The sequence below is a fragment of the Cellulomonas marina genome, from assembly GCF_900111925.1.
Lineage (GTDB): Bacteria > Actinomycetota > Actinomycetes > Actinomycetales > Cellulomonadaceae > Cellulomonas > Cellulomonas marina.
Map to the genome: position 1 here is coordinate 1 of NZ_FOKA01000002.1, position 112,939 is coordinate 112,939.

Here is a 112,939-nt window from a genome sequence, read left to right on the forward strand (position 1 = left end):
GTCGGTGGTCACGGGGTGTGGCCTCTCGGTGGTGCGGTCGGGAGGGGTTCGGGAGGTCTGCTGCGCGAGCGGTGCCGCGGGCAGGCCGTCGATCGGGGGCGCGGTCGGGGGGACGGCGCGGGTGGTCCGGCGGCGTGGGTGGACGGGCGGTGCGGGTGGACGGGCGGTGCGGGTGGACGGGCGGTGCGGGTGGACGGGCGGTGCGGTCAGCCGGCGGCGCGGTGCGCCGGCGCGCCGTGGCGCGGGGCGGCGCGGGGGCCGTCGGCGTCGGGCAGCGCCGGCCCGGGGGCCGTGCGCGGCGCGGGCCCGGTGGACCCGCGCACGATGAGCTCGGGCTGGAAGAGCAGCTCCGTGCGCGCGGCGCTGCTGCGGTTGATCTCGGCGACGAGCGCGCTCACCGCCGCGTGGCCCATGGCCTGCACGGGCTGGCGGACGGTCGTGAGGGGCGGGTCGGTGTAGGCGACGAGGGGTGAGTCGTCGAACCCGACGACCGACACGTCGCCCGGCACCTGCAGGCCCATCGACCGTGCCGCCCGCACGGCGCCCAGCGCCATGAGGTCCGAGCTGCACACGACCGCCGTGTGCCCGCTCGCGAAGAGCTGCTGGGCCGCCGCCTGGCCGCCCTCGACCGTGTACAGCGTCGAGACGACGTGCGGCTCCCCGTCCTCGACGCCCAGGTGCTCCGCGAGGTTGCGCAGGAACGCGGCGCGCTTGCGCTGGGCCGGCAGGAACCGCCCCGGACCGATGGCGAGCCCGATGGACCGGTGGCCCATCTGGACGAGGTGGCGCACGGCCAGGTCGATCGCGGCCGCGTCGTCCGTGGACACCGTCGGCGCGGCGATGCCGTGCGCCGCGCCGTTGACGAACACCACGGGCATGTTGCGGTGCAGCAGGCGTTCGTAGCGCTCCGTCGAGGCGGTGGTGTCCGCGTGCAGCCCGGACACGAAGACGATGCCCGCGACCCCGTGCTCGAGGAGCACGTCGACGTACTGGTCCTCCGTCGTGCTGCCGGGGGACTGGGTGCACAGCAGGGGCGTGTACCCGCGCTCGGTCAGCATCGTCTCGATGACCTGCGCGAACGCCGGGAACACCGGGTTGCTCAGCTCCGGCACGATGAGCCCGACCAGGCCGACGGAGCGCGACCGCAGCTTCTCGGGGCGCTCGTAGCCGAGCACGTCGAGCGCGGCGAGCACCGCCTGGCGGGCCTGGGTCGACACGCCGTGCTTGCCGTTGAGCACGCGGGACACGGTGGCCGTGCTCACGCCGGCGAGCTCGGCGAGGTCGGCCATGCGCGTGCGCTCGGGCAGGGAGGGGGGTTCCACCAGACCTCCTCGTCGTGATGGTGGTGACGTCACGTGCTGCGGTGGTCGCAAGCGGTTTGCACGCTTTGCGTCCGCGTTTCGGCACACGGTATCGGCGGGTGCGCAGGCGCTGCAACGATCCGCGCCCGCGCGCCGCCCGGCGCCGCCCCGGTCGTGGGGCTCGGACGGTGCGCCCCGCGCGCCCGCGAGACGCGGATGTCGGCCAGGTCACAGTTCTGCAACGGAGTGAGAACGGCTTGCTGTCCGTGAAAAAGGATTGCTACGGTGCGGGGGTCGCAGCGACGCGCGCCTCCGAGGACGGACCGGCACTCGTCGCCAGCCCATTAAACGACGGAGGAACACCAACATGCGCAGGATCACTTCGACCGTGGCGATGATGGCGGGCGTCACGCTGCTCGCCGCCGCCTGCAGCGGCGGGGGCGGCAGCACGTCGGCGGAGGAGTCCCCCTCCTCCTCGGCCGCCGCCGAGCCCTCCGCCTCCGAGAGCGCCCCGCCGGTCCGCGGCGACGAGGAGCTCGTCATCTGGACCGACGCGCTCAAGCTCGACGCGGTGCGCGCGGTCGCGGACCAGTTCGCCGAGGACAACGGCATCACCGTCGGCGTGCAGGCCATCGTCAACACCCGCACGGACTTCATCACCGCCAACGCGGCGGGCAACGGCCCCGACGTCGTCGTCGGCGCGCACGACTGGATCGGCCAGCTCGTGCAGAACGGCGCGATCGACCCGCTGCAGCTCTCGGCGGCGGACCTCGGCGGCTACGCCGAGAACGCGATCCAGGCGGTCACCTACGACGGCCAGATCTACGGCCTGCCCTACGGCGTCGAGGCGCTGGGCCTGTACTGCAACAAGGCGTACGCGCCCGACACCTATGCGAGCCTCGACGACGTCATCGCCGCCGGCCAGGCCGCCGTGGACGCCGGCCAGGTCGAGACCTCGCTCAACGTCGCCCAGGGCGACGTCGGCGACGCGTACCACATGCAGCCGATCCTCACCTCGATGGGCGGGTACCTGTTCGGCCAGAACCCGGACGGCACCTACAACCCCGAGGACCTCGGCCTCGCGAGCCCCGGCGGCCTCGCCGCGGCGCAGAAGATCTTCGACCTCGGCGAGCAGGGCTCGAACGTCCTGCGCCGGTCGATCAGCGGTGACAACAGCATCGCGCTGTTCGCCGAGGGCCGCGCCGCCTGCCTCATCTCGGGCCCGTGGGCCCTGGCCGACGTCCGCGAGGGCCTCGGCGAGGACGGCTACACGCTGCAGCCCATCCCCGGCTTCGCCGGCCAGCAGCCCGCGCAGCCGTTCCTCGGCGCCCAGGCGTTCTACGTCGCGGCCAACGGCCAGAACAAGACCTTCGCGCAGGAGTTCGTCACGAACGGCGTCAACAACGCCGAGGGCATGACGACGATGTACGAGCTGGCCAACCTGCCCCCGGCGCTGACCGAGGTGCGCCAGTCCATCGCGGCGGACAACCCCGACTTCGAGGTGTTCGCGCAGGCGGCCGACAACGGCAACCCGATGCCCGCCGTGCCGGCCATGGCCGAGGTGTGGGCCCCGCTCGGCCAGGCCTACTCGGCCATCATCGGCGGCGCCGACCCGGCGTCGACGATGCAGCAGGCCCAGGACACCATCGCCGCGGCGATCGCCGCGTCCTGAACCGACGGGGCCCCGGGGACCGGCACGACCGGTCCCCGGGGCGCCCGTCGTCCCCGGGTGGCGCGTCGTCGCCCCCGTCGTCGTCCCCCGTCGTCGTCCTCGTCGTCGTCCTCGCCGTCCCCGCCTGTCAGCGCCGATTCCCGGAGCCCGCCGTGACCATCGCCCCCGACAAGACCGTCTCCCCGCCGCCGGACCGGTCCCGGCCCCGACCCACGTGGACGGCCACCGCTACGTCCGGCGTGCTGCCGCTCGTCGTCAAGATCGTCCTGCTCGGCCTCGCCGCCGCGCTCGCGGTGTCCGTGACGCCCGCGCTCGTGCGGTCCGGCTCCTGGGTGTTCCTCGGCGGCGTGTGGGCCATCGTCGTCGTCCTCCTCGCCGTGTACGCCACGAAGCGCGCCGTCCCGCTGAAGTACCTGGTCCCCGGCACGCTGTTCCTCGTCGTCTTCGTCGTCTACCCCATCCTCATGACGGCGCAGCTCTCGGCGACGAACTACGGCGACGGCACCCGCAACACCAAGGAGGCCACGGTCGCCCGCATCATCGGCGCGTCCGCGGTGCAGGTGCCCGACGCGCCCAGCTACACGCTCGCGGTGGGCACCACGGGGTCCGTGGACACGGGCCCGTTCACGTTCTTCCTCGTCGACGAGGCCACGGGCGACGCCTACGCCGGCGACGACGAGGGCCTGACCCCGCTGGACGCCGACGAGGTGACGATCACCGACGGCACGGTCACCGAGGCGCCGGGGTACACGCTGCTCACGCGCAGCGAGATCAACGACGCGGGCCAGGCCGGCGGCGAGCTCGAGGGCTTCACGGTGCCCGCGGGTGACAACAGCGTGATCCGGCAGCAGGGCTTCTCCGCGATCGAGCTGACGTCACCCCTCGTCTACGACGAGGCGACGGACACGATCACGAACACCGAGACGGGCGTGGAGTACACCCCGCAGCGCAACCAGAACGGCGACCGGTCCTACTTCACCGCCGAGGACGGCACGCGTCTGTCGGACCAGTCGTGGGGCGAGAACGTCGGGTTCGCCAACTACGTGCGGGCCTTCACCGACCCGGCGATCTCCCGCGACTTCGTCGGCATCCTCGTCTGGACGCTGGTCTTCGCGGTGGGGTCCGTCGGGTCCACCTTCGCGCTCGGCCTGTTCCTGGCCACCGTCCTCAACGACCCGCGCATGCGGTTCCAGCGGCTGTACCGCTCGCTCCTGCTGCTGCCCTACGCGATCCCCGGCTTCATCTCGCTGCTCATCTGGTCCGGGTTCTGGAACCGCGACTTCGGCCTCGTCAACGACCTGCTGGGGCTCGACGTCAACTGGTTCGGCGACACGACCCTGGCCCGGATCGCGATCCTGCTGACGAACCTCTGGATGGGCTTCCCGTACATGTTCCTCGTGTGCACGGGCGCGCTGCAGTCGATCCCGTCGGACCTCAAGGAGGCCGCGTCCCTCGACGGCGCCAACGGGTTCACCCAGTTCCGCAAGGTGATCCTGCCGCTGCTGCTCGTGGCCGTGGCCCCGCTGCTCGTCGCGTCGTTCGCGTTCAACTTCAACAACTTCAACGCGATCCAGCTGCTCACGGAGGGCGGGCCCTTCAGCCCCGAGAACCCGACCGCGGGCGGCACCGACATCCTCATCAGCTACACCTACCGGCTCGCCTTCGGCACGGCCGCGCAGCAGATCGGCTTCGCCTCGGCGATCTCCGTGCTGCTCTTCATCCTGACCGGTCTGCTGGCCGCGGCCCAGTTCCGCGCCACCCGCTCCCTCGAGGACGTGAACTGATGAGCACCGTCGCCCCCGCCACCGGCACGGCCGGTGCCGCCACGTCCACCCGTCGCCCCGGCCGGGGCGGGGACGGCGTCGACCCGTCCCGCGCGGCGGTGCGCCGCCGGCGCTGGTGGAAGGAGGTCGGCTGGCGCCACGTCGTCGGCATCATCGCCGTCGTGTACGCGCTGGTCCCGGTCGTGTACCTGCTCTCGGCGTCGGTGAACCCCATCGGCTCGGTCGTGTCCACGGACCTGTTCCCGACCCGCGTCAGCCTCGGCAACTACGCCGACCTGTTCAACAACCCCAGCCGCCCCTTCGCCCGGTGGTTCCTCAACACCCTCGTCATCGCGGTCGTGGTGGTGGTGGCCCAGCTCTTCGCGAGCTCCCTGGCGGCCTACGCGTTCTCGCGCTTCCGGTTCACCGGGCGGCGCGGCGGGCTGCTCACGCTGCTGCTCATCCAGCTCTTCCCGCAGTTCCTCGCGGCGGTCGCGCTGTACCAGATGTTCACGGGCATCGGGGAGGTGGCGCCCGCGATCGGCCTGGACACCCTGCCGGGCTACATCCTCGTGATGATGGGCGGCGCGCTGGGGCAGGTGTGGCTCATCAAGGGCTTCTTCGACTCCATCCCCGTCGAGCTCGACGAGGCCGCGAAGATCGACGGGGCCGGGCACGCCCAGGTGTTCTTCCAGGTGATCCTGCCGCTCGTGCGCCCGATCCTCGCCACCACGGGCCTGCTCGTCTTCGTCGGGGTGTTCGGGGAGTTCATCCTCGCGTCCATCTTCCTGCGGGAGACCGAGATCAAGACCGTCGCCGTGGGCCTGTACGGCGTGCTCGACGCCGACCGGTCCAACAACCTCGGGTGGTTCGCCGCCGCGTCGGTGATCGTGTCCATCCCCGTGGTGCTGCTGTTCCAGTACCTGCAGAAGTACATCGTCGGGGGCATCACGGCGGGCGCCGTCAAGGGATGAGCGGGATGAGCGAGTCCCACCCCCTCGGTCACCGCGCCCGCCCGCTGCTCCAGCCGCACCACGACGGGTCCCCGCTCTACGCGGGGACGGACGCACCGGGCCCGGGGGACACCGTCTCCGTGCGGGTCCGCGTGCCGTCCGTCCCCGGCGCCGACGCGCGCGACGCCCGCGTCGTGCTGCGCTGGGTCCGGGACGGCGAGCCCGTGCTGCGCGAGGCGGTCCGGGACGGCGACGACGACGCCGGCGCCTGGTTCACCGCGGACCTCGAGGTGAGCAACCCCGTCACCTCCTACCGGTTCGTCCTCGTCGAGGGCGGCCGGTACCGGGTGCTCAACGCGGAGGGCCTGCACGCGCGCGACGTCTCCGACGCGGGCGACTTCCTCGCCTCCTCGCACGCCGGCCCGCCCGGCTGGGTCGCCGACCAGGTCGCCTACCAGGTGTTCCCCGACCGGTTCGCACGCTCGGGCGTGCAGCGGCCGCTGCCGGACTGGGCGCTGCCCGCCGGCTGGGACGACCCGGTGGTGCACCGCGGGCCGGACACGCCCCGCCAGGTGTACGGCGGCGACCTCGACGGGGTCGCCGCCCACCTGGACCACGTGGCCGACCTCGGGGCGACGCTGCTGTACCTCACGCCCGTCTTCGAGGGCCGCTCCAACCACCGCTACGACGCGCGGACCTTCGACCGCGTGGACCCGCTGCTGGGGGGCGACGAGGCGCTGGTGCGCCTCGTGCAAGCCGCGCACGCGCGGGGCATCCGGGTCGTCGGCGACCTCACCCTCAACCACACGGGCGACGACCACGACTGGTTCCGCGCCGCGCAGGCCGACGCGGGCGCACCCGAGGCCGGGTACTACACGTTCCACGAGCACCCGCACCGGTATGCCTCGTGGCTCGGCGTGCCGAGCCTGCCCAAGCTCGACCACCGGGCGCCGGCCCTGCGGCGGGCGCTGTACGAGGGGCCGGGCTCCGTCGTCGACCGGTGGCTGCGCGCGGGCCTCGACGGCTGGCGGATCGACGTGGCGAACATGACGGGGCGCCTCGGCGCGACGGACCTGGCGCACGACGTCGCGCGGGCCGTGCGCGGCACCATGGCGCCCGACCGGTGGCTGCTGGCCGAGCACGGGCACGACGCCGCGCCCGACCTCGCCGGGGACGGCTGGCACGGGACCATGGACTACGCCGCCTTCACGCGGCCGGTCTGGACGTGGCTCAACGGCGGGGGGCCGCAGGGCCCCGGGCTGCCGCACGGCCTGGAGTACCTCGGGATCCCCGTGCCGGTGCCGGTGCTGCCGGCGACCGCGGCGGTGGCGACCCTGCGGGAGGTGCGCGCCCGCGCGCCCTGGCGTGCCTGGACGTCCTCGACCCTGCACCTCGACTCGCACGACACGCCGCGGTTCCGCACGGTGGCCGGCGGCGGCACCCACGGGGGCGTCGACCGCGAGGGGCACGGGCGGGCCCGGCACCTCGTCGGGCTCGCGCTGCAGATGACGCTGCCCGGCGTGCCGAGCATCTTCGCCGGCGACGAGCTCGGGCTCACCGGCACGGACGGCGAGCACTCCCGCACCCCGTTCCCGTGGGACCGGCGCGGCACGTGGGACGACGAGAGCCTCGACGCCTACCGCACCTGGGTCGACACCCGTCGGGCGCACGTGGCGCTGCGCCGCGGGGGCCTGCGGTTCGTCGACGTGGGGGAGGACCACCTCACGTTCCTGCGCGAGCACGCGGACGGCACGGTGCTCGTGCACGCCGCGCGGGCGCCGCACGGGCCTGTGGTGCTGCCGGCGGCGGCGCTCGGCGTCGCCGGCGCGGCCGCGCTCGAGCCCCTGACCCCGGGGACCGGGGCGGCGGCCGACGTCGGCGCCGGCCTCGTCGTGCTGCCCGCGGACGGTCCCGCCGCCCACGCCTGGCGCCTGCCCTGACGGCCGGGCGGTCCCCGCTCGTTACCCTGGCCCCGTGACCGCCCTCGACGACGCCCGTGCGCCGCGGACGCCCGGGGCCCTGGTGGCCGGTGACGGGTACGACGACGCCGACCGCGAGCGGTGGGTGCCCGAGGGGTCCAAGAACGCCGAGCGCAGCGCCTTCGAGCGCGACCGCGCCCGGCTCGTGCACTCCAGCGCGCTGCGCCGGCTCGGGGCCAAGACGCAGGTGCTGGGCCCGTCCTCCGACGACTTCGTGCGCACCCGGCTGACGCACACCCTCGAGGTCGCGCAGGTGGGGCGCGAGATCGGCAAGGCCCTCGGCTGCGACCCGGACGTCGTCGACACCGCCTGCCTCGCGCACGACCTCGGCCACCCGCCGTTCGGGCACAACGGCGAGCGCGCGCTCGCGGCGCTGGCCCGCGGTATCGGGGGCTTCGAGGGCAACGCGCAGACCCTGCGGCTGCTCACGCGCCTCGAGCCGAAGGTCGCCCGGCCCGACGGCACCTCGGTCGGCCTGAACCTCACGCGCGCGAGCCTCGACGCGTCGGTGAAGTACCCGTGGCGGTTCGGGCAGGGGCCGCTGAGCCCGGCCAGCGGCCGCCCCACGCACAAGTTCGGCGTCTACGAGGACGACCTCCCCGTCTTCGACTGGCTCCGGGCCGGTGCGCCCGCGGGCCGCAAGTGCCTCGAGGCCCAGGTCATGGACCTCGCCGACGACGTGTCCTACTCCGTGCACGACGTGGAGGACGCCGTCGTCGGGGGACGCGTGGACCTCGTCGTGCTCGAGCAGCGCGAGGAGCGCGACCGCGTCGTCGAGGCCGTGCACACCTGGTACGGCGACGCGGTCGACGCCGCCGGGCTGCACGCCGCGATGGACCGGCTCGTCGCCGCGCGGCTCTGGCGCCCCGGCTTCGACGGGTCCCGCGGGGCGCTCGCGGTCCTCAAGGACGCGACGAGCCAGCTCATCGGCCGGTTCGCCAAGGCCGCGCAGGCCGCCACCCGCCAGCGGCACGGGCCGGGCCCGCTCACGCGCTACGCGGCCGACCTCGTCGTCCCGGTGGAGACCGTCGCCGAGATCCTCGTGCTCAAGGGCCTGGCGGTCGCCTACGTCATGGCCCCGCGCGAGCTCGAGCCGCTCTACCAGCGCCAGCGCGACCTGCTCGCCGACCTCGTGCTCGTGCTCTCGGACCGGGCGCCCGACGCCCTGGAGCCGCCCTTCGCGGCGGACTGGCGCGAGGCGGCCGACGACACCGCGCGGCTGCGCGTCGTCGTCGACCAGGTCGCGTCGCTGACGGACGTCTCGGCGGTGGCGCTGCACCGCCGGCTCGTACGGCCGACGGGCGCTGCACAGGTGGTGTGACCGCCGCCGTCGAGGGGTCCGGCCGCGCCTAGACTGCGCCCGTGGCGGGGCGCATCGTGCGGGAGGACGTGGACGCGGTCCGCGAGCGCGCCCGCATCGAGGAGGTCGTCGGCGCCCACGTCGGGCTGCGGCCCGCCGGCGTCGGGTCCCTCAAGGGCCTGTGCCCCTTCCACGACGAGCGCACGCCGTCCTTCCACGTCCGCCCGCAGGTGGGCCGCTACCACTGCTTCGGCTGCGGCGAAGGCGGAGACGTCATCGACTTCGTGCAGAAGGTCGACGGGCTCGGCTTCACGGAGGCGGTCGAGCACCTCGCGGGGCGCGCGGGCGTGCAGCTGCGGTACGAGGAGGGCGGCGCCGCCCGTCCCGGGGAGGAGCCCGGCCGCCGCCGCCGCCTCCTGGACGCGCACCAGGTGGCCGAGCAGTACTACCGCGAGCAGCTCGCGGCGCCCGGGGCGACGGCCGCGCGGCAGTTCCTGGCGGAGCGCGGGTTCGACCGCGCGGCGGCCGAGACCTTCGGCGTCGGCTACGCACCAGCGGGGTGGGACCACCTGCTGCGGCACCTGCGGGGACGCGGCTTCACCGAGCCGGAGCTCGAGGCCTCCGGGCTGGTGAGCCAGGGGCAGCGCGGCGTCTACGACCGGTTCCGCGGGCGCCTGGTGTGGCCGATCCGCGAGGTCACGGGCGACACCGTCGGGTTCGGCGCCCGGCGCCTGCTCGACGAGGACACGGGCCCCAAGTACCTCAACACCCCCGAGACGCCGATCTACCGCAAGTCGCACGTGCTGTACGGCCTCGACCTGGCCAAGCGCGCGATCGCGCAGGACAAGCGCGTGGTCGTCGTCGAGGGCTACACCGACGTCATGGCCATGCACCTGTCCGGGGTGCCGGGCGCCGTGGCCACCTGCGGGACGGCGTTCGGGTCGGACCACGCCCGGATCCTGCGGCGCCTGCTGGGCGACGTGGGCTCCACCGCGGGCCTGCAGCTCACCGGCGGGCGGTCGCTCGGCGGGGAGGTCGTCTTCACCTTCGACGGCGACGCCGCCGGCCAGAAGGCCGCGCTGCGCGCCTTCGCGGAGGACCAGACGTTCTCCATGCAGACCTTCGTGTCCGTCGAGCCGCACGGGTACGACCCGTGCGACCTGCGCCAGCGGCAGGGGCCCGACGCCGTGCGGGCCCTCGTCGAGCAGCGGCAGCCGCTCTTCGAGTTCGTCGTGCGCTCGACGCTGCGGGCGTTCGACCTGCGGACGCCGGAGGGCCGCGTCAACGCCCTGCGCGCGGCGGCGCCGGCCGTCGCGAGCATCCGGGACGGCGCCCTGCGCCCGGAGTACGTGCGGCTGCTCACGGGCTGGCTCGGCATGGAGGACGAGGAGACCGTGCGACGCGCGGTGCAGGCCGTGGCGCGGCAGGGCGCGGGCGTGGCGGGGCGCGGTCAGGCGGGGCGCGGCGAGGCCGGCGGCCGGGCGGGCGGGCGCGGGCGGGGCGACGAGGGCGCCGGCCCGGGGGCGGACGCCGAGCGCCGGCCCGTCGCCGTCGCGCGCATGCCCGCACCCGACCGCCGCGACCCCGTCACGCAGGTGGAGCGGACGGCCCTGGAGGTCGTGCTGCAGCTCCCGGAGCTGGTGCCGGTCGAGTTCGACGACCTGGGGGAGTCCGCCTTCGAGGCCCCCGCCCACCGTGCCGTGCACGCGGCGGTGCGTGCCGCGGGCGGCGTCGCGGCGGGCCGCGCGCTGGCCGAGGCCGCGCAGGGGACCGCCGCGGGCTGGGTCCAGCGCGTGCTGGAGGAGGCGGCCCTGCCGGTGCAGCCGCTGGTGACCGAGCTCGCCGTGGCCCCGATCCCCGAGGACCGGCCCGACATGCTGGGCGCGTACGCGCGCGGTCTCGTGCTCAGCCTCGTCGACCTCGGCTACACGCGGCACATCGCCGACCTCAAGGGCCGGCTGCAGCGCATGGACCCCGCCCGCGAGCCCGACCTCTACCGCGACACGTTCGCCGAGCTCGTCGCCACCGAGACGCAGCGCATCACCCTGCGCCAGAGCGCCTGAGGGCCCCCTCCCAGGGCGAGGGTCACCGCCGGGTCAGCCGGGTCGGCGCCGGGTCGGCGCCGGGTCGGCGCCGGGTCAGCGCAGGGCGACGAGAGCGGCCGGGTCGTCGGCGGGCAGCCCGTCGAGCGCCACCGCGGAGACCGTCATCGACCGCAGGCGCACGTCGCCGCCGTAGGTCGACAGGAACGCCGTGTCGGTGGCGTCCCGGCCGGTGGCGATCCGGACCAGGGACGGCCGGGGTGCCAGGCGCGTGGCGTCCAGGACGTGCCAGGCGCCGTCGACGTACGCCTCGGCCACCGCGTGGAAGTCCATGGGCTTGAGGCCGGGCGCGTAGACCGAGGCGACCCGGGCCGGCACGTCCCGCGCCCGCAGCATCGCCACGACGAGGTGCGCGAAGTCGCGGCAGACGCCCCGGCGGGCCAGGAGCGTGTCGGTGGCGCCGTCGGTCGGGCCGCTGGAGCCCGACAGGTAGGTCACGTGCCGGGCGACCCAGGCGACGGCCGCGTCGAGCAGCTCCCGCCCGCGCAGGCCCGCGAACTGGTCGTCGGCGAAGGCCAGCAGCCGGTCGGAGTCCGCGTAGCGGCTGGGCCGCCGGTACTCCTCGAGGTCGAGGTCCTCGACGGCCGGCTCGTCGGCCTGCCCCGTGACGAGGGCGGTGTAATCGACGACCACCCGGCCGACGGGGGCGTCCACCCGGTGCAGGCGGCCGCCGTGCGGGGCCTTGATCTCGCGCGCGTCGAGCGGGCCCTCGTCGGTGCCGACCGTCAGCAGCTCCTGGCGGTCCCAGGCGCCGTCGGCCACGGCGACCGCCAGGACGAGCTCCGCCGGCGACCGCACGTCGAGCACGAGGTGCGAGGAGACGGAGCGTCGCACGGTCGGTTCCTTCCCCGGCCGCGGCGGCCGGACCAGACAGGGGAGGCGGGCGGGGGTGCCCACCAGCGGGGACGGACGGCGGCGTCCAGCCGTGCCCATCGGCGGGCGGCGGCGGAAATGTACACCGCGCGGGACGGCGCTGCGTGCGACGATGCGGCGCATGCCAGCGGACCCGGGTCTCGTCGTCGGGCCGTCGCTCGTCGTGCCGCGGGCGGAGCTGTCCTGGCGGTTCTCGCGGTCGTCCGGGCCGGGCGGCCAGGGCGTCAACACGGCGGACTCGCGGGCGGCGCTGTCGTGGGACCTCGTCGGGTCCGCGGTGCTGTCGCCCGGGCAGCGGGAACGCCTCGTCGCCCACCTGGGGACCCGGCTCGTCGAGGGCGTGCTCACGGTGACGGCGTCGGAGCACCGCGAGCAGCTGCGCAACCGGGCGGCGGCGGAGGTGCGGCTCGTGGCCCTCGTCGCCGCGGGCCTGGCGCCGCCGGCCCGGCCGCGCCGTCCCACGCGCCCGACACGCGGTTCCGTCGAGCGGCGCCTCACCGCCAAGCGGCGGCGGTCCGAGACGAAGCGGTCGCGGTCGGGCCGCGACGGCGGCTGACCGCCGAGGTCGTGCGGTCGCCCTGCCGGTCGCCCTGCCGCCGCCGGAGCCGTCGCGGCGTCGCCGTCCTGGACGCCGAGAGCCCCCGTCCGCCGGAGCGGAGGGGGCTCTCGGGTGCTGCTCCCTCGACTGGACTCGAACCAGTAACCGTCCGATTAACAGTCGGATGCTCTGCCAATTGAGCTACGAGGGAACGTGGCGCGCGCAGAACTGTAGCAGCCCTGCGGGGGCAGCCTCGCACCACGTCCGGTCGGCAGACCCGTGGGCGGACCCGCCGACCAGCGCCGGGACCTGCACGCCGGGCGTCAGCGGGGCAGGCCGGCGGCGTCGAGGACGGCCTCACGGGCCGCGTGCACCGCGGCGGCGACGCGCTCGTCGGACAGGTCCGGCGGGACGTCGGAGAGGAGCTGGGTCGTCAGGGACTCGTCGGCCGCGCGGCGCAGCGCCACGCGCGTGCCGGCCGGTGCGGGGGTACCGACGGGCAGCCAGTGCACGAGGGACCGCTGCACGCGCTCCCGCACCGTCTGCGCGAACGTCCAGGAGGCGCGGGAGTCGACGAGGGGCAGCGTCGTGGCGGTCCCGTCGACCCAGCGCACGGTGAGCGCACCCGTCCCGTCCGACGAGGCCGTGACGACGTCCGTCCAGGGCCGGTCGACCCGGACCTCGGGGACGTCGGCCGGGCCGCCCCCGTCCTCGGTGCCGTCCCGTGCGCCGTCGTCCAGCACGACGAGGCGCGCGTGGGTCGTCACGGCCCAGCCGTGGCCGTCGGCCAGGCGGACGGACGCGAGCACGCGGTCCGGCAGCCCCCCGGTCGCGGGCGTGACGGCCGTCAGGTGGCGTCGCCAGGCGCGCGGCAGGGTCTCGTTCCGGGCGTCGGTCCGGGCGTCGGTCCGGGCGCCGGTCGCGCGGCGCGGGCGCAGGGGGGAGGGCACGCCCGTCACCCTACGCACGCCGACGGCGCCGGCCCCGGGACCCGTGGGTCCGGTGCCGGCGCCGCCGGGGGCCGCACAGGAGCCGTCCTCAGAAGCGGAACTCCTCCGTGCGGGCGTGCAGCTCCGCCGACATGCGCGACAGGCCCTGGACGGACCCGCCGACCTGCTCGGCGACCTGCGAGCTCGTGCCCGCCGCGCCCGCGACCACGGAGATCGTCGAGGCGATCTCGCTCGACCGCTGCGCGGCCTCCGCCACGCCCCGCGACATCTCCGAGGTGGTCGCGGTCTGCTCCTCGACCGCCGAGGCGATCGTCATCTGGTAGTCGTTGATGGACGCAATGATCTGCGCGATCTGGCCGATGGCGCTCACCGCGCCCTGCGTGTCGGACTGGATCGCGTCCACACGGCGGGCGATGTCCTCCGTGGCCTTCGCCGTCTGGCCGGCCAGCTCCTTGACCTCGCCGGCCACGACCGCGAAGCCCTTGCCGGCCTCGCCGGCGCGCGCCGCCTCGATGGTGGCGTTGAGGGCCAGGAGGTTGGTCTGCTCGGCGATCTGCGTGATGGTCCGGACGACCTCGCCGATCTCCTGGCTGGAGACCCCGAGGCGCGCGACCTGGTCGTTCGTCGTGGCGGCGACCTCCGTCGCCTGGGTGGCGACCTTCGCGGCGGCCGCGGCGTTCTGCGCGATCTCGCGGATGGAGCTGCCCATCTGCTCGGCACCCGCGGCGACGACCGCGACGTTGCGCGACACCTCCTCCGCGGCGGCCGAGAGCTCCTCGGTGCGCACGCTGGTGTCCGCCGAGCTCGTCGCCACGCGCCGGGCGGCCTCGTCGAGCCCGCCGGTCGCGTCGGCGACCGACCCGGCGGCCACGGACACGCCCTGGAGCGTGTCGCGCAGGCGGGCCCGCACGTCGTTGAGCGTGGCGGCCATGCGGCCGAGCTCGTCGGCCGCGTGCACCTCGGCGGCCACGGTGAGGTCGCCCTCGGCGATGGCGTGCAGGGCGGTCTCCACGCCGCTCACGGACCGGCGGACCGAGCGTGCCACGGCGAGCCCGAGCGCCAGCGTCAGCGCGATGGTGCCCGTGATGCCGACGACGATCAGCGTCTGCACGCTGCGCGCGGTGGTCTGGGCGTCGGCCGCGGTCCCCGCCGCCCAGGCGTCGCCGCCCGCAGCCAGCGCGTCCAGCTCGTCCACGTAGGCGCTCTTGAGGGGTTCCGTGACGTCCGCCAGCACCTGCTCGTACGTCGCGGCATCACCCGACAGCGCCGCCGGGACGAGCTCCGCGTCACGGGCCTCCCGCCAGAGGGCGAAGGCCTCGAGGAACTCCTCCCAGTGCGGCAGCGGCGCCGTCGTGTCGACGAAGGTCTGCACGTCGGCGATCGCCGCGTCGAGCTCGGCGTCGTTCTCGACGAGCTCGGCCTGCCAGTGCTCGACCTCGTCCGGGCTGGCCACCGCGGCGAGCTGCGCGACGATCATGCGGGACTTGAGCTGGTTCTGGTGGATGGTCTGCGTCGGCCTCAGGACGTCGGTCTGCACCTGCGCCAGGTCCTGCGTCTGCCCGGAGACCGTGCCCAGCGCGGCGTAGGCGGCCGTGCCGAGACCGAGCCCGGCGGCGCAGAACACGCCGACGAGGCCGAGCAGCTTGGAGCGGACGGACAGGTCCGCGAACGGGCGGCGGCGGGGCGTCCCGGAGGTGACGGTGGTGGTGCGGCTCATGGTGCTCCTGTGCGCGAGGGCGGCAGACCGGGGGCGGCTGATGCGCACGGGTGCTCGTGCGACTCGTCCTGTCGTTCGGCAGCGGGTGCCGCGCGGTGAGCGGTCGCCCCCGGCTGGTAGCGTCCGTGACCCGAACGGGGCAGTAGCTCAGCCGGTCAGAGCAGCGGACTCATAATCCGTGGGTCGTGGGTTCAAGCCCCACCTGCCCCACCGATCGCCCGGCGGTGGCGGGGGAGTCGGCCCCGCGCCGTGCAGGGCGGCGGCGACGCCCCTCAGGAGACGTCGGGCAGCGGCAGGCCCAGGCCGAGGCGGACTGCGTTCTCCGGCATGCCCGTGGCCCGCGCCACCTGGAGGACGAGGGTCTCGATGAGGTCCCAGTGCGCCGGTCGGGCGGGCGTGGTGCCCTCCGCGGCGGCGCCCACCCACCGGTGCGCGACGCGCGCGTGCCGACGCTCGACGGCCGCGTGCCCGTGCGGCCGTCGCCGACCGTGCTCGTCCGTGGAGCCGGTGAGCTGCTCGTCGGGCCCCGGAGACGCGGTGTTGATGTGCTCGGCCAGGGCCCGGGCGTGGTGCTCGCTGCCCAGGCCCCAGCACTCGCCCGTGCGCACCGCGCCCGTGCGGAGGTCGACCTCCTCGTGGACGACGCCCCAGTCGAGCGTCATGCCGCCCGCGTCCAGCACGGGCTCGTGGTCCTCGCGGCCGGGTGCGCCCGCGCAGGGCCGGTGCTCGACCTCGGCGGGGTGCGGCGTGCTCCGCCGGTACCCGTCCTCGTGCAGGGTCGTCGTCATGGTGACCGTCCCCCTCTCTCACGCCGCATCCGTGCGGCATGTCACCTCATCGGTCGCGGGCCTGCCGTCCTTGACACTTGCGGCGGGACCACGTGCCCGGTGGACCCCGCTCTCGTCCGGTCGGCCCCGCTCGAGGGGGAGGAGACACCACCGCAGCGGGTGATACCACGGGTGGTCGACACGACCGGCGCCTGCCACGTCCGCGCCGGTGAGAGGCGTGCGACCCTCGACCGGTCACCCGGACGGCCCAGCCGCGGGGGGTTGCGTCCGCTTCCGTCCGGGGCGGGGGATCTTGCCGCGATGTCCGCCTTTCCGGCATAGTTCGTGCCGTCAGCGACAAGGGCAAACCCACCGCGAGGTGGGGACGCAGAGCCACGGGGCCCCACGGGTCAGCCGAGCCGCCGAACGACAGGAGAGCTCCCATGAGCACCGCCACCACGTCCCTCGCCGAGCTCCAGGCCGCCCAGGGCGCGCTCCTCACGCCGGGCGAGGTCGCCAGCCTCTTCCGCGTGGACCCCAAGACGGTCACGCGCTGGGCCCAGGCCGGCAAGATCTCCGCGGTCCGCACCCTCGGCGGCCACCGCCGGTTCCACGAGGCGGAGATCCGCCAGCTCCTCCAGGGCGTCCCGCAGCAGGCCGCCTCCGCCGACTGAGCCCCGGGAACCCGAGCTCGCCGCGCACCCGCCCGCCGGCCACGACGCCGGCGTGCGGGTCCGCGCGTGGGAGGATCGGGGCATGGCCATGCGTGACATCCGTGTCGTCCCCGACCCCGTGCTCCGCACCCCCTGCGAGCCGATCCGCGAGGTCGACGAGCGGGTCCGAGCCCTGGTCGAGGACCTGCTCGAGACCGTCGACACCGAGGGACGCGCGGGGCTGGCGGCCAACCAGATCGGCGTCTCGCTGCGCGCGTTCTCCTGGAACATCGACGACGAGGTCGGGTACGTCCTCAACCCGACGATCGTCGAGCTGAGCGAGGACGAGTACCAGGACGGCGAGGAGGGCTGCCTCTCGGTGCCCGGCCTGTGGTACCCGACCCACCGGGCCTGGTACGCCCGGGTCGAGGGCACGGACCTCGACGGTCGGCCGGTCGTCGTCGAGGGCACCGAGCTGATGGCCCGGTGCCTGCAGCACGAGGTGGACCACCTCGACGGGAAGCTCTACCTCGACCGGCTCGAGCGGTCCGTCCGCAAGAAGGCCATGCGCGCGCTGCGCGACCAGCTGTAGGGGTGGCGCGCGGGGGCCGGGGTCGTGCATCCTGTCCCCGGCGCACCGCGCGCCACCGCCGGGCACGCCGTCCCGGCCCGTCGTACCGAGGTCGTTGGGGAAGACGCATCTCGGACCGACAGGAGGACGGCATGGCAGGCTCGATCACGCGCGGTGTTCTTTTCGTGCACTCCGCGCCCCGCGCGCTGTGCCCCCACGTCGAGTGGGCGGCCGGCAACGTGCTGGGCGTGCGCGTCGCGCTGGACTGGACCCCGCAGCCGGCGGGCCCCGGTCTGCACCGCAGCGAGCTCTCGTGGCAGGGCCCGCAAGGCACCGGGGCGCGCCTGACGTCCGCGCTGCGCGGCTGGGCGCACCTGCGCTACGAGGTGACCGAGGAGCCCAGCCCCGGCGCCGACGGGTCGCGCTGGAGCCACACGCCGGAGCTCGGCATCTTCCACGCCGCCACGGACGTGCACGGCAACGTCGTCGTGCCCGAGGACCGGGTGCGTGCGGCGCTCGAGCACGCGGCCGACCCGCAGCGGCTGCGCGCCGAGCTCGACCTGGCGCTCGGCCAGGCGTGGGACGACGAGCTCGAGCCCTTCCGTTACGCCGGCGCCGGCGCCCCCGTCCGCTGGCTGCACCGCGTGGGCTGAGCGGGCGCGCCGAGCCGCCGCGCTGAGCGGGGGCTCCGAGCCGCTCGGTCGCTCAGCGGCGTCGCGGGCGGCCCCGGGCGGCCAGCGCCGCGAGGGCGACGACCACGGCGACGGCCGCGGAGCCCGCGGCGACGTACTTGTCGCCGTACCAGAGCGGCTCGTACATCGCGGGCAGCGGGCCGATGGCGGGCACCCGCACGTAGACGCTCGCGACGAGGGCGACGACCGACGCGGCCGCCACGACGAGGAACGCCGTCCACGCGGCCCGGCTGCCGCGGCCCAGGACGGCCAGCACGACGACCGCGCAGACCGCCGCCTGGGCCGCGAACAGCCCGCTGAGCGTGAGCGCGCCGTCGGCCGTCGGCGGTGGCCGGTCGAGCGCGATGCGGAGGTGCACCCAGCCCGAGACCCCGAGGGCCAGGGCGCCGAGGACGCGTAGGACCACCCCCGTCCGCGCGCCCGGCGGCCGCCCGCCGGCACGGCCGGGCGCGCCCCCGCGGCCCCTCTCGCGCACCGCGACCCCGCCCTCAGGAGACCGTGAACGTCTTGGTCATCGGCGGGTGCGGGTCGCACGTGTACGTGTACTCGCCCGGCTCGAAGGTCACCTGCCAGGTCGTGTCCTCGGTGCCCTCGACGGACGTCGTCTCGTCGACGCCGGCGCCCGTCAGGTGGAAGTTGTGGATCGTCGTGGCGTCCTCGACCCGGACGGTGTACTCGCCGGCCGGGAGCGTGGTCACCTCGGTGCCCGCCTCGTCGGTGAGCAGGATCTCGAAGGCGTCCGGGTCCTCTGCGGTCCCGAGGGTGGCGACGAGCACCGTGCCCTCCACCGCGGGCCCCGGGGTGCCCGCGGCCTCCTCCTCGGCACCACCGCAGGCGGCAGTGACGAGCAGCACCACGGCGGCACCGGCCAGCAGGGACCTCCTCCTCATGGGAGCACCCTCCGATCTGTTGAGGGAACAACCATTGCTGACACGAGGCCTCGCCCGCAAGCACCGGGCGGGCACGGGCGCGCCCTCGGCTCTCAGGCCGCGGCCACGTCCGCGCCGTTCGCGGACGGGAGGACGGGCGTCAGACGGTCGTGACGACGAGGGCGACGTTGTGGCCGCCGAAGCCGAAGGAGTTGTTCACCGCCGCCAGGTCGCCGTCGCCGAGCGGCCGCGGCGTGTCCCGCACGAGGTCGAGGACGAGCTCGGGGTCCGGGTCCTCGACGTTGATCGTCGGGGGCGCCAGGCGGTGGTGCAGCGCCAGCACGGTGAAGATCGTCTCGAGGGCGCCGGCGCCACCCAGCAGGTGCCCGGTCATGGACTTCGTCGCGGACAGGGCGACGTGGTCGGCGTCGTCGCCCAGCACGCCGCGGATCGAGCGGGCCTCGATGAGGTCGCCGACCACCGTGGACGTCGCGTGGGCGTTGACGTGCCGCACGTCCGCGGCGGCGACGCCCGACTCGGCCAGCGCCGCGCGCATCGCGCGGACCTGCCCGTCCCCGGACGGCTCGGGGGAGGTGATGTGGTACCCGTCGGCCGACAGGCCGACCCCGGCGATGCGGGCGTACACCCGCGCGCCCCGGGCGGCGGCGTGCTCGGCGGACTCCAGCACGACGACGCCCGACCCCTCGCCGACGACGAACCCGTCCCGGGCCGTGTCGTAGGGCCGCGAGGCGTGCGCGGGGTCGTCGTTGCGCAGCGACAGGGTCCGCGAGGCGGCGAAGGCCGCGATCGGCATGGGGTGGATGGTCGCCTCGGTGCCGCCCGCGACGACGACGTCCGCGCGGCCCGAGCGGATCATGTCGACGCCGTAGCCGATGGCCTCGGCACCGGAGGCGCAGGCGGAGACCAGGGCGTGCGCCCCGGCGCGCGCCCCGAGCTCGAGCGACACGAACGCCGACGGAGAGTTGGGCATGAGCATGGGGACGGTCATCGGCAGGACGCGACGCGCACCCTTGCTCTGCAGGGTGTCCCAGGCGTCCAGCGTCGTCCAGATGCCGCCGATACCGGAGGAGACGACCGCCCCGAGCCGGAGCGGGTCCACGTCGGGGCTGCCGGCATCGGCCCACGCCTCGCGCGCCGCGATGACCGCGTACTGCGCCGAGGGGTCCATGCGCTTGGTCTCGGGCCGCGACAGCGCCTCCGTCGGCGGGACCTTGATCGTCGCCGCGAAGCGGACGGGGATCTCGTACCGGTCGGCCCAGTCGTTCTCCAGCGTCCGGGCGCCGGACTCACCCGCGAGGGCGGCGGCCCACGTGCTCGCCACGTCCCCGCCGAGCGGGGTGGTCGCGCCGAGTCCGGTGACGACGACGTCGCGGGCGGGGCTCATGGGGTCCTCCTGGCAGCGGTGGGCGGTGGGGCGGGGTCCTGCCGGCGCCCCGGCCGGCCGGTGGGGGCCGGACCGGGGCCCGCGGGTGTCAGGACTGGGCGCCGGAGATGTAGGTGACGGCGTCGCCGACGGTCGTGAGGTTCTTGACCTCGTCGTCCGGGATGGTGACGTCGAACTTCTCCTCGGCGAGGGTGACGATGGTCATCATCGACAGCGAGTCGATGTCCAGGTCGTCGGTGAAGGACTTCTCGGGCAGGACGGAGTCCGCGGGAAGGCCGGTCTCCTCGGCGACGATCTCGGCCAGTCCGGCCAGGATCTCCTGCTCGCTGTACGCCATCGGTCTCTCCTCGTGTCGGTGGTGCGGTCGGTGCTGCGGGGTGGTGCTGCAGGTGGTGCGGCAGTGGTCCGGCTCGCTCGTGCTGGCTCCCTGCCGCCCGGGCTGCCGCGGTGCTGCTGCGGCCGTGCGGGCCCGGGTCTACCACACGGGGGTGGTCCGGCCCGGGACGCGACCGGTGGTGGTCAGGGCAGGACGACGACCTGGGCGGCGTAGACGAGGCCCGCGCCGAAGCCGATCTGCAGGGCCAGGGCGCCCGGCGCCACCTGCCCCTCGCGGCGCAGCCGCTCGGCGGCCAGGGGGATCGAGGCGGCCGACGTGTTGCCGGTGTCGGCGATGTCGCGGCCGACGACGACGTGCTCGGGCAGCTTGAGCTGCTTGACGAGCTGGTCGATGATCCGCATGTTCGCCTGGTGCGGGATGAACGCGTCGAGGTCCTCGGCGGTCACCCCGGCGGCGTCGAGCGCCTTCTGCGCGACGGGCGCCATCTGCCAGACGGCCCACTTGAAGACCGACGGGCCCTCCTGCCGCAGCGTGGGCCAGCCGGCGTCCGCGTCGCGCACGTCGAGCCAGGAGTGCGTCTGGCGGATGGCCCTGGCCTGCCCGCCGTCCGAGCCCCACACCGTCGGGCCGATGCCCGGCGTGTCCGAGGGCCCGACGACGACCGCGCCGGCGCCGTCGCCGAGGAGGAACGAGATCGACCGGTCCGTCGGGTCGACGAAGTCGCTCATCTTCTCCGCGCCGACGACGAGCACGTGCCGGGCGGCGCCGGACCGGACGAGCGCGTCCGCCTGGCCGATGCCGTAGCAGTACCCGGCGCACGCGGCCGAGATGTCGAAGGCGGCGGCGGGGGTGGCGCCGATGCGGTCGGCGAGCACCGCGGCGCCGGCCGGGGTCTGGTGGAACCACGTCACCGTGGACAGGATGACGGCGTCGACGTCCGAGGCCTCGAGGCCGGCGTCGGCCAGCGCGGCACGGGCGGCACCCTCGGCGAGGTCGATGACGTCGGTCCCCGCGCCGGCGCGACGGCGGGTGACGATGCCCGTGCGCTGGCGGATCCACTCGTCCGAGGAGTCGATCGGCCCCGCGATGTCGTCGTTGGTGACCGTGCTCTCCCCGCGCACGCCGCCGAGCCCGAGGATCCGGGAGGCGGCGGGTGTGGAGGCCTGGGCCAGGGTGGGACGGGTCACTGCTCGAGCCTCTCGGTGGGGTCCGTGGCGGCGCCCCCGGCGTGCGCCGCGACGAGGGCGCGTGCGGCGTCGAGCCCGTCGGGCGACTTCAGCGCCAGGGTCTCGACCCCGGGCAGCGTACGCCGGGCCAGACCCGTGAGCACCCCGCCCGGCGCGAGCTCCAGCACGGCGGTGACGCCCAGCGCGAGCAGCCCCTCCTGGCACAGGTCCCACCGCACCGGCCGCGCGACCTGCCCGACGATCCGGGCGAGGGCGTCGGTGCCGGTGCCCACCGCGGTGCCGTCCGCGTTCGACAGCAGGGTCACCACCGGCATGCCGGGCACGAGGCGGCCGGCGGCCGCCGCCAGCTCCGCCACCGCGGGCTCCATGTGGGACGTGTGGAAGGCCCCGGCGACCTGCAGGGCGACGACGCGCGCCTTCGCGGGTGGGTCGGAGGCGAGCGCGGCCAGCGCGTCGAGGGTGCCCGCGGCGACGACCTGCCCGCCGCCGTTGACGTTGGCGGCCACGAGGCCGTGCCGGGCCAGCGCGGCCAGGACCTCCTGGGGGTCCCCGCCGAGCACGGCGGACATGCCGGTGGGCGCCGCGGCGGCGGCGCGCGCCATCGCGTCCCCGCGCACGGCGACGAGGCGCAGCGCCTCGGCCTCGGTGAGCACCCCGGTGATCGCGGCGGCCGCCAGCTCGCCGACGGAGTGCCCGGCGACGAGGTCCGCCGCGGCGGGCACCGCCGGGGCGAGGGGCTCGTCGGGCGCCAGGTCGAGGACGGCCCGCAGGCTGGCCAGCGCGGAGGCGACGAGCAGCGGCTGCGCCACGGCGGTGTCGCGGATGGTCGCGGCGTCCGACGTCGTGCCGTGCGCGCGCAGGTCGAGGCCGGTGACCTCGGAGGCGGCGTCCACGGCCGCCGCGACCGCCGGCAGCTCGAGCCACGGGGCGAGCATGCCGGGGGACTGGGCACCCTGACCGGGGCAGAGGAGGGCGAGCACCTCCTCAGCCTGCCGTCAGCGCCGGGGGCCGCCGGGTCACGGCGGGCACCAACTCTTCCGGGTGACGTTGTCCTACCTCTACAACGGCCGCGGGAGCGCCCGACCGGTAGGGGCGGTGCCGTCGCCCTGCCGGACGGGTGCGCGGGTCAGGCCGACGGGACCCGGGCCGTCGCGTCGCCGAGGCGGCCGACGGCGAGCGCGGTCTGCAGGACGTAGGACTCGCGCGCGTCGAGCGGGTCCCAGCCCGTCGTCTCGGCGACCCGCCGCAGCCGGTACCGCACGGTGTTGGGGTGCACGTACAGGGTGCGGGCCGCCGCCTCGAGCGACCGCCCGGCGCCGAGGTACGCGGCCAGGGTCTCCAGGAGCGCCCCGGTGTGGGCGGCCAGCGGTGCGTAGGCCTGCCGGACGAGCGCGGCGCGGGCCTCGAGGTCCCCGACGAGCACACGTTCGGGGAGCAGCTCGTCGGCCGCGACGGGCCGGGGCGCGCCGTCCCACGCGGCGACCGCGGCCAGCCCCGCCATCGCCGCGCGCGCCGACCGCGGGTAGTCGGCCAGCTCGGTGACGGCGGGCCCGACGACGACCGGCCCCGGCCCGAACCGCGGCAGCAGCGACCGCGCGCCGGCCTGCAGGTCGCCCGTGCCGCCGAGGAACACGACGAGCCGGTCGCCGTGGATCCCGACGAGCGCGTCGTCGGCGGCCCGGCGCGTGGCCCGCCGGAGCTCGGCGGCGCGGACCCCGTCCAGCGGCCAGGCGGTCGTGCCCACGACGACGAGCGCGGCGCCGCGGGCGCGCCAGCCCAGGGCCCCGAGCCGGGAGCGCAGGGAGTCGTCGACGTCCCCGCGCACGAGGGAGTCCACGACGAGCGCCTCCAGCCGCGCGTCCCACGCCCCGCGGACCTCCGCGGCCCGGGCGTAGACCTCGGCGGCGGAGAAGGCGACCTCGCGGGAGTAGCGCAGCACGGCCTCGCGCAGCGCGCGCTCCTCGCCCGGGGCGGCGAGCTGGTCGGAGTGCGTCTCGACGACGTCGACGACGACGCGCACGAGCTGCAGGGTGTGCTGCAGGGAGATGGACCGCGTCAGCTCGGGCGGGGCGGTCGCGAAGATCTCGCCGACGCCCTGCGGCGGGCGGGAGGGGTCGGCGAACCACGTGACGAACGCCGTGATGCCGGCCTGCGCGACGAGGCCGACCCACGAGCGGTCGTCCGCCGGGAGCTGGCGGTACCAGTCGAGGTCGGCGTCCAGGCGGCGCAGCGCGGCGGCCGCCAGCAGCCCGGCGCCGTCCCGCACGCGCCGCTGAGTCTCGGTGCCCGGGGTGGTGGGCCCGTCGTCGACCGCGGCCGCGACCCGGCCGGCTGCGGAGGTCATGGCGCGAGCATAGGGGGAGGGTTGTGGGGAGTCGACAAACCTGCGGCCGGGTGGACGGCCCTGCGGCCGGGTCCCGCCGAGCGGAGGGAGGGCGCCGTCGCACCCGTTCTTGGCCTGCAGATGGGGTGGCGCGGGCGATTCCCCGTTAGTGTCGCCGCATGGCTCTGCTGCCCCGACTCCGTCAGCTGATGCGGCGGCCGGTGTCCGCGTCGCGGGTCGGCGCCCGCCGGCCGACCGGCGCCGCACGCCGCGGCGACACCCTGCACGAGGACGCGCTGCGCTCGATGCTCGGCGACGACCCGAACGACGAGAAGGCCTTCGTCGCCCTCGCCGAGATCGTCCGTCGCCGTGCGGCCGAGGCCGTCGCCCACGAGGACCCGCTGTCCGGCCACGCCGAGGAGGCCGTGACGGCCGACCGCGACGCCGAGCGGCAGAAGGCGGCCGACCTGGCCGTCTGGTCGCTGGGCGAGGAGCTGGCGGGCAACCCCCGGGCGTGGTACCCGCTCGTCGAGGTCGCGCGGCTGTCCGTCCGCGACGACCCCGAGGGCGCCGCGCGGCGCCTGTCGACCGCGGTCGAGCGCGACCACTCGGGCCGTGCCCTGGTCGCCGCCGTCGGGCTCCTGCGCCAGGCCGGCCGACCCGTCGAGGCGCTCAACCTCGGCGTGGGCCACTGGCGCCCGAAGGAGCACGACCCCGAGGTCGCGCGCGAGCTGGTGCTGGCCGCGCTCGAGGCCGACCGTCCGGGCGAGGCCAAGCAGCACATCGCCGCGCTCGACCTGCACCCGCGCCAGCGCGCCGTGGCGGACCTGCGCACCGAGCTGCAGGCGCTCGTCGCCCGCGCGGAGGGCTCGCCGGCCGGCGGCTCGCCGGCCGGCGCCTGACGGCCGCACCACCGGCACCACCGCCACCTGCACCACACGTCGTCGCACGCAGACCGCCGGCGGCGAAGACGAGGGGCCCGCCCCGACCGTCCGGTCGGAGCGGGCCCCTCGTCGTGCGTCGGGCGCTCGGCGCCGCGGTCAGGACTCCCCGCCCGCGTTGCCCGAGGTGCCGGCGGCCACGTCGTGCAGCCGGTACTTCTCGATGGCCCGCGCCGGGACGTCGGCGTCGACCGCGCCCTGCCGCGCGAGCTGCTGCAGCACGCGCACGGCGGTCGACGGGCCGTCGATCTTGAACCAGCGCCGGGCGGCGGCGCGCGTGTCGGAGAAGCCGAAGCCGTCCGCGCCGAGCGTCGCGTAGTCGCCGGGCACCCACGCGCGGACCTGGTCGGCCACGAGGTGGTCGTAGTCCGTCGTGGCGACGAAGGGACCCTCCGCACCGGCGAGCCGCTGCGTCAGGTAGGCCTGGCGCGGCTCCTCGCCGGGGTGCAGGAACGTGTGCTCGTCGGCGGCCAGGCCGTCGCGGCGCAGCTCGTTCCAGCTCGTCACGGACCACACCGCGGCGCGCACGCCCCAGTCGTCGGCGAGGAGCTGCCGGGCCTCGAGCGCCCACGGCACGGCCACGCCGGAGGCCAGGATCTGGGCGCGCGGCCCGTCGCCCTCGGCCTCGGCCACGCGGTGGACGCCGCGCAGGATGCCCTCGACGTCCACGCCCTCCGGCTCGGCCGGCTGGACGATCGGCTCGTTGTAGACCGTGAGGTAGTAGATGACGTCGGGGTCGCGGCCGTCGTCGCCGTACATGCGCTGCAGGCCGTCGCGCACGATGTGCCGCAGCTCGTAGCCGTAGGCGGCGTCGTAGTGGACGACGTGCGACATCGTGCCGGCCAGCAGCGGGGAGTGGCCGTCGGCGTGCTGCAGGCCCTCGCCCGTCAGCGTCGTGCGGCCGGCCGTGGCCCCGACGAGGAACCCGCGCGTGAGCTGGTCGCCCGCGGCCCAGAACTGGTCCCCGGTGCGCTGGAACCCGAACATCGAGTAGTAGAAGTAGAACGGCACGAGGGGCTCGCCGTGCGTGGCGTAGGAGGTGCCGACGGCCTGGAACGCCGCGGCCGACCCCGCCTCGTTGATGCCCGTGTGCATGATCTGCCCGGACTCGGACTCCTTGTAGCTCAGCATGAGCTCGCGGTCCACGGCGAGGTAGTTCTGCCCGTTGGTGTTGAAGATCTTCGCGGTGGGGAAGATCGAGTCCAGGCCGAACGTGCGCGCCTCGTCGGGGATGATCGGGACGAGCCGCTTGCCGAGCTCCTTGTCCTTCAGCAGGTCCTTGAACAGGCGCACCAGCGCCATGGTCGTGGCGACCTCCTGGTGCCCCGAGCCCTTGGCCAGCCCCTCGTACGCCTTCGGCTCGGGCAGCGCGAGCGGCTTGTGCACGGAGCGGCGCTCCGGCACGAACCCGCCGAGCGCCTTGCGGCGGTCGAGCATGTAGCGGATCGCCTCGTCCTCCGGCCCCGGGTTGTAGTACGGGGGCAGGTACGGGTCGGCGTCGATCTGCCCGTCGCTCACCGGGATGTGCAGGCTGTCGCGCAGCGTCTTGAGCTCGTCGGCCTTGAGCTTCTTCATCTGGTGCGTGGCGTTGCGCCCGGCGAACCCGGAGCCCAGGCCGTAGCCCTTGATGGTGTGCGCGAGGATGACCGTCGGGGCGCCCGTGTGCTCGCGCGCGGCCTTGTAGGCGGCGTAGAGCTTGCGGTAGTCGTGCCCGCCGCGCTTGAGGGCCCAGATCTCGTCGTCCGTCATCTTCTCGACGAGCGCCTTCGTGCGCGGGTCGCGGCCGAAGAAGTTCTCGCGGATGAAGGCGCCGTTCTCGGCGCGGAACGTCTGGAAGTCGCCGTCCGGCGTGACGTTCATGAGGTTGACGAGCGCGCGGTCCTTGTCCGCGTTGAGCAGGGTGTCCCACTCGCGGCCCCAGATGACCTTGATGACGTTCCAGCCGGCGCCGCGGAACTGCGCCTCGAGCTCCTGGATGATCTTGCCGTTGCCGCGGACGGGGCCGTCGAGGCGCTGCAGGTTGCAGTTCACGACGAACGTCAGGTTGTCCAGGCCCTGCTGGGCGGCGTGCTGGAGCATGCCGCGCGACTCGGGCTCGTCCATCTCGCCGTCGCCGAGGAAGGCCCACACGTCCTGCTGCGAGGTGTCCTTGATGCCGCGGTGGTGCAGGTACTTGTTCGTCCACGCCTGGTAGATCGCGCTCGCCGGGCCGAGGCCCATGGAGACGGTGGGGAACTCCCACAGGTCGGGCAGGAGGCGCGGGTGCGGGTAGGACGGCAGGCCGCCGGCGGGGTGCGACCGCTCCTGGCGGAAGCCGTCGAGCTGGTCGGCGGACAGCCGGCCCTCGAGGAAGGCGCGGGCGTAGACGCCGGGGGAGGCGTGCCCCTGGAAGTAGACCTGGTCGCCGCCGCCGGGGTGGTCCTTGCCGCGGAAGAAGTGGTTGAGCCCGACCTCGGTCAGCGTCGCCACGGAGGCGTAGGACGAGATGTGCCCGCCGACCCCGATGCCCGGGCGCTGGGCGCGCGTCACCATGACGGCGGCGTTCCAACGGATCCAGGACCGGTAGCGCCGCTCGATGGCTTCGTCGCCGGGGAAGTACGGCTCGTTGTGCACCGCGATCGTGTTGACGTACGGCGTGTTGAGCGACGTCGGGATCGCCACGTTCTTCTGCCGTGCGTGCCGCAGCAGGCTCAGCAGCACGTAGCGCGCGCGGGGGCCGCCCTTGTCGCCGATGAGGCCGTCCAGGGAGTCGAGCCACTCCTGGGTCTCCTCGGGGTCGATGTCGGGGACCTGGCTGAGCAGGCCGCCGATGAGCGGGCCCGTCTCGTCGATCGAAGCCACGGAGTGCTCCTTGCTCGTCGGTGCTTCCTTCGTCTGCAGCCGGCGGGGCTGCTGCCTGCCGGGTGAGCGGCACGCACCGCCGGCGACGGCGCCCACCACGGACCGCGCCGCCGGGGGTGCCGGGCACCCCCTGCGGCGCCGGCGCGACCCGGCACGGTCGCTGTCATGACCATCATCCGGCCCTGCGCGGGTGAAAGTCACACCGGGCACCCCCGCGCGGGCGTGACGTGGGCGACAGGACCTCCCATGACCTCGTCGGACCGCCCCGGTCCGTCCCTGCGGTCGGCCCTCCGGCGGGCCTCGCGGGACCCGGCGCGGGTGACGGGGTCGGGCAGGGCTTGCCAGGTCAGCGCGGGTGCGGTGGGCTACGGTGAGCGGTCAACGCAGCCGGGCCGCACGGCCCGCTGCCAGCGGGTGCCGGAGGTCCGGCGCCGAGGGAAGGGATCGATCAGGACGTGGCATCCACCGCGGACGACGCCGGGACCGGCGCGGCAGGCCGCCTCGGCTTCACGAGGGGGCAGACCGTCCAGGAGCTCGGTTTCGACGACGACGTCGACGAGACGTTCCGGTCCGACCTCGAGGCCATCACGGGCTCCGAGCTCGTCGACGAGCAGTACGACGACGTCACGGACGGCGCGATCATCTGGTTCCGCGACGACGACGGGGACCTGACGGACTACCTCGTCGACGCGCTGACGGTCCTCGACGACAACGGGCCCATCTGGGTGCTCACCCCGAAGGCCGGGCGGCCGGGGCACGTCCCCCACAGCGACATCCAGGAGGCCGCCACCACCTCGGGCCTGCACGCGATGACGACCTTCGCGGTCGCCCCCGACTGGTCCGCCACGCGGCTGGGCACGCGCGGCCGCGGGAAGTGACGCCGGGGGCCGACGCGCCCGCTGCCGTCGGTGCGCCAGGTGCCGCCGGTGCGCCCGGTGCGCCCGCCGTCGGCGAGGACTTGGGGCCGCGGCTCGACGGCCTCGTGCTGCCAAACACGCACGGCACGCCGGTGCCCCTCGCGGGGCTGCGCGGGGCGCCGGCCCTGCTCGTCCTCCTCCCGTACGCCTTCTCCCGGACGTGCACCTCCGAGCTCGGCGAGCTGCGCGACGGCCTCGGCTCGCTCGAGGCGACCGGGGTGCGCGTGCTGGCCGTGTCGTGCGACCCGGTGCCCGCCCTGCGGGCCTGGGCGGAGCAGGAGCGCGTCGGCCTCGACCTGCTGTCCGACTTCTGGCCCCACGGCGCGGCCGCGCGGGCCCTCGGCGCCTTCGACGAGGTCAACGGCGTGGCGCGCCGCGGCAGCTTCCTCCTCGACGCTGGCGGCGTCCTGCGCTGGTCGGTGCTGGGCCCGTCGGGTCGGGCCCGACCCTTCGACGCCTACCGTGCGGCCGTCGCCGACCTCGTAGGCTGACGCCCGCACACGGGCCTGTAGCTCAGTTGGTCAGAGCGCCGCGTTTACACCGCGGAGGTCGTCGGTTCGAGACCGGCCGGGCCCACCGCACCCTCTCCACCCCGCCGACCGGTGCGCGCTGCCGCGTGAGACCTCGGCCACACCGTCGGGTGACGTCCCGCAGCCGGCCGGGTGGCGTCACCCGGCCGCGGTTACCGTTCTCCGCGTGTTCACCCTCGCGTCACTCTCAGCGTCACCGTCGCCGTCGCCCGCGCTCCACCACCTGCCCCGCCGGGTGCTCGCGCGGGTGGTGCCCGTCGGCGTCGCGGTCGTGGTCGCGGGCTCCGTCGGCGCCTGGTACCGGGACGTGCATGGCATCGTCGAGCAGGACGCGGGCCGGATCGCCCTGACGGTCATCCGGCTCCTCGACCCCGACCGCGAGGGCAACCTGTGGTCCTGGTACTCCGTGACGCTGCTGCTCGCGCTCGCCGTGGCGCTGGGCGTCGGGGCGCTGCAGCGGACGGGCCGGCGGCGGCGGGCGTACCTCGTGCTCACCGGTGTCGCGGTGTTCCTCAGCGCCGACGAGGGGGCCCAGCTCCACGAGACGCTGTCGCTCGTCGGCAACTTCGTCCTCGGCTCGGGCGGTCCGACCTTCGCCTGGGTGCTGCCCGGTGCGCTCCTCGCGGCGGCGGTCGCGGTCGGCCTGGTGGTCGTCGCGCGCGACGTGGAGCCGCGGCTGCGGCTGCGGCTGGTGCTGGCGGGCCTCGTGTTCCTCACGGGCGCGCTGGGGGTGGAGTCCGTCGGCGGCTCGTTCGCCGAGGGGCTCGTGATGGGGCAGGACGTCCCGCCGTCGCCCTACTACGTGCTGGTGGCCCTCGAGGAGACGCTCGAGCTGCTGGGCGCGTCGCTCGCGTTGTGGGCGGCACTGCACGCGGTGGTCGACCCCCGTCCCGTCGCCCCGGCCGTCGCGCCCGGGTCCACGTCCGGACCCGCGTCCGCGCCGACCGACCCGGCCCGGCCCGCCGACGCCGGCACGGCGGTCGCCGGCCGCTGACGGCGCGCGCCCGGGCCGGCGACCGTACGCTCGCGACGTGCGCGCCACCCTGATCCACGGACCCGCCGACATCCGCCTCGAGGACGTCCCGGACCCGCACGTGCGTCGGCCGACGGACGCCGTCGTGCGCGTCGTCGCCTCCTGCGTGTGCGGCTCCGACCTGTGGCCCTACCGCGGTGTCCGGCCGACGCCGGATCCGCGCCGCATCGGGCACGAGTTCGTCGGCGTGGTGGAGGAGGTCGGTGCCGACGTCCGCCGGGTGCGGGAGGGGCAGTTCGTCGTCGCGCCCTTCACCATCTCCGACGGCACGTGCCGGCACTGCCGGCGCGGGGTGCACACCTCCTGCGAGCACGTGGGCTGGTGGGGCGCGCCGGACCACGAGGGCATCCCCTCGGACGGGGGGCAGGGGGAGCGCGTGCGCGTCCCCCTCGCGGACGGCACGCTCGTCGCCACGCCGGAGCACCCGTCGCCGGAGCTCCTGCCCCACGTCCTCGCGCTGAGCGACGTCATGGGCACCGGGCACCACGCGGCCCGGGCGGCCGGCGTGGTGCCGGGGTCGACGGTGGTCGTCGTCGGCGACGGCGCCGTCGGCCTGTGCGGCACCATCGCGGCCCGCCGGCTCGGCGCGGAGCGCGTCGTCGTCATGTCCCGGCACGCCACCCGGCAGGACCTGGCGCGCTCCTTCGGCGCGACGGACGTCGTCGCCGAGCGCGGTGCGGAGGGTGTCGCCGCCGTGCGCGACCTGCTCGACGGGACCGGCGCGGACGCGGTCCTCGAGTGCGTGGGCAGCAAGGAGTCCATGCAGCAGGCGCTGGACACGGCCCGTCCCGGCGGGACGGTCGGATTCGTCGGGGTCCCGGCGGGCGGCCCCGAGCTGCCCGTGCAGCAGATGTTCTCGACGAACGTCGGCGTGCGCGGCGGCATCGCGCCCGTGCGGGCGTACCTGCCCGAGCTCCTCGAGGACGTGTGGGCGGGCAGCATCGAGCCCGGCTGGGTGTTCGACCTGACCCTGCCGCTCGCCGAGGTGGCCGAGGCCTACCGTGCGATGGACGAGCGCCGCGCGGTCAAGGTCATGCTGCGTCCGTGAGGCCGCCGGCGCGGCGGTAGCGTGCCGCCCGTGAGCACCCCGACGCCCGGCGCGACCCCCTCGACGTCCACGGGCCCGTCGGGTGGCACGTCCCCGGGCGGCGCGTCGTCGGGGGGCGCGTCCCGCACGCCGACGCTCGCGGAGGTCGTCGCGGTGCTCGAGCGGCGCTACCCGGGCCGGACCGCGGTGGCGTGGGACCGCGTGGGCCTCGTCGCCGGGGACCCGGCCGAGCCGGTGCGGCGGGTGCACCTCGCGGTGGACGTGACGGCCGACGTCGTCGACGAGGCGCTCGCGGCCGGTGCCGACCTCCTCGTCGTGCACCACCCCCTGCTGCTGCGCGGCGTGCACGGCGTCGCGGCCGACACCTGGAAGGGCGCCCTGGTGCACCGGCTCGTCCGGGGCGGCGTCGCGCTGCTGACGGCGCACACGAACGCGGACGCCGCCGCCGAGGGCGTGAACGAGGCGCTCGCCCGCGCGATCGGGCTGCGCGACCTGCGCCCGCTCGCCCCCGCACCCGCCGACCCGCTCGACACGCTCGTCGCGTTCGTGCCCGTCGAGGACGCGGACCGGCTCGTCGACGCGCTCGCCGCGGCGGGCGCCGGCGCGCTGGGGGACTACACGCGCTGCGCCTGGACGACGACGGGGACGGGCACCTTCGAGCCGAGCCCGGGTGCCCGACCGGCCCGGGGGGAGGTGGGCCGGCGTGCCGAGGTGGCGGAGGCCCGGGTGGAGATGGTGCTGCCGCGGCACCGGCGGGCGGCCGTCGTGGCGGCCCTGCGCGCCGTCCACCCCTACGAGGAGCCCGCGTTCGACGTCCTGGAGCTCGCCGACCTGCCGGGGTCGACCGGCCTGGGTCGCGTCGGGACGCTGCCCGCGCCGCTGACGCTGGACGCCCTGGCGCGGCGGGTCGCGGAGGCGCTGCCCGGCACGGCCGGCGGCGTGCGGTACGCGGGCGAGCCCGACGGCGAGGTGCGGACGGTCGCCGTGTGCGGCGGGTCGGGCGACAGCCTGCTCGACGAGGTGCGCGCGTCGGGGGCGGACGCCTTCGTCACCGCGGACCTGCGCCACCACCCGGCGTCGGAGGCGCGCGAGCGCGCGCTGTTCGAGGCGCGCACGGGGCGCCGCCCGGCGGCCACTCCGTACCTCGTCGACGCGGCGCACGCCGCGTCGGAGTGGCCGTGGCTGCCGCTCGCCGCGGCGGCGCTGACGGCCGACCTGGCCGGTGCGGGCGCTACGGTGGAGGTCCACGTCAGCACGCTGCGCACCGATCCCTGGACCGCCCGGGTGGACGCGGCACCGGGAGGGACCCTGTGACCACCGCCCCCGTCGCGGACCAGCGACGCCTGCTCGACCTGCAGGCGCTCGACACGCGGCTGGACCAGCTCGCGCACCGCCGGCGCACCCTGCCGGCCCTCGCCCGGCTGGCCGAGCTGGGCACCCAGGTGCAGGACCTGCACGGCGCGCTCGTCACCTCGCGCACCGCGGTGGGGGACCTCCGGCGCGAGGTCGCCAAGGCCGAGGCGGACGTCGCCCAGGTGCGCACCCGTGCCGCGCGCGACCAGGCGCGCCTCGAGTCGGGCGGCGTGGGCGCCAAGGACGCGCAGGCGCTCACGAGCGAGCTGGAGGCGCTCGCCCGCCGCCAGGCGGACCTCGAGGAGGTCGAGCTGGAGGCCATGGAGCGCCTCGAGGCGCACGAGGGCGCGCTGGCGGACCTCACGGCCGCGCACGACGCGCTGACCGAGCAGGTCCGGGTGGTCGAGGCCGAGCGCGACGCGGAGGCCGCGACCATCGACGCCGAGGCCGCCGGCCTGCGGGAGCAGCGCGCCGCGCAGGCCGCGGGGCTGGACGTCGCGCTCGTCGCCCTCTACGAGCGGCTGCGCGCCCAGCTCGGCGGGTCGGGTGCCGCCGCCCTGCGCGGCCGGCGCTGCGAGGGCTGCCGCCTCGAGCTCAACCCCCTCGACCTGGCCGGCATCGCGAAGAGGCCCGCCGACGAGGTCGTGCGGTGCGAGGAGTGCGGGCGCATCCTGGTGCGGCTCGCCCCCGACGAGCCCGCGGCGCCCGGCGTCTCCGGCCGGGCGTGAGCACCCGGCCGCACCCGCGCGGCCGGACGGACGAGGGGGAGCGATGACCGAGGGACCCGCACGCGGCGGCGAGCCGGGACGGCCGTCGGGCGCCAGCCCGCGCTTCGACGAGTCGCAGCCGTGCACGGTCGTGCTCGTCCGGCACGGGCGCACGGCCATGACCGTCAGCCGCGGCTACTCGGGATCGAGCGAGCCCGGTCCGCCGCTCGACGACCACGGGCGGGCGCAGGCGGCGGCCGTCGCCGAGCTCGTCGACCGGGTCGGCCGCGACCTGTGGGGCGACATGCCCTACCCGTCCGAGCTCGTGGCGTCGCCGATGGTGCGGACGCAGGAGACGGCGGGCGTCGTCGCGGCGCGCCTCGGGCTGGAGCCGCGCACCGACGCGACGTTCCAGGAGGCCGACTTCGGCGAGTGGCAGGGGCTGACGGCCGAGGAGATCGAGGCCCGGTGGCCCGGCCGGCTCGAGGCGTGGCACGTGCAGGGCGACCACCGGCCGCCCGGCGGGGAGTCCATCGCCGACGTGGGCCGGCGGCTGCAGGCCGGGCTGGACGCGCTCCTGGCGGCCGGGACGGACCGCACGGTCGTCGTCGTGAGCCACGCCGTCGCCATCCGCGCCGCGCTGGGCACCGCCATGGGCGCGCAGCCCTCGTCGTGGAGCCAGCTCCGCGTGGCCCCCGCCTCGGTGAGCATCATCCGGCTGTACGAGGACCGCCGGCACGAGATCGCGGTCGTCGGGGTGCCGAGCGAGGGCTGGTCGGCGCCGGGGGCCCCGGCCGCCTGAGCCGGGGCGCTCGTCGGGCCGGTCGTCGGGTCGCTCGTCGGGCCGCTCGTCGGGCCGGTCAGCCCGTCAGGGCGAGGGCCAGCACGGCGGTGGCGACGACGGGCGGTGCCAGCAGCAGGCCCTGCCCGACGACGGTCCGCAGCGGCACCGCGAGCAGGACCTGGCGGCAGCGCTGCCACCACAGGATCGTGGCCAGGGAGCCCCACGGCGTCAGCAGCGGCCCGGCCCCCGTGCCGATGAGGACCGCGGCGAGCCGCAGGGGGTCCCCGCCGGCGGCGGGCTCCAGCGCGAGGTAGGCGGGCAGGTTGTTGACGGCGTTGGCCGCCAGCGCGGCGGCCGCGGCCAGGCGCAGGAGGGCGCCGAGGTCGTGCCCGTCGCCGGCGAGGGCCGTCAGCGGCGCGGTCGCCCCCGCGAGGTGCGCAGCCTCCACGGCCGCGAACAGCCCGGCCAGCAGCACCAGCGTCCGCCACGGCACGAGCTGGCCCGGGGTGCCGGGCAACGGCCGCCGGCGCAGGCGCGTCGCGACGAGGAGTGCCACGGCGGCGACGACCGCGGCGGGCGCGGTCGGCAGCCCCAGGACGAACGCGACGGCCAGCAGCCCCGTCACGGCCGCGCTCACGAGCAGGAGCGGGCGGTCGGGTGCCGCCCGCCCCGGTCGGACCTCGTACCGGCCGGCGACCCCGCGGCGGTCCCGCAGCGCCAGCAGGGCGACGGTGACGACGACCGCCACGAGCGCGGGGGCGGCCATGAGCCGCACGTAGGACGTGCCGGTGCTGCCCAGCGCGTGGGCGGCCAGGAGGTTCGTGAGGTTGGCGACGGGCAGCGTGAGGGACGCGGTGTTGGCCAGCGCGAGCACCAGCAGCGCGAACGCCAGGGGGTCGCTGCCGGTGCGTCGTGCGAGCGCGACCACGACCGGCGTGAGCAGCACGGCCGTCGTGTCGAGCGACAGCACGGCGGTCGCCAGGACGGCGAGCACGACGACCAGGCCCCACAGGACCGGCCGCCGGCCGCGTCCCAGCCGTGCCGCCAGGTCCGCGGCCGCGTCGAACAGCCCCGCCGCGGCGCAGAGCTCGGCGAGCAGCGACAGGGCCGCGACGAGCACGAGCACGGGCACGGTCCGGTCGGCGAGCCCGCGCGCGGCGTCGGGGGGCAGCCACCCCGTCAGCAGCAGGACGGGCAGGACGACGAGGGTCGCCGCCCACCACGGCACGGGCCGCCGGGTGCGGCCGCCCGTCATGCCGCGCCGACCACGAGGGTCAGCGTCCGGGGCCCGCGCGCGACGGCCGGGCCCAGCTCGACCCCGAGCACGCCGGGCGTCCCCGCGTCGGCCGGTCCCGGGAGGCGGCCGGCGGCGTCGGCCAGCTCGTCGGCGTCCCGGGGCGCGCGGCCGCGCCGGACGAGCAGGTGCCGTACGAGCAGGCCGCGGGCGTGCTTGGCGTGGTGCGAGACGACGGACCGCACGCCCCCGAGGTCCTGCTCCACGCGCACGGTCAGCCAGGAGGCGCCGCGCGGCGGGCGCCACGCCGCCGCGTAGGCGGCGGAGCGGACGTCGACGACGAGGCCGGCGCCGGCGTCGTCGTCGAGCGCGGCCGCGTCGAGGACGGGGGCCAGGTGGGGACGCCAGAAGGACGCCAGCGGACCCGGCCCGGGCAGCGTGGTGCCCATCGACAGCCGGTAGGCGGGGACGGGGTCCTCGGGCGTGAGGACGCCGAACAGGGCCGAGACCGTCCGCACGGACGCCGCCGCACGGGCGCGGGCGCCGCCGGTGAGGCGGTCGAGGCCGGCCGCCGCGTAGAGCACGCCGCTGTACACGCCGCGGGCGGGGGCGGCCGGGGCGGTGGCGAGCGCCGTGTTGGCGCGCACCTCGTCGGCCAGCGCGCGACCGGTGCCGAGCACCGCCGCGGCGTCGGGGCGCCCGCTGGCCGTGACCAAGGCCGCCAGGACCTCGGCGCGCGCGCCGGTCAGGGCCGGGGCGTGCAGCGCGTCGAGGGCGAGGGGAGGGGCGGACGCGGCGGGGCGCCGCTTGCCCTCCGACGGGGGCAGCACGAGGAGCACGACGGGAGCGTAGGTGCTCCGTCGGCGGGGCACGGCCGCGCGGCCGCGAGCGGGTGCGGAGGTGGTCCGCGCACGGGCTAGGCTGGCCGCGCGGATGAGTCGGTCAGGCGGCCGCGTCGGACGGGTGCTCGCACCGGTCCGCCGAGGAACGTCCGGGCTCCGCAGGGCAGGGTGGTGGGTAACGCCCACCCGGGGTGACCCGCGGGACAGTGCCACAGAGAACAGACCGCCTCCCGGTCCCCGGTCCGCCGGGGGCAGGGCGGTAAGGGTGAAACGGTGGTGCAAGAGACCACCAGCGCACCGGGTGACCGGTGCGGCTCGGCAAACCCCACCCGGAGCAAGGCCAGACAGGGAGCGCTCGAGGGCTGCCCGCCCGAGCTCCCGGGTAGGCCGCTGGAGGCGTGCGGCGACGCACGTCGTAGATGGATGGTCGCCACCCGCACCGGGGCAACCGGGTGCGGGGACAGAACCCGGCGTACCGACCGACTCATCCGCCCCGCACGGGCGCCCGGACCCGGCGCCGGTGTGGCCGAGCGCACGGGGCACCTCCGCCGGCACCTCCCCGGCACCGGGGCGCCCGCGTCTAGGCTCGTCCGATGCGGGTGTCGGAGCGGGAGCGGGAGCAGGGGCGGACGCGGGTGCGGGAGCGCCTGCTCGTCGGCGTGCTGCTGCTCGTCGTGTCCGGGTTCGCGCTGCTGCTGCTCGCCGGGCACGGTCCGTGGGCCGGGCCGGTGCTCGTGACGATCACGCAGTCGCACGGGATCAACGAGGGCGACGTCGTCGTGGTCGTGGGGTGGCTGGCGGCGGCCGTGTGCGCGGCGCTGCTGGTCCGGCGGCGCTGACCGCCCGCGCGGCCCTCGTCGTGCGGGGCCGGGGGGCCACGCCTAGCGTCGGAGGGGCCGCGACCAGGCGGCGCGAGACGGAGGCGATCGTGACCGAGTCCGACATCCCCCTGCCCGACGCGAGCGTGACCGGCGAGGACGTGGAGCGCGCGCCCGGGCCCGACAGCGCCCCCGACGCGCTCGGCGACCCCGGCATCGACGAGGTGCGCGCCGAGCGCGAGGACGACGACGCCGTCGCCCGGTCGTTCGGCGAGGAGGGGACCGACACCGACCCCGCCAGCTTCCTGTCGCCCTGAGCCGGCCTCTGCCACGATCGGTGGCATGGCTGGGGGCAGGGGTACGGGCACGAGCGGGAGCGCGCCGCGGGACGGGTTGCTCGCGCGCGTCGACGCGCTGACCGCGCACCACGAGGACCGCGAGACCAAGCGCATGTTCGGCGGGACCGCCGTCATGCTCGACGGGGTCATGGCGGTCGCCGTCATGCGCGACGGGCTGCTCGTGCGCGTGGACCCCTCGCAGGGGCCCGGGCTCCTGCGCGAGCCCGGGGTCGAGCCCTTCGTCATGGGCGGCCAGGAGGGCTCGCCGGGATGGGTGCGCGTCCTGGCGGAGGTGCTGGAAGACGACGACGAGCTCGAGGAGTGGGTCGACCGCGGCGTCGCCCGCGCGCGCGTGCTCGGCGCGCTGCCCGACGCGGGGACGCGCGCGCGCCGACGGCGGGCCGCCCGGTCCTAGGCCGCGGCGCCCGCCGCCCGCGTCGCGGCGGGACGCCCGTCAGCGGCGCTCCTCCTGGTGCACCTGCGCGGCCAGTGCCGCCGCGCCGATGATGCCGGCGTCGTTGCGCAAGGCCGCGGGGACGATCCGCGTCCGCAGGTCCAGCAGGGGCAGGAAGCTCTCGTGCTTCTTGCTCACCCCGCCGCCGACGACGATGAGGTCCGGCCAGAACAGGTTCTCGACCACCGAGAAGTAGCGCTGCAGGCGCTGCGCCCACTGCTCCCAGTCCAGGCCCTCGCGGTCGCGGGCGGAGTCGGCTGCGCGGCTCTCGGCGTCGTGCCCGTCGATCTCGAGGTGGCCGAGCTCCGTGTTGGGCACGAGGCGGCCGTCGACGAACAGCGCGCTGCCGATGCCCGTGCCGAGCGTCGCGACGAGCACGACCCCGCGCACGTCCTTCGCCGCACCGTGCTGCACCTCGGCGAAGCCGGCGGCGTCGGCGTCGTTGACGGCCAGCACGTGGCGCCCGGTCGCCTCCGCGACGACGCCTTCCACGTCCGTACCGATCCAGGACTTGTCGACGTTGGCCGCGGACTGCGCCACGCCGTGCAGGATCACCGCGGGGAACGTCACCCCGAGCGGCACGTCGGGCGCGAGGTCGAAGCTCGCGACCACCTCCGCCACGGTCCGCGCGACCGCCTCGGGCGTCGACGGCTGCGGCGTCGGGATGCGGACGCGGTCTCGCTCGAAGGCGCCGGAGGCCACGTCGACCGGCGCGCCCTTGATGCCGCTGCCGCCGATGTCGACGCCGAAGGCCAGCGCGGCCGGGACCGTCGCGGTGTCGAGCGAGCGGCGGTCGTGCTTGTCGGCGCCCTCGTCGTCGTGCCCGTGCCCGTGCCCGTGCCCGTCGTGCTCGTGCTCGTCGTGCCCGTGCTTCTCGTGCTTGTGCTTGTGCTTCTTGTCCTTGCTCATGGCAGCGTCAGGATCTCCGCTCCGTCATCGGTGACCAGAAGGGTGTGCTCGAACTGGGCGCTGCGACGCCCGTCCGCGGTGACCACGGTCCAGCCGTCGTCCCAGGTGCGCCAGTCGGGGGTGCCGAGGTTGAGCATGGGCTCGATGGTGAAGACCATGCCCGGCTCGATGACGCGGTCGTACGCGGGGGCGGCGTCGTAGTGCGGGACGACCAGCCCCGTGTGGAACGCGGGCCCCACCCCGTGGCCGGTGTAGTCCCGCACCACGCCGTAGCCGAACCGCGCGGCGTACCGCTCGATGACGCGGCCGATGACGTTGACCTCGCGGCCGGGGCGGACCGCGCCGATGGCCCGGCGCAGCGCCTCGGCGGTCCGCTCGACGAGGAGCGCCGTCTCCTCGTCGACCTCGCCCACCGCGTACGTGGCGTTCGTGTCGCCGTGGACGCCGCCGACGAAGGCGGTGACGTCGACGTTGACGACGTCGCCCTCCTGCAGGACCGTCGAGTCGGGGATGCCGTGGCAGATCACCTCGTTGACGGACGTGCACAGCGACTTGGGGAAGCCGCGGTAGCCCAGCGTCGAGGGGTACGCGCCGTGGTCGAGGAGGAACTCGTGCCCCACCCGGTCCAGCTCGTCGGTCGTGACGCCGGGCGCGACGTGCCGACCGACCTCGGCCAGCGCCTGCGCCGCGAGCCGCGACGCCACCCGCACGCGTTCGACGGTGCCGGCGTCGAGGACGTCGCTGCCGGTCCACGGCTGCGGGGCGGGGCGGCCGACGTACTCGGGGCGGGCGATCTGCGGCGGCACCGGCCGACGGGGCGAGACGACCCCGGGCGTGAGGGCCGCGCGCGGCGCGTGGACGGGCATGGTGGCAGTCTAGGGACGCCGACCAGCGCAGGGACGACGAGAGGAGCCGCGACGTGGCGGACGGGTACTGGTACAACACGCGGACGCACGAGGTCGAGGAGGGCCGCCAGAGCGACTGGTCGCACCTCATGGGTCCCTACGCCACGCGCGGGGAGGCCGCGAAGGCGCTCGAGACGGCGAAGGCGCGCACGCAGGCCTGGGACGACGAGGACGCGCAGCGCTCCTGACCCCCCAGCGCCCCGCGGCGCCTCAGCGGTCCGTGAGCGCGAGCTCGCCGGTCCCGAGGGCCCGGGCGCGCGCCTCGCGGTCGGCCCTGCGGCGCAGCCGGGCGACGTCGTCGCCCGCGCCGGTCAGCAGCGCCGACACCGCGCCGGCCAGCCGCACGTCGCCGGCGGCGTGCTCCTCCGCGAGCACGTCCAGCCCCGCCGCCGCCGCCTCGAGCCTGCCCAGCACGAGGACGAGTCCCGGGTCCGTCGCCAGGCGGCGGTCGTCCAGCGCGTCGGCCAGCGCGCGCAGGCGGGGGGCGAGCAGCGGCGTCGCGGCCGCCGCCCGTCGCCGCAGCCCGCGCGCGAGGGCGGCACGGCGGGCGCGCTCGCGGGCGGCACGACCCAGCCGGGCAGCACCGGCCCCCGGGACGGCGGCGAGGACGTGCGCCACCACGCCCGGCCACCACGACCGGCGCAGGGGCCAGGCGCCGGCGGCGGCACCGAGGACCTCGAGCGCGGCGAGCAGCGCGGCGGCCGCCGCCTGCTCCGGGACCCGGTCGAGGGCCGGGACGGTGGCGACGAGTGCAGCCGCGCCGAGGAGCGCCGCGGAGGCCAGGCACCGCCCGTCGTCGCCCGCGGCGGCCGCGCTGCCGTGCGGGCCCGGTCCGGACCCCAGCGAGGCCAGCAGCGGGACGAGGCCGGCGGCGAGGAGCAGCACGGCGGGCACCAGCGACACGTCCATGGTCGCCTCCACGGCGGCGGGCCCGCGGTGCGGCGCGGGTCGTCGACGAGGTCCGCGGTCCTGGCCCGATCCTGGCAGGGGTGCGCCGCCCCGTCACCCTGATGCCGGGCCGACGTCGACCCGCGGCCTCAGGTGCGTGCGCGCAGGCGCGCGAGCACGGGTCGGTGGTCGGACCCGCCGGTAGCCGGCAGCACCCGCACCGACAGCACCCGCCAGGCCCGCGGGTCGACGAGCACGTGGTCGATCGGTGCCGACCACCACGAGGCGGCCCATGCGGGCCACGTCCCGGCGGTCGCGCGGCCGACGGCCCGCGCCGCGTCCACCGCCGGCTCCCACCGCCGCATCCACGGGTGGTCGAGCGTGGCGTTGAGGTCGCCGGCGAGCACGAGACCGGGCTCGTCGCGCCACCGCTCGACGAGCGCCCGCCCCTCGGACCGCCAGGCGGCCAGCAGGCGCAGGGCCCCCGGCGCCTCCGGGTGCGCGGCGACGACGAGCGGCACCGGCGAGCCGGGGTCCTGCGCACGGGCGGCGAGCCCGCCCATCGCCCCGGGGATGGTCTCGACCGCGCGCGGCCCGAGCCGCTCGGCCAGCAGCAGGGCCGTCGGGCCGGACCGGCGCCCGTCCGCGACGAGGCACCGCACGGGCCACCCGCGGTCGGCGAGCACCGCGGCCGCCGCACCCGCGGTGGCGCGGGTCGTCTCGGGCAGCACGGCCACGTCCGCCCCGTGCGCGACGACGAGGTCGGCCAGCACCGCGGCCGGCACGACCTCGAGCGTGTTGAACGCCAGCACCGTCAGGTCGGCGACGGCGTCGTCGCCCGGTTCCGGCCCGTGCCCGGGCAGCGGCCGGCGGCGCGCGACGAGCGCCGGCACGTGTGCCAGGCCGCCGACGACGAGCCCGGCCCCCACGCCCCGCAGGACCTCCCGCCCGCCGGCGGGGCCCCATCTGGCGCGCGTCCGCGACCGGCGACGAGCAGCGCCGCCCCGACGACGACCTGCCCCAGTGCGAGCGGGACGCGGAAGGCCAGCGCGTGCGCGAGCCCGGCCCGACCCGCGCCGACGCCGGCGGCGAGCGCCACCGGACCGGCCGCCACCGCCGCCGCCACGAGGGCGGCCCGCCGCGCCACGACGGCGGCTACCGCTCGAACGTGTGCTCGGGACCGGGGAAGCCGCCGTCCCGCACAGCCGCCGCGTAGGCCTCCGCCGCGGCGGTCAGCGCGGCGCCCACCTCGCCGAAGCGCCGGGCGAAGCGCGGGCTCCACCCCGTCATCCCGGCCATGTCGGTCCAGACGAGCACCTGCCCGTCGCACGCCGCGCCGGCGCCGATGCCGATGGTCGGGACCTCGAGCACCTCGGTGACGCGGGCCGCGACGGGCGCGGGGACCATCTCGAGGACGACCGCGACCGCGCCCGCCTCCTGCAGCGCCAGGGCGTCGGCGGTGAGGCGGTCCGCGGCCTCCTGCCCGCGGCCCTGCACGCGCGGGCCGCCCAGCAGGTGCTCGGACTGCGGCGTGAAGCCCAGGTGCCCGACGACCGGCACGCCGGCCCCCGTGAGCGCCTCGACCTGCGGCACGATCCGCGTGCCGCCCTCGATCTTCACCGCGGCGACGCCGGCCTCCTTGAGCATCCGCACGCCCGAGGCCAGGGCCTGCGCCGGCCCGGCCTCGTAGGAGCCGAAGGGCAGGTCCGCCACGACGAGGGCGCGTCGTGTCGCCCCGGCGACGGACCGGGCCGCGACGACGAGCTCGTCGAGCGTCACCGGCAGGGTCGTCGCGTGCCCGTGCATCGTGTTGCCGATGGAGTCGCCCACGAGCAGCAGGTCCAGCCCGGCCTCGTCGAAGAGACGGGCCGTCACCGCGTCGTAGGCCGTCAGCATCGTCAGCCGTCGGCCCTCGGCCTTGGCCTGGCGCAGGTGGTGCACGCGCACCCGGCGCGGCGGTGCGGTGGCGCCCGCCCCGCCCGCCCCGCTCGTCGTGCCCTCGCTCATCGGCCCATCTCCTCGCGCCAGCGCGTCGTCACCGGCAGCCGCCGGTCGCGCCCGAACGCCAGGGCCGTCACCTTCGGCCCCAGCGGGTACTGCCGCCGCTTCCACTCGGCGCGGTCGACCAGCGTGACGACCCGGTCCACCATGTCCGCCTCGAACCCGCGGGCCAGCAGCTCGTCGCGCCCCTCGGCGTGCTCGACGTACGCGTCGAGCAGCCGGTCGAGCACGTCGTACGGCGGCAGCGAGTCCTGGTCGACCTGGCCCGGCCGCAGCTCGGCCGACGGCGGCTTCGTGATGGACGACTCCGGGATCGGCGCCAGCTCGTCCGGCCGGAAGCGCGCGTCGAGAGCGGCGTGGTTGCGCCAGCGCGCCAGCGACCACACGCGCGACTTGTCGACGTCCTTGAGCGGCGCGTACCCGCCCACCGCGTCGCCGTAGATCGTCGAGTACCCGACGGCCAGCTCCGTCTTGTTGCCCGTGGCGAGCACGAGGTGCCCCTCGGCGTTGGACAGCGCCATGAGGATCACGCCGCGGACGCGGGCCTGCAGGTTCTCCTCCGCGAGCCCCTCGAGGTGCATCTGCCCCTGGAACGCCTCGACCATCGGCGCGATGGGCTGGACCCGGTAGTCCGCGCCGATCCGGGCGGCGAGGTCGGCGGCGTCGTCCTTCGAGTGCTCCGAGGAGTACACGGACGGCATCGACACCCCGACCACGTGCTCCCCGCCGATCGCGTCGGCGGCGATCGCGGCGACGAGCGCCGAGTCGATGCCGCCCGACAGGCCGAGCGCCACGGACCGGAACCCGTTCTTGCGCACGTACCCCGCCAGGCCGGTGACCAGCGCGCGGTACACCGCCTCGTCGGGCGTCAGGTCGGGCACCTGCGGGCCGTCCGCGAGGGGCTCGCCCGCCTCGGGCAGGTCCCACACCAGCAGGTGCTCGACGAACTGCGGCGCGCTGGCCAGGATCCGCCCGTCCGGCCCGACGACGAACGACCCGCCGTCGAAGACGAGGTCGTCCTGCCCGCCGACGAGGTTCGTGTAGACCAGCGGCGCCCCGAGCTGCTGCGCCCGCCGCGCGGCCAGCGCCGTGCGCACGTCGGTCTTGCCCTCCTCGAAGGGGGACGCGTTCGGCACGACGAGGACGTCGACGCCGACCTCGGCCAGCCGGGCCACGGGGCCGCCCTCCTGCCAGATGTCCTCGCAGATGACCAGGCCCACGCGCCGGCCGTCCACCTCGAGCACGCAGTCCTCGTCGCCCGGGGTGAAGACGCGGAACTCGTCGAAGACCCCGTAGTTCGGCAGGTGGTGCTTGTCGTACGTCCGCAGCACCTCGCCGCGGTGCAGCACCGCCGCGCGGTTCGTCGGGCGCTCCGGTGCGCCCTCGTGCTCCCGGGCGGTCTTCTCCCCGATGGTGCCGACGACGACGACGAGCTCGCCCAGGCCCTCGTCGGCGAGCGCGGCCGCCACGCGGTCCACGGCGGCCGCCGTCGCGGCGCGGAAGGAGTGCCGCAGGGCCAGGTCCTCCACCGGGTAGCCGGTCATCGCCATCTCCGGGAGCACGACGAGGCGCGCGCCGGCCGCGTGCGCCGCCCGGCACGCGTCGAGCACCGTCGTCGCGTTGCGGGCCAGGTCGCCCAGCCACGTGTCGACCTGGGCCAGGGCGATGCGCAGTCCTGCCATGCCCGCGAGCCTAGCCACGACCACCGCCGTCACGACGACCGACGTCACGACCACCGACGTCACGACGACCGACGTCACGACCACCGACGCCACGACCACCGACGCCACGACCACCGACGCCGCGCCGCGGCGCCCGGCAGCGCGTCGCATCGGGCAGGATGACCCCCATGGACAGGCAGCAGGAGTTCGTGCTCCGCGCGGTCGAGGAGCGCGACATCCGCTTCATCCGCCTCTGGTTCACCGACGTGCTCGGTGTGCTGAAGTCGGTGGCGGTCGCCCCGGCCGAGCTCGAGTCGGCGTTCGCGGAGGGCATCGGCTTCGACGGCTCGGCCATCGAGGGCCTCACCCGGGTCTACGAGGCCGACATGATCGCTCGCCCGGACCCCACGACGTTCCAGGTGCTGCCCTGGCGGGGGGAGCGGCACGGCACCGCCAGCATGTTCTGCGACCTGCTCAACCCCGACGGCGAGCCCTCGTCGGCGGACTCCCGGCAGGTGCTCAAGCGCGCGCTGGCGAAGGCGAGCGACGCGGGGTTCACCTTCTACACGCACCCCGAGGTGGAGTTCTACCTCTTCGAGGCGCCGGCGGACCCGTCGCGGCCGCTCGTGCCGGTGGACCAGGGCGGGTACTTCGACCACGTGCCGCGCGGCACGGCGCACGACTTCCGGCGCGCCGTCATCACCATGCTGGAGTCCATGGGCATCTCGGTGGAGTTCTCCCACCACGAGGCGGGCCCGGGCCAGAACGAGATCGACCTGCGCTACGCCGACGCGCTGAGCACGGCCGACAACATCATGACGTTCCGGACGGTGGTCAAGGAGATCGCCCTCGAGCAGGGCGTCTTCGCCTCCTTCATGCCCAAGCCGCTGGCCGACCAGCCGGGGTCCGGCATGCACACGCACCTGTCCCTCTTCGAGGGCGACCGCAACGCCTTCCACGAGCCGGGCAACGAGCTCGAGCTGTCGAAGACAGGTCGGGCCTTCATCGCCGGCATCCTGCGCCACGCCGCGGAGATCGCGGCGGTGACGAACCAGTTCACGAACTCCTACAAGCGCCTGTGGGGCGGCAGCGAGGCGCCGTCCTACGTCTGCTGGGGCCACAACAACCGCTCGGCGCTGGTCCGCGTCCCGCTGTACAAGCCGGGCAAGGGCAACTCCAGCCGCATCGAGTACCGCGGCCTGGACTCGGCGACGAACCCGTACCTCGCCTTCGCCGTGCTGCTGGCCGCCGGGCTCAAGGGCGTCGAGGAGGGCTACGCGCTGCCCGACGGGGCCGAGGACGACGTGTGGGAGCTGACCGACGCGGAGCGCCGGGCCATGGGGATCGAGCCGCTGCCGTCCTCGCTCGAGGCGTCGCTGGGCGTCATGGAGCGGTCCGAGCTCGTGGCCGAGACGCTGGGCGAGCACGTCTTCGACTACTTCCTGCGCAACAAGCGCCAGGAGTGGAAGGAGTACAGCGCCCAGGTGACGCCGTACGAGCTGCAGCGCTTCCTGCCCCGCCTGTGACGTGACCGCGACCCCACCCCGGCGCCCGTCGTGAGCACCACCCCCGCCGCACCGGCGGCCCCGGCCGGCCGCGAGCGGACGCTGCCGGCCCGCCTGACGCGGGCGGGCGTGGCGGACACGCCCCGGGCGCTGCGGCTGCTGGCCGACGCCGCGCTCGTCGAGGTCCTGCCCGACCCGGAGCCGTGGCTGCCCGGTGCGCTCACCGAGGTCGCGGACCCCGACGGGGCGCTGCTCGCGCTGGCCAAGATCGCCGGCGCGGCCGGCCGGACACCCGCGCACCGCCGGCTGCTGGCCGAGGTGCTCGGGGCGGAGGGACCGGCACGGCGGCGCCTGCTGGCCGTGGTGGGGGCGTCGGCCGCGCTGGGGGACTGGCTGGCCGCGCACCCGGAGGACCTCGCGGTGGTGGCCGACCCGACCCCGGGGACGGCGGTTCCCGTGGCGGCCGTCCGGGCGGAGCTGCTCACCGCCGTGGGCGCCGACCCCGCGGCGGACGTCCCGGTGGCCGCGCGCGGCGGCGCCGAGGGGACCGACGCGATGCGCCGGGCCTACCGGAGCCGGCTGCTGCGCATCGCCGCGACGGACGTGTCCGGCGCCGACCTGCTCACGCCGATGCCCGCGGTCGCGGCGGCCCTGGCGGACCTCGCCGCGGCGGCGCTCGAGGCGGCGCTGGCCGTGGCCCGCGCCGACCTGCCCGACCACGGCGCCGGCGTGCGGCTGTCGGTCATCGGCATGGGCAAGACGGGTGGGCGGGAGCTCAACTACGTGTCCGACGTGGACGTCGTCTACGTCGCCGAGCCGGTCCAGGGCGTCCCGGAGGACGAGGCGCTGGCCGTGGGGGCGCGCCTGGCCGCCGGGCTCGCGCGGGTCTGCTCCGTCCCCGCGGGGGAGCCGGCGCTGTGGCCGGTCGACGCCGCCCTGCGGCCCGAGGGCAAGAACGGCCCGCTCGTGCGCACGCTCGCCTCGCACCGGGCCTACTACGAGCGCTGGGCGCAGTCGTGGGAGTTCCAGGCCCTGCTCAAGGCGCGTCCGCTGGCCGGGGACCGCGAGCTCGGGGCCGCCTACCTCGCGACGGTCGCCCCCTTCGTGTGGTCGGCCTCGCAGCGCGACCGGTTCGTCGAGGACTCCCAGGCCATGCGGCGCCGCGTGGAGGAGCACGTGCCCCGGGCCGAGGCCGACCGGCAGATCAAGCTCGCTGCCGGCGGCCTGCGCGACGTGGAGTTCACCGTCCAGCTGCTGCAGCTCGTGCACGGGCGGACGGACCCGACGCTGCGCTCGGGGAGCACGCTGACCGCGCTCGCGGACCTCGCCGCCGGGGGCTACGTCGGGCGCGAGCACGCGGCCCGCCTGGCCGTGCACTACCGGTTCCTGCGCGTCATGGAGCACCGCCTCCAGCTGCACCGGCTGCGCCGCACGCACCTGCTGCCCACGGCCGAGGCCGACCTGCGGCGGCTGGCCCGGTCCGTCGGGCTGCGGACCGAGGGCGTGGAGGGGTTGCTGGAGCGGTGGCGGTCCGTGCGCCGCGACGTGCGGCACCTGCACGAGGAGCTGTTCTACCGGCCGCTGCTGCCCGCGACGGCCCGGCTGTCGACCGCCGACGCGGCGCTCGCCCCCGAGGCGGCCCGCGAGCGGCTGGCGGCGGTCGGCTACCGGGACCCCGTCGGCGCCCAGCGCCACCTCGCGGCCCTCACGGACGGCGTCTCCCGTCGCGCCTCGATCCAGCGTCAGCTCCTGCCGGTGATGATCGGGTGGTTCGCCGACGGGCCGGACCCCGACGGCGGCCTGCTCGCGTTCCGCCGGCTGTCGGAGTCCCTGGGTGGCACGCACTGGTACCTGAAGATGCTGCGCGACTCGGGGACCGCGGCGCGGCGCCTCGCGCGGGTGCTGTCGACGTCGCGGTACGTCGCGGACGGCCTGGCGCGGTCGCCGGAGTCCGTGGCGTGGCTCGGCCACGACGGGGACCTCGAGCCGCGCACCGACCGGCTGGCCGCCGAGGCCGACGCGGTGCTCACGCGTGCCGTCGAGGTCGAGCCGGCCATGACGGCCCTGCGGGCGCTGCGGCGCCGGGAGCTCGTCCGCACGGCCGCGGCGGACGTCCTCGGTACGGTCGACGGGACGGCGGTGGCCGGCACGGGCGCGGCGCGGAGCATCACCGCGACGGCCGACGTGCTGCTGGCCGGCGCCCTGCGCGTCGCGCTCGCGCGGGTCCGGTCCGAGCGGGGGCGTGCCGTGGACGGCTCGGACGACCCCGCGCGTCTGCTCGTCGTCGCCATGGGGCGGCTCGGCGGGCGTGAGATGGGCTACGCCTCGGACGCGGACGTGCTGTTCGTCCACGAGCCGACGGGCGACGACGAGGGGTCGGCGCAGGAGTTCGCGCTGGGCGTGGCGACCGCCCTGCGGCAGATGGTCGGCTCGTTGGGGCCGGAGCCCGCGCTCGCGGTGGACGCGGACCTGCGCCCCGAGGGCCGCAACGGCCCGCTCGTGCGCTCCCTGCGCTCCTACGCCGAGTACTACGGCCGCTGGTCCTCGCCCTGGGAGGCGCAGGCGCTGCTGCGCGCGCGGCCCGTCGCGGGCGACGAGGGGCTCGGCGAGCGGTTCGTCGCCCTCGTCGACCCCGTGCGGTACCCCGCGGACGGGCTGGACCCCGCCCACCTGCGCGAGATCCGCCGCATCAAGGCGCGGGTGGAGTCCGAGCGGCTGCCGCGCGGCCAGGACCCGACCCGGCACCTGAAGCTCGGTCGCGGCGGCATCGCCGACGTCGAGTGGACGGCCCAGCTCCTCCAGCTGCAGCACGCGCACGCCCGACCGGCCCTGCGGACCACCGGCACGCTCGAGGCGCTCGACGCCGCGCGGGCGGCCGGGCTGCTCGCCGAGGAGGACGAGACCCTGCTGCGCGAGGCGTGGCTCCTGGCCTCCCGGCTGCGGGACGCCGCCGTGCTGTGGTCGGGGCGGACCGACGCCGCGGTGGCGGACGTCCTGCCGCACGACCACACCGCGCTCGCCGGGCTCGCGCGTGTGTGCGGCTACCCGCCGGGGTCGGGCGCGCGCCTCGAGGAGGACTACCTGCGCACGGCACGGCGGGCGCGGGCGGTCGTCGAGCGGCTCTTCTACGGCTGAGCGCCGGGGGCCGGCGCGTCCTCCGCGGCCGCTCGGGCCGCCTCCCGGCGGGCGGCCTGCTCGGCGCGCTCGCGCTGGGTGCCGGCGTCCTCCTCCAGCAGGGTCGGGTCGACGAGCTCGTGCCGGCGCACGTACGTCGACGACACCGCCTGGATCGTCGCCGCGGCGGGCAGCGACAGGAACGCACCCAGCGCGCCGAAGACGGCGCCGAACGCGAGGACGGACAGGAACGCCACCGCGGGGTTGATGTCGAGCGACCGCTGCGACAGCCGGGGGGACAGGACGACGTTCTCGAGCTGCTGGTAGGCGACGAGGAACCCGACGACGAGCAGCGCCGTCAGGGGCGAGACCGTCAGCGCCACGAGGACCGGCAGCGCACCGCCGATGTACGTGCCGATCGTCGGGACGAACTGCGAGACCAGGCCGGTGAAGACGGACATCGGCAGCGCGTAGGGCACCCGCAGGGCCGTCAGCACGGCGAAGGTCGCGACCGAGGAGATCGCGGCCAGCGCCACCCGGGAGACGAGGAAGCCCGCGACCTTCTCCTGCGAAACCTCCCACAGCCGCAGCAGCTCGCGCTGGCGCGCCGGGACGAAGAACCGCAGGACGGCCGCCCGGAACCGGGGCCCGGACGCGGTCATGTAGTAGGTGACGAGCAGCACCGCGGAGGCGTTGAACAGGAACCCAGCCAGCGACGAGCCGACCCCCAGCAGCCCCGGGGCCAGCGTCTGCCAGCGGGACGCGACCGTCGCCAGGAGCGCGTCCACCGCGGGCAGCTGCAGGTCGAAGCGGCGGTCGGCGAGCGCGACGAGGTCGGCGTACAGGGCGGGCAGCGACTGCACGAGCGCGACGAGCTGCTCGACGAAGAGGTTGCCGAACAGCGCCAGCACCGCGGCGACCGCCAGCGCCGTGCCGAGCATGACGGCGCCCGTGGCCAGGCCCCGCCGCCAGCGGTGCCGCACGAGCCACGCCACGGCGGGCTCGAGCGCGAGGGACAGGAACCACGAGACGACGACGATCGTCAGGACGTTGCCGAGCTGGCCGAGCGCGCGCCAGACGAGGAGCCCGGCGAAGACCGCGACGACGGCCATGACGAGGGCGCGCGGCAGCCACGCCGGCGGACGGCGGGCCTCGAGCACGCGGCGCGCGAGCGCGGGGGAGGAGACCGCTGTGGAGCCGGTACGTCCCGTGCCGGCCCCGGGACCGGTGCCTGGACGGGCCGGGGTGCTCATGACCGTGACCGTAGCGCCCGACGTGCCGGGACGGCGGCGGTGCGCCGCGTCAGCGCCCCACCGCGTACGCCTGCATCGACCGGCTGGTGGCCGCGGCGCGCAGCATGCCGTCGGGCCGGGTGCCGGCCGCGCTCAGCCGCCCGAGGGACCACGCCGGGGCGACGGTGACGCGGTGCCCACGGCGGCGCAGGTCGTCGAGGACGTCCGGGCCCAGCCGCTCCTCGGCGTGCAGGCCGAGCGGCTCGACGACGCGCGGGTCGAAGGACGAGACCAGGTGGGTGGTGTGCCACGACGGTGCGTCGATGGCCGCCTGCAGGTCCATGCCGTAGACGAGGTGGTTGAGCAGGAACGGCACCTGCCACTGGTCCTGCTGGTCGCCGCCCGGGGTGCCGCACGCGAGGACGGCCCGCCCGTCGCGCAGCACCAGCGTCGGGGACAGCGTCGTGCGCGGCCGTCGTCGCGGGCCCCACGACGAGGTCAGGCCCTGCTCGAGCCACAGCATCTGCGCGCGCGTGGAGACCTGCAGCCCGAGCCCGGGCACGACGGGCGAGCTCTGCAGCCACCCCCCGCTGGGCGTGACGGCCACGACGTTGCCCCAGCGGTCGACGACGTCGAGGTGGCAGGTGTCCCCGCGCGGGGTCCCGTCCGCTGCGGGCAGGTCGTCGGGCAGGTCGTCGGGCACGTCCTCGGGCGGTGCGACGGGTGCGAAGGTGGGTTCCCCCGTCCCGGCGCCGCCGCTGCCGCGCGGGGCGTCGGCGGCGTCCACGACGAGGGCCGGCAGGCGCGGCGCCCGTCCGTCCGGCGCGCCGGGGCGCAGCCCGTCCGCCGCCCGCGGACCGACGAGGGCGCGCCGCTCGTCGGCGTACGCGGGGGAGAGGAGCGCCGCGAGCGGGACGTCGGCGTGGTCCGGGTCGCCGTACCAGGCGTCCCGGTCGGCGAGGGCGAGCTTGGCGACCTCGGTCACCGCGTGCACGAGCTCCGCGCTGCCCGGGGCGGTGTCGGCCAGGTCGAGGCCCTCGAGCAGGCGCAGCTGCTGCAGGAGGACCGGTCCCTGCCCCCACGGCCCGGTCTTCGCGACGGTGGTCCCCGCGAAGTCGACGGTCGCGGGCGCCTCCTCCCGCACGCGCCACGCCGCCAGGTCGTCGGCGGTCAGCAGGCCGGCGTGGTCCCGGCCGGAGGAGTCGCGCACCGGCCGCTCCAGCCACCGGCCGACGGCCTCGGCGACGAAGCCCTCGTAGAAGGCGGCCCGGGCGGCCTCGACGCCGGCCTCGCGGTCCGCGTGCGCGTCGGCGGCGGCCGCCAGGGCCTCGAGCGTCGCCGCGAGGTCGGGGTTGCGGAACCGGCTGCCCGGCGCCGGGACGTCGCCGTCGGGCAGCCAGAGCGCGGCGGAGGTCGGCCAGTGGTCGCGGAAGAGGTCGGCGACCCGGGCGATCGTCGCCGAGGCCTGCCGCAGCAGCGGGAAGCCGTCGCGCGCGTAGCCGATCGCCGGCTCCAGCACGTCACGCACCCGCCAGGTGCCGTAGCGGGCCAGCAGGTCCATCCACGTCCCGAACGCGCCCGGCACGACGGCGGCGAGGTGCCCCGTGCCCGGCACCACGTCGAGCCCGAGGTCGGCCATCGCGGCGGGTGTCGCCGCGGCCGGCGTCGTGCCCTGCCCGCACAGGACGAACGGCTCGCCGGAGCCGGCGCGGCACCCGATGACGGGGACGTCCCCGCCGAGCCCGTTGAGGTGCGGCTCCACCACGTGCAGGACGAGCCCGGCGCAGACGGCGGCGTCGAACGCGTTGCCGCCCCGCTCGAGGACCCCCATCCCGCTGGCCGAGGCGAGCCAGTGGCTGGAGGCGACCATGCCGAGGGTGCCGACGAGCTCCGGGCGGGTGGTGTGCGCGGGGGTGACCGGGGGCATCCGACCACACTGCCCGCGCTCGTGCCGGCCCGCACGGTGAGGGGTGGCCGTGTCAGTGGCCGCGGTCGAGCCACTCCTGCAGGTGCGGCGCCTCGTCGCCGATCGTCGTCGAGCCGCCGTGGCCGGTGAGCACGCGCGTGCCGGGGGGCAGCGTGAGCAGCCGGTCCCGGATCGACGCGACAATGGTCGGGAAGTCCGAGAACGACCGGCCGGTGGCGCCGGGCCCGCCCTGGAACAGCGTGTCGCCGGTGAAGACCGTCTCGAGCTCCGGGGCGTGCAGGCACACCGCCCCGGGGGTGTGCCCCGGGGTGTGCAGGACGTGCAGGGTGGTGCCGCCCACGTCCAGCACCTCGCCGTCGTGCAGGTCCACGGTCGGCACGCCGGGGTGCGTCAGCTCCCACACCGGCCGGTCCGCCGGGTGCAGCAGCACCGGGGCGTCGAGGCGCTCCGCGAGCTCGGGCGCGCGGCGGACGTGGTCGTCGTGCGCGTGCGTGCAGACGATCGCGAGCACGTCGCGCTCGCCCACTGCGGCGACGATCGCCTCGACGTCGTGCGGGGCGTCCAGGACGACGCACTCGTCGTCGTCCCCGACGACCCACACGTTGTTCTCGACGTCGAAGGTCTGCCCGTCGAGGCTGAACGTCCCGGTCGTCGTCAGATGGTCCACGCGGGCCGTCACCGGTCCGCCCCCGCCCCGAGCACGACGACCGACCGCAGGACCTCGCCGCGGCCCATCGTCGCGAACGCCGCCTCGACGTCGTCCAGCCCGATGCGCTCGGAGACGAACGCGTCGAGCGGCAGGCGGCCGTGGCTGTGCAGCTCGAGCAGCGCGGGGATGTCGCGCTCCGGCAGGCAGTCGCCGTACCAGGAGGACTTCAGCGCGCCCCCGCGGCCGAACACGTCGAGCAGGGGGACCTGCAGCTGCATCTCGGGCGTGGGGACGCCGACGAGGACGACCGTGCCGGCCAGGTCCCGCGCGTAGAAGGCCTGCCGCCACGTCTCGGGCCGGCCGACGGCGTCGATGACGACGTCCGCGCCGACGCCGTCCGTGAGCTCCTGCACGGCGGCCACGACGCCGTCCTCGTCGAGCCCGGAGGAGTCGACGACGTGCGTGGCACCGAGCTCCCGTGCCCAACGCAGTTTGCGTTCGTCGATGTCGACCGCGACGACCCGGCGGGCCCCGGCCAGCACCGCACCGGCGATCGCGGCACAGCCGACGCCGCCGCACCCGATGACCGCGACCGTCTGGCCGCGCCGCACCGGGGCGGTGTTCACCGCGGCACCGATCCCGGCCATGACGCCGCAGCCCAGCAGGCCCGCGACGGCCGGGTCGACGTCGTCGTCGACCTTCGTGCACTGCAGCGCGTGCACGAGGGTCTTCTCCGCGAAGGCGCCGATGCCGAGGGCGGGGGACAGCGGCGTCCCGTCGACGAGCGTCATGGGCTGCGCCGCGTTGTGCGTGGCGAAGCAGTACTGCGGCTCGCCGCGGCGGCACGCCCGGCACTCGCCGCACACGGCGCGCCAGTTGAGCACCACGCGGTCGCCGACCGCGACGTGCGTGACGCCCTCGCCGACCGCCGCCACGGTGCCGGCCGCCTCGTGGCCGAGCAGGAACGGGTAGTCGTCCGAGATGCCACCCTCGCGGTAGTGCAGGTCGGTGTGGCAGACGCCGCAGGCGAGGACGTCGACGACGGCCTCGCCCGGGCCCGGGTCGGGCACGACCACGTCGACGGTCTCGACGGGCTGCCCCTGGGCACGGGCCACGACGCCCTTGACGGTGTACGGCACGGGTCCTCCTGGGGCTGCGCGATGGGGTCCAGCGCACCGTAGCCCTCGCCGCCGAGGGCCGCAGCGGCCGGTACCCCAGGGCCGTGCCCGCCCACCGGCCCTGCGCCACACTGGGACGGTGGACCCGACGACACCGGCGGGGGAGCCGCAGGTGGTGTCCTTCGACGCGCTCGTCGAGCCGCTGCACTGGGGACGCCACCGGTACACGATCGTGCGCCTGCCGCCGGAGCTCGTCGAGGCCGCCCGCCGGGCGGGCACCCGGCGCGTCGCCGGGACGATCGACGACGCGCCCGTCGACCTCGCCATCACCCGCGCGCCGGTGGTCGACGGGCCGTTCGTGTGGACCGGCGCCGCGCTGCTGCGGCGGATCGGCGGCGCGGCCGGGCGCCCGTCACCTGCCGCCTGGCGCCCTCCGACCCGGACGACGTGCCCGTGCCGCCGGACCTCGCGGCCGCGCTCGCCGAGGCCGGTCTCGAGGACCGGTGGACGGCTCGGCGACCGGCCGTCCGGCGCCGGCTCCTGGTGCCGCTGGCGGCGGCGGCGACGGCGACGACCCGTGCGCGCCGCATCCCCGAGCTGCTCGCCACGCTGTGAGGGACGACGGGCGGGACGAGGGGCGGGACGACGGGCGCCACGGGGCGCACGGACGACGAGGCGGGCCCCCGGGGAGGGGACCCGCCTCGTCGTCACGGCTGACGTGCCCGTCCGGTGCGGCGGGGCCGCCCGGGAGGGGATCAGACGTCGTAGTACAGCTCGAACTCGTGGGGGTGCGGGCGCAGGCGGATCGGGTCCACCTCGTGCGAGCGCTTGTAGTCGATCCACGTCGCGATGAGGTCCGGCGTGAAGACGTTGCCGGCCGTGAGGAAGTCGTGGTCGGCCTCGAGGTTGTCGAGGACCTCCGCGAGCGACCCGGGGACCTGCTGGATGAGGGCGTGCTCCTCGGGGGGCAGCTCGTACAGGTCCTTGTCGACCGGCTCCGGCGGCTCGATGCGGTTCTGGATGCCGTCGAGGCCCGCCATGAGCATGGCCGCGAAGGCCAGGTACGGGTTGGACGACGGGTCCGGCACGCGGAACTCGATGCGCTTGGCCTTCGGGTTCGAGCCCGTCACCGGGATGCGGATGCACGCGGAGCGGTTGCGCGCCGAGTAGACGAGGTTGACGGGCGCCTCGAAGCCCGGCACCAGGCGGTGGTAGGAGTTCACCGTCGGGTTCGTGAACGCCAGCAGCGACGGCGCGTGCTTGAGCAGGCCGCCGATGTACCAGCGGGCCAGGTCGGACAGGCCGCCGTAGCCCTTCTCGTCGAAGAACAGCGGCTGGCCGTCCTTCCACAGGGACTGGTGCACGTGCATGCCGGACCCGTTGTCGCCGAAGAGCGGCTTGGGCATGAAGGTCGCGGTCTTCCCGGCGGCGTGCGCGACGTTCTTCACGACGTACTTGAAGAGCTGCACCTTGTCCGCGGACCTGGCCAGCTCGTCGAAGCGGTAGTTGATCTCCGCCTGGCCGGCCGTGCCGACCTCGTGGTGCGCGCGCTCGACGCCGAGGCCCAGCGCGTCGAGCTGCAGCGAGATCTGGTCGCGCAGGTCGGCGAACATGTCGACCGGCGGGACGGGGAAGTAGCCGCCCTTGTAGGGCGTCTTGTGGCCGAGGTTGCCACCCTCCTCGACGCGGCCCGTGTTCCAGGCGGCCTCGATGGAGTCGATGTAGTAGTAGGACGCCTGCTGCTTCGTCTCAAAGCGCACGTCGTCGAAGATGTAGAACTCGGCCTCGGGGGCGAAGAACGCCGTGTCGGCGATGCCCGTCGAGCGCAGGTACGCCTCCGCCTTGGCGGCCACCTGGCGCGGGTCGCGCGAGTAGGGCTCGTCGGTGTACGGGTCGACGATGTGGAAGTTGATGTTGAGCGTCTTCTCGACCCGGAACGGGTCGACGTAGGCCGTCGAGACGTCGGGGATGAGCTTCATGTCCGACTCGTGGATGGCCTGGAAGCCGCGGATCGAGGACCCGTCGAACATCTGGCCGTCGGTGAAGAAGTCGGCGTCCAGCGACTGGGCGGGCACGTTGAAGTGCTGCATCACGCCCGGCAGGTCACAGAAACGCACGTCGACGAACTTGACGTCCTCGTTCTTGATGAACGCCAGGACCTCGTCCGGCTCCTTGAACATCCGCATGCTCCTCGGTCGGTGGTGGACGCGCTCGTCCAGGCCAGGGCAGACGCTACGAGCGCCGCGTTACCCGCCCGTGCAGCGGGTGTTTCGGCCGCGTTACAGACGACGCCCTCGTGTTACGGGCGACGACACCGCGGCCGTCCCCGGCGCGCCGCCGGGGACGGTGCCCGTGGTCGCCGCGCCCGTGGCCCGCACTATGCCACCGCGAGGCGTGCCGGCGGCGCCACCGGCGTGCGCGAGGCGTCGCCCGGTCGGGTGTCAGGTCCGCCACCTACGCTGACGCCGTGGCATCGCGTGAGGACGTCGGCTCGTGGCTCGAGGGCGGACCGGGGGGCGGCGGCGGCCGGCCGGGGGAGGGCCTGGGCCTGCCGGCGTCCGGGCCCGGGTCGCCGGCCCGGCTCGGACGGCGCCTGGCCGCGCTCGCCGTGGACTGGCTGGCCTGCCTGCTGGTCTCGGCGGCGTTCTTCCCGTCCGCCGCCGCGACGGGGCTCGCGCTCCAGCGGGGGGAGCCGCTCGCCACGCTCGCGGTGTTCGCCGTGGAGAACGTGCTGCTCGTCGGCACGCTCGGGACGACGCTGGGCCACCGGCTCCTGGGGCTGCGGGTCGTGCCCGCGCCGGAGCGGGCGTCCGCGGCCTCCGGCCCCGTCGCGGGGGTCGGCCTGCTGCGCGCGCTGGTCCGCACGGTGCTGCTGTGCCTCGTCGTGCCCGCCGTGGTGCGGGACGGCGACGGGCGCGGGCTGCACGACACGGCCGCCGGCACCGTCATCGTCCGCCGCTGAACGACCTGTCGAGCGGCCTGCACAGCGGCTCCGGCGGCGGACCAGCGGCCCCTGCCGGCAACCCCCGTCAGCGGCCGCGCGCGCCCTTGCGGTCCGGCCGCGTGCGGTAGGGGTCGACACCCTTGGGGATCGGCGGCCGGGCCGCGCCGAGCGCCGTGAGCCGCTTCGTCACCTCGCCGACCTCCTGCTTCGTCAGCGTCGGACGCATCTTCTGCACGGTGCGCGGCAGCTTGCGCAGCGGCACCTGCCCCTCGCCGTCACCCATCTGCACGAGGTGGATGGGCACGCCGTTGACGACGCGCGCGGTGCGCTTGCGCTCGGCCTCGAGCAGCCGCGCGGCGCGGCCCGCCGGGCCCTCGCTCACGAGGACGATCCCGGCCCGCCCGACGCCGCGGAAGACGAGGTCCTGGGAGCGCGGGTCGACGGCGACGGGCTCCTGGGTGAAGGACCAGCCGCGGCGGATGGTGCCCAGCGCGGCCATGGCGGCCCCGGGCTGCCCCTCGATCTGCGTGTACGCGGCGGTCTCCGCACGACGCGCGAGCACGACCATCGGCGCGAGCACCGCGAACGGCAGCAGCGCGACGAACCAGAGCCAGGAGCCCGTCAGGAGGCTGATGACCACCGCCAGCAGCAGCACCACGGCGATGGTCCCGAGCAGGATCGGCGTGATCGCCGGGTCCTGCCGGCGGGTCATCTGGAAGACCTGCCACAGCTGGTGGTACCACCGCCGCTTCTTGACCTTCGGCGCCTTCGCCGTCGGTTCCGGTGCCGCCCCGCTCTGCCTCGCCATGGGGCCGGAGTCTACCGACCCCGGGCGAGCAGGCTGGCCGCCTCCTGGCGGCTGGTCGTCGGCCGCCCCAGGTGCGCGAGCTCCTCCGGGATCGGCAGACCGCGGCGGACCATCGCCTGCCCCCACAGCCGGCCGGCGCGGTAGGACGAGCGGACCAGCGGACCCGACATGACACCCGCGAACCCGAGCTCCTCGGCGACCTGCGCGAGCGCGACGAACTCCTCCGGGCGCACCCAGCGCGCCACCGGGTGGTGCCGCACGCTGGGCCGCAGGTACTGCGTGATCGTCACGAGGTCCGTGCCGGCCGCGTGCAGGTCCGCCAGGGCGGCCTCGGCCTCCTCCGTCGTCTCGCCCATGCCGAGGATGAGGTTCGACTTGGTCACCAGCCCCGCCTCGCGGGCCTGCGTGATGACCGACAGCGAGCGCTCGTACCGGAACCCGGGCCGGATCTGCTTGAAGATGCGCGGGACGGTCTCGACGTTGTGCGCGAGCACCTGCGGGCGGCTGGAGAAGACCTCGGCGAGCTGGTCGGGCACGGCGTTGAAGTCGGGGATGAGCAGCTCGACGCCCGTGCCGGGGTTCACCGCGTGGATCTGCCGGACGGTCTCCGCGTAGAGCCAGGCGCCGCCGTCGGCCAGGTCGTCGCGCGCGACGCCGGTGACGGTCGCGTACCGCAGGCCCATCGCCTGGACGGAAGCGGCCACGCGGCGCGGCTCGTCGGTGTCCAGCGCGGCGGGCTTGCCCGTGTCGATCTGGCAGAAGTCGCAGCGGCGGGTGCACTGGTCGCCCCCGATGAGGAAGGTCGCCTCGCGGTCCTCCCAGCACTCGAAGATGTTGGGGCAGCCGGCCTCCTCGCACACCGTGTGCAGGCCCTCGCGCTTCACGAGGCCCTTGAGCTCGCTGTACTCCGGGCCCATCGTCGCGCGCGTGCGGATCCACTCGGGCTTCTTCTCGATGGGCGTCTCCGCGTTGCGTGCCTCGACGCGGAGCATGCGGCGGCCCTCGGGTGCGATCGTCACCGGATCACCCTAACCGCCGGCCGGGGACGTGCCCCGCGCGGCGGGGAGCGGTCTCAGCCGCCCGGGGACAGGACGGTCGGGCCGCCGCCGGGAGGCACGGGACCTCCGTCCCTGGCAGGTCTTCCGCAGCGCAGGGATCGTCGAGGGACGCGCGGGTCGTCCCGGCAGCGCGGCCGGGCCCGCGTCCGACGACGGAGGTGGTCCCGGTGCGGGTGCTGGTGAGCGTGGCGTCGCGGCACGGCGCGACGGCGGAGATGGGCGCGCTCGTCGCGCAGGTGCTGCGGGAGCACGGCCACACGGTGGACGAGCTGCCGCCCGACGACGTCGAGGACGTCGGGCCGTGGGAGGCGGTGGTGCTCGGCTCGGCGGTGTACGTGGGCCGGCTCGCCGTGGCGCTGCGGCACCTCGTCGAGCGGCAGGGGCCCCAGCTGCGTGCGCGGCGGGTGCACCTGTTCTGGTCGGGGCCGCTGCAGGACCCCGCCCGGGGCGGCGTCGACGAGCCCGACGACGTGGGCGTGGTCGCCCGCCGGGTCGGCGCCGAGGACGTGCGGTGCTTCGCGGGGCGGCTCGACCACGAGAGGCTGAGCCTGTCCGAGCGGGCGCTCGTCGCCCTGGTGCGCTCGCCCGACGGGGACTTCCGCGACCTGGCCGCGGTCCGGGCGTGGGCCCAGGACGTGGCGGGCGACCTGGCGGGCCGCCCGGCGCGGGTCTGACCGTCGCGGTCAGCGGGCGGCGACGGGCCCGGCGGTCGTTGCGGCGGTCACGGCGGCGGTCACGGCGGCGGTCGCGGCGGCGGTCACGGCGGCGGTCACGGGTGACGTCCCGACCGCCGTCAGGGGCGCCAGCACGCGCTCGAGGTGCCCGACGACGAGCGGCACCACCTCGCGGACCGGCACCTCCCGGCCGGCCTCCGCCGACAGGGACGTCACACCGGCGTCCTCGATGCCGCAGGGGATGATGCGGCCGAAGGCGGCGAGGTCGCTCGTGCAGGTCAGCGCGAAGCCGTGCATCGTCGTCGCACGGGCCACCCGCACGCCGATCGCCGCGACCTTGCGCTCGGGGCGTCCCGTGGCGGCGTCGGCCGGGAACCACACGCCGCTGCGACCCTCGACGCGTCCGGCGGCCAGGCCGAGGTCGGCGCACGTCGCGATGAGGGCCTCCTCGAGCGCGCGGACGTACCGCACCACGTCGACGGGCTCGGCCAGCCGCACCAGCGGGTACCCGACGAGCTGCCCGGGCCCGTGCCAGGTGATGCGCCCGCCACGGTCGACGTCGACGACGGGGGTGCCGTCGTCGGGACGCTCGCGGCGCGACGTCCGCCGCCCGGCCGTGTACACGCTCTCGTGCTCGCACAGGACGAGCGTGCCGGGCCGGCTGCCGTCGGCCACCTCGGCGTGCAGCCGCCGCTGGAGCTCCCACGTCGGCTCGTAGGGCGCGAGCCGGTCGCCGAGGTCGAGCTCCAGGACGTCCACCGGCTCACGCTAACCCCCGCGCCGCGGCTGCGTGTCGGTGCCCCGGTCTAGCGTCGGGAGGGAGGCGGTGGGCGACGGGTCGAGGAGGCGGTGGCGGTGCGGATCGGGATCGTGGCGTCGGGCGGCGGTGCGCGCGACGTGGTGGACCTGGCGGTGGCGGCGGAGGAGCACGGCTGGGACGGGTTCTTCGGCTGGGACGGGGTGGACATCGGCCCGCGCGACACGTTCGACCCGTGGGGTCTGCTGTCCGCGGCGGCCGTCCGCACGGAACGGGTCGTACTGGGGGCGATGGTGTTCGTGCCGGCCCGTCGCCGGCCGTGGGTCCTGGCGCGGCAGGCGCTGACGGTCGACCACCTCTCGCAGGGGCGGCTGGTCCTCCCCGTCGGCCTCGGCGTGGGCGACGACCGCGGCTTCGCGGCGGTCCGGGGCGAGGCGGGCACGCCCCGGGAGCGCGCCGAGCTGCTCGACGAGGCGCTGGCCGTCCTCGACCTCGCGTTCGGCGGCGACCGGTTCGAGCACCACGGCACGCACCACGACGTCGACGGGATGCAGCTGCGGCCTCTCCCCGTCCAGCGGCCCCGTCCGCCGGTGTGGGTCGTGGGCGCGTGGCCGAGCCGCCGCTCGCTGGCACGCGCGGCACGGTGGGACGGCGTCGTCACCCAGGGCCTGCGGACGGAGGACGAGCTGGACGTGGGCGCGCTGACCGAGCTCGTCGCGACGGTGCGGGCGCTGCGCGCCGAGGCGGGGCTGCCCCTCGACGGCTACGAGGTCGTGCTGCAGGGGGTCCTCCCCGCCGACCCGGCGGCCGCCGCCCACCACCTCGCGGCCCTCGCGGACGCCGGGGCCACCTGGTGGGTGGAGTCGGCGTGGGACGAGGAGCGGTCGACGGTGGACGCCCTGCGCGCCCGCATCCGCCGTGGTCCGGCTCACGCGGGCTGAGAGCGTGGCGGCCGACCAGGTCCTCCGGCCGCCGGCACCGGTCGGCACCGGTCGGCGCGGGCCGGCGCCGGGGAGCAGGCCGAGGTCGACCTAGGGTGACGCCATGACGAGTGGCATGACGGACGGGACCGATCCGGTCGCGGGGGCCGACGCACCGCTGCGCATCGGCGTCGTGGGGTACGGCGGGGCGGGCCGCGGGATCCACGCCCGGCTGGCCCGCGCCGCCGGTCAGCACGTGACGCACGTCGTGACGCGCCACCGGTCCGACCAGGTGCACGAGGACTGGCCGGACGCCACGGTCGTGCCCGACCTCGACGCCCTGCTGGGATCGGCCGGTCGTCTCGACCTCGTGGTGGTCGCGAGCCCGACGGGCGACCACGCCGCGCACGTCGCGGCCGCCCTGCAGGCCGGCGTGCACGTCATGACCGACAAGCCGCTGGCGACCACCACCGCGGAGGCCACGGCGCTCGCGTCCGCCGGTGCGGAGGCGGGCGGCCGCCTCACGGTCTTCCAGAACCGGCGCTGGGACGGCGAGCAGCTCACCCTGCGGCGGCTGCTCGACGAGGGCGCGCTCGGACGCGTGCACCGCTTCGAGCGCCGCTGGGAGCGGTACCGCCCCGTGCCGCAGGACCGCTGGAAGGAGAACGACCCGCGCTCGGGCGGGCTGCTGCTGGACCTCGGGGCGCACCTGGTGGACGCGGCGGTGCAGCTCTTCGGGCCGGTCGAGCAGGTGGTCGCGGAGCTGCGCGCACTCACCACTCCGGCGGTCGACGACGTGTTCCTCGCACTGCGGCACCGGGCACCGGAGGGCGGGGGTCCCGCGGTGGTCAGCCACCTGCAAGCGGGCTCGCTCGTGGGGGCACCCGGGCCGCGCACCCGCGTGCTCGGCGAGCGCGGCGCCTACCTCGTCACCCGGTTCGAGGGCGAGCCGACGCCCTTCGAGGCGCTCGACGAGGCGCTCGGCGCGGGCACGGGAACGGGCACGGGCACGGGCACGGGCGACGGTTCCGGTGCGGGGGATCTCGGCCTCGAGCACGAGGGCTGGCTCGTCCGCGGTGCGGAGCGGACGCCCGTGCCTCGCGCGCCCGGTGGCCACGTCGACCTCTACCACGCCGTGGAGCGGTGGGTCCGGGGGACGGGGCCGGTGCCGGTCGACCCGTGGGACGCGGTGGCCACGGCGCGGGTCCTCGACGCGGCCGTCGTGTCGGCCGGGGAGGACCGGCCCGTCCGGCTGTCGCCCGAGGCCCGCTGACCGTCGGCTCCGCCCGGGGCGCGCCCACCGACGGCTCCCCACGGGGTTGTGGACAGCGCGCGGCACGGGTTGGGGCAGGTGCGGTTGGCTGCGCCCGTGGACGACGAGCGCGCGGTACCGGGGGAGCCGGCTGGCCCGACGGACGTGGCGGCCCTGGCGGCGCACTGGGGGGTCGAGCTCCTCGGGCCGCACGCCGCGCAGGAGCCCCCGGCCGTGCGCGGCCGGCCGACCCGCACCGCCGGCGGCTCGTGGGCGGCGCGGTCGACGACGGGCGAGCGGCTCGTGCTCCATCTCGTGCCGGTGCCACCACCGGCGCACGGGGAGGAGGACAGGGCGCTGGGAGCGGCCCAGGCGCTCGTCGGCGTCGTCCACGAGGACGTCGTCGACGTGCGGGCGGCGGCCCGGCTGGGGCCGACGCACGTCGCGCTGCTCACCGCACAGGTCGCCGGGCCGGACCTGACGTCCCTGCTCGACGCCCGCGCACCCCTGGACCCGGGGGAGGCGGCCACGGTCGCGCTCCGCCTGGCCCTGGCGCTGGCGGTGCTCCACGGGCGCGGCCTCACCGTGGGCGACCTGACGGGCGCGGCGGTCGTCGTCCGGCCCGACGGCCTTCCGGTGCTGGCGGACCTCCGCGGGTGCCTGAGCAGCGCCGCGAGCGCGGCCGACGACGTGCGGGCCCTCGTCCGGACGGTGCTGACGCACGCCGCGCCCGCGACGGGGGAGGACGCCGCCCTGGCGTCGGCGCTGCGGCAGGTCGGGGCCGCCGCGGCACCGAGCACCGGGGCGGTGGCCGCCGCCTGCGGTCGCCTCGGTGCCGGCACCGCCGTGCGGCTCCCGGACCCGGCGCTGCTCGCGCGCGAGGCGCTGCGGTCGGCGGCGGGACCCAGCGGGCCGGGTCCGGCGGCGCCCGGTCGGGCGGCGGTCGGACGCCGGCGTCGTGCGGTGCGGCCACGGTGGTCGGCGGGCCCTGGTGCCACGCCGCCGACGACCCCGCTGCGCGACCTGCCGCGCGACCTGCCGCACGACCTGCCGCACGGCCTGCCGTACGACCTGCCGCACGACCTGCAACGCGATAGGCCGCACGGCCTGCCGCGGGACCCGCGGCGCGGTCTGCCGGGCGCGCTCCCCGCGAGGGGCAGCCGACGTCCCGGGCCGGGCGGGACCGGATCCACCCCTCGCGGGGACGTCCGACGGAGCCGGCGGCGTGGTCGTCTCCTCGGGCTCCGGGTGCCGACGATCGGCGTGGCGCTGGTGACGGGCCTGGCGGTCGTGCTGGCCGCCTCCACGGGCTCCGTCCTCGCCGCCCGGGATGCAGTCCCCGCGCGCGCGGCGGCAGGGGCCCACGCCGCGACCCCCGACGGGACCCGGACGGCGCCGGGCGGCGCGGACGGGGCCGTCACGCCCGTCGACGAGGGTGCCGTCGAGGCAGCCGACGTCGGTGCCGTGGCGGCCGCACGTGACCTCACCCTGCGTCGTGCCGCCGTCCTGGCCGGGTCGGCCGGGAGCGGTACGGCGGTGCTGGACGCCCTCGCCGAGGTGGAGGTGCGTGACGGCCCGGCGTGGTCGTCGGACGCCGACCTGCTGCGCCGGCTCGAGGGCGTGGTGCTGCGGGGGTACGGCGTCGACGTGCTGGAGGCCACGGCCGTGCCGCCGGGGACGACCGTGGTGGGGCCCGTCGACGCGTCCGTCCTCGTCCGGGCACGCACCGACGCCTACGAGCGGGTCGTGGGGGGCGTGGTCGAGGCGGTGGCGGCGCCGCCCGACAGCGCCGTCGTGCTCGACCTGGTGCGGACGGACGACGGGTGGCGCGTGTGGTCGGTGCGCGAGGACACCGCGGGCTGAGGCGCGGTCAGCGGTTGCGCACGAGCCAGGCGGCGGCCGCGGCGGGATCGGCGTGCGCGGGCACGAAGCCGCTCGCCCGCAGCGCGGCGGGGTCGGCGCGGATGGACCCGAGGACCTCCGGCGCGAAGTCGCCCAGGGCCAGCCGCAGCGCCACCGCGGGGGCCCGGACGACGGCCGGCCGGTGCAGCGCCCTCGCCAGCGCACGGGTGAGGTCCTCGTTGCGCGTCGCCTGCGTGACGAGGTTGACGGGTCCCGAGACGTCCGCCTCCAGCAGGTGGGCGATCGCGCGCACCTCGTCGACGAGCGTGATCCAGCTCCACCACTGCCGGCCGGACCCGAGCGGTCCGCCCACGCCGAGCCGCAGGAGGGGGAGCAGCCTGCCCAGCGCGCCGCCGCGCGGGCTGAGGACGATCCCCGTCCGCAGGAACGCCACCCGGACGCCCGCCGCGACGGCCGGTGCGGAGGCCGCCTCCCACTGCCGCACGACGTCGGCGAAGAACGTGGAGCCGAGCGGCTCGTGCTCGTCGAGCAGGTCGTCGCCCCGCTCGCCGTACGCCCCGATGCCGGACGCCTGCAGCAGCACGCGCGGGCCGTCGTCCATCCCGGCGAGCGTGCGCGCGACGAGCCCTGCGGTGTCGACCCGCGAGGACACCACGACGCGCTTGCGGGCGGGCGTGAGGTAGCGGTCGGCCACCCCGGCCCCGGACAGGCAGACGACGGCGTCGGCCCCGACGAGGTCCCGCGCGTCGAGCCGACCGGCGGTGGGGTCCCAGGAGACCTCGTCCGGCCCCGACGCGGGCCGGCGGACGAGCACCTGCACCCGGTGCCCCTCCCGCCGCAGCAGGGCGACGAGGTCGCCGCCGATGAGTCCGTGCGATCCCGCCACCACCACGCGCATGGCGCCACCCTAGGAGCGCGGCACCGCCCGTGCGCGGACGGCGGCCCACCGCCTCTCAGGGGACGCGGTCGACGCGGGCGAGAGGTCGCCGGCGCCGTCGCCGGCAGTGGACGAGCCCCGCACGCGCGGGGCGTGCGGGGCTCGTCGGGCAGGCGGGTGGTGCAGGGGTGTCAGAGACCGACCTCGGCCTCGAACGCGCCCTCCTCGATCCGCTTCTTCACGGCGGTGAGGTACCGCGACGCGTCGGCGCCGTCGACGAGGCGGTGGTCGTAGGAGAGGCTCAGGTAGCACATCGACCGGATGGCGATGACCTCCTGGCCGTCCGCCGTGATGACCACCGGACGCTTGACGATCGCGCCGGTGCCCAGGATCGCCGACGTCCCGCCCGGCACGATGGGCGTGTCGATGAGGGCACCGCCGGACCCCGTGTTCGTCACGGTGAACGTCGCACCGCTCAGCTCGTCGGGCCCGACCTTGTTGCTGCGCGTGCGGCCCGCGAGGTCCGCGATCTTGCGCGCGATGCCGGCGAGGTTGAGGTCGCCGGCGTCGCGGATCACGGGGGTCAGCAGCCCGCGCTCGGTGTCGACGGCGATCGCCACGTTCTCCTGGCCGTGGTACGTGATCTGGTTCCCCTCGAGCACGCCGTTGACCTTCGGGTGGGCCTTGAGCGCCTCGACCGCGGCGAGCACGAAGAACGGCAGGAACGTGAGGTTGACGCCCTCGCGGGCCTTGAACCCGTCCTTGGCGCGACCGCGCAGCTGCGCCACCTTGGTGACGTCGACCTCGACCACCGTGGTGAGCTGCGCCTGCGAGTGCAGGGCCTCGACCATGCGCTCGGCGATGATCTGCCGCAGCCGGCTGGCCTTCTCCGTCGTGCCGCGCAGCGGCGAGACGGCGGGGATCGCGGCCGGTGCCGCCGCGGCGGCGGGCGCGGACGCCGCGGGTGCGGCGGCCACGGCGGGGGCGGCCTGCGCGGCCTTCGCCTCCTCGGCCTTGCGGGCGGCCTCGAGGACGTCCTCCTTGCGGATGCGGCCGCCGACCCCGGTGCCGGTCAGGCTCGCGACGTCCACGCCCTTCTCGGCCGCGAGCTTGCGGACGAGCGGGGTGAGGTAGCTGCCGCCACCGGCGGGGGCCGCCGGGGCCGAGGGAGCGGGGGCCGGGGTCGAGGGGGCGGGCGCCGGGGTCGAGGGGACGGGCGCCGACGCCGCAGCGGCCGGTGCGGGAGCCGCGGCCGGCGCGGGGGCGGGCTGCGCGGGGGCGGCCGGGGCCTCCGTCGAGGCGGCGGGCTCGGGGACGGCCGCCGGCGCCGGGTCCGGGGCCGGAGCGGCGTCGCCGGAGCCGACGATCGCCAGGACCGCGCCGACCTGGGCGGTCTCGTCCTCGCCGACGAGGATCTGCTGGAGGGTGCCCGCCACGGGCGAGGGCACCTCGGTGTCGACCTTGTCGGTCGAGATCTCCAGGAGCGGCTCGTCGACCTCGACGGTGTCGCCCACGGCCTTCAGCCAGCGCGTGACGGTGCCCTCGGTGACGGACTCGCCCAGCGCGGGCAGCGTGACCTCCTGGCCACCGGCGGCGCCGCCGCCGGAGCCGGACCCGCCCGTACCGGACGACGCGTCGGGCGACGACGAGGGCGCCGGCTCCTCGTGCTGCTCGACCGGCTGCTGCGCGACGGCGGCGTCGGCGGCCGGCTGCTCGGCCGGCGCGGGCTGCTCGTCCTGGCCGGACGCCTGGTCACCGGCCTGCTCACCGGCCTGGTCACCGGCGCCGTCGGAGCCGCCGGCACCGCTGCCGTCCCCGATGACGGCGAGGGTGGCGCCGACCTCGACGGTCTCGTCCTCCTCGACGAGGATCTTCTCGAGGACGCCCGCGAACGGCGAGGGGACCTCCGTGTCGACCTTGTCGGTCGAGATCTCGAGCAGCGGCTCGTCGACCTCGACGGTGTCGCCGACGCTCTTGAGCCAACGGGTGACGGTGCCCTCGGTGACGGACTCGCCGAGGGCGGGGAGCTGCACGTTCTGCGACATGACCGGTGGTGTCTCCTTGCAGGTCGGTGCGCCGCCCGCCGGTGCCCGAGGGCGGGCCGGCGGACGGCGGCGGGGTCAGTTGTGGGCGTGCAGCGGCTTGCCGGCCAGCGCGAGGAACGCCTCGCCGATGGCCTCGTTCTGGGTCGGGTGCGCGTGCACCAGCTGCGCGACGTCCTCCGGGTAGGCCTCCCAGTTGACGATGAGCTGGCCCTCGCCGATCAGCTCGCCCACGCGGGCGCCGATCATGTGCACCCCGACGACGGGCCCGTCCTTCTGGCGCACGAGCTTGACGAAGCCCTGGGTGGCGAGGATCTGGCTCTTGCCGTTGCCGCCCAGGTTGTACTCGAGCACCTGCACGGCGTCGGCGCCGTACGTCTCCTTGGCCTTGGCCTCGGTGAGCCCCACGGAGGCGACCTCCGGGTCGGAGTACGTCACGCGCGGGATCCCGGACTCGACGATCACCGGCGGGTTGAGGCCCGCGATCTCCTCCGCGACGAAGATGCCCTGCTGGAACCCGCGGTGCGCGAGCTGCAGGCCGGGGACGATGTCGCCGACCGCGTAGATGTTCCCCACGCCGGTGTGCAGGCGCTCGTTCGTGAGGACGAACCCGCGGTCCATCGGGACGCCCTGCTCCTCGTAGCCGAGGTCCTTCGTGCTCGGGCCGCGCCCGACGGCGACGAGCAGGAGCTCGGCGTCGAAGGTCTTGCCGTCCTCGAGCGTGACGTGCACGCCCGACTCGTCCTGGGTCACGCCGGCGAAGCGGACACCGAGGTTGAACTTGATCCCGCGCTTGCGGTACGCCCGCTCGAACGCCTTGGACAGCGCCTCGTCCTCGTTGGGGACGAGGTGGGGGAGCGCCTCGATGATCGTGACGTCGACCCCGAAGCCCTTCCAGGCGGAGGCGAACTCCGACCCGATGACGCCGCCGCCGAGGATGATGGCCGAGGACGGCACGTGGTCCAGGTCGAGTGCCTGGTCGGAGGTGATGACCCGGCCGCCGATCTCCAGCCCGGGCAGGGACCGGGCGTAGGAGCCGGTGCCGAGCACGATGTTCTTGCCGGTCAGCCGACGGCCGTCGACCTCGACGGTGTCCGGCGCGACGAGGCGGCCCCAGCCGTTGACGACCTCGATCTTGCGCGACTTGATCAGACCCTGCAGGCCCTTGTAGAGCCGCCCGATGACGCCGTCCTTGTACGCGTTGACGCCGGCCATGTCGATCTTCTCGAGCGTCATGTGGACGCCGAACTGCTCGCTCTCGCGCGCCCCCTGGGCCAGCTCCGAGGAGTGCAGGATGGCCTTGGTCGGGATGCACCCGCGGTGCAGGCAGGTCCCGCCCACCTTGTCGGCCTCGACCAGGGCGACGGTCATGCCCAGCTCGGCGGCGCGGAGCGCGGCCGCGTAGCCGCCGCTCCCCCCGCCCAGGACGACGACGTCGAAAGCGGTGCCGGTGGTGTCGGCCACGTGCGGACTCCTCGCAGGGTGCGGTGGTGGGACTCGCCGACCATCTTGTCACCCCCTCCGACGTGCGACGAACCCGTCCCCGCCGTGCATCGGTGTCACAGACGACACACACATCCCATGACTTCCCGCCGGGACGCACGGCCGTCGTCGTCCGGGCGGCGCACCCGGCGCTCCCAGCCCGCACCCAGCCGCCGTCGCTAGCCTGCCCCGCATGGGTCTGTTCGATCGGCTGCGGGGGCGTCGTCGGGTGCCGGCACCGGCGGCCGGCGGCGGTGACGGCCGCGCCGCGCGCGCGGAGACGACCGCCCACCTGGCCGAGTTCGCGCGGTCCCGGGTGGGCGTCGAGGGCTACGTCGAGCCGGCCACGGCGCAGAACCCGGTGACGCTCATGCTCGTGGCGACCGACGGGGAGTGGACGCGCCGCCGCGTGCCCGACGAGCGCGCCGGCCACGCCCTCGCCCGCGAGCTCGGCATCCCCGTGTACGACGTGCAGCGCGTGGGCTACCCGCAGCGCGTCCGGGACTGGAACAGCCGGCAGCGCATCCTGGCCCGGCGCACCGCGGCCGAGCGCGCCGCCCGCCGGGCCGCCGAGCGCTCCTGAACGCTCCCGTCGACGTCGGTCCGGCGTGCACGGGTGCGGCCGGACGGGCGGCCGACCCGACGACGGTGCCCGCTACCGGGCCGCGGTCGCCGCGGCGGCGCGGGCCTCGACGAGCGCCAGCAGCGTCCGCACGGCGACACCCGTCCCGCCGGCGGGCGTGTAGCCCCAGGGCGCCTTCTCGTTGAAGGCCGGCCCCGCGACGTCGAGGTGCGCCCAGGCGGCGTCGCCGACGAACCGCTGGAGGAACAGCCCCGCCGTGAGCATGCCGCCCGCGCGGTCGGCGACGTTGGCGAGGTCGGCCACCTTGCTCTTGAGGCCCTCGGCGAGCTCGGCCGGGAGCGGCATGGGCCAGAACTCCTCGCCGGCGGCCTGCGCGGCGGCGACCACCTCGGCGCGGACGTCGTCGCGACCCATGACCGCGGACACCCGCGGACCGAGCGCGACGACCTGCGCGCCGGTGAGGGTCGCGACGTCCACGACGACGTCGGGGTGGTGCTCGAGCGCCGTGACGAGCCCGTCGGCCAGCACCAGGCGGCCCTCGGCGTCCGTGTTGAGGACCTCGACCGTCGTGCCGCCCTTGATGGTGATGACGTCGGAGGGCCGCTGCGCGGAGCCCGACGGCATGTTCTCGGCGAGGCAGAGGTACCCGGTGACGGTCACGGGCAGGCCCAGCCGCGCCGCGGCGACGACCGTGTGCAGCACGGCTGCGGCGCCGGCCATGTCGGACTTCATCGCGTCCATGCCGGCGGGCGGCTTGAGGGAGATGCCGCCCGAGTCGAACGTGATGCCCTTCCCGACGAGGGCCACCGACGCGCGCGCCTTCGGCGGCGCCCAGGTCACGGTGACGAGGCGTGGGGGCCGCACGGAGCCCTGCCCGACGGCGACGAGCCCCCCGTAGCCGCCCGCGGCCAGCGCCTTCTCGTCGAGCACGGACACCTTCAGGCCCCGGGTGCCGGTCTCCTTGACGAGCGCCTTGGCCGCGTCCGCGACCGCCTCGGGGTACAGGTCGTTGGGCGCGGCGTTGACGAGGTCGCGGACGCCGTGCACGGCCTGAGCCAGCACGGTCGCGCGCTCCGCGGCCGCCACGGCCGCCGCGTCCTGCGCCAGCGGCGTGACGACCTGCACGGCGGCGACGGGGGCCGGGGCCGCCGGGCGGTAGGTGCGGAAGGCGTAGGCGCCGAGGAGCGCGCCCTCGGCCACCGCCGCGACGGCCTCGACGGTCGTCGCCGGCAGGGCGAGCGCGACGCTGCCCGTGCCGGCGAGCTCGCGCGTCGCGGCCCCTGCCGCCCGTCGCAGCCGCTCGAGGCCCGGCTCGCCGGCGCCGACGCCGACGAGGACGAGCACCGCTGCGGCCAGCCCCGTCGCGGGGACGCGGCGCACCTCGTCGGCGGCGCCCGTGACGCCGAGGGCCACGGCGTCGCGCACGAGCGCCTCGGCCAGCGGGGCGGGCAGCCAGGGCGCGTCGAGCACGGCGGGCGCCGTGCCGTCGGCGCCGGCGGCGACCGCCACGACGAGGGCGTCCACGTCGAGCAGGGCGGGGTCGGTGGCGGTCAGCGCGCAGGTCGTGGTCACCCGGCGATGCTAACCAACGCGCACGTGCCGCCCGGCCCGGGCTGTGAGGGCCGGTCATCCCCCTGACGGCTCGTCGCGGCTCGTCGGCGCCCGCCCGGTCGGTGCCGGCCGGCATCGCCTACCGTGTGCCGGTGCTCGTGCCCGCCGTCGTCCTCGTGGTCCTCGCGGCGCTCGCCCTGGCGGGGTGGGCGGCGGTGTTCGTCGCGCGTGACCGCGCGGTGGTGCTGCGGCAGCTCTGGGGCGGCGCCGTCGTCGAGGGGCTGCTCGTCGTGCAGGCCGTGCTGGCGGGCGTGCTGTCGGCGACGCGTGGCGCGCCGCCGGAGCCGTGGGAGTTCTGGGGCTACGTCCTCACCCAGCTGCTCGTCCTGCCGCTGGCGGCGGCGTGGGCGTTCGCGGAGCGCACCCGCTGGAGCTCCGTGGTCCTGCTCGTGGCCGCCGTGACGGTGGCGTTCCTCGAGTACCGTCTGCTCGTGCTCTGGGGCCCGGCGTGACGCGCGCGGGGGGTGCCGGCGGCGCCACGTCGACCGCGACGGGTCCGGGCCGGGTGCTCGTGCTCGTGTACGGCATCTTCGCGCTGGCGGCGACGGCGCGTGCCGGGTACCAGATCGCGACGCAGCTCGACGAGGCCCCGCTCGCGTACGCCCTGTCCGCGCTGGCGGGGCTCGTGTACGTGCTGGCGACGGTCGCGCTGGCCACCGACCGGCGGCGGCTGGCCCTCGGGGCGGTGCTCGTCGAGCTCGTCGGGGTCGTCGCCGTGGGCGTCGTCTCCCTCGTCGCACCGCAGGACTTCCCCGACGAGACCGTCTGGAGCGGGTTCGGGCAGGGCTACGGCTACGTCCCGCTGGTGCTGCCGGTGCTCGGCCTGCTGTGGCTGCGCCGCTCGTCGCGCGCCGCGTCCGGGCGGTAGCGGCCGGCGGTCAGACGACGGCGCGCCAGGGCGGGGCCTCCACCGCGCCCGCCGGCTCGCCGAGGGCGGACCAGGCCGCGGCGACGCGGCGCAGACCGTCGTCGAGCACGGCCGCCGGCTCGCTGAAGGTGAGGCGCAGGCGGTCGTCGAACGAGCCGTCGGTGCCGAAGGCCGTGCCGGGCACGAGCCGCACGCCGTGCCGCGGGGCGATCGCCGCCAGGGCCGTCGAGCGCGCGGCGCCCAGGTCCACCCAGACCGACAGCCCGCCGGCGGGCACGTCGTACCGCCAGGACGGCAGCCGCTCGCCCAGGAGGCGCACGAGCAGGTCGCGACGCTCCCGCAGGGCCGCACGACGCCGCTCGAGGAGCTCCGTGCGGGCGGCGAGCAGGCGCGCGACCACGAGCTGCTCGAGCACCGGGGTCGCGATGTCGACCCGGCCGCGCAGGACGGCCAGGCGGGCGACGAGCTCGGGGTGCGCGCGCACCCAGCCGACCCGCAGGCCGCCCCAGAACGACTTCGAGGCGGAGCCGACGCCGACGAGCTCCCGTCCCGGCACGCGTGTGCCGAGGAACGGCACGGGAGCCGGCCCCTCGACCGTCAGGTCGCTGAGCACCTCGTCGGCCACGACGACCGTGCCGGTGCGGCGCGCCAGCTCGCGGACCCGGGCGCGCGCGTCGTCACCCACGCTCGTCCCCGTCGGGTTGTGGTGGTCGGGGACGAGGTACACGAGCCGCGGCGCCGCCTGCCGGAGCGTCGAGGCGAGGAGGTCCACGTCCAGGCCGTCGCGACCGACCGGCACCGGGACGGGGCGGGCCCCGGCACCCCGCACGGCGTCGATGGCGTGCAGGTAGGTCGGGTGCTCGACGACGACCCGGTCGCCCGGTCCCGCGTGCGCCGCGACGAGCAGGTGCAGCGCGTGCTGGGCCCCCGTCGTGACGAGCACGTGGTCGGGGCTCGTCGGCACCCCGCGCTCCTCGTACCACCCGGCCACGGCGGCGCGCAGCACCGGCAGGCCGAGCGGCTCGTACCCGCGTCCGCCGGTGTGGTGCGCCAGGTCCTCGACCGCACCGGCGACGTGCGCGGCGAGGTCGCCCGAGGCGGAGGGGGCCGCCATCGACAGGTCGACGAGGCCCTCGGCGGCGGGGCCGCCGAACGCCGGGGAGCGGTCGGCGCGCGACCCGTCGGCCGGCAGCGCCGTCACGGTCCCCGAGCCGCGCCGGCTGACGAGGTAGCCCTCCGCGCGCAGGACGTCGTAGACCGCGGTCGCGGTGGTGCGCGAGACGCCCAGGTGCTCGGCGAGCTCGCGCTCGCTCGGCACGCGCGTGCGCAGCGGCAGCGCCCCGCTGAGGACGGCCGCCCGCAGGGCGTCGGCGAGGGCGGTGTAGGCGGCGCCGGGGCGCTGCCACGTACCGAGGAGCAGGCGCAGGCGGGCGCCGGACACCCGACGCTCGGCGAGCGGCGGTGCGGGCTGCGGTCGCGTCGGCACAGGGCCACTGTCCCCGAAGTGGCCCTGGGCGACAAGGCCACCAGTGCAACACCCTGGACACATGACGTCACGCACGAGCCCCGCGAGCCCGCCGGCCGAGGTCGGCGCGGCGCGCTCAGACGCCCGTCCCGACGCCCGGGTCGCCAGCTGGCGCACCGACGCGCGCGGCTCGGCGCAGCTCGTCGTCGGGCTCCTGCTCTACGCCCTGTCGATGGCCGTCATGGTGCGCGCGGGCCTCGGCGCCCTGCCGTGGGACGTGCTCACGCAGGGCCTCACCCACCGGCTGCCCCTGTCGTTCGGCGCGATCACCGCCCTGACGAGCCTCGTCGTGCTGCTGTGCTGGTGGCCCCTGCGCCAGCGCCCGGGGCTGGGCACGGTGGCCAACGTCGTCGTCATCGCCCTCGCGGTCGACCCCGCGCTGGCCCTCGTCGGGCTGCTGCCGCCGCTGGGGCTCCCGGCGCGCGTGGCGCTCGTCGTCGTCGGGATCGTGCTCAACGCCGTGGCGACGGCCCTCTACATCGGCGTGGGCCTCGGGCCGGGTCCGCGCGACGGTCTCATGACGGGGCTCGTCGGGCGCACGGGCTGGCCGCTGGCCCCCGTCCGCATCGGCATCGAGGTCGCCGTGGTCGGCGTCGGCGCGCTGCTCGGCGGCACGCTCGGCCTCGCGACGCTCGCCTACGCGCTCGGCGTCGGGCCGCTCGTGCACGTCCTGCTGCCGCGCCTCACCCGCCCCGGGGTGCGCGCCCGGCACTGAGGGGCGCGAGGGCGCCGGGAGGCCCCGATGGGCTCGGACCCGTCCTCGGCCCTCCGCGGCGTGGCGGTAGGTTGACGGCCGTGTACCGCCTGCTGTTCGACCTGGTCCTGCGCCGCACGGGGCCGGAGCGCGCGCACGCGCTCGCCTCCGGCGCGATCCGTGCCGTGGCGGCCGTGCCGGTGCTGTCCGACGCCGTCGCCCGGGTCCTCGCGCCGCCGCCGGAGGGCGCCGTCGAGGTGTGGGGGCGCCGCTTCCCGTCCCGGTTCGGCCTGGCGGCCGGGTTCGACAAGGACGCGCACGGCGTCCGCGGCCTCGCGATGCTCGGGTTCGGCTTCGTCGAGGTCGGCACGATCACCGCGCAGGGCCAGCCCGGCAACGAGCGGCCGCGGCTGTGGCGCGAGCTCGACGAGCGCGCGCTGCGCAACCGCATGGGCTTCAACAACGAGGGGTCCGCCGCCGTGGCCGCGCGGCTGCGGCGGCTGCGCGCCACGCCGGCCGGGCGGCGGCTCGTGGTCGGCGTGAACATCGGCAAGACGAAGAGCACGGCGCCGCAGGACGCGGCAGCCGACTACGCCACCTCCGCCGGCCGCCTGGCGCCCTGGGCCGACTACCTCGTCGTCAACGTGTCGTCGCCCAACACGCCCGGGCTGCGGGACCTGCAGGCCGTCGAGGTGCTGCGGCCGGTCCTCGAGGCGACGCGCGTCGCCGCCGACGAGGCGACGGCCGCCGCCGGGCGGCCCCCCGTCCCGCTCCTGGTGAAGATCGCCCCCGACCTGTCCGACGAGGACGTCGACGCGGTGGCCGACCTCGTCGCCGAGCTGGGCCTCGACGGCGTCGTCGCGGTCAACACGACGGTCGGGCACGACCGCGGGCCTGGGGGGCTGTCGGGACCGCCGCTGCGCGAGCGCGGCCTCGACGTCGTCGCCCGCCTGCGCGACCGCCTGGGCGACGAGGTCGTCCTCGTCGGCGTCGGCGGGATCACCACCGGGGCGGACGCCCGCGAGTACGTCGCGAACGGGGCCACGCTCGTGCAGGGCTACACCGGTTTCGTCTACGAGGGCCCGTTCTGGGCCCGTCGCATCACCCGCGCGCTGGCGCGGGACGCCCGAGGGGGGGAGCGGTGATGGTCGCCCGGCCGCAGTGGGAGTGGCACCTGCACGACGCCGAGGGGCGGCTGCTGGAGCGACCCGTCAGCCCCATCTTCACGACGCAGTACGACGCCGAGGTCTGGCTGGGCGAGCACTGGCGCGCCCTGTCAGAGCAGGGCGTGGTGGACGCGCGGCTGGTGCATGAGGGACGCCAGGCGAGCCCGACCGTGCAGCTCCCGTCCCTGGCCTGACGGCCGTCGGCGCGGCCTCGCTGCGTCAGCGCGGCTGCTGGCCGCGCTGGACCTGCGGCTTGGGCATCCGCAGCCGGCGCAGCTGGAAGATGCGGGTGACGGCGTACATCGTCAGGCCCCGGGGGAGCGCCTCGGCGCCGAAGCGCGCGACGAGCTTCTTCTTCAGCCCGCGCCACAGGATGATCGCGTCGACGACCGTGCCGAGGATGAACAGGTAGAGCACGAGCGTGAGGACCAGCACGACCTCGGGCGCCGTCGCCGCCAGCAGCGTCTGCGCGATGAGCAGCACGAACGCCACGGGCAGGAAGTACTCGCCGAGGCTGCGCCGCGCGTCGATGCTGTCGCGCACGAAGCGCCGGACCGGGCCGCGGTCGCGCACAGGCAGGAAGCGCTCGTCGCCGGACTGCATGGCGCGGTACTCCTGGTCGCGCTGGACGCGGCGGCGGGCGCGCTCCTCGCGCGCCGCGGCCTTGCGGTCCAGCGGGACGAGCGGGCGCCGGTTGGCGGCCTGCGCCACCTTGCGCTTGGGCGTCGGACGCCCCTTGCCCGTGCCGGTCGACGTGCCGGTCGACGTGCCGGTCGCAGGCTCGCCCGTCGCGGGCGGCGCGGTCACCGGCGCGGCGGCCGCGGGCGTCGTCGCCCGCACGGCGGTGGCGCCACCGGGGGTGCGACGGCGGAGGGGTCGCACCTGCGACGGGGGTGTGCTGCTGCTGCGTCCGAACACCCCGCCAGGGTAGTCGAGTAGCGTGGCGGGCCGTGACGCCGACCGAGCCCGCCGTGCCCGACCCCACCGAGCCCGACCCCACCCCCGCGACCGCTCACCCGACCCCGACGGCCCTCCCCGGCACCCTGCCCGGCACCGCGGAGCTGCGCCGGCGCACCGCAGGGGTCTTCCCGGGCGTCCGGGCGGACCTCGAGGCGCTCGTGCGGATCCCGTCGGTGTCCAACGCGGACTTCGACGCGGCGCACGTGGAGGCCAGCGCGGCGGCCGTGGCGGACCTCCTGCGCGGCGTGGGGATGGACGACGTGCAGGTGCTGCGCGCGCGGCGCCCCGACGGCCGCGAGGGCGCGCCGGCGGTCGTCGCCCGTCGGCCGGGCCCGGCCGGTGCCCCCACCGTCCTGCTCTACGCGCACCACGACGTCCAGCCCCCCGGCGACGACGCGGCCTGGTCGACGCCGCCGTTCGAGCCGACCCTCGTCGGCGAGCGCCTGCACGGCCGCGGCGCCGCCGACGACAAGGCGGGCGTCGTCGCCCACGTCGGGGCGCTGCGCGTCCTCGCCGACGACCTCGGCGTCGGCGTGACGGTCTTCGTCGAGGGCGAGGAGGAGGTCGGGTCGCCGACCTTCGTGCCGTTCCTGCAGGCCCACCGGGAGCTGCTGGCGGCCGACGTCATCGTCGTGGCCGACTCCTCCAACTGGCGGATCGGCGTGCCGGGGCTGACCACGTCGCTGCGGGGCCTCGTGGACTGCACGGTCGAGGTCGCGGTCCTCGACCACGCCGTCCACTCCGGCATGTACGGCGGGCCCGTGCTCGACGCCCCGACCCTGCTCGCGCGCCTCCTGGCCACGCTGCACGACGAGGCGGGGGACGTCGCCGTCGCGGGCCTGGTGCACGCGCCGGACCCGGCGGTCGACCTCGACGAGGACCAGCTGCGCGCCGACGCCGGCGTGCTGCCCGGCGTGCGGCTGGCCGGCACCGGCCCGCTGACCGCGGGCATGTGGACGCGGCCGGCGATCTCCGTCATCGGCCTGGACGCCCCCCGGGTGGCGACGGCGTCCAACACGCTGACCCCCCGCGCCACGGCCAAGCTGTCGGTGCGGATCGCCCCCGGCCAGGACCCCGCGGCGGCCATGGCGGCGCTGCGCGCGCACCTCGAGGGGCACGCGCCCTTCGGCGCGCACGTGCACGTCGTCGAGGGCGAGCAGGGCAAGCCCTTCCGCGCGCCGGAGGACTCGACGGCCATGCGGGCGGCCCGGTGGGCCTTCGCCGAGGCGTGGGGCACCGAGCCGGTCGACATCGGGATCGGCGGGTCCATCCCCTTCATCGCCGACCTGCTCGAGGCCTACCCGTCGGCGGCGATCCTCGTCACCGGGGTCGAGGACCCGGACAGCCGCGCGCACGGCGCGGACGAGAGCGTCCACCTCGGCGAGCTCGAGAAGGTCGTCCTGGCGGAGGCCCTGCTCCTCGCGCGGCTCGCGGCCGAGCGCTGACGGCCCGGGGCGACCACGCCGGGCCGGACGCCCTCAGACGGGCGGGGCGGGGTCGTACTGGATCGCGCGCCGCACCTCGGCCGCCGCGTCCGGCCCGTCCAGCCGGGCGACGAGGTGCAGCGCCATGTCGATCCCCGCGGACACGCCGGCCGACGTGACGACGTCGCCGTCGTCGACGAACCGGGCCTCCGTGTCCACGAGGACGCTCGGGTCGAGCGCGACGAGCTCGTCGACCGCGGCGTGGTGCGTGGCCGCCGGCCGCCCGGCCAGCAGGCCGGCGGCGGCGAGGACCAGCGCGCCGGTGCAGACGCTCGTCACGAGCGGCACGGTCGCGCGCAGCGAGCGGACCCACCGCAGGTGCGCCGGGTCCGCGGCCAGCGCCCGCGTGCCCCGGCCGCCCGGGTAGACGAGCACGTGCAGGGGCAGCGCCTCGTCGGCGTCGCAGTCGGGCAGCAGGCGCAGCCCCTTGGCGCAGCGGACGCCGCGGCCGTCGGCGGAGAAGGTGCAGACCTGGGGGCGGAGAGGGCTGTGCTGCGCCCAGGCGGCGAGCACGTCGTACGGCCCGACGACGTCGAGCTCCTCGGCCCCGTCGAAGACGAAGACCCCCACCCGCAGCGCGCTGCCCGTGCCCATCCGGTCCGCCCCTCTCCCGGCGGGCCCCCGCCCGTCGTCCGGTCCGCCGGCGCCCTCGCCCGGCGGCGTCGCGGCGCCGCCCGTCAGGTGCCGGGCAGCGCGAGCATGCGGTCGAGGGCCACGCGCGCCCAGTGGGCGACCTCCGGGTCCACGACGATGCGGTTGACCGTCCGCCCGGCGACGAGGGACTCCAGGGTCCACACGAGGTGCGGCAGGTCGATGCGGTTCATGGTGGAGCAGAAGCACACCGTGTCGTCGAGGTAGCGCACGGTGAGGTCGGGGTGCGCCGCGGCGAGCCGGCGGACGAGGTTGAGCTCCGTCCCCACGGCCCACGAGGAGCCGGGCGCGGCCGCGTCCAGCGCGCGGATGATGTACTCCGTCGAGCCGACCATGTCGGCCGCCGTGACGACCTCGTGGCGGCACTCGGGGTGGACGAGGACCGTCACGGCCGGGTCGGCCGCGCGGTGGTCGGCCACGTTCTTCGCGGTGAAGCGCCCGTGCACCGAGCAGTGCCCCCGCCACAGGATCATGCGGGCGGCCCGCAGGGCCTCGGGCGTGACGCCGCCGCCGGGCCGGTGCGGGTCGAGGACGACGCAGGCCTCCAGCGGCAGCCCCAGGGCGCGCACCGCGGTGTTCCGGCCCAGGTGCTGGTCCGGCATGAAGAGCACCTTGCCCGTGCCCTGGAGCCCGCCCACCTGGTCGAACGCCCAGCGCAGCGCCGTCTCGGCGTTGGAGGACGTGCAGACCGTGCCGCCGTGCCGACCCGTGAAGGCCTTGATGGCGGCGGAGGAGTTCATGTACGTGACCGGCACCGTCGAGGCCGCCACGCCGGCGTCGGCCAGCACGTCCCACGCCTCCTCCACCTGGTCGAGCGTCGCCATGTCCGCCATGGAGCACCCGGCGGCGAGGTCCGGCAGGACCACGGCCTGGGCGTCGGAGGTGAGGATGTCGGCTGACTCGGCCATGAAGTGCACGCCGCAGAACACGACGAACTCGGCGTCCGGACGCGCCGCGGCCTCCCGCGCGAGCTTGAAGGAGTCGCCCGTGACGTCGGCGAAGGCGATGACCTCGTCGCGCTGGTAGTGGTGGCCGAGGACGAACGCGCGGTCGCCCAGGGCGGCCCGCGCGGCCCGGGCGCGCTCGACGAGGCCCGGGTCGCCGGGGGCGGGCAGCGCCCCCGTGCACTCCACGCCGCGCTCGGAGGCGAGGTCGCTCCGCCGGCCGAGGAGGAGCAGCGCCGAGCCCGCGGGCTCGGCGAATCCCGTCACGGTGGCCGTCGGGGTCACGGTGGCGGTGACGGTGCCGGTGACGGTGGCGGTCATGCGCGCGATCATCCCACAGCCCGCGCACGTGCCAGGATCGCCCGGTGCACGTCCTCGTCGTCCCTGACCGCGTGCCCCGTGCCGCCGCCGACGCCGTCGTCACCGGCTGGCGGGACGCGGCTCCGCACGACGACGCGACCGTGCTCGTGGTGCCGGACGGCGGCCCCGGGTGGGCCGACGCGGTGACGGGGACGGGGACGGTGACGGGGACGGTGACGGTGACGGGGCCCGGCGTCCACGTCGAGCTGCCCGCCGCGGACCCGGCGGAGCCGTCCGGCGGCGCCGCCGACGCCGCCGTCGTGCTCGACGGGCTGTCGCGCGCGAGGGCCGGCGACGACGGTCGGGCGCGGTCGACGGAGGGCCGCGCGCGGTCCCTGACCGTGGCGCTCGGCACCCCGGGGACCCCCGACGCCGGGGCCGGGCTGCTGACGGGCCTGGCCGACGCCCTCCTGCCCGGGGGCGGGTCGGCCCGGCCGTCGGCAGGGTCCCCGACGGGGGCGCCGACGTGGCTGCCCGCGCTGGCCCGGGCGTTGGCCGACGTCGACCTCGTGGCGGTCGCCCCGGCGCCGACGCCGCTGCTCGGGCTCCGGGGGACCGCCGCCGGCCTGGCGGCGGACGGCGTCCTCGACCCGGGGGCGGCCCAGGCGCTGGAGCAGCGGCTCTCGGTGCAGGCGCACGCCTGGGTCGCCGCGCTGGGCGACGCCGCGCGGCCCGACCTCCTCGTCGGTCCGGGGGCACGCACCGCGAGCCGGTTCACCCGGGCGCCGGGCGCCGGGTCGCACGGTGGCGCCGGCTTCGCGCTCGCCCTCGTCGGGGCGCGGCTCCTGCCGGGACCCGCGCACGGGGCGCACCTCGTCGGGCTCGCGGGTGCGGCCGCGGCGGCGGACCTCGTCGTCGTCGTCCGGGAGGGGCTGGAGCACGTGGACCTCGACGGGACCGTGCTGGCGCAGGCCCTGGCGGCGGCGGGCGCGCAGGGGGTGCCGCTCGTCGTGCTCGCGCCACGGGTGCCGCCGCTCGCGGGCGGGCTGCGCGGCACCGGCGTCGCCGCGGCCTACGCCCCGCTCGGGGGCGGCACGCCACCGGACGGGGGCGTGGCGGGCGCGGGCACGTGGGCGGCGCTGGCGGCGAGGGTCGCCCGCACGTGGTCGCCCGCGTCCTGGGCGGGTGCGTACGCTGGAGGACGGCAGCACCCGCGCACCCGGGAACATCCGTGACGCGGGGCTGGTTGCACGTCGCGGCGCGCCGTGCGTGCCGCCCCGGCGGCACCCGGACCGCGTGCCCGCACGGCTCACGAGGGAGACACGGATGACCGAGACCACCCAGGCCCCGCAGACGACCACCACGAAGCCGGACACCCACGGGGTCCTGCTCACGGACGTGGCGGCCGGCAAGGTGCGCAGCCTGCTCGAGCAGGAGGGTCGGGACGACCTGCGCCTGCGCGTGGCGGTGCAGCCCGGCGGCTGCTCCGGCCTGATCTACCAGCTCTACTTCGACGAGCGCCTGCTCGACGGCGACGTCACGAAGGACTACGACGGTGTCGAGGTCGTCGTGGACCGCATGAGCGTGCCCTACCTCGAGGGGGCGACGATCGACTTCGCCGACACCATCGAGAAGCAGGGGTTCACCATCGACAACCCCAACGCCGGCTCCTCCTGCGCCTGCGGCGGCTCCTTCAGCTGACCCGGTCGCCGCGGCACGCGGCGCACCACGCACGACGCCCGACGACGGCCCGAGGAACGGGCACGGCCGTCGGGCGTCGTCGTGCCCGGGGCGGTGCCGTCACGAGGGGGCGTCCGGGTCGGTCGTCCGCACGGTGAGCCGTGCGCTGCCGTCGGGCTCGTCGGTCCGGGCGACGAGGGCGTGCCCGCGCATCCGCGCCCACGCGGGCACGTCGGACAGCGCGGCGGGGTCGGTGGTCAGCACCTGCAGGAGCGACCCGGGCGGCGCCGCCGCCGCGGCCCGCGCGAGGTGCACGACGGGCAGCGGGCAGAGCAGGCCGCGCGCGTCGACGACCTCGACGACGCCGTCTGGAGCCCCGCTCACGGGTCCGGCCACGGGTCCGGCCCCCGGTCGGCCCGCAGGTCCGGCCACGGGTCCGGTCGTGGGTCCGGTCACAGGTGCGACGCCCCGAGGGACCCCCGCACCTCGCGGACCAGCCCGGGGAGCACGTCGGCGAAGCGCTCCACGTCCGCCGTGGCGGTGCCCGGCGGGAGCGCGAGCCGCACGTTGCCGTGCGTGAGGACGCCCATGGCGGTCAGCACGTGGCTCGGCTCGAGCGTGCTCGACGAGCAGGCGGAGCCCGAGCCCACGGCGAACCCGGCGGCGTCGAGCCGCCCGACGAGGGCCTCCCCGTCGACGTAGAGGCAGGAGAAGGTCAGCACGTGGGGGAGGCGGTCCTGCGGGTCGCCGACGACCTCGACGTCCGGCACCTCGGCGGCCACGCGCGCCCTCAGGCGCGCGACGAGGGCGCGGCGGGCGGCGTCGTCGGCGTCCCGGGCGGCCAGCCGCTCCTCCAGCGCGACGGCGGCGGCCAGCGCGACCGGCACGACGACCCCGCCGGGGAACCCGCCGGTCAGCGGCGCGTCCTCGTCGGACGGCCCGACGGGCGCACGCCGCACGCCCGCGCGCACGGCGAGGACGCCGAGGGGAGCCGGGGCGCCCCAGTCGCCGGCGTCCGCCGTGAGCAGGTCCCACCCGTCCGGCAGGGCCACGTGCCCCGCCGCCGCGCCGGCGTCCACGAGGAGCGGCACGCCCGCCGCCCGTGCCGCGGACGCGGCCGCGTCGACCGGCTGGCGCGTCCCCACCTCGCCGTTCGCGACCTGCAGGGCCGCCAGGGCGACGCCCGGCGCCCCCGCCGCGGCGGCGAACGCGTCGGCGTCGACCCGCCCGAGCCGGTCCACGGGGACGGTGCGGCGGGTGCCGGCCGCGTCCGCCGCGTGCAGCACGGCGGCACGCTCGACGGCCGGCACGACGACGTCCGCGCCGACCCGCCGCCGGCCGCGCGCGACCGTCAGCACGGCGGCGTGCAGGGCCTGCGTGTGCGACGGGGCCAGCGCGATTTCCTCCGTCCGCGCGCCGAGCCCGGCCGCGAGGGACTCACGGGCACCGTCGAGCAGCGCGCGGGCGCGCCGGCCCTCGGCGTGCAGCCGGCGGGGGTCGCCCCACCCCTCGTCGAGGGCCGCCAGCAGGGCGTCCCGCACGCGGGGGGAGGGCGGGGCGTGCCCCGCCGCGTCGAGGACCACGCGGGGGGTCGCGACGGGCGCGGACGGCGGCACGGGGCCACGCTAACGACCCGTGACGACCTGTGGTGGACCTGACGCGCCGTCGTCAACCGGTGCGAGGCAGCACGTGGACGGCCCCTCGGCGCGCTAGGCTGCGCGGGTCGAGGACGTAGGTCCCAGGTGTCACCACGACCCCGCACAGGCGCAGCACGCAGCCGACGGGTCGTCGACGGCCGGGGCCACCAGAACGAGAGGTCCCCCGTGCACCTGCAGAACCCCCGCCGGCGGCGCCGTGCGGCCGGCCTCCGGGCGTCCGCCCTGGGCCTCGCCGTGCTGGTGCTGGCCGGCTGCTCGTCGGACCAGCTGGCACGCGGCTACCTCCCGGGCGACTCCGCGAACGAGGTCACGAACCAGACCGGTCGCATCATGAGCCTCTGGGTGGGCTCCTGGATCGCGGCGCTCATCGTCGGCGTCATCACCTGGGGCCTCATGCTCTGGTGCGTCGCGGTGTACCGGAAGCGCAAGAACGACGACGTCCTGCCGGTGCAGCTGCGCTACCACGTGCCGCTCGAGATCATGTACGTGATCCTGCCGATCCTCATGGTCGGCGTGCTCTTCTACTACACGGCGCGCGACCAGCACGAGATCCAGACGGTCAGCGGCGACCCGGACCTGCGGGTGCAGGTCATCGGCAAGCAGTGGAGCTGGGACTTCAACTACCTCGACGACGACGTGTACGACTCCGGCGTGCAGGCGGAGGGCGTCGGCCAGGAGGGCACGCTGGCCGAGCAGATCACGCTGTACCTGCCCGTCGACGAGACGGTCGAGTTCACGCTGAACTCCCGCGACGTCATCCACTCGTTCTGGGTCCCGGCGTTCCTCTACAAGATGGACGTCATCCCCGGGCAGACGACGAACACCTTCGAGGTCACGCCGACCAAGGAGGGCACGTACGTGGGCAAGTGCGCCGAGCTGTGCGGCGAGTACCACGCGTCGATGCTGTTCAACGTCAAGGTCGTCTCCCGCGAGGAGTACGACGAGCACATCGAGGCGCTCCGCGACGCGGGGCAGACCGGGCAGCTGGGCATCGACGCCAGCAAGCTGCAGGACCTGGACAGCGTGCGCCGGCAGGGTGAGCCCGCCGGGGCGTCGCAGGGGAGCGAGGACTGATGGCCGCGACGATCGAGCGCGTGCCGGGGCTGGCGCCCAGCCGCCAGACCCTCGGCCGGACGGTGGTCAAGTGGGTGACCTCCACCGACCACAAGGTGATCGGGTACCTGTACCTCATCACCTCGTTCGTCTGGTTCTGCATCGGCGGCGTGATCGCGCTGCTCATCCGTGCGGAGCTGTTCACGCCGGCGCTGGACGTGTTCCAGACGGCCGAGCAGTACAACCAGGCCTTCACGATGCACGGCACCGTCATGCTGCTGCTGTTCGCGACGCCGCTGTTCGCCGGCTTCGCGAACGTGCTGATGCCGCTGCAGATCGGCGCACCGGACGTGGCGTTCCCGCGGCTGAACATGTTCGCGTACTGGCTCTACCTGTTCGGCGGCCTCATCGCCGCCGCCGGGTTCCTGCTGCCGCAGGGCGCGGCGTCCTTCGGGTGGACGGCCTACGCGCCGCTGTCGGACACGGTCTACAGCCCGGGTCTCGGCGGTGACCTGTGGGTCTTCGGCCTCGCGCTGACCGGTTTCGGCACGATCCTCGGCTCGGTCAACTTCATCACCACGATCGTGACGATGCGCGCGCCCGGCATGACCATGTTCCGGATGCCGATCTTCACCTGGAACATCCTCATCACCAGCGTGCTCGTCATCATGGCGTTCCCGCCGCTGGCGGCCGCGCTGTTCGCCCTCGGGGCGGACCGGCGGCTGGACGCTCAGGTGTTCAACCCGGAGAACGGCGGGGCGCTGCTGTGGCAGCACCTGTTCTGGTTCTTCGGCCACCCCGAGGTCTACATCATCGCGCTGCCGTTCTTCGGCATCATCACGGAGATCCTGCCCGTCTTCAGCCGCAAGCCGATCTTCGGCTACAAGGGCCTGGTCTACGCGACGATCGCGATCGCGGCGCTCTCCGTGACGGTGTGGGCGCACCACATGTACGTCACCGGCCAGGTGCTGCTGCCGTTCTTCGCACTGATGACGATGCTCATCGCGGTGCCGACCGGCGTGAAGTTCTTCAACTGGATCGGCACGATGTGGCGGGGGAAGATCACCTTCGAGACGCCCATGCTGTGGGCGATCGGCTTCCTCGTGACGTTCCTCTTCGGCGGCCTGACGGGGGTCATCCTGTCCAGCCCGGCCCTCGACTTCCACCTCTCGGACTCGTACTTCGTGGTGGCGCACTTCCACTACGTGGTGTTCGGGACCGTCGTCTTCGCGATGTTCGCCGGGTTCTACTTCTGGTGGCCGAAGATGACGGGCAAGATGCTCGACGAGCGTCTGGGCAAGATCCACTTCTGGCTCCTGTTCCTCAGCTTCCACACGACGTTCCTCGTGCAGCACTGGCTGGGCGTCGAGGGCATGCCGCGGCGCTACGCGGAGTACTCGCCCGACGACGGCTTCACGTTCCTCAACGAGGTCTCGACCGTCGGCGCCATGGTGCTCGGCATCTCGATCCTCCCGTTCCTGTGGAACGTCTACGTCACCTGGCGCAAGGCGCCGCGCGTCGCCGTGGACGACCCCTGGGGCTACGGCAACTCCCTCGAGTGGGCGACGAGCTGCCCGCCGCCGCGGCACAACTTCACCTCGCTGCCGCGCATCCGCTCGGAGCGCCCGGCGTTCGACCTGCACCACCCCGAGGTCGCCGCGATGGACCACGTGGAGCCCGACTCCGGTGGCGTCTTCGACTGGGAGGCCGAGCGCGTGGGCCAGCCCGAGGTGGGCAAGGACCGCGTGCGCAAGGGCACGGGCCGGTCCGAGCAGAGCAGCACGACGGTCGTCGACGACCCGGACGTCGACGGCGACCACCCGACGCGGGACGGTGAGCAGCGATGAAGTTCGAGGCCAAGCTCTTCCTCTACGGGGTGCTGTTCTTCATCCCCGTGGGGATCGTCTACGCCGTCTGGAGCGGCGGCGAGCCCGTCGGGACCTACGGGATCCCGCTCGTCGGCGGCATGGCGGGCATGATCGGCGGGTACCTGTACCTCGTCGGCAAGCGGATCGACGCCCGTCCCGAGGACGACCCGCTGGGCGAGATCGAGCAGGGCGCCGGCGACCAGGGCGTGTTCAGCCCGTGGAGCTGGTGGCCCCTCGTGCTCGGGCTCGCCGGTACCGTGGTGTTCCTGGCGCTGGCCGTCGGCTGGTGGCTGCTCCTCCCGGGGCTGCTCATCGGTGCCGTGGGTCTCGTGGGTTGGGTCTTCGAGTTCTCGCGCGGTCAGCACGCCCACTGAGGCACCTGCACCAGATCGGCCACAGCGGCCCTCCCCGGGCTTCCGGGGAGGGCCGCTGTCGTCGTCGCGGTGAACACGGCGCGCAGACCCAGCGGTCCCCCCGGGGAGTCGTCCCCGAGGTCGTGGAACGGCCGGCACGGCGCAGGAGGACCAGGAGAGCGTCCAGGGGAGCTCCCGAGGAGCTCCAGGAGCTCCTGAGCACCTCCAGCGCCTTCGAAGGCCGCCCTGAGGACCTCCAGGACGTCCGGGACGCAGGAGGGCCCCTGGGACCGCCCGACGGCCTCTCGGGCGAGGACGCACGGAGGCCCGGCGACGCGGTGGCGTCGCCGGGCCTCCGTGCTACCCGGAGCGGGCCGTCAGGCGGGGACGATGAGCCCGGCCGTCTGCGTCCGCGCACGCGTGAAACGCTGCGCGGCGTCGGCCCAGTTCACGATGTTCCACCACGCCTTGACGTAGTCGGCCTTGACGTTGACGTAGTCGAGGTAGAAGGCGTGCTCCCACATGTCGAGCACGACGACCGGCACGAGGCCGAGGGCGATGTTCGACTGCTGGTCGTAGAGCTGCACGATGACGAGCTTCTGGCCGATGGAGTCCCACGCGAGGATCGACCAGCCGGAGCCCTGGATGCCGACGGCGTTGGCCGCGAAGTGCTTCTGGAAGGCCTCGAACGAGCCGAAGAACTCGTCGATCGCCGCCGCCAGCTCACCCTCGGGCTTGTCGCCGCCGGCGGGGGAGAGGTTGGCCCAGAACACCGAGTGGTTGACGTGCCCGCCGAGGTTGAACGCGAGGTTCTTCTCGTGCAGGTTCACCGCGGCCAGGTCGTCGGCCTCGCGCGCCGCGGCCAGCTTCTCGAGGGCCGTGTTCGCGCCGGCCACGTAGGTCGCGTGGTGCTTGTCGTGGTGCAGCTCCATGATGCGCCCCGAGATGTGCGGCTCGAGCGCCGCGTAGTCGTAGGGCAGGTCGGGGAGCGTGTAGTCAGCCATGCGTGCATGCCTCTCAGGGTCGAGACCGCGACGTGGGTGCCGCGGTCGTCCGTCCGGTGGCCTCCGTCGTGACGCGCGGGCGCGGGTCACGGCAGGCCCACGGGGTCCACTCTGGCCCATACGACGACGACGCGCGCGCCGTTCCCCCTGCGTGTTGCGGGGGAACGGCGCGCGCGTCGTCAGGTGCTGCGGCCCGTCCGGGCGGGATCAGCCGCGGCGGTCGGTGCCGTCCGGGTCCGTCGGCTCGACGAGGTTGCGGCCACCACCGGTGGGGCGGCGCTCGCCGTCCTGGACGTCGGGCTCGACGAGGTGGCGTCCGCCACCGGTGAGCTGCGGCGCCTGCGTGGCGGCGGGCGCCTCGAGGGCGTCGTGCTCACCGTGCGACTGGGCGGCGAGCCACTCGGCCGGCGTGACGGGCTCGACGCGGTCCTCGTAGAAGACCCGCGACACACGGGCCCGCAGAGCGTCGAGACGGTGGCCCTTGCGGCGGACACCACGGGCGTCCTCGGCCGGGCCGATCTCCAGCGGACGCAGCGGGTCGTGCTGGACGCGCAGCCACCGCTCGTGCTCGTCGAGGGGCTTGTGCACCTCGATGTACTCGCCGGACGCGAAGCGGACGATGCGGGCCGACTCGTGACCGTGCAGCACGAGCTCGCGGTCCTTGCGCTGCAGGCTCAGGCAGAACCGCTTCGTGAACCAGAAGGCCAGCGCCGGCCCGACGAAGATCAGGACCCGGAACACGTAGGTGATGTCGTTGATCGACAGCAGGAAGTGCGTCGCGATGATGTCGTTCGACCCGGCGAGCACGAGGATGAAGAACGCGACCAGGATCGCGACGCCGAACGCGGTCCGGAAGGGCCGGTTCCGCGGGCGGTCCAGGACGTGGTGCTCACGGCGGTCGTCGGTGACGGCCGCCTCGATGAACGGGTAGAGCGCCAGGGCCGAGAAGAGGATGCCCGGGACGACGACCGCCGGGATGAGGACGTTCAGCGTCAGGGTGTACTGACCGATCACGAACTCCGTGGGACCGCCCGGCATGAGGCGCAGCGCACCCTCCAGGAACAGCATGTACCAGTCGGGCTGCGCGCCCGCCCCGACGGGGGACGGGTCGTACGGGCCGTAGTTCCAGACCGGGTTGATGGTCATCGTCGCCGCCATGAGGGCGATGACGCCGAACACCACGAAGAAGAACCCGCCGGCCTTCGCGACGTACACCGGGAAGAGCGGGTAGCCGACGACGTTCTTGTCCGTGCGGCCCGAGCCCGGGTACTGGGTGTGCTTGTGCAGCACGACGAAGAGCAGGTGCAGGCCGATGAGCGCGAGGATCAGCGCCGGCACGAGCAGCACGTGGACCGTGTACAGGCGCGGGATGAGGTCGGTGCCGGGGAACTCGCCGCCGAAGATGAAGTACGACAGGTAGCTGCCGATGACCGGGATCGACCGGACGACGCCGTCGGTGATGCGCAGGCCGTTGCCGGACAGCACGTCGTCGGGCAGCGAGTAGCCGGAGAACCCGGCCAGCAGGCTCAGGACCAGCAGCACGAAGCCGACGACCCAGTTGAGCTCGCGCGGCTTGCGGAACGCGCCCGTGAAGAACACGCGCATCATGTGCACGACGATCGACGCGACGAAGATGAGCGCCGCCCAGTGGTGGATCTGCCGCATGAGCAGCCCGCCGCGGACCTCGAACGACAGGCGCAGCGTCGAGGCGTACGCCTCGGTCATGTGCAGGCCCTGCTGCGTCACCCACGGTCCCGTGTACTCGACCTCGTTCATCGAGGGCACGTAGAACATCGTGAGGAAGACGCCCGAGATCAGGATCGTCACGAAGCTGTAGAGCGCGATCTCGCCGAGCAGGAACGACCAGTGGTCGGGGAAGACCTTGCGGGCGAACTCCTTGACGGCACCGCCGACGGAGGTCCGCTGGTCGAGGTAGTCGGCCGTCGCGCCCGCGGCGCGCCCGGTCCGGGTGGGTGTGGCGGTGGTGGCGGTGCTCATGTGAGTCGCTCCCAGAAGCTCGGGCCGACGGGTTCGTGGAAGTCGCTCTGAGCGACCAGGTAGCCTTCGCTGTCGACCTCGATCGGCAGCTGCGGCAGCGGGCGGCTCGCGGGTCCGAAGACGATCCGGGCCCCGTCGGAGATGTCGAACGTCGACTGGTGGCAGGGGCACAGCAGGTGGTGCGTCTGCTGCTCGTACAGCGCGACCGGGCAGCCGACGTGGGTGCAGACCTTGGAGTAGGCGACGATCCCGTCGTACGACCAGCTCTTGCGCTCCTCGGTCTCCTTGAGGTCGCGCGGGTCCATGCGGACGACGAGCACGACGGCCTTGGCCTTCTCGTCGAGCGGGTGCTCCGCCTCCTCGAGGTTCTCGGGGATGACGTGGAACACGGAGCCGATCGTCACGTCGGACGCCTTGATGGGACGCCCGTCGGGGTCCTTGACGAGGCGGACGCCCCGAGCCCAGATCGTGCGCTTGAACTTGCCGACGTTCCAGTCCTCGCCGACCTCGCCCACGAGCGGGACGACGATGGCCAGCGGGAACAGGGCGAGGGCGGAGACCATCGCGCCCTTGAGGACCCCGCGGCGGCCGATCTTCGAGTCCTCGGCGCCGTCCTTGAGGGCCTGCACGGCCGCCTCGCGCACCTCCGGGGAGGACTGCACGGGATGCCGCTCGTCGACGACCTCGTGGTCGTTCATGAGCGCCTTGGCCCAGTGGACCGCGGCCGTGCCGATGCCCAGGAGGGCGAACGCGAGCCCGAGCCCGAGCGTGAGATTCGAGACCTTGATGTCCGCCGGCGTGCCGACGGGCAGCGTGAAGTACGCGACGAGGAAGACGAGCGTGCCGATGACCGACACCGCGAAGAGGGCGACGACCTGGCGCTCGACCTTCTTGGCGTGCTTCTCGTCGAGGTCCGACTTGCGGGAGCGGTGCGGCTCCATGCCCGGGTCCGGGAAGCGCTCGGGGAGCGTCCCGTCGGGACGGACGACGAGGTCCTGGTGGCCGCCGTGCGGCTGGTCAGGGGTGGTGCTCACGAGGACTTCGCTCCGATCCAGACAGAGAACGCGATCAGCAGGCCGATGCCGACGACCCAGGCCCACAGGCCCTCGGCCACGGGGCCCACGCTGCCGAGGGCGAACCCGCCGGGCTGGGGCTGCTGCTGCTCGGCGACGTAGGCGATGATGTCGCGCTTCTCCTCGGGGGTGAGGTTGGCGTCGTTGAACACCGGCATGGACTGCGGACCGGTGAGCATCGCCTCGTAGATGTGCTCGGGCGCGGTCTCCAGCAGCGAGGGCGCGAACTTGCCCTCCGAGAGGGCGCCGCCCGCGCCGACGGCGTTGTGGCACATGGAGCAGTTCGTGCGGAACAGCGCGAGGCCGTTGGCCGCGTCGCCCAGCGTGGCGTCGACCTGCTCCGCGGTGGGGATGGCCGGCCCTGCGCCGAGGCTGGCGACGTACGCCGCGAGCTGGGCGATCTGCTCGTCCGTGAACTGCACGTCCTTCGCGATGACCTGCGGGCCGGTGTTCTGCATCGGCATGCGGCCCGTGCCGACCTGGAAGTCCACGGAGGCGGCGCCGACGCCGACGAGCGACGGGGCGCGGTCGCTGCCCTCGGCCGAGGTCCCGTGGCAGGTCGAGCAGTTGGCCATGAACAGCGCCCGCCCGGCCTCCACGTCGTCCGTGGTGGCCGTCAGGCGGCTCGCGTCCGCCCTCGCGGGCGTGGCCACCGCGTACACGGCGCCGGTGAGCAGCAGGGCCAGCAGGAGCAGCACGAGCGGGGCTCGGCGGTCCTGCCTGCGGGCTGCGAGTGCCTTCACTGGACGTTCCTCGTCTCGCTGTCGCACACCTGGGTCCAGGTGCTGGTGCGGGGGGACGGCGCAGGCGCCGGCCCCGATTGCGTGCCGGACCCCGTGGTCCTGGCCATCGTCCCCGTCGGTCCCTGGGGGGTCGCTGAGAGCCTCATCGGGTCGTCACCTCACCGCAGCAGGTAGACGACCGAGAACAGGGCGATCCACACGACGTCGACGAAGTGCCAGTAGTACGACACGACGATCGCCGTGGTGGCCTCGTGGTGCCCGAACCGCTTCGCCGCGAAGGAGCGCCCGAGGAGGAAGAGGAAGGCCAGCAGGCCGCCCACGACGTGCAGGCCGTGGAAGCCCGTCGCCAGGTAGAAGACGGAGCCGTAGGGGCTCGAGGAGATCGTCAGGCCCTCCTGGACGAGCTCCGCGTACTCGTACACCTGGCCGGCGACGAAGATCGCGCCCATGACGAAGGTCAGGGTCATCCACTCGTGCATGCCCCAGCGGTTGACCTGCAGCAGCGAGCCGCTGCGCGAGGGCTGGAACCGCTCGGCCGCCCACACCCCGTACTGGCACGTCACGGACGAGAGCACGAGGATCGTGGTGTTCGTGATGGACAAGGGGATGTTGAGCTTCTCCGTCTGGATCGCCCACTGGTCCGGCACCGCGACGCGCACCGTGAAGTACATGGCGAACAGGGCGGCGAAGAACATGAGCTCGCTCGCCAGCCAGACGATCGTGCCGACCGACACGGGGTTCGGGCGGTTGACGCTCGCGTGAGGGGTGGTGCGCGGGGCAGCCGTTGCAGCAGACACGTCGTCAGTATGGCGGAACAGTGGAGGTCATGGGTCCTTCGACCCACCGGTGGGACCCCTGATCTGTCACACCGTCACCTCCCGGGGCTCAGTGCGACCTCAGCCCGGGGCCCGCGGGAGGGCCGCGAGCCGCGTCGCCCGCGCCTGCCCCGCGCCGTGCCACCATGTCGCCATGAGCAGCGCCGACGCCGGGCTCGCACGGGGCCCGCAGATCCTCCTCTACAGCGACGACGTCGACGTGCGGGCCCAGGTCCGCCTGGCGGTGGGACGGCGCGTGGGGCGCGGGACGCCGGAGATCGGCTGGGTGGAGGTGGCCACGGCGGCCGCGGTGCTGGCGAGCGTGGAGCGCGGCGGCCTGGACCTGCTCGTCCTCGACGGGGAGGCCGACAAGGTGGGCGGCCTGGGCCTGTGCCGGCAGCTCAAGGACGAGGTGTTCGACTGCCCGCCGGTGCTGGTGCTCACCGGACGGCCGCAGGACGCCTGGCTCGCCGCGTGGTCCGAGGCCGACGAGGTGGTGTCCCGCCCGCTGGACCCGCAGCGGCTGCACGAGGCGGTGGCGGGGCTGCTGCGCGGCCCGGAACCGGCGACGACCCCCGTCGCGGCGCCGTGAGCGCGCCAGGCACGGGTACCCCTTCGCCCACGTGGCCGGACCTCCTCGCGGCGCTCGTGCGCGGCGAGGACCTGTCCGCCGAGCGCACCGCCTGGGCCATGGACGAGATCATGGCGGGGGAGGTCCCACCGGCACGCGTCGCGGGCTTCCTCGTGGCGCTGCGGGCCAAGGGCGAGACGGTCGCCGAGCTGACCGGCCTGGCCGACGCCATGCTGGCGCACGCGCGTCGCATCACGGTCCCCGGCCCGACCGTCGACGTCGTCGGCAGCGGCGGCGACCGGGCGCACACGGTGAACATCTCCACCATGGCCTCGCTCGTCGTCGCCGGCGCCGGCGTGCGGGTGGTCAAGCACGGCAACCGCGCCTCCTCCTCGTCGTCGGGTTCGGCGGACGTGCTCGAGGCGCTGGGCATCCGGCTGGACCAGGAGGTCGACCGCGTGCAGGCGCTGGCGACGGAGGTGGGCATCACCTTCTGCTTCGCGCTGACCTTCCACCCGGCCATGCGTCACGCCGGCGTCGCCCGGCGCGACCTCGGGATCGCGACGGCGTTCAACTTCCTCGGGCCGCTGACGAACCCGGCCTCGCCGCGCGCCGCGGCCATCGGGGTGGCCGACGCCCGGATGGCCCCGCTGATGGCCGGCGTGCTGGCCGCCCGCGGGACCAGGGCGCTCGTGTTCCGGGGCGAGGACGGGCTCGACGAGATCGCGCCGACGGCTCCCACGCGGTTCTGGGAGGTGGTCGACGGGCAGGTCCGCGAGGAGCTCGTCGACACGGTCGCCGACCTCGGCACGCCGGCGACGACGCTCGCCGACCTGCGGGGCGCCGACGCGGCGCACAACGCCGAGGTCGCCCGGCGCTTCCTCGCGGGCGAGCGCGGTCCCGTCCGCGACACGGTGCTGCTCAACGCCGCGGCCGCCCTCGTGGCCGACGGCTCCTCGCCCGGAACGGGCACGGGCACGCTCGTGGAGCGCCTGGCGGCCGGTCGTGAGGTCGCGGCGCGGACGGTCGACTCCGGTGCCGCAGCGGACCTGCTCGACCGCTGGCGCGCGGCGGTCGGCACCACGGCCTGACCCGACGGCCAGATCCCCGGCGGCCTGGACCGGCAGGCTCGGCCCCGCGGACCGGCCCGGCGGGCCCTCCCCGTCGACCGTCAGTCGTCGAGGCCCAGGGCGAAGGCCTGGTCCAGGTCGTGCCGGGAGTACGTGCGGAAGGCGATGAACGTCTGCGTGCGCACGACGCCGCGCACCTTCGAGATGCGGTCGGCGATGACGTCGGCCAGCTCCTCGTGCTCGCGCACGCGCACCATCGCGACGAGGTCGACGCCGCCGGTGACGGAGTAGACCTCGCTCACGCCGGGCAGGTCGGCGACGACGGCCGCCACCTCGGGGATGCGGGCGGCCTCGGTGTCGATGTGCACGATGGCGGTGATCATGGGCCCATCATGCCGACCGGCCGCGCAGCACGGGACCCGCGACGGTGACGGGGCGCGCCACGTCCCCTGCCGGGACGTCGTCGTCGTCGGTGCGGGTCGCGAGGAGCACGGCGGTCGTGACCGCGGCCGCCACGTCGGACACCGACTGCGCGCCGCGCACGGGGGAGGCCCAGCCGTCCGGCGCGTGCACCAGACGGACCCCGGGACGGTCGAGCCAGGCGAGCACGAGGTCGGTCTCCTCCGGGTGGCACGCCGGGGCCGGCGCACCGGGCGCGGCCACGTGCTCGGCCGAGGCCCGCAGCGCCTCGACCACCGGACGCGGATCGGTGCGGCGGTCGACACGCGCGGTGGCGGCCAGCCGGCCGTGCCGCACGACGACGAGCTCCCACCCGCCCCCCTCGACGGGGGCGGCCGCGACGAGCTCGGGGGTGCGGGCGAGCGGGCCGATCCGCTGCGTCCGGGCCGCACCGCGCAGGTACGCCTGCAGGCGGTCCCGCACGGTCGTCGCCTCCTCGTAGCGGTGCTGCGCCGCCAGCGCCGTGATCCTGCGGGCGTGCGCGGACACGACGGGCCACGGGTCCCCCGTCATCGCGGCGCGCATCCCATCGACGACCGTCGCGTAGGACGCCAGGTCCTGGCCGCCGGTGCACGGTGCGCCGCAGCGGCCGACCTCGGCCAGCACGCACGCCGACGCCCCGGCGGGCGCGACGGCGGGCAGGCGCCGGGTGCACTGCCGGACGGGGAAGGCGGCGTGCAGGGCCTCGACCGCCAGGGTGGCGGCGCCCGTGGACGGGAACGGCCCGATCCACGCGGCGCCCGGCTCGTCGCGCACCTGGCGGACGACCGACAGCCGGGGGAAGGGTTCGACGGTCAGCCGCACCCACGGCATCCGCTCGGGGAAGCGGGAGCGCCGGTTGTACCGCGGGGAGTGCTCCGTGATGAGCCGCAGCTCGCGCACGCGGGCCTCCAGCGGCGTCGCACACACGACCGCGTCGACCCGCGTGGCGAGCCGCACCATCTCGGTCATCCGGCCGCGCTTCTCCCCCGCGGTGAAGTAGGTGCGCACGCGCGTGCGCAACGACGTGGTGGAGGTGCCGACGTAGAGCACCTCGTCGCGCGGGCCGCGGAAGAGGTAGACGCCGGGCGCGTGCGGCAGGCCGTCGGCCAGGGTGCGCTTGCGGCGCACGTCGGCCGGCACGGGGTCGGCCGCCGTGGCCAGGTCCTCGAGGTGCGTGACGCCCAGCGGGGCCAGCCGTGCGAGGAGCGCGTGCAGGACGTCGACGGTCGCCTGCGCGTCCCCCAGGGCCCGGTGCTCGGGGACCACGGAGGCGTGGAACAGCGCCGCGAGCGTGGCCAGCCGGTGGTTCGGCGCCTCGTCGCGCGTCACGACGCGCCGGGCGAGCCGGACCGTGTCGACCACGGGGAAGCCCGGCCAGGGGTGGCCCGTGCGGCGAGCGGCGGCGGTGAGGAAGCCGACGTCGAACGGTGCGTTGTGCGCGACGAGGACGCAGCCGCGCGCGAACTCGAGGAACGCGGGCAGCACCTCCTCGATGCGCGGCGCCCCGACGAGCATCGCCGTCGTGATGCCCGTGAGCACCTGGATCTGCGGCGGGACCGGCTCGCCCGGGTCGACGAGGGTGGCGAACTCGCCCAGCACCTGGCCGCCCCGGACCTTGACCGCGCCGATCTCGGTGATCCCGCACTCGGCGGCGGACCCGCCCGTCGTCTCGAGGTCGACGACGACGAAGGTCACCTCGTGCAGGGGGGTGCCGAGGTCGTCGAACCCGACCTGCAGGCCCGGCGCCAGGTGCGTGCCCACGCCCGCGACCACCGCCTGCGCCGACGCCGCGGCGGCGCGGGCGCCCCGGTCGGTCGGCACGCGCGGGGGGAGGGGGTCGGGCATGGCGGGGACGGTAGCCCGGGCCACCGACACGGCGGCCCGGACACGCCTGCCCGGGCGCGCCGGGGCGGGACCGGCATCAGGGCGCGGAGGTCCCCGGGGTGCCGTCGTACAGCGCGTCCACGTCCGCGGCGAAGTCCTTGAGGACCTCCGCCCGGCGGATGCTGAGCTTGGGCGTCAGGTGCCCGCCGGCGATGGTGAGGTCGGTGGCGAGGACCCGGTAGCGGCGGATGGACTCCGCGCGCGAGACCTCCTCGTTGGCGGCGGCGACGGCGGCGTCGAGCGCGGCGACCACCTCGGGGTCGGTGGCCGCCTCGGCGGGCGTCATCGCCGGGCGCCCGTGCGTGGCCAGCCACCCGGGCAGCCCCTCCGCGTCGAGGGTGACGAGCGCGCCGATGTACGGCCGCTGGTCCCCGACGACGACCACCTGGCTGATGAGCGGGTGCGCGCGCAGCCGGTCCTCGAGGACCGTCGGGGCGACGTTCTTGCCGCCGGCCGTCACGATGATCTCCTTCTTGCGGCCGGTGATGCGCAGGTAGCCGTCCTCGTCGAGCGCGCCGAGGTCGCCCGTGCGGAACCACCCGTCGTCGAACGCCTCCGCGGTGGCCGCCTCGTTGCGGTGGTAGCGGGGGAACACGCCGACGCCGCGCACCTGGATCTCGCCGTCGGCCGCGATGCGCAGGGAGGTGCCGGGCATCGCGGGCCCGACGGTGCCGATCTTGGCGCGCTCCGGCCGGTTGACCGTGGCCGGTGCCGTCGTCTCCGTCAGGCCGTAGCCCTCGAGGACCGTCAGGCCGCACCCGCGGTAGAAGTGGCCCAGGCGCTCGCCCAGCGGGGCGCCGCCCGAGATGGCCCACTGCGCCCGCCCGCCGAGCGCCCGCCGGATCTTCGACAGCACGAGCGCGTCGAGCACCCGGTGCTGCAGGCGCAGGACGAGCCCCGGGCCCCCCGGCGTGTCCAGGGCACGGGACCACGCGACGGCGGTGTCCGCGGCGCGGTGGAAGATCGCGGCGCGGCCGGCGGCGGCGGCCTTCTGCTCCGAGCTGTTGTAGACCTTCTCGAACACGCGCGGGACCGCCAGGACGAACGTCGGGTGGAACGCCCCGAGGTCGCGCAGGAGGTCCGTTGTGTCGGCGGTGTGCCCCAGCACCGCCCCCGACGCCACGCACAGCACCTCGATGAACCGGGCGAAGACGTGCGCGAGCGGCATGAACAGCAGCGTCCGCGCGCCGGGCGCGCTGATGACGACGCCGAGCTGCTCGACGGCGTTGGCCGAGAGCTCGGCGAAGTTGCCGTGCGTGAGCGGCACGCCCTTCGGCCGGCCGGTGGTGCCGGAGGTGTAGATGATCGTGGCGGTGTCGTCCAGGGTCGCCAGGGACGCCCGGCGCGCCATCTCCTCGTCGGGCACGTCGGCCCCGGCGGCGACGAGGGTCGCGACGGCGCCCTCGTCGAGCACGAGCACCGTGCGCAGCGAGGGCGTCCGGTCGCGCACCCGCTCCACCGTGGCGGCGTGCTGCGGGGTCTCGACGACCATGAGCCCCACCTCCGCGTCGCCGACGATCCACGCGACCTGCTCCGCCGCCGACGTCTCGTAGAGCGGCACGGGCACGGCGCCGGCGGCCCACGCGGCGAAGTCGAGGAGGGTCCACTCGTAGCGGGTGCGCGACATGAGGCCGACCCGGTCGCCCGGCCCGACGCCGAGGGCGACGAGGCCCCGCGCGACGGCGAGCACCTCGTCCGCGAAGGCGCGCGCGGTGACGGGCTGCCAGTCGGGGTGGCCGCGCTCGGCGAGGACGCTGCCCGGCGTCCCCGCGACGCGGCGCGCGAGCAGGTCGTTCAGGTTGCTCGCGCGGTCGAGCTCCACGAGCAGGGGGGCGTGCGACTCGTCCATGCTGACTCCCTCGGCAGGCGTGACGGGTCCCACGACTTTACGGGACGGACGTCGCGCACGGCGGCCCAGGACGGCCGGTAGCGTGTCGGCGCGCCCGGTGCCCGGACGCCAGGGGACGAAGGACCGACGGACAGGGAGCCAACGGACGCATGCACGCCATCGGGGTCGACATCGGCGGGACCAAGATCGCGGCGGGCGTCGTGTCCGCGGACGGCGAGCTGCTGGCCTCGACGCGCCGCCCGACCGACCCCACGGACGCGGCGAGCGTCGACGCCGGCGTCGTGGACGCGTGCCGTGAGCTCATGGGCTCCTACGAGGTCGGGGCGATCGGCCTGGCGGCGCCGGGCTTCATCGGCACCGACCGCGCGACGGTGCGGTTCACGCCGAACCTGCCGTGGCGTGACCACCCGCTGCGGGACAACGTCGCCCGCGAGCTGGGGGAGGGGCTGCGCATCGTCGTCGAGAACGACGCCAACGCGGCGGGCTGGGCCGAGTTCCGGTTCGGCGCCGCGCGCGACGCGGACGACATGCTGCTGCTGACCATCGGCACGGGTCTGGGCGGCGCGGTCGTCGTCGACGGCCACCTCGTGCGCGGCGCCTGGGGCGTCGCGGCCGAGGTCGGGCACATGCGCGTCGTCCCCGGCGGGCACTACTGCGGCTGCGGCCACGAGGGCTGCTGGGAGCAGTACGCGTCGGGCTCCGCGCTGGTGCGCGAGGCGCAGGCGCACATGGTGACCTTCCCCGAGCGGTCCGAGCGGCTGCTCGAGCTCGCGGGCGGCCGGCCCAAGAAGCTCAAGGGCCAGCACGTCACCCAGGCGGCGCAGGAGGGCGACCCCCTGGCGGTGGAGCTGCTGGCGACGCTCGGCCGGTGGATCGGCGAGGGGAGCGCGTCCGTGGCGGCGCTGCTCGACCCGGCGCTCATCGTCGTGGGCGGTGGCGTGGCGGAGGCCGGGGACCTGCTGCTGGGCCCGGTGCGCCAGGGGTTCACCGAGCAGCTGTCGGCGCGCGGGCACCGGCCCGAGGCCCGCATCGTCGCGGCGGAGATGGGCAACGACGCCGGCATGGTCGGCGCCGCGGAGCTGGCGCGGCACTGACGTCGCACCCGTCCGACAGCAGGCCGGGCACCGGCGACGGCCGTCGTCGTGACGGCCGTCGTCGTGACGGCCGTCGTCGCGCCGCCCGCCGTCAGACGACCGCGCCGTCGTCGGGGTCGTCGGGGTCCCGCCGGTGCGGCATCCGCCACACGAGCACGGCGATGCCCAGCAGGAAGACGACCCCGGCCGCCTGCAGCACCGAGGCGGGCGCCCCGGGCCACGCGACGAGCGCGACGACCACGAGCAGCGGCGCACCGACCACGGCCAGCCACGCGGCGGTGCGCAGCGGCTCGCCACCGAGGACCGGTCCGGGGTCCGGCGGGACGAAGCGCTCGGCCTCGTCGACGCGGCGCTCCGCCGCGTCCATCCGGTCGGTGGCGTCCCAGGACCGGCCGTCCGCCCCGGGCAGCGGGGCGGGGACGGGCGCGTCGGCGGTGCCGCGACCGCCCGCACCCGCCGCGTCGTCCCCCGGGGCGCGCCGCGCGGGACGCACCGTGCGGGGCTGCAGCCCCGCGGGACCGACGGCGGGCGGCGTGCCGGCCGCGTCGTCGCCGCGCGCGCCGTCCGACGCCTCGTCGGGGGACGTCGCGGCCGGACCGCCGGACGACGCCCCCGCGGGGGCCGTGCCGGCACCCCCACCCGTCGCGCCCGGTGCCCCGTCCATGCCGCCCATGCCACGCAGGCGCGCGACGAGGTCCTCCCAGACGTCGTCCGCCGCGTGGCCGGAGGCGTCGGCGGCGGGGTCATCGGGGCGCTGCGGCATGGATGCACTCTAGAGTCGTCCCCTGACGCCGGGCACGGCGGCGGTTCCCGGCGCGGTCCCCGGCGCGGCCCGCCCGACGCGCCGGCGCCGGACGGGTGCTGCCGGAGGACCGGCGGGACGGGCGGGACGAGAGGCGGGGCGTTGTTCTACTGGCTGATGAAGCGGGTCTTCGTGGGTCCGCTCCTGCGCCTCGTGTACCGCCCGTGGGTGCGCGGCGCCGGGAACGTGCCGACGGACGGCCCGGCCATCTTCGCCAGCAACCACCTCGCCGTCATCGACTCCTTCTTCCTCCCGCTCGTCATCGACCGCGAGCTCGTGTTCATCGGCAAGCAGGAGTACTTCACGGGCAGCGGCCTCAAGGGCCGGCTCACCGCGGGCTTCATGAAGGGCGTGGGCACCATCCCGGTCGACCGCGGCGGCGGCAAGGCCAGCGAGGCGGCGCTGCACACGGGCCTGCGGCGCCTGGGCGAGGGCAAGCTGTTCGGCATCTACCCCGAGGGCACGCGCAGCCCCGACGGCCGCCTCTACCGGGGGAAGACGGGCATCGCGCGCCTGGCGCTGGAGTCCGGGGCGCCGGTCGTGCCGGTCGCGATGGTCGGCACGGACGTGGCGCAGCCCGTCGGCCGCCGCATCCCCAAGGTCATGCGCATCGGCATCGTCATCGGCGAGCCGCTCGACTTCAGCCGCTACCAGGGCATGGAGAACGACCGCTTCATCCTGCGCTCGGTCACCGACGAGATCATGTACGCGATCATGAGCCTGTCGGGGCAGGAGTACGTCGACGTGTACGCCGCCACCCAGAAGGCGCGCATCGCCTCGGGGCACCCCGCGGCCGCGGGCGACACCGCCGCCGGTCCCGCGGTGGCCCCCGGCGGTCGACCGGCGCCCGACGTCCAGGTACCGGTCCCCCCGCAGGACGAGGGCGGCTCCTCAGTAGGATGACCGCGGCCCCCGCGGCGGGACCGGCCGGCGTGCGCCCGCGCGCGTCCCCGGCCGGGACCAGCAGCCCGGGTGGCCACGTCCCCGGACCGCACCCCGGCACCGGGGGCCGTCCGTCGCAGAGCCCGTGCCGCGGGCTCGCCTACGAGAGGTGTGTCCCATGTCGGTCCGTCGCGTCGCCCTCCTCACCGCGGGTGGCTTCGCTCCGTGCCTGTCCTCGGCCGTCGGGGGGCTGATCGAGCGCTACACCGAGATCGCGCCCGAGGTCGAGATCATCGCGTACCAGCACGGCTACCACGGCCTGCTGCTCGGGGACAAGGTCGTCGTGTCCGACGAGGTGCGGGCGAACGCCGGCATCCTGCACCGGTTCGGCGGCTCGCCCATCGGCAACTCGCGGGTCAAGCTCACCAACGTCGCCGACTGCGTGAAGCGCGGCCTCGTGCAGGAGGGGCAGGACCCGCTGCAGGTGGCGGCCGACCAGCTCAAGGCGGACGGCGTCGACGTGCTGCACACCATCGGCGGCGACGACACGAACACCACGGCCGCGGACCTCGCCGCCTACCTCGCCGACAACGGCTACGGCCTGACGGTCGTGGGGCTGCCCAAGACCATCGACAACGACGTCGTGCCGATCAAGCAGTCCCTCGGTGCCTGGACGGCGGCCGAGGAGGCCGCCGGCTTCGCCGCGAACATCATCGGCGAGCACCGCTCCGGGCCCCGCATGCTCATCGTCCACGAGGTCATGGGCCGGCACTGCGGCTGGCTGACGGCGGCCTCCGCCGTGGCGTACCGCAAGTGGCTCGACCAGCAGGAGTGGGTGCCGGGCATCGGCCTGGCGCGCGAGCGCTGGGACGTCCACGCCGTGTTCCTCCCCGAGCTGGCGCTCGACATCGACGCGGAGGCCGCGCGGCTCAAGGGCATCATGGACGCCCAGGGCAACGTGAACGTCTTCCTGTCCGAGGGCGCCGGCATGCACGAGATCGTCGAGCAGCTCGAGGCCTCCGGCCAGGAGGTCGGGCGCGACGCGTTCGGCCACGTCAAGCTCGACACCATCAACCCGGGCCAGTGGTTCGCCAAGCAGTTCGCGGAGAAGCTCGGCGCCGAGAAGGTCATGGTGCAGAAGTCCGGGTACTTCTCGCGTGCCGCGGCGGCCAACGCCGAGGACCTGCGCCTCATCAAGTCCATGACCGACCTGGCGGTGGAGTGCGCGCTGCGCGGCGAGGCCGGGGTCATCGGGCACGACGAGGAGGACGGCGACCGGCTCAAGGCCATCGCGTTCCCGCGCATCGCCGGCGGCAAGCCGTTCGACGTGCAGCAGCCGTGGTTCGGCGCGCTCCTGGCGGACATCGGGCAGGACCTCGTCCCGGCGGACCACGCGTGAGCGTCGAGGCCGACCCGCGGGTCCTCGAGGGCCTCGACGCCTGGCGCGCCCTGCCGGCCGTGCAGCAGCCGGCCTGGCCGGACGCGGGACGGCTCGCGCAGGTGACCGGGCGCCTCGCGTCGCTGCCGCCGCTCGTCTTCGCCGGGGAGGCCGACGACCTGCGCGCACGCCTGGCGGCGGCGGGCCGGGGCGAGGCCTTCCTGCTGCAGGGCGGGGACTGCGCGGAGACCTTCGCGGAGGCGACGGGGGACCGCATCCGGCACAAGATCATGACGATCCTGCAGATGGCGGTCGTGCTCACGTACGGCGCCAGCCTGCCGGTCATCAAGATGGGCCGCATGGCGGGGCAGTACGCCAAGCCCCGCAGCGCCGACACCGAGACGCGCGACGGCGTCACGCTCCCGGCGTTCCGCGGCGACATCATCAACGGGTACGACTTCACGGCGCAGGCGCGCACGCCCGACCCGCAGCGCCTCCTCGAGGCGTACCACACCTCCGCGGCGACGCTGAACCTCGTGCGCGCCTTCACCACCGGCGGCTTCGCGTCGCTGCAGCGGGTGCACGAGTGGAACCGCGGGTTCATGCAGAACCCGGCCTACAGCCGGTACGAGGAGATCGCGGCGGAGATCGACCGGGCCATCCGGTTCATGGCGGCCTGCGGGGCGGACTTCGACGCCCTGCGCACGGTCGACTTCTTCGCCAGCCACGAGGGGTTGCTGCTGGACTACGAGCGGCCGCTCACGCGGATCGACTCCCGGACGGGCCGGCCGTACGACTGCTCGGGCCACTTCCTGTGGATCGGCGAGCGGACCCGCCAGCTCGACGGGGCGCACGTCGACTACTTCTCCCGCGTGCACAACCCGCTGGGGATCAAGCTCGGCCCCACGGCGACGGGCGACGACGCGCTGGCCCTCATGGACCGGCTCAACCCCACGGCCGAGCCGGGCCGCATCACCTTCATCACCCGTATGGGTGCCGGCCGCGTGCGCGACCTGCTCCCGTCGCTGGTGGAGAAGGTGGCGGCCGACGGGCGGCCCGTCACCTGGGTGTGCGACCCCATGCACGGCAACGGCATCACGTCCGCCAGCGGCTACAAGACGCGCCGGTTCAGCGACGTCATGGACGAGGTCGCGGGCTTCTTCGAGGTGCACCGTGCGCTCGGCACCGTGCCGGGCGGGTTGCACATCGAGCTGACCGGCGACGACGTGACGGAGGTGCTCGGCGGCTCGGAGGAGATCGACGAGGAGGGCCTCGCGCGGCGGTACGAGACGCTCGTCGACCCGCGGCTGAACCACCAGCAGTCGCTGGAGATGGCGTTCCAGGTGGTGGAGCTGCTGCGCCAGCACTGAGGCGCACGAGCACGACCGGCACGCACGCAGGGCCGGCCCCGGGCACGGGGCCGGCCCTGCGTGCCGTCGGCCCGGCGCAGGGCGAGGCCCGCGGCCGCGCTAGACGACGGTCAGCGTGACGGTGGTGCCCTTGCGCACCTGGTCACCCGGGTCGACGCTCTGCGACCGGACGGTCCCGAAGATGCCCCCGAGGACGTTCGTCCGGTCGGCGCGCAGCCCGAGGGCCTCGAGCGCCGCGGCCGCGTCGTCGTACTGCCGGCCGGTCAGGTCGGGCACCTCGACGAGCTCGGGCCCCTTCGAGACGACGACGGTCACCGTGTCCCGGCGGTGGCCGGCGGTCCCGGAGGCGGGGTCCTGCGAGACGACCCGGCCGGCGTCGACGGTGTCCGAGAAGGCCTCCTCGACCACCACCTCCAGCGCGTCCTGCGACAGCGCCGCACGGGCAGCGTCCAGCGTCTGCCCGACGACCGAGATGATCGTCACGGGCGCGGGCCCCTGCGAGACGGTCAGCGTCACCACCGAGCCGCGCTCGAGCTGGCCGCCCTCGAGCGGTGCGCCGTCGGGCCGTGCGGCGCCGAGGACGAAGCCCGGGCCGGCGGCGTCGTCGTACGCCTGCTCGTACGCCACCTGGAGGTCGGCGGCGGCCAGCACGGCGGCGGCGTCGGCCTGCAGCGCGCCGACCACCCCCTCGGTCGGCACGTCGACGAGGTCCGGCCCGAGGGACACGGTGTAGCCGACGACGGCGTCGAGGGGGACCGACGTCCCCGGTGCGGGGTCGCTGGCGACGACGCTGCCGACGGGCTCGTCGCTGAAGGTCTCGCCCCGCTCGCCCCGCAAGCCCGCGTCCTGCAGCAGCGCGACCGCGGCCGCCTCCTCGCGCCCGACGAGGGCCGGCACCGCCACGCGGGCGCCCGGTCCGGCGGCGAACCACCAGGCGGCGACGCCGCCGCCGCCGAGGAGCAGGAGCACGGCGAGGACCGCGAGCAGCGCGCCCCGCCGACGGCGTCGTCCGTGCGGGGGCGGGACCTCGTCGTCGTCGAACGCGGCGGCGCCGATGGGCAGGGCCACCGTCGTCCCGGGACCCGAGGCGAGTCGGGTCGTCGCCCCGTCGTCGTCGGCGCGGGGGTCGTCGTCCCACCCCTCCCCGGTGCCGTCGCCGCCGCCCGATCCCGCACCCGGAGCCGGGAGCGAAGGGGGGACGTCGGGGCGCCGGGACAGCACGGCCGCGTCCAGCGCGCCCCGTGTGCGGCGCAGCAGCGCGAGCGCCGCGCCCGCGTGCTCGGGCCGCTCGTCCGCGTCGGGGGCGGTCAGCGCGGCGACGAGCTCGTCGAGCTCGACCGGCAGCCACGGCACGAGGGCCGACGGTGCCGGGACGCGCTCCTTGACGTGCTGCAGCGCCACCATGAGCGGCGTCTCGCCCGTGAAGGGCTGCCGCCCGGTGAGCATCTCGTACAGCAGGATCCCGCACGCGTACACGTCGGTGCGCGCGTCGCTCGCGCCGTGCGCGACGAGCTCCGGCGCCAGGTACGCCACGGTGCCGAGCATCGTCCCCGTGGAGGTGGACGTCACCTCCGTGACGGCGCGCGCGAGCCCGAAGTCGGCGAGCTTGACGCGGCCGTCGGCGGCGAGCAGGACGTTCTCCGGCTTGATGTCCCGGTGCACGAGGCCCTGGCGGTGGGCGGTCGCGAGCGCGTCGAGCACGTCCTCCGCGACGCCCAGCGCCTCGCCCGGCGTCAGCGCCCCGAGCTCCCCGAGCCGCCGGCGCAGGTTCGACCCGTCGACGTACTCCATCGTCAGGTAGGAGGTGTCGCCGTCGAGGCCCTGGTCGTAGACGGCCACGAGCCCCGGGTGCGTGAGCCGGGCCGCGGTCCGCGCCTCCCGGCGGAACCGGGCCACGAACTCGCTGCCCGAGGCGCCCTCCGCCAGGTGCGGGTGCATGACCTTCACGGCGACCTCGCGGTCGAGCCGCCGGTCGACGCCGAGGTACACCGTGGCCATGCCGCCGCGGGCGATGCGCGCCACGACGGCGTACCGGCCGTCGACGAGACGGCCGATCATCGGGTCGGCGGCGGGTGCCCTCACGGCGCGCAGTCTACGGTCGGCCCCGGTCGGGGACCGGGAGGCGCCGACCGTCAGCCGAACCGCGTCATGAGCGTCTGCACGCTCGCGACGTACCGGCGGGTGTCGGCGTACATCCCGTTCTTCCGCACGGACGCGGCGCCCTGGTAGTAGCCGGCGATGGCGCTGGGCAGGTCGGCCGACGTGCGCACCAGCGAGCGCAGGATCGCCACGCCGGCCACGACGTTGTCGTCCGGGTGCAGCAGGTCCAGCGGGCGCCCCACGAGCTGCGAGGCCCACTCGCCGGAGGACGGGATCACCTGCATCGTCCCGATCGCGTTGGCGGGGGAGACGGCCGTGTGGTTGAAGCCCGACTCCTGGAAGGCGACGGCCTGCGCGAGGGCGGGGTCGACGCCCATGGCGCGGGCCGTGGCGGCGACCTTGGCCTGCATGTCCGCCTTCGACGGTACGCCGGCGCGCACGAGCGCGGCCTTGTTGGCGTTGGCCGCGGCGACCACGTCGTCGGCGTAGGTCCTCCCCGCGAACGTGTTGCCGACGCTCGCGGGGGCGGGTGCGGCGGGGGTGGCTGCCGCGGCCACGGGCACGGTCAGCACCTGCCCCTCACGGATGAAGGCCCGGGCGTCCAGGCCGTTCGCGGCGACGACCGCGGCGACGGTGGTGCCGGTCCGGGCGGCGATGGCGCCCACGGTGTCGCCGCGGCGGACCGTGACGGAGGTCGTGGCGGTGCTCACGGCCGCCGCGGCGACCGCGGGCGCCGGTGCCGCGGCCGCTCCCGCGCCGGGGATCTGCAGCGTCTGGCCCGCGCGGATGAAGGCCCGGGAGTCCAGCCCGTTGGCGGCGACGATGGCGGCGACGGAGCTGCCCGTCCGGGCGGCGATGGCGCCGACGGTGTCGCCGGTGACGACGGTGTAGGCGGTGGCGGCCGGCGCCGGGGGAGCGGCAGGAGCCGCTGCGGCGGCGCGCGGGGCGGACGGTGCGCCGGTCGGGACGGTGAGCACCTGGCCCTCGCGGATCCGGTGCACGTCGGCGAGGCGGTTGGCGTCCGCGATCGCGCGGACGCTGCTGCCGGTGCGGGCGGCGATGGCGCTGACCGTGTCGCCAGAGCGCACCCTCACCTGCTCGTCGGCGTGCGCGGGCGCCGCGCCGCCCGCCACGGCGGCGGCGGCGATGACGAGGGTGGCGCCGGTGCTGGGACCGACGCGGCGCATCGCGCCGGTCCGGGTGCTGGACGTCATGGGTGCTCTCCAGGGTGCCGTCGCTCCCCACCACGGGGCGGACGGACGTGCTCGGCGCGGCGGCCGGGATGGCACCGCGGTGGGACTGCTGTGACTGCCGTGAACAGTGGGACTGCTGTGACGGATCGACCGTAGACGACGTCGGATGAGCGCGGGTAGTCGGACGGCGGAGTTCCACGGGTGTGATTCGGCGCGGCGTCCTGGAGCGCCGCCGCCTCGTTACGCTGCCGCCGTGGACCCGCAGCAGACCCCCGCCGCCGACCCCCTCGACTCCCTCGTCGGGGAGTGGCTGACCGTCCCCGACGTCGCCGAGCGTCTGGGCACCGACCCGGGCAAGGTCCGCCGGATCCTCCAGGAGGGCCGGCTCGTCGGCGTCCGCCGCGGGACGCCGCCCGTGCTGCAGGTGCCGGCCGACTTCCTGGTGCCGGGCCACCTGGCCAACCCGGCGGCCCCGTCCCGCGCGGAGGACCTCCCGCGCTGGACGGTGCTCGCGGCCCTGCAGGGCACGCTCACCGTCCTGTCGGACGCCGGGTTCTCCGCCGAGGAGGCGGTGACCTGGCTCTTCACGCCCGACGAGAGCCTGCCGGGCACGCCCATGTCCGCCCTGCGCGAGGGCCGCAAGACCGAGGTGCGCCGCCGAGCGCAGGCCGAGCTCTAGGTAGACGTCTAGGCCCGACGGTCAGGCCCGGGGTCAGGCTCGGCGGTCCACCGCGGCGCGGGCGAGGCCCAGCAGGCGCGAGCGCCCGGGCTCCGCCCAGTCGGCGGCCTCCGCCGCGTCGAGGGCCTGGCGGGCGAGCGCGTCGATGAGGGCCTCGACCTCGTCCACCGCGCCGCTCGCCTGGATGGCGGCGGCCAGCTCCGCGACCTGGACGGGCGACATGGACCGGTCCCCGAGTCGCCTCCGCACGAGCGCCTCGGTCGCGGTGTCCCCGGCCGCACGGGCCGCGGCCACCGCGCGGGCCACGAGCACGGTGCGCTTGCCCTCGAGCAGGTCGTCACCGGCCGGCTTGCCCGTCGTCGTCGGGTCCCCGAAGACCCCCAGCAGGTCGTCGCGGAGCTGGAACGCCTCGCCGAGGGGCAGCCCCACCGCCCGGAGCGCGGCGAGCTGCACCGTCGACGCGTCCGCGAGGCACGCCCCCAGCACGAGGGGGTGCTCCACGGAGTAGCGGGCGGCCTTGGCACGGACCACCTGCCGCGCGCGGCGCTCGTCGGCGGCAGGCTCCTCGCCCCACGGCAGGACCTGGGCGAGCACGTCGAGGTACTGCCCCACGGTCACCTCCGTGCGCATGAGGTCGAAGACCGCGCGCGCCGACCGGGCGCGCGGCGCCGGCGCGTCCGCGAGCGCCGCGGCGAACTCCTGCTCGCTGGCGACGAGAGCCAGGTCGCCGAGGAGGATCGCGGCCGAGGTGCCGAACTGGTCGGCGCGGCCCGACCAGCCGTGAGCGGTGTGCCGGGCGGCGAAGGCCCGGTGCGCGGCGGGCCGGCCGCGGCGCGTGTCCGACTCGTCCATCACGTCGTCGTGGAAGAGCGCGGCGGCCTGGAACAGCTCGAGCGACGCCCCCACGCGCAGCGCCGCCTCGGCCTCCGGCGTCCCCGGACGCCCGCCGTGCGCGCGGAAGGACCAGTAGCAGAAGGCCGCGCGCAGCCGCTTGCCGCCCCGCAGCATCTCCTCGAGGGCGTCGGCGACGGGTCCGTCGTCGCCGGCCTGCGCCAGCACCGGCCGGAGGCGCACGAGGTGCTCCTCCACGCGCTGCCCGACGAGGGCGCGCACGTCCTCGACGCCCAGGACCTCCGTGTCGCTCACGCGGGCACTCTAGGTGCCGGTCGCGCGGACGGTGCCGCCCAGCGTCGCCGTGCGCGTGTCCCCGTCGTCGACGACGCCGAGCACGAGCAGCTCGCCGCCCTCGGAGCGCGCGAAGGTGCTCTGGGCCGCCAGCCCGGCCGGCGGTGCCGTCGACGTCTCCGTGAACCCGGCGGCCAGCAGGGGGTCCCGCAGGGCGGCGACGAGGGCCGCGACGTCCGCCGGCGACCGCAGGTTGAGGCTGATGCTCGTCAGGTCGGTGCCCTCGACGGGCTGCGCGGACGACACCAGCACCTCCGCACCCTCGGGCACGGGGACCAGGTCCGCCGGGAAGCCCTCGGCGAGAGCGCCGACGGTGCCGGCCGACGGGTCCGTCGAGGGCAGCACGCCCGTCGGGGCGGCCGTCGGCGTCAGCAGCGCGGTCGCGCCCGCCGGCGGGTCGAGCCGGGCCGGCGCGCTCGTGCTGCACCCGGCGACCCCGGCGCCCGCGGCGGCCACCAGCAGGGTGGCGACGACCCGACGGGGTGCGCGAACGGTCGGGACGGCGGGGCGCGGCACGCCGTCACTGTAGGTGAGCCACCCGCGGCGCGGCGCGGCGCCGCCGAGCCGTCCCCAGCCCGGTCGACCCACCTCCCCGTCCACCTCCGGTCCGCGCGGGACCCGCGACGGGGCCTCCGTCGGGTGGGCTGCGCGGCATGGAACCCGTGACCCTCCGCGTGGCCGAGGCCCGCGAGCTGCTGTCCCTCCTGCCGCACCGGCTCGGCTTCGCGCCCGAGGAGAGTGCCGTGGTCGTGAGCTTGCGCCCGCCGCGCGGGGAGGTGGGCCTGGTCGCGCGGGTGGACCTGGCGGGCCTCGGGCGGCCCGAGGAGGGCGGGCGGCTCGCGCGCACGCTCGTCGGGCACCTGGGCCGGGACGGGGCGGCGCACGCCCTCCTCGTCCTCTACGTGCCCGAGGACCCGCGCACGCACCGCCGCCCCGACGTCGTCGCCGCCGTGGCCGTGCTGCGCGGCGCGGCGGAGCCCGTGCTCGGGGAGGTGCCGTGCTGGGTCGTCGCGGGGACGGGGTACCTGTCCCTCGACTGCACGGACCCCGCGTGCTGCCCACCGGGCGGGAGGCCGCTGCGCGAGCTCGAGTCGACGCAGGTCGGCGCCACGATGGTGGTCGCCGGCAGCGTCGTCCTCGCCTCTCGCGACGAGGTGGGCGTGGTGCGCCCCGCACCGGGGGAGGCGCGACGTGCGACCGCCCGGGCGCGGCGGCGGGCGGAGGACCGTCGCGCGGCCGCGCTCGCCGCACCGGGCACCGCCGCGCACGCGGTGTGGCGGTCCGACACGCTCGCCGCCTGGCGCCGTCTCGTGGACGCGACGGAGGCGGGACGGACGCCCGCCCCGCCGGACCTCGGCCGGGTGGAGGCGGGCCTGACGGACGCGACGGTGCGGGACGCGGTCCTGGTCACCTTCGTGCCCGGCACCGGGGACCTCGCCGAGCGCACGCTGGCGCCGGCCGGCCCCGCGCGGGACCGCGGCGAGGACGACGAGCTCGGCCGCGCGTTGTCCGCCCTGGTCGACCCGGTCGCCGGCGTCCGCCCGCCGGGCGCCGCCGCGGCCCTGGTGCGTGCCCTGGAGGCGGTCGTCGCGCACGGGCGGAGGGGCGCGCAGGCACCGGCCCGGACGCTCCTGGCGCTCCTGGCGTGGTGGCACGGCGACGGGGTGCGGGCCGCGGCGCACGTGGACGCCGCCCTGGCCGACGACCCCGCGCACGGGTTGGCGCTCCTCCTGCGCGACGTGGGCGAGGCAGGGCTGCCGCCGGGGTGGGCACGGCGCGAGCGGTCGGCGCGTGTCCCCTAGGTGCCGGGGGGCCCGCCCGGCCGGCCCGGGCGCTCGCGGCGTGCGGCCGTCGCCCCTCGGGTACGGTCGCACCTACGACGGCGGCGCCGGCGACGGGGCCCCTCCGGTGCCCGGCCGGCCCGCGACCAGTCCTGCACGCGGCCGGGCGGAGGGGAGAGCTGATGAGCATCGTCGTGGGGTACGTCGCGACGCCCGAGGGCCGGGCGGCGTTGGACGCCGCCGTGGCCGAGTCGCGGATGCGCTCCCTGCCGGTGCTGCTCGTCGCCAGCCTGGGGCCCGACGGGGACGCGGGCGGGCGCGCCGCCCTGGAGGACGAGCTGGCGGAGGTCGGCCGGCGGCTCGAGGCCGAGGGGGTGCCGCACGAGGTCCGGGTGATGGAGGGCGGCGATGTGGCCGACGACCTCATCTCCACCGCGGAGAGCACCGGGGCCGCCCTCGTCGTCCTGGGCCTGCGCCGCCGCAGCCCGGTCGGCAAGCTCATCCTCGGCGTCAACGCCCAGCGGGTGCTGTTCGACGCGCCCTGCCCGGTCCTGACGGCCAAACCTTCCGCCTGACCGGCGACGCCGGTCGCCGCCGTCGGTCGGCGACGGGAATACGGCGCGCCGGGGGTCCGTTGTGGCGTGGGTCCGACCCCGTCCCCACCCGTCGGGTCGCCCGACCGGGTGCTGGGGGTCGTCCGAGCACCCGCCGTCCCCCGTGCGGGGCTCCTCGCCGGTCCGCAGGTGGTCGGTACAATATCCACCACCCCTTCCGGACGCCCTCCGGTTCGTGCTGCCGAAAGGTCCTCTGTGACGTCCCAGACCACGCATCCCGCGCTGCCCCGTGAGTTCGAGCACCCCGCCCTCCAGGACCTGGTCCGGCGCGGTCGCACGCACGGTGGTGTCGACGCGGCCGAGGTCCGTGCCGCGTGCGAAGGCGCCGACGTGCAGGACGCCAAGCGTCTGCGTGCCGTGCTCCGCGGCCTCGCGACGGCCGGCATCGAGGTGAAGGACGCCGTGGCCGCGCCGGCCCGTGCGGTCGCCGCGACGACGGCACGGACCCGGCCGAAGAGCGAGGCGGCCGTGGACGGCGAGGACGCCCCCGCCCGCCCCGCCCGTGCGAAGGCGGCGACCGCCAGGACCGCGACGAAGCCCGCCGCGGCGAAGGCCGTCACCGCTGCGAAGCCCACCAAGGCGGCTGCGGCCAAGGCCACGACGGCCAAGGCCGCCGCGACCAAGCCCGTCAAGGGCGCGCCGGTGGACGGCGACGACGAGGCGCTGGTGGAGGAGGACGGCCCGACCGCCGGGGCCGACCTCGAGGACGTCGCGATCGAGGAGGTCGAGGAGACCGACGAGGTCGTCGTGGCCCCCGAGGAGGACGCCACCGACGAGGTCGAGGCCGCGCCCGCCGCCGCGCGCTCCGAGGAGGGGGACGACGCCACCGGCTTCGTCGTCTCGGACGCCGACGACGACGACGCCCCCGCGCAGCAGGTCGTGACGGCCGGCGCCACGGCCGACCCGGTCAAGGACTACCTCAAGCAGATCGGCAAGGTCGCGCTCCTCAACGCGGAGCAGGAGGTCGAGCTCGCCAAGCGGATCGAGGCGGGCCTCTTCGCGGAGGAGCGCCTGGCGTCCGGCACGCAGATGGACGCCACCATGGAGCGCGAGCTCAAGTGGATCGCGCACGACGGCCGGCGCGCCAAGAACCACCTGCTCGAGGCGAACCTGCGCCTCGTCGTCTCCCTGGCCAAGCGCTACACGGGCCGCGGCATGCTGTTCCTGGACCTCATCCAGGAGGGCAACCTCGGTCTCATCCGTGCGGTCGAGAAGTTCGACTACACCAAGGGCTACAAGTTCTCGACGTACGCCACGTGGTGGATCCGTCAGGCCATCACGCGCGCGATGGCCGACCAGGCCCGCACCATCCGCATCCCGGTGCACATGGTCGAGGTCATCAACAAGCTGGCCCGCGTCCAGCGCCAGATGCTCCAGGACCTGGGCCGCGAGCCCACCCCGGAGGAGCTGGCCAAGGAGCTGGACATGACGCCCGAGAAGGTCGTCGAGGTCCAGAAGTACGGCCGCGAGCCGATCTCCCTGCACACGCCGCTCGGCGAGGACGGGGACAGCGAGTTCGGGGACCTCATCGAGGACTCCGAGGCCGTCGTCCCGGCCGACGCCGTCAGCTTCACGCTGCTGCAGGAGCAGCTGCACCAGGTGCTCGACACGCTGTCGGAGCGCGAGGCCGGCGTCGTGTCCATGCGGTTCGGCCTCACCGACGGCCAGCCGAAGACGCTGGACGAGATCGGCAAGGTCTACGGCGTCACGCGTGAGCGGATCCGGCAGATCGAGTCCAAGACGATGTCGAAGCTGCGGCACCCGTCGCGGTCGCAGGTACTGCGCGACTACCTCGACTGACCCGGCCTGCGGTCGCACGACACGACGGCCCCGTCCCTCAGGGACGGGGCCGTCGTGCTGCCCGGACGCAGGCGGAGGACGAAGGTCCCGCGGGCGTGGGGCCGTGCGCCCCTAGCGTGGGCGGCACGACCGGGGGTGGGGCAGCCACCGTCCCCCTCCCGTCGTGCGCGGCGCGCCGCGCGGCAGGGGGTGCCGTCGACGGCCGGGGGGCCGGGGACGACGACGGGCCCGGACCGTGGTCGGTCCGGGCCCGTCGGCCCTGCGGCGTCCTGCTCGACGCGCAGCGAGGTCGGTGTCGGGAGGTCAGGTCAGCGTGCGGCCGCACCCGCGCCGGCACCGTGCTCGGCGTGGAGGCGGTCGGTCTCGTCCTGGACGTGGGTGGCCACGTCCGCGAACTTGGGGGCGTGCTCGCGCGCGTGGTGCGCGCAGAACAACAGGTCTCCGGCGTCCAGCACCACCCGGACGTACGCCTGCGCGCCGCAACGGTCGCAGCGGTCGGCCACGGTCAGAGGTGCGCTCATCGTGGTGTTCACGATGTCAGTCAACCATCCGAGGTCGGCATCCATGCCGTGAGGATCGACCGGTTCGCCCCCGGCGTACAGGTTTCCACCCGGTCGTCTCCGGACCGCAACACGGCGGTGACCTGGCCGTCACACCCCGTCGCGCCGTCGGCGGCGGCCCCTGCCGGCGCCCCCACCCGCTCCACCTGCGCCGCGCCCCGTCCCCGCGGTCGTCGGACGGCGGCCGGGACCACCCCTCCGGGTGGTCTGTGGTGCTGACCACCCGTCCGAGGGATGGACGCGCCCGGTGGAGCACCGTGGTGCAGCACGTCGGCGC

Annotated in this window: 105 protein-coding genes, 3 tRNA genes, 1 other RNA gene and 1 riboswitch; of the genes, 55 read left to right on the forward strand and 54 right to left on the reverse strand. The window is 75.8% G+C overall.

What is annotated here, in order from left to right; translation table 11 throughout:
- Positions 1–206: 206 nt before the first annotated feature.
- Positions 207–1,289: a LacI family DNA-binding transcriptional regulator gene (locus tag BM048_RS02510; RefSeq protein ID WP_090030939.1), complete on the reverse strand. Its 1,083-nt coding sequence runs from the start codon at positions 1,287–1,289 to the stop codon at positions 207–209.
- 379 nt (positions 1,290–1,668) lie between these two features.
- Here BM048_RS02510 and BM048_RS02515 point away from each other — a divergent pair, with 379 nt between their 5' ends.
- The 6 genes from BM048_RS02515 to dnaG all read left to right on the forward strand — a co-directional run bounded on the left by BM048_RS02515 (position 1,669) and on the right by dnaG (position 11,031).
- Positions 1,669–2,973: a sugar ABC transporter substrate-binding protein gene (locus BM048_RS02515; protein WP_090030563.1), complete on the forward strand. Its 1,305-nt coding sequence runs from the start codon at positions 1,669–1,671 to the stop codon at positions 2,971–2,973.
- Between the two features lie 152 nt (positions 2,974–3,125).
- Positions 3,126–4,757: an ABC transporter permease subunit gene (locus BM048_RS02520; RefSeq protein WP_239078572.1), complete on the forward strand. Its 1,632-nt coding sequence runs from the start codon at positions 3,126–3,128 to the stop codon at positions 4,755–4,757.
- Positions 4,757–5,710: a sugar ABC transporter permease gene (locus BM048_RS02525; RefSeq protein WP_090030565.1), complete on the forward strand. Its 954-nt coding sequence runs from the start codon at positions 4,757–4,759 to the stop codon at positions 5,708–5,710. Before BM048_RS02520 ends, BM048_RS02525 begins: the two co-directional genes overlap by 1 nt.
- Before the next feature lie 5 nt (positions 5,711–5,715).
- Positions 5,716–7,629, forward strand: a complete 1,914-nt coding sequence (locus BM048_RS02530; RefSeq protein WP_090030567.1) for a glycoside hydrolase family 13 protein — start codon at positions 5,716–5,718, stop codon at positions 7,627–7,629.
- Positions 7,630–7,708: 79 nt separating this feature from the next.
- A complete protein-coding gene (locus BM048_RS02535; protein ID WP_090030941.1) occupies positions 7,709–8,989 on the forward strand; it encodes a deoxyguanosinetriphosphate triphosphohydrolase in 1,281 nt (426 codons plus the stop codon).
- A gap of 41 nt (positions 8,990–9,030) precedes the next feature.
- Entirely contained in the window at positions 9,031–11,031 is a 2,001-nt protein-coding gene (gene dnaG, locus BM048_RS02540) for a DNA primase (RefSeq protein WP_090030569.1), read from the forward strand.
- Between the two features lie 75 nt (positions 11,032–11,106).
- Here the strand turns inward: dnaG and BM048_RS02545 are convergent, their stop codons facing one another.
- Positions 11,107–11,904 (reverse strand): transglutaminase-like domain-containing protein, encoded by a 798-nt coding sequence (locus BM048_RS02545; protein WP_090030571.1) that lies wholly within the window; start codon positions 11,902–11,904, stop codon positions 11,107–11,109.
- A 160-nt stretch (positions 11,905–12,064) separates the two neighbouring features.
- Between BM048_RS02545 and arfB the strand changes: the two genes are divergently transcribed.
- Positions 12,065–12,499, forward strand: coding sequence for an alternative ribosome rescue aminoacyl-tRNA hydrolase ArfB (gene arfB, locus BM048_RS02550; RefSeq protein ID WP_090030573.1), 435 nt, complete (start codon positions 12,065–12,067; stop codon positions 12,497–12,499).
- A gap of 120 nt (positions 12,500–12,619) precedes the next feature.
- Here the strand turns inward: arfB and BM048_RS02555 are convergent.
- The 3 genes from BM048_RS02555 to BM048_RS02565 all read right to left on the reverse strand — a co-directional run bounded on the left by BM048_RS02555 (position 12,620) and on the right by BM048_RS02565 (position 15,148).
- A tRNA-Asn gene (locus BM048_RS02555) sits at positions 12,620–12,692 on the reverse strand.
- Between the two features lie 112 nt (positions 12,693–12,804).
- Complete coding sequence (locus BM048_RS02560) at positions 12,805–13,431, reverse strand: hypothetical protein (protein ID WP_139224272.1); 627 nt, start codon at positions 13,429–13,431, stop codon at positions 12,805–12,807.
- Between the two features lie 88 nt (positions 13,432–13,519).
- Positions 13,520–15,148, reverse strand: coding sequence for a methyl-accepting chemotaxis protein (locus BM048_RS02565; RefSeq protein WP_090030576.1), 1,629 nt, complete (start codon positions 15,146–15,148; stop codon positions 13,520–13,522).
- Positions 15,149–15,284: 136 nt separating this feature from the next.
- Between BM048_RS02565 and BM048_RS02570 the strand changes: the two genes are divergently transcribed.
- Positions 15,285–15,358 (forward strand) — tRNA-Ile (locus tag BM048_RS02570).
- 62 nt (positions 15,359–15,420) lie between these two features.
- On the opposite strand, the gene BM048_RS02575 is transcribed toward BM048_RS02570, so the two are convergent.
- A complete protein-coding gene (locus BM048_RS02575) occupies positions 15,421–15,936 on the reverse strand; it encodes a hypothetical protein (protein ID WP_090030578.1) in 516 nt (171 codons plus the stop codon).
- Positions 15,937–16,267: 331 nt separating this feature from the next.
- Positions 16,268–16,342, forward strand: a riboswitch (cyclic di-GMP riboswitch).
- Between the two features lie 16 nt (positions 16,343–16,358).
- Between BM048_RS02575 and BM048_RS02580 the strand changes: the two genes are divergently transcribed.
- From BM048_RS02580 to BM048_RS02590, 3 genes are all read left to right on the forward strand, one after another.
- Positions 16,359–16,589, forward strand: a complete 231-nt coding sequence (locus BM048_RS02580; RefSeq protein ID WP_090030580.1) for a BldC family transcriptional regulator — start codon at positions 16,359–16,361, stop codon at positions 16,587–16,589.
- A gap of 82 nt (positions 16,590–16,671) precedes the next feature.
- Positions 16,672–17,160, forward strand: a complete 489-nt coding sequence (gene def / locus BM048_RS02585; protein ID WP_090030582.1) for a peptide deformylase — start codon at positions 16,672–16,674, stop codon at positions 17,158–17,160.
- Positions 17,161–17,291: 131 nt separating this feature from the next.
- Positions 17,292–17,792: a DUF3145 domain-containing protein gene (locus tag BM048_RS02590; protein WP_090030584.1), complete on the forward strand. Its 501-nt coding sequence runs from the start codon at positions 17,292–17,294 to the stop codon at positions 17,790–17,792.
- Between the two features lie 52 nt (positions 17,793–17,844).
- On the opposite strand, the gene BM048_RS02595 is transcribed toward BM048_RS02590, so the two are convergent.
- The 7 genes from BM048_RS02595 to BM048_RS02625 form a co-directional block, all read right to left on the reverse strand.
- Entirely contained in the window at positions 17,845–18,237 is a 393-nt protein-coding gene (locus BM048_RS02595; RefSeq protein ID WP_090030586.1) for a hypothetical protein, read from the reverse strand.
- 82 nt (positions 18,238–18,319) lie between these two features.
- Complete coding sequence (locus BM048_RS02600) at positions 18,320–18,721, reverse strand: cupredoxin domain-containing protein (RefSeq protein ID WP_139224273.1); 402 nt, start codon at positions 18,719–18,721, stop codon at positions 18,320–18,322.
- A 139-nt stretch (positions 18,722–18,860) separates the two neighbouring features.
- Positions 18,861–20,105, reverse strand: a complete 1,245-nt coding sequence (locus tag BM048_RS02605; RefSeq protein ID WP_090030589.1) for a beta-ketoacyl-[acyl-carrier-protein] synthase family protein — start codon at positions 20,103–20,105, stop codon at positions 18,861–18,863.
- 88 nt (positions 20,106–20,193) lie between these two features.
- The gene (locus BM048_RS02610) at positions 20,194–20,442 is read right to left on the reverse strand and encodes an acyl carrier protein (RefSeq protein ID WP_090030591.1); all 249 of its coding nucleotides are present in this window, start codon (positions 20,440–20,442) and stop codon (positions 20,194–20,196) included.
- 182 nt (positions 20,443–20,624) lie between these two features.
- The gene (locus tag BM048_RS02615; RefSeq protein ID WP_090030593.1) at positions 20,625–21,629 is read right to left on the reverse strand and encodes a beta-ketoacyl-ACP synthase III; all 1,005 of its coding nucleotides are present in this window, start codon (positions 21,627–21,629) and stop codon (positions 20,625–20,627) included.
- Positions 21,626–22,609, reverse strand: a complete 984-nt coding sequence (locus tag BM048_RS02620) for an ACP S-malonyltransferase (RefSeq protein WP_090030595.1) — start codon at positions 22,607–22,609, stop codon at positions 21,626–21,628. The genes BM048_RS02615 and BM048_RS02620 overlap by 4 nt, the downstream gene beginning before the upstream one ends.
- Positions 22,610–22,755: 146 nt before the next feature.
- Entirely contained in the window at positions 22,756–23,973 is a 1,218-nt protein-coding gene (locus BM048_RS02625) for a PucR family transcriptional regulator (protein WP_090030596.1), read from the reverse strand.
- A 158-nt stretch (positions 23,974–24,131) separates the two neighbouring features.
- Here BM048_RS02625 and BM048_RS02630 point away from each other — a divergent pair, with 158 nt between their 5' ends.
- Entirely contained in the window at positions 24,132–24,854 is a 723-nt protein-coding gene (locus BM048_RS02630; RefSeq protein ID WP_090030598.1) for a hypothetical protein, read from the forward strand.
- Between the two features lie 138 nt (positions 24,855–24,992).
- On the opposite strand, the gene aceE is transcribed toward BM048_RS02630, so the two are convergent.
- Positions 24,993–27,734, reverse strand: coding sequence for a pyruvate dehydrogenase (acetyl-transferring), homodimeric type (gene aceE, locus BM048_RS02635; RefSeq protein WP_090030942.1), 2,742 nt, complete (start codon positions 27,732–27,734; stop codon positions 24,993–24,995).
- A 455-nt stretch (positions 27,735–28,189) separates the two neighbouring features.
- Between aceE and BM048_RS02640 the strand changes: the two genes are divergently transcribed.
- The 8 genes from BM048_RS02640 (at position 28,190) to BM048_RS02675 (ending at position 34,124) form a co-directional block, all read left to right on the forward strand.
- On the forward strand, positions 28,190–28,612 hold the full coding sequence (locus BM048_RS02640; RefSeq protein WP_090030600.1) for a DUF3052 domain-containing protein: 423 nt from the start codon (positions 28,190–28,192) through the stop codon (positions 28,610–28,612).
- Positions 28,613–28,716: 104 nt separating this feature from the next.
- Entirely contained in the window at positions 28,717–29,142 is a 426-nt protein-coding gene (locus BM048_RS02645) for a redoxin domain-containing protein (RefSeq protein WP_342351379.1), read from the forward strand.
- An 11-nt stretch (positions 29,143–29,153) separates the two neighbouring features.
- Positions 29,154–29,227: transfer RNA gene (locus BM048_RS02650), tRNA-Val, on the forward strand.
- Between the two features lie 120 nt (positions 29,228–29,347).
- The gene (locus tag BM048_RS02655) at positions 29,348–30,175 is read left to right on the forward strand and encodes a hypothetical protein (protein ID WP_139224274.1); all 828 of its coding nucleotides are present in this window, start codon (positions 29,348–29,350) and stop codon (positions 30,173–30,175) included.
- A 37-nt stretch (positions 30,176–30,212) separates the two neighbouring features.
- A complete protein-coding gene (locus tag BM048_RS02660; RefSeq protein WP_090030604.1) occupies positions 30,213–31,262 on the forward strand; it encodes a zinc-dependent alcohol dehydrogenase family protein in 1,050 nt (349 codons plus the stop codon).
- A 30-nt stretch (positions 31,263–31,292) separates the two neighbouring features.
- Positions 31,293–32,576, forward strand: coding sequence for a Nif3-like dinuclear metal center hexameric protein (locus tag BM048_RS02665; protein WP_090030605.1), 1,284 nt, complete (start codon positions 31,293–31,295; stop codon positions 32,574–32,576).
- Positions 32,573–33,343, forward strand: coding sequence for a zinc ribbon domain-containing protein (locus tag BM048_RS02670; RefSeq protein WP_090030607.1), 771 nt, complete (start codon positions 32,573–32,575; stop codon positions 33,341–33,343). The genes BM048_RS02665 and BM048_RS02670 overlap by 4 nt, the downstream gene beginning before the upstream one ends.
- A gap of 43 nt (positions 33,344–33,386) precedes the next feature.
- On the forward strand, positions 33,387–34,124 hold the full coding sequence (locus BM048_RS02675; protein ID WP_090030608.1) for a histidine phosphatase family protein: 738 nt from the start codon (positions 33,387–33,389) through the stop codon (positions 34,122–34,124).
- 58 nt (positions 34,125–34,182) lie between these two features.
- Here the strand turns inward: BM048_RS02675 and BM048_RS02680 are convergent, their stop codons facing one another.
- Positions 34,183–35,361: an SLC13 family permease gene (locus BM048_RS02680; protein WP_090030609.1), complete on the reverse strand. Its 1,179-nt coding sequence runs from the start codon at positions 35,359–35,361 to the stop codon at positions 34,183–34,185.
- A complete protein-coding gene (locus BM048_RS02685; protein ID WP_175499224.1) occupies positions 35,358–36,179 on the reverse strand; it encodes a YaaA family protein in 822 nt (273 codons plus the stop codon). The genes BM048_RS02680 and BM048_RS02685 overlap by 4 nt, the downstream gene beginning before the upstream one ends.
- A gap of 95 nt (positions 36,180–36,274) precedes the next feature.
- Between BM048_RS02685 and rnpB the strand changes: the two genes are divergently transcribed.
- From rnpB to BM048_RS02705, 4 genes are all read left to right on the forward strand, one after another.
- Positions 36,275–36,673, forward strand: an RNA gene (gene rnpB, locus BM048_RS02690) — RNase P RNA component class A.
- 102 nt (positions 36,674–36,775) lie between these two features.
- On the forward strand, positions 36,776–37,021 hold the full coding sequence (locus BM048_RS02695; RefSeq protein ID WP_090030611.1) for a hypothetical protein: 246 nt from the start codon (positions 36,776–36,778) through the stop codon (positions 37,019–37,021).
- 89 nt (positions 37,022–37,110) lie between these two features.
- On the forward strand, positions 37,111–37,317 hold the full coding sequence (locus BM048_RS17630; protein ID WP_139224275.1) for a hypothetical protein: 207 nt from the start codon (positions 37,111–37,113) through the stop codon (positions 37,315–37,317).
- Positions 37,318–37,342: 25 nt separating this feature from the next.
- A complete protein-coding gene (locus BM048_RS02705) occupies positions 37,343–37,753 on the forward strand; it encodes a TfoX/Sxy family protein (protein ID WP_090030613.1) in 411 nt (136 codons plus the stop codon).
- Between the two features lie 39 nt (positions 37,754–37,792).
- On the opposite strand, the gene ppgK is transcribed toward BM048_RS02705, so the two are convergent.
- Together ppgK and map are read right to left on the reverse strand one after the other, a co-directional pair.
- Positions 37,793–38,701: a polyphosphate--glucose phosphotransferase gene (gene ppgK, locus BM048_RS02710; protein WP_090030615.1), complete on the reverse strand. Its 909-nt coding sequence runs from the start codon at positions 38,699–38,701 to the stop codon at positions 37,793–37,795.
- Positions 38,698–39,567, reverse strand: a complete 870-nt coding sequence (gene map, locus BM048_RS02715; RefSeq protein WP_090030616.1) for a type I methionyl aminopeptidase — start codon at positions 39,565–39,567, stop codon at positions 38,698–38,700. The genes ppgK and map overlap by 4 nt, the downstream gene beginning before the upstream one ends.
- 53 nt (positions 39,568–39,620) lie before the next feature.
- Here map and BM048_RS17635 point away from each other — a divergent pair, with 53 nt between their 5' ends.
- Entirely contained in the window at positions 39,621–39,794 is a 174-nt protein-coding gene (locus BM048_RS17635; RefSeq protein WP_139224276.1) for an SPOR domain-containing protein, read from the forward strand.
- A 22-nt stretch (positions 39,795–39,816) separates the two neighbouring features.
- On the opposite strand, the gene BM048_RS02720 is transcribed toward BM048_RS17635, so the two are convergent.
- The 4 genes from BM048_RS02720 to BM048_RS02740 all read right to left on the reverse strand — a co-directional run bounded on the left by BM048_RS02720 (position 39,817) and on the right by BM048_RS02740 (position 44,327).
- A complete protein-coding gene (locus tag BM048_RS02720; protein WP_139224277.1) occupies positions 39,817–40,515 on the reverse strand; it encodes a hypothetical protein in 699 nt (232 codons plus the stop codon).
- Between the two features lie 128 nt (positions 40,516–40,643).
- Entirely contained in the window at positions 40,644–41,423 is a 780-nt protein-coding gene (locus tag BM048_RS02725) for an endonuclease/exonuclease/phosphatase family protein (protein WP_139224278.1), read from the reverse strand.
- Positions 41,424–41,649: 226 nt separating this feature from the next.
- On the reverse strand, positions 41,650–42,501 hold the full coding sequence (panB, locus tag BM048_RS02735; RefSeq protein WP_090030624.1) for a 3-methyl-2-oxobutanoate hydroxymethyltransferase: 852 nt from the start codon (positions 42,499–42,501) through the stop codon (positions 41,650–41,652).
- On the reverse strand, positions 42,498–44,327 hold the full coding sequence (locus BM048_RS02740) for an NAD+ synthase (protein WP_308439460.1): 1,830 nt from the start codon (positions 44,325–44,327) through the stop codon (positions 42,498–42,500). The genes panB and BM048_RS02740 overlap by 4 nt, the downstream gene beginning before the upstream one ends.
- Positions 44,328–44,344: 17 nt before the next feature.
- Between BM048_RS02740 and glnA (BM048_RS02745) the strand changes: the two genes are divergently transcribed.
- Positions 44,345–45,682 (forward strand): type I glutamate--ammonia ligase, encoded by a 1,338-nt coding sequence (glnA, locus tag BM048_RS02745; RefSeq protein ID WP_090030626.1) that lies wholly within the window; start codon positions 44,345–44,347, stop codon positions 45,680–45,682.
- A 30-nt stretch (positions 45,683–45,712) separates the two neighbouring features.
- Positions 45,713–48,796, forward strand: a complete 3,084-nt coding sequence (locus BM048_RS02750) for a bifunctional [glutamine synthetase] adenylyltransferase/[glutamine synthetase]-adenylyl-L-tyrosine phosphorylase (RefSeq protein WP_090030628.1) — start codon at positions 45,713–45,715, stop codon at positions 48,794–48,796.
- Here BM048_RS02750 and BM048_RS02755 read toward each other — a convergent pair.
- Genes BM048_RS02755 through BM048_RS02770 form a run of 4 tightly spaced genes read right to left on the reverse strand, consistent with a single transcriptional unit; the run spans position 48,787 to position 53,722 of the window.
- Positions 48,787–50,028: an AI-2E family transporter gene (locus tag BM048_RS02755; protein WP_090030630.1), complete on the reverse strand. Its 1,242-nt coding sequence runs from the start codon at positions 50,026–50,028 to the stop codon at positions 48,787–48,789. The two genes, BM048_RS02750 and BM048_RS02755, sit on opposite strands and share 10 nt — an antisense overlap.
- A 49-nt stretch (positions 50,029–50,077) precedes the next feature.
- Entirely contained in the window at positions 50,078–51,934 is a 1,857-nt protein-coding gene (locus tag BM048_RS02760; protein WP_090030632.1) for a gamma-glutamyltransferase family protein, read from the reverse strand.
- A 52-nt stretch (positions 51,935–51,986) separates the two neighbouring features.
- The gene (locus BM048_RS02765) at positions 51,987–52,601 is read right to left on the reverse strand and encodes an MBL fold metallo-hydrolase (protein ID WP_425319167.1); all 615 of its coding nucleotides are present in this window, start codon (positions 52,599–52,601) and stop codon (positions 51,987–51,989) included.
- 8 nt (positions 52,602–52,609) lie between these two features.
- A complete protein-coding gene (locus BM048_RS02770) occupies positions 52,610–53,722 on the reverse strand; it encodes an S-(hydroxymethyl)mycothiol dehydrogenase (RefSeq protein ID WP_090030637.1) in 1,113 nt (370 codons plus the stop codon).
- 432 nt (positions 53,723–54,154) lie between these two features.
- Here BM048_RS02770 and BM048_RS18025 point away from each other — a divergent pair, with 432 nt between their 5' ends.
- Complete coding sequence (locus BM048_RS18025; protein WP_175499226.1) at positions 54,155–54,316, forward strand: YdeI/OmpD-associated family protein; 162 nt, start codon at positions 54,155–54,157, stop codon at positions 54,314–54,316.
- Between the two features lie 140 nt (positions 54,317–54,456).
- Here the strand turns inward: BM048_RS18025 and glnA (BM048_RS02780) are convergent, their stop codons facing one another.
- On the reverse strand, positions 54,457–55,881 hold the full coding sequence (gene glnA, locus BM048_RS02780; protein ID WP_090030641.1) for a type I glutamate--ammonia ligase: 1,425 nt from the start codon (positions 55,879–55,881) through the stop codon (positions 54,457–54,459).
- 287 nt (positions 55,882–56,168) lie between these two features.
- Between glnA (BM048_RS02780) and BM048_RS02785 the strand changes: the two genes are divergently transcribed.
- Entirely contained in the window at positions 56,169–56,663 is a 495-nt protein-coding gene (locus tag BM048_RS02785) for an RDD family protein (RefSeq protein WP_090030643.1), read from the forward strand.
- Positions 56,664–56,730: 67 nt separating this feature from the next.
- Here BM048_RS02785 and BM048_RS02790 read toward each other — a convergent pair whose 3' ends face one another.
- Together BM048_RS02790 and lipA are read right to left on the reverse strand one after the other, a co-directional pair.
- Complete coding sequence (locus tag BM048_RS02790; protein WP_090030645.1) at positions 56,731–57,453, reverse strand: DUF4191 domain-containing protein; 723 nt, start codon at positions 57,451–57,453, stop codon at positions 56,731–56,733.
- An 11-nt stretch (positions 57,454–57,464) separates the two neighbouring features.
- The gene (gene lipA, locus BM048_RS02795) at positions 57,465–58,472 is read right to left on the reverse strand and encodes a lipoyl synthase (protein ID WP_090030647.1); all 1,008 of its coding nucleotides are present in this window, start codon (positions 58,470–58,472) and stop codon (positions 57,465–57,467) included.
- A 206-nt stretch (positions 58,473–58,678) separates the two neighbouring features.
- Between lipA and BM048_RS02800 the strand changes: the two genes are divergently transcribed.
- On the forward strand, positions 58,679–59,185 hold the full coding sequence (locus BM048_RS02800) for a flavodoxin domain-containing protein (protein WP_090030946.1): 507 nt from the start codon (positions 58,679–58,681) through the stop codon (positions 59,183–59,185).
- Between the two features lie 9 nt (positions 59,186–59,194).
- Here BM048_RS02800 and lipB read toward each other — a convergent pair whose 3' ends face one another.
- A complete protein-coding gene (gene lipB / locus BM048_RS02805; RefSeq protein ID WP_090030649.1) occupies positions 59,195–59,944 on the reverse strand; it encodes a lipoyl(octanoyl) transferase LipB in 750 nt (249 codons plus the stop codon).
- Between the two features lie 90 nt (positions 59,945–60,034).
- Here lipB and BM048_RS02810 point away from each other — a divergent pair, with 90 nt between their 5' ends.
- The 3 genes from BM048_RS02810 (at position 60,035) to BM048_RS02820 (ending at position 63,977) form a co-directional block, all read left to right on the forward strand.
- Positions 60,035–60,883, forward strand: a complete 849-nt coding sequence (locus BM048_RS02810) for an LLM class flavin-dependent oxidoreductase (RefSeq protein WP_239078571.1) — start codon at positions 60,035–60,037, stop codon at positions 60,881–60,883.
- A gap of 103 nt (positions 60,884–60,986) precedes the next feature.
- Entirely contained in the window at positions 60,987–62,135 is a 1,149-nt protein-coding gene (locus tag BM048_RS02815) for a Gfo/Idh/MocA family oxidoreductase (RefSeq protein ID WP_239078570.1), read from the forward strand.
- A 96-nt stretch (positions 62,136–62,231) separates the two neighbouring features.
- The gene (locus BM048_RS02820; RefSeq protein ID WP_090030652.1) at positions 62,232–63,977 is read left to right on the forward strand and encodes a protein kinase family protein; all 1,746 of its coding nucleotides are present in this window, start codon (positions 62,232–62,234) and stop codon (positions 63,975–63,977) included.
- A gap of 7 nt (positions 63,978–63,984) precedes the next feature.
- Here BM048_RS02820 and BM048_RS02825 read toward each other — a convergent pair whose 3' ends face one another.
- From BM048_RS02825 to lpdA, 3 genes are all read right to left on the reverse strand, one after another.
- The gene (locus tag BM048_RS02825) at positions 63,985–64,875 is read right to left on the reverse strand and encodes a TIGR01777 family oxidoreductase (RefSeq protein ID WP_090030654.1); all 891 of its coding nucleotides are present in this window, start codon (positions 64,873–64,875) and stop codon (positions 63,985–63,987) included.
- Positions 64,876–65,045: 170 nt separating this feature from the next.
- Positions 65,046–66,899, reverse strand: a complete 1,854-nt coding sequence (gene sucB, locus BM048_RS02830; RefSeq protein ID WP_090030656.1) for a 2-oxoglutarate dehydrogenase, E2 component, dihydrolipoamide succinyltransferase — start codon at positions 66,897–66,899, stop codon at positions 65,046–65,048.
- Positions 66,900–66,974: 75 nt separating this feature from the next.
- Positions 66,975–68,360, reverse strand: coding sequence for a dihydrolipoyl dehydrogenase (gene lpdA, locus BM048_RS02835; protein WP_090030657.1), 1,386 nt, complete (start codon positions 68,358–68,360; stop codon positions 66,975–66,977).
- Positions 68,361–68,571: 211 nt separating this feature from the next.
- Between lpdA and BM048_RS02840 the strand changes: the two genes are divergently transcribed.
- The gene (locus BM048_RS02840) at positions 68,572–68,961 is read left to right on the forward strand and encodes an oxidoreductase (RefSeq protein WP_090030660.1); all 390 of its coding nucleotides are present in this window, start codon (positions 68,572–68,574) and stop codon (positions 68,959–68,961) included.
- Positions 68,962–69,033: 72 nt separating this feature from the next.
- On the opposite strand, the gene BM048_RS02845 is transcribed toward BM048_RS02840, so the two are convergent.
- Positions 69,034–70,533 carry a leucyl aminopeptidase gene (locus BM048_RS02845; protein WP_090030662.1) on the reverse strand — a complete coding sequence of 500 codons (1,500 nt, stop codon included), beginning with the start codon at positions 70,531–70,533 and terminating at the stop codon, positions 69,034–69,036.
- Between the two features lie 131 nt (positions 70,534–70,664).
- Between BM048_RS02845 and BM048_RS02850 the strand changes: the two genes are divergently transcribed.
- Together BM048_RS02850 and BM048_RS02855 are read left to right on the forward strand one after the other, a co-directional pair.
- Positions 70,665–71,024, forward strand: a complete 360-nt coding sequence (locus tag BM048_RS02850) for a hypothetical protein (RefSeq protein WP_090030948.1) — start codon at positions 70,665–70,667, stop codon at positions 71,022–71,024.
- The gene (locus BM048_RS02855; protein ID WP_090030663.1) at positions 71,021–71,440 is read left to right on the forward strand and encodes a hypothetical protein; all 420 of its coding nucleotides are present in this window, start codon (positions 71,021–71,023) and stop codon (positions 71,438–71,440) included. Before BM048_RS02850 ends, BM048_RS02855 begins: the two co-directional genes overlap by 4 nt.
- A 10-nt stretch (positions 71,441–71,450) precedes the next feature.
- Here the strand turns inward: BM048_RS02855 and yczR are convergent, their stop codons facing one another.
- Positions 71,451–72,926, reverse strand: coding sequence for a MocR-like transcription factor YczR (gene yczR, locus BM048_RS02860; RefSeq protein ID WP_239078569.1), 1,476 nt, complete (start codon positions 72,924–72,926; stop codon positions 71,451–71,453).
- 61 nt (positions 72,927–72,987) lie between these two features.
- Here yczR and yczE point away from each other — a divergent pair, with 61 nt between their 5' ends.
- The 3 genes from yczE (at position 72,988) to BM048_RS02880 (ending at position 75,019) form a co-directional block, all read left to right on the forward strand.
- Complete coding sequence (gene yczE / locus BM048_RS18030; RefSeq protein ID WP_175499228.1) at positions 72,988–73,680, forward strand: membrane protein YczE; 693 nt, start codon at positions 72,988–72,990, stop codon at positions 73,678–73,680.
- 80 nt (positions 73,681–73,760) lie between these two features.
- Positions 73,761–74,804 carry a quinone-dependent dihydroorotate dehydrogenase gene (locus BM048_RS02875; RefSeq protein WP_090030667.1) on the forward strand — a complete coding sequence of 348 codons (1,044 nt, stop codon included), beginning with the start codon at positions 73,761–73,763 and terminating at the stop codon, positions 74,802–74,804.
- Positions 74,804–75,019 (forward strand): hypothetical protein, encoded by a 216-nt coding sequence (locus tag BM048_RS02880; protein WP_090030669.1) that lies wholly within the window; start codon positions 74,804–74,806, stop codon positions 75,017–75,019. Before BM048_RS02875 ends, BM048_RS02880 begins: the two co-directional genes overlap by 1 nt.
- A 25-nt stretch (positions 75,020–75,044) precedes the next feature.
- Here BM048_RS02880 and BM048_RS02885 read toward each other — a convergent pair whose 3' ends face one another.
- Positions 75,045–75,743: a DUF3043 domain-containing protein gene (locus BM048_RS02885; protein ID WP_239078568.1), complete on the reverse strand. Its 699-nt coding sequence runs from the start codon at positions 75,741–75,743 to the stop codon at positions 75,045–75,047.
- Positions 75,744–75,868: 125 nt separating this feature from the next.
- Between BM048_RS02885 and BM048_RS02890 the strand changes: the two genes are divergently transcribed.
- The gene (locus tag BM048_RS02890; protein WP_090030950.1) at positions 75,869–77,230 is read left to right on the forward strand and encodes a dipeptidase; all 1,362 of its coding nucleotides are present in this window, start codon (positions 75,869–75,871) and stop codon (positions 77,228–77,230) included.
- Positions 77,231–77,263: 33 nt separating this feature from the next.
- Here the strand turns inward: BM048_RS02890 and BM048_RS02895 are convergent, their stop codons facing one another.
- Positions 77,264–77,863: a DJ-1/PfpI family protein gene (locus BM048_RS02895; protein ID WP_090030674.1), complete on the reverse strand. Its 600-nt coding sequence runs from the start codon at positions 77,861–77,863 to the stop codon at positions 77,264–77,266.
- Between the two features lie 83 nt (positions 77,864–77,946).
- A complete protein-coding gene (nadA, locus tag BM048_RS02900; protein WP_090030951.1) occupies positions 77,947–79,185 on the reverse strand; it encodes a quinolinate synthase NadA in 1,239 nt (412 codons plus the stop codon).
- A 44-nt stretch (positions 79,186–79,229) separates the two neighbouring features.
- Here nadA and BM048_RS02905 point away from each other — a divergent pair, with 44 nt between their 5' ends.
- A complete protein-coding gene (locus BM048_RS02905) occupies positions 79,230–80,399 on the forward strand; it encodes a glycerate kinase (protein ID WP_090030676.1) in 1,170 nt (389 codons plus the stop codon).
- A 91-nt stretch (positions 80,400–80,490) separates the two neighbouring features.
- The gene (gene erpA, locus BM048_RS02910; RefSeq protein WP_090030678.1) at positions 80,491–80,865 is read left to right on the forward strand and encodes an iron-sulfur cluster insertion protein ErpA; all 375 of its coding nucleotides are present in this window, start codon (positions 80,491–80,493) and stop codon (positions 80,863–80,865) included.
- Between the two features lie 99 nt (positions 80,866–80,964).
- Here erpA and BM048_RS02915 read toward each other — a convergent pair whose 3' ends face one another.
- Together BM048_RS02915 and BM048_RS02920 are read right to left on the reverse strand one after the other, a co-directional pair.
- Positions 80,965–81,228 carry a sulfurtransferase TusA family protein gene (locus BM048_RS02915; protein WP_090030952.1) on the reverse strand — a complete coding sequence of 88 codons (264 nt, stop codon included), beginning with the start codon at positions 81,226–81,228 and terminating at the stop codon, positions 80,965–80,967.
- Between the two features lie 68 nt (positions 81,229–81,296).
- Entirely contained in the window at positions 81,297–82,460 is a 1,164-nt protein-coding gene (locus BM048_RS02920; RefSeq protein ID WP_090030681.1) for a cysteine desulfurase family protein, read from the reverse strand.
- Positions 82,461–82,667: 207 nt separating this feature from the next.
- On the opposite strand from BM048_RS02920, the gene ctaC reads away from it, so the two are divergent.
- The 3 genes from ctaC to BM048_RS02935 are packed head-to-tail and all read left to right on the forward strand — an operon-like array spanning position 82,668 to position 85,797.
- Positions 82,668–83,576: an aa3-type cytochrome oxidase subunit II gene (ctaC, locus tag BM048_RS02925; protein WP_090030683.1), complete on the forward strand. Its 909-nt coding sequence runs from the start codon at positions 82,668–82,670 to the stop codon at positions 83,574–83,576.
- A complete protein-coding gene (gene ctaD / locus BM048_RS02930) occupies positions 83,576–85,402 on the forward strand; it encodes an aa3-type cytochrome oxidase subunit I (protein WP_090030685.1) in 1,827 nt (608 codons plus the stop codon). The genes ctaC and ctaD overlap by 1 nt, the downstream gene beginning before the upstream one ends.
- Positions 85,399–85,797, forward strand: coding sequence for a cytochrome c oxidase subunit 4 (locus BM048_RS02935; RefSeq protein ID WP_090030687.1), 399 nt, complete (start codon positions 85,399–85,401; stop codon positions 85,795–85,797). The genes ctaD and BM048_RS02935 overlap by 4 nt, the downstream gene beginning before the upstream one ends.
- 356 nt (positions 85,798–86,153) lie before the next feature.
- On the opposite strand, the gene BM048_RS02940 is transcribed toward BM048_RS02935, so the two are convergent.
- The 5 genes from BM048_RS02940 to ctaE form a co-directional block, all read right to left on the reverse strand.
- Entirely contained in the window at positions 86,154–86,780 is a 627-nt protein-coding gene (locus BM048_RS02940) for a superoxide dismutase (protein ID WP_090030689.1), read from the reverse strand.
- 207 nt (positions 86,781–86,987) lie between these two features.
- Positions 86,988–88,778 carry a cytochrome bc1 complex cytochrome b subunit gene (gene qcrB / locus BM048_RS02945; protein ID WP_090030691.1) on the reverse strand — a complete coding sequence of 597 codons (1,791 nt, stop codon included), beginning with the start codon at positions 88,776–88,778 and terminating at the stop codon, positions 86,988–86,990.
- Positions 88,775–89,812 (reverse strand): cytochrome bc1 complex Rieske iron-sulfur subunit, encoded by a 1,038-nt coding sequence (gene qcrA / locus BM048_RS02950; protein WP_373308378.1) that lies wholly within the window; start codon positions 89,810–89,812, stop codon positions 88,775–88,777. The genes qcrB and qcrA overlap by 4 nt, the downstream gene beginning before the upstream one ends.
- Complete coding sequence (gene qcrC, locus BM048_RS02955; protein WP_090030693.1) at positions 89,809–90,594, reverse strand: cytochrome bc1 complex diheme cytochrome c subunit; 786 nt, start codon at positions 90,592–90,594, stop codon at positions 89,809–89,811. Before qcrC ends, qcrA begins: the two co-directional genes overlap by 4 nt.
- Positions 90,595–90,752: 158 nt before the next feature.
- Positions 90,753–91,391: an aa3-type cytochrome oxidase subunit III gene (ctaE, locus tag BM048_RS02960; protein WP_090030695.1), complete on the reverse strand. Its 639-nt coding sequence runs from the start codon at positions 91,389–91,391 to the stop codon at positions 90,753–90,755.
- A gap of 172 nt (positions 91,392–91,563) precedes the next feature.
- On the opposite strand from ctaE, the gene BM048_RS18380 reads away from it, so the two are divergent.
- Complete coding sequence (locus BM048_RS18380; protein WP_203708648.1) at positions 91,564–92,001, forward strand: response regulator; 438 nt, start codon at positions 91,564–91,566, stop codon at positions 91,999–92,001.
- Positions 91,998–93,071: an anthranilate phosphoribosyltransferase gene (trpD, locus tag BM048_RS18385; RefSeq protein ID WP_203708646.1), complete on the forward strand. Its 1,074-nt coding sequence runs from the start codon at positions 91,998–92,000 to the stop codon at positions 93,069–93,071. Before BM048_RS18380 ends, trpD begins: the two co-directional genes overlap by 4 nt.
- An 80-nt stretch (positions 93,072–93,151) precedes the next feature.
- Here trpD and BM048_RS02970 read toward each other — a convergent pair whose 3' ends face one another.
- The 3 genes from BM048_RS02970 to BM048_RS02980 all read right to left on the reverse strand — a co-directional run bounded on the left by BM048_RS02970 (position 93,152) and on the right by BM048_RS02980 (position 97,224).
- A complete protein-coding gene (locus BM048_RS02970; RefSeq protein WP_090030700.1) occupies positions 93,152–93,433 on the reverse strand; it encodes an Lrp/AsnC family transcriptional regulator in 282 nt (93 codons plus the stop codon).
- 7 nt (positions 93,434–93,440) lie between these two features.
- Positions 93,441–95,336 carry a DEDD exonuclease domain-containing protein gene (locus BM048_RS02975; RefSeq protein ID WP_090030702.1) on the reverse strand — a complete coding sequence of 632 codons (1,896 nt, stop codon included), beginning with the start codon at positions 95,334–95,336 and terminating at the stop codon, positions 93,441–93,443.
- A gap of 76 nt (positions 95,337–95,412) precedes the next feature.
- Positions 95,413–97,224: an AMP-dependent synthetase/ligase gene (locus tag BM048_RS02980; RefSeq protein WP_090030704.1), complete on the reverse strand. Its 1,812-nt coding sequence runs from the start codon at positions 97,222–97,224 to the stop codon at positions 95,413–95,415.
- A 149-nt stretch (positions 97,225–97,373) separates the two neighbouring features.
- Here BM048_RS02980 and BM048_RS02985 point away from each other — a divergent pair, with 149 nt between their 5' ends.
- Positions 97,374–98,318: an ROK family glucokinase gene (locus tag BM048_RS02985; protein ID WP_090030706.1), complete on the forward strand. Its 945-nt coding sequence runs from the start codon at positions 97,374–97,376 to the stop codon at positions 98,316–98,318.
- 91 nt (positions 98,319–98,409) lie between these two features.
- Here BM048_RS02985 and BM048_RS02990 read toward each other — a convergent pair whose 3' ends face one another.
- Positions 98,410–99,081, reverse strand: a complete 672-nt coding sequence (locus BM048_RS02990) for a hypothetical protein (RefSeq protein ID WP_090030708.1) — start codon at positions 99,079–99,081, stop codon at positions 98,410–98,412.
- Positions 99,082–99,237: 156 nt separating this feature from the next.
- On the opposite strand from BM048_RS02990, the gene BM048_RS02995 reads away from it, so the two are divergent.
- The 3 genes from BM048_RS02995 to BM048_RS03005 all read left to right on the forward strand — a co-directional run bounded on the left by BM048_RS02995 (position 99,238) and on the right by BM048_RS03005 (position 102,750).
- Entirely contained in the window at positions 99,238–100,023 is a 786-nt protein-coding gene (locus BM048_RS02995) for a lysophospholipid acyltransferase family protein (RefSeq protein WP_090030710.1), read from the forward strand.
- A 157-nt stretch (positions 100,024–100,180) separates the two neighbouring features.
- Entirely contained in the window at positions 100,181–101,401 is a 1,221-nt protein-coding gene (locus tag BM048_RS03000; protein WP_090030712.1) for a pyrophosphate--fructose-6-phosphate 1-phosphotransferase, read from the forward strand.
- Positions 101,398–102,750 carry a class II 3-deoxy-7-phosphoheptulonate synthase gene (locus BM048_RS03005; protein WP_090030714.1) on the forward strand — a complete coding sequence of 451 codons (1,353 nt, stop codon included), beginning with the start codon at positions 101,398–101,400 and terminating at the stop codon, positions 102,748–102,750. Before BM048_RS03000 ends, BM048_RS03005 begins: the two co-directional genes overlap by 4 nt.
- A gap of 99 nt (positions 102,751–102,849) precedes the next feature.
- On the opposite strand, the gene pknB is transcribed toward BM048_RS03005, so the two are convergent.
- On the reverse strand, positions 102,850–104,832 hold the full coding sequence (pknB, locus tag BM048_RS03010; RefSeq protein ID WP_308439459.1) for a Stk1 family PASTA domain-containing Ser/Thr kinase: 1,983 nt from the start codon (positions 104,830–104,832) through the stop codon (positions 102,850–102,852).
- Between the two features lie 50 nt (positions 104,833–104,882).
- Positions 104,883–106,064: a LysM peptidoglycan-binding domain-containing protein gene (locus tag BM048_RS03015; protein WP_090030718.1), complete on the reverse strand. Its 1,182-nt coding sequence runs from the start codon at positions 106,062–106,064 to the stop codon at positions 104,883–104,885.
- A 232-nt stretch (positions 106,065–106,296) separates the two neighbouring features.
- Between BM048_RS03015 and BM048_RS03020 the strand changes: the two genes are divergently transcribed.
- Positions 106,297–106,722 carry an Rv2175c family DNA-binding protein gene (locus BM048_RS03020; RefSeq protein ID WP_090030720.1) on the forward strand — a complete coding sequence of 142 codons (426 nt, stop codon included), beginning with the start codon at positions 106,297–106,299 and terminating at the stop codon, positions 106,720–106,722.
- A 33-nt stretch (positions 106,723–106,755) separates the two neighbouring features.
- Here BM048_RS03020 and BM048_RS03025 read toward each other — a convergent pair whose 3' ends face one another.
- Positions 106,756–107,868, reverse strand: a complete 1,113-nt coding sequence (locus BM048_RS03025) for a polyprenyl synthetase family protein (protein WP_090030722.1) — start codon at positions 107,866–107,868, stop codon at positions 106,756–106,758.
- A 9-nt stretch (positions 107,869–107,877) separates the two neighbouring features.
- Complete coding sequence (locus BM048_RS03030; protein WP_239078567.1) at positions 107,878–108,423, reverse strand: hypothetical protein; 546 nt, start codon at positions 108,421–108,423, stop codon at positions 107,878–107,880.
- Positions 108,424–108,560: 137 nt separating this feature from the next.
- Here BM048_RS03030 and BM048_RS03035 point away from each other — a divergent pair, with 137 nt between their 5' ends.
- The 3 genes from BM048_RS03035 (at position 108,561) to BM048_RS03045 (ending at position 112,102) form a co-directional block, all read left to right on the forward strand.
- On the forward strand, positions 108,561–109,709 hold the full coding sequence (locus BM048_RS03035) for a DUF4192 domain-containing protein (RefSeq protein WP_090030724.1): 1,149 nt from the start codon (positions 108,561–108,563) through the stop codon (positions 109,707–109,709).
- A gap of 161 nt (positions 109,710–109,870) precedes the next feature.
- Complete coding sequence (locus BM048_RS03040) at positions 109,871–110,263, forward strand: universal stress protein (RefSeq protein WP_090030726.1); 393 nt, start codon at positions 109,871–109,873, stop codon at positions 110,261–110,263.
- Between the two features lie 234 nt (positions 110,264–110,497).
- A complete protein-coding gene (locus tag BM048_RS03045) occupies positions 110,498–112,102 on the forward strand; it encodes an RNA polymerase sigma factor (protein ID WP_090030729.1) in 1,605 nt (534 codons plus the stop codon).
- A 308-nt stretch (positions 112,103–112,410) separates the two neighbouring features.
- On the opposite strand, the gene BM048_RS03050 is transcribed toward BM048_RS03045, so the two are convergent.
- Positions 112,411–112,668 (reverse strand): DUF7455 domain-containing protein, encoded by a 258-nt coding sequence (locus BM048_RS03050; RefSeq protein ID WP_175499232.1) that lies wholly within the window; start codon positions 112,666–112,668, stop codon positions 112,411–112,413.
- Positions 112,669–112,939: the final 271 nt, after the last annotated feature.

What these genes read in the sequence shown, in the direction of transcription:
- BM048_RS02510 (WP_090030939.1), bottom strand. Translation starts at nt 1,289, where the DNA reads ATGGCCGACCTCGCCGAGCTCGCCGGCGTGAGCACGGCCACCGTGTCC.
- BM048_RS02515 (WP_090030563.1), top strand. Translation starts at nt 1,669, where the DNA reads ATGCGCAGGATCACTTCGACCGTGGCGATGATGGCGGGCGTCACGCTG.
- BM048_RS02525 (WP_090030565.1), top strand. Translation starts at nt 4,757, where the DNA reads ATGAGCACCGTCGCCCCCGCCACCGGCACGGCCGGTGCCGCCACGTCC.
- BM048_RS02530 (WP_090030567.1), top strand. Translation starts at nt 5,716, where the DNA reads ATGAGCGAGTCCCACCCCCTCGGTCACCGCGCCCGCCCGCTGCTCCAG.
- arfB (WP_090030573.1), top strand. Translation starts at nt 12,065, where the DNA reads ATGCCAGCGGACCCGGGTCTCGTCGTCGGGCCGTCGCTCGTCGTGCCG.
- BM048_RS02565 (WP_090030576.1), bottom strand. Translation starts at nt 15,148, where the DNA reads ATGAGCCGCACCACCACCGTCACCTCCGGGACGCCCCGCCGCCGCCCG.
- BM048_RS02575 (WP_090030578.1), bottom strand. Translation starts at nt 15,936, where the DNA reads ATGACGACGACCCTGCACGAGGACGGGTACCGGCGGAGCACGCCGCAC.
- BM048_RS02580 (WP_090030580.1), top strand. Translation starts at nt 16,359, where the DNA reads ATGAGCACCGCCACCACGTCCCTCGCCGAGCTCCAGGCCGCCCAGGGC.
- def (WP_090030582.1), top strand. Translation starts at nt 16,672, where the DNA reads ATGGCCATGCGTGACATCCGTGTCGTCCCCGACCCCGTGCTCCGCACC.
- BM048_RS02590 (WP_090030584.1), top strand. Translation starts at nt 17,292, where the DNA reads ATGGCAGGCTCGATCACGCGCGGTGTTCTTTTCGTGCACTCCGCGCCC.
- BM048_RS02600 (WP_139224273.1), bottom strand. Translation starts at nt 18,721, where the DNA reads ATGAGGAGGAGGTCCCTGCTGGCCGGTGCCGCCGTGGTGCTGCTCGTC.
- BM048_RS02605 (WP_090030589.1), bottom strand. Translation starts at nt 20,105, where the DNA reads ATGAGCCCCGCCCGCGACGTCGTCGTCACCGGACTCGGCGCGACCACC.
- BM048_RS02610 (WP_090030591.1), bottom strand. Translation starts at nt 20,442, where the DNA reads ATGGCGTACAGCGAGCAGGAGATCCTGGCCGGACTGGCCGAGATCGTC.
- BM048_RS02625 (WP_090030596.1), bottom strand. Translation starts at nt 23,973, where the DNA reads ATGACCTCCGCAGCCGGCCGGGTCGCGGCCGCGGTCGACGACGGGCCC.
- BM048_RS02630 (WP_090030598.1), top strand. Translation starts at nt 24,132, where the DNA reads ATGGCTCTGCTGCCCCGACTCCGTCAGCTGATGCGGCGGCCGGTGTCC.
- BM048_RS02675 (WP_090030608.1), top strand. Translation starts at nt 33,387, where the DNA reads ATGACCGAGGGACCCGCACGCGGCGGCGAGCCGGGACGGCCGTCGGGC.
- BM048_RS02680 (WP_090030609.1), bottom strand. Translation starts at nt 35,361, where the DNA reads ATGACGGGCGGCCGCACCCGGCGGCCCGTGCCGTGGTGGGCGGCGACC.
- BM048_RS02695 (WP_090030611.1), top strand. Translation starts at nt 36,776, where the DNA reads ATGCGGGTGTCGGAGCGGGAGCGGGAGCAGGGGCGGACGCGGGTGCGG.
- BM048_RS02705 (WP_090030613.1), top strand. Translation starts at nt 37,343, where the DNA reads ATGGCTGGGGGCAGGGGTACGGGCACGAGCGGGAGCGCGCCGCGGGAC.
- ppgK (WP_090030615.1), bottom strand. Translation starts at nt 38,701, where the DNA reads ATGAGCAAGGACAAGAAGCACAAGCACAAGCACGAGAAGCACGGGCAC.
- map (WP_090030616.1), bottom strand. Translation starts at nt 39,567, where the DNA reads ATGCCCGTCCACGCGCCGCGCGCGGCCCTCACGCCCGGGGTCGTCTCG.
- BM048_RS02720 (WP_139224277.1), bottom strand. Translation starts at nt 40,515, where the DNA reads ATGGACGTGTCGCTGGTGCCCGCCGTGCTGCTCCTCGCCGCCGGCCTC.
- panB (WP_090030624.1), bottom strand. Translation starts at nt 42,501, where the DNA reads ATGAGCGAGGGCACGACGAGCGGGGCGGGCGGGGCGGGCGCCACCGCA.
- BM048_RS02740 (WP_308439460.1), bottom strand. Translation starts at nt 44,327, where the DNA reads ATGCGACGCGCTGCCGGGCGCCGCGGCGCGGCGTCGGTGGTCGTGGCG.
- glnA (WP_090030626.1), top strand. Translation starts at nt 44,345, where the DNA reads ATGGACAGGCAGCAGGAGTTCGTGCTCCGCGCGGTCGAGGAGCGCGAC.
- BM048_RS02755 (WP_090030630.1), bottom strand. Translation starts at nt 50,028, where the DNA reads ATGAGCACCCCGGCCCGTCCAGGCACCGGTCCCGGGGCCGGCACGGGA.
- BM048_RS02760 (WP_090030632.1), bottom strand. Translation starts at nt 51,934, where the DNA reads ATGCCCCCGGTCACCCCCGCGCACACCACCCGCCCGGAGCTCGTCGGC.
- glnA (WP_090030641.1), bottom strand. Translation starts at nt 55,881, where the DNA reads ATGTTCAAGGAGCCGGACGAGGTCCTGGCGTTCATCAAGAACGAGGAC.
- BM048_RS02790 (WP_090030645.1), bottom strand. Translation starts at nt 57,453, where the DNA reads ATGGCGAGGCAGAGCGGGGCGGCACCGGAACCGACGGCGAAGGCGCCG.
- BM048_RS02815 (WP_239078570.1), top strand. Translation starts at nt 60,987, where the DNA reads ATGACGAGTGGCATGACGGACGGGACCGATCCGGTCGCGGGGGCCGAC.
- BM048_RS02825 (WP_090030654.1), bottom strand. Translation starts at nt 64,875, where the DNA reads ATGCGCGTGGTGGTGGCGGGATCGCACGGACTCATCGGCGGCGACCTC.
- sucB (WP_090030656.1), bottom strand. Translation starts at nt 66,899, where the DNA reads ATGTCGCAGAACGTGCAGCTCCCCGCCCTCGGCGAGTCCGTCACCGAG.
- BM048_RS02840 (WP_090030660.1), top strand. Translation starts at nt 68,572, where the DNA reads ATGGGTCTGTTCGATCGGCTGCGGGGGCGTCGTCGGGTGCCGGCACCG.
- yczE (WP_175499228.1), top strand. Translation starts at nt 72,988, where the DNA reads ATGACGTCACGCACGAGCCCCGCGAGCCCGCCGGCCGAGGTCGGCGCG.
- BM048_RS02880 (WP_090030669.1), top strand. Translation starts at nt 74,804, where the DNA reads ATGGTCGCCCGGCCGCAGTGGGAGTGGCACCTGCACGACGCCGAGGGG.
- BM048_RS02895 (WP_090030674.1), bottom strand. Translation starts at nt 77,863, where the DNA reads ATGGGCACGGGCAGCGCGCTGCGGGTGGGGGTCTTCGTCTTCGACGGG.
- nadA (WP_090030951.1), bottom strand. Translation starts at nt 79,185, where the DNA reads ATGACCGCCACCGTCACCGGCACCGTCACCGCCACCGTGACCCCGACG.
- erpA (WP_090030678.1), top strand. Translation starts at nt 80,491, where the DNA reads ATGACCGAGACCACCCAGGCCCCGCAGACGACCACCACGAAGCCGGAC.
- ctaD (WP_090030685.1), top strand. Translation starts at nt 83,576, where the DNA reads ATGGCCGCGACGATCGAGCGCGTGCCGGGGCTGGCGCCCAGCCGCCAG.
- BM048_RS02935 (WP_090030687.1), top strand. Translation starts at nt 85,399, where the DNA reads ATGAAGTTCGAGGCCAAGCTCTTCCTCTACGGGGTGCTGTTCTTCATC.
- BM048_RS02940 (WP_090030689.1), bottom strand. Translation starts at nt 86,780, where the DNA reads ATGGCTGACTACACGCTCCCCGACCTGCCCTACGACTACGCGGCGCTC.
- qcrB (WP_090030691.1), bottom strand. Translation starts at nt 88,778, where the DNA reads ATGAGCACCGCCACCACCGCCACACCCACCCGGACCGGGCGCGCCGCG.
- BM048_RS18380 (WP_203708648.1), top strand. Translation starts at nt 91,564, where the DNA reads ATGAGCAGCGCCGACGCCGGGCTCGCACGGGGCCCGCAGATCCTCCTC.
- BM048_RS02970 (WP_090030700.1), bottom strand. Translation starts at nt 93,433, where the DNA reads ATGATCACCGCCATCGTGCACATCGACACCGAGGCCGCCCGCATCCCC.
- BM048_RS02975 (WP_090030702.1), bottom strand. Translation starts at nt 95,336, where the DNA reads ATGCCCGACCCCCTCCCCCCGCGCGTGCCGACCGACCGGGGCGCCCGC.
- BM048_RS02980 (WP_090030704.1), bottom strand. Translation starts at nt 97,224, where the DNA reads ATGGACGAGTCGCACGCCCCCCTGCTCGTGGAGCTCGACCGCGCGAGC.
- BM048_RS02985 (WP_090030706.1), top strand. Translation starts at nt 97,374, where the DNA reads ATGCACGCCATCGGGGTCGACATCGGCGGGACCAAGATCGCGGCGGGC.
- BM048_RS02990 (WP_090030708.1), bottom strand. Translation starts at nt 99,081, where the DNA reads ATGCCGCAGCGCCCCGATGACCCCGCCGCCGACGCCTCCGGCCACGCG.
- BM048_RS02995 (WP_090030710.1), top strand. Translation starts at nt 99,238, where the DNA reads ATGAAGCGGGTCTTCGTGGGTCCGCTCCTGCGCCTCGTGTACCGCCCG.
- BM048_RS03000 (WP_090030712.1), top strand. Translation starts at nt 100,181, where the DNA reads ATGTCGGTCCGTCGCGTCGCCCTCCTCACCGCGGGTGGCTTCGCTCCG.
- BM048_RS03015 (WP_090030718.1), bottom strand. Translation starts at nt 106,064, where the DNA reads ATGACGTCCAGCACCCGGACCGGCGCGATGCGCCGCGTCGGTCCCAGC.
- BM048_RS03035 (WP_090030724.1), top strand. Translation starts at nt 108,561, where the DNA reads ATGGAACCCGTGACCCTCCGCGTGGCCGAGGCCCGCGAGCTGCTGTCC.
- BM048_RS03040 (WP_090030726.1), top strand. Translation starts at nt 109,871, where the DNA reads ATGAGCATCGTCGTGGGGTACGTCGCGACGCCCGAGGGCCGGGCGGCG.
- BM048_RS03050 (WP_175499232.1), bottom strand. Translation starts at nt 112,668, where the DNA reads ATGGATGCCGACCTCGGATGGTTGACTGACATCGTGAACACCACGATG.